This window comes from Hymenobacter baengnokdamensis (genome assembly GCF_008728635.1).
In the GTDB taxonomy this organism is placed as follows: domain Bacteria; phylum Bacteroidota; class Bacteroidia; order Cytophagales; family Hymenobacteraceae; genus Hymenobacter; species Hymenobacter baengnokdamensis.
In genome coordinates this window covers 2,978,848-3,094,190 of the sequence record NZ_CP044285.1, presented here as the reverse complement: position 1 = coordinate 3,094,190, position 115,343 = coordinate 2,978,848, and the positions used below count along the sequence as shown (strand labels likewise).

General features: G+C 60.1%; 96 protein-coding genes, 1 tRNA gene and 2 pseudogenes (1 of these 99 running past the window's edge). 45 read left to right on the top strand and 54 right to left on the bottom strand.

Features of this window, described 5'->3' with window-relative positions; translation table 11 throughout:
- Positions 1–197: 197 nt before the first annotated feature.
- The 4 genes from pnp to F6X24_RS13230 form a co-directional block, all read right to left on the bottom strand.
- Complete coding sequence (pnp, locus tag F6X24_RS13245) at positions 198–2,336, bottom strand: polyribonucleotide nucleotidyltransferase (protein ID WP_151088450.1); 2,139 nt, start codon at positions 2,334–2,336, stop codon at positions 198–200.
- Positions 2,337–2,528: 192 nt separating this feature from the next.
- Positions 2,529–2,804, bottom strand: coding sequence for a 30S ribosomal protein S15 (gene rpsO, locus F6X24_RS13240; RefSeq protein ID WP_151088449.1), 276 nt, complete (start codon positions 2,802–2,804; stop codon positions 2,529–2,531).
- Positions 2,805–2,910: 106 nt separating this feature from the next.
- The gene (locus tag F6X24_RS13235) at positions 2,911–4,356 is read right to left on the bottom strand and encodes an LptF/LptG family permease (RefSeq protein ID WP_151088448.1); all 1,446 of its coding nucleotides are present in this window, start codon (positions 4,354–4,356) and stop codon (positions 2,911–2,913) included.
- Between the two features lie 88 nt (positions 4,357–4,444).
- Entirely contained in the window at positions 4,445–4,858 is a 414-nt protein-coding gene (locus F6X24_RS13230) for an START-like domain-containing protein (protein WP_229725092.1), read from the bottom strand.
- A 131-nt stretch (positions 4,859–4,989) separates the two neighbouring features.
- Here F6X24_RS13230 and F6X24_RS13225 point away from each other — a divergent pair.
- Positions 4,990–5,063, top strand: a tRNA-Met gene (locus tag F6X24_RS13225).
- A gap of 241 nt (positions 5,064–5,304) precedes the next feature.
- On the opposite strand, the gene rplT is transcribed toward F6X24_RS13225, so the two are convergent.
- From rplT to F6X24_RS13180, 9 genes and pseudogenes are all read right to left on the bottom strand, one after another.
- Positions 5,305–5,649 carry a 50S ribosomal protein L20 gene (gene rplT, locus F6X24_RS13220; RefSeq protein ID WP_068333791.1) on the bottom strand — a complete coding sequence of 115 codons (345 nt, stop codon included), beginning with the start codon at positions 5,647–5,649 and terminating at the stop codon, positions 5,305–5,307.
- 77 nt (positions 5,650–5,726) lie between these two features.
- Positions 5,727–5,921, bottom strand: coding sequence for a 50S ribosomal protein L35 (rpmI, locus tag F6X24_RS13215; protein WP_144842930.1), 195 nt, complete (start codon positions 5,919–5,921; stop codon positions 5,727–5,729).
- 186 nt (positions 5,922–6,107) lie between these two features.
- Positions 6,108–6,665 (bottom strand): annotated as a pseudogene (infC, locus tag F6X24_RS13210) (translation initiation factor IF-3); the annotation flags it as partial.
- A 216-nt stretch (positions 6,666–6,881) separates the two neighbouring features.
- A complete protein-coding gene (thrS, locus tag F6X24_RS13205; RefSeq protein WP_151088446.1) occupies positions 6,882–8,819 on the bottom strand; it encodes a threonine--tRNA ligase in 1,938 nt (645 codons plus the stop codon).
- 137 nt (positions 8,820–8,956) lie between these two features.
- Positions 8,957–9,592 carry a response regulator gene (locus F6X24_RS13200; RefSeq protein ID WP_191906324.1) on the bottom strand — a complete coding sequence of 212 codons (636 nt, stop codon included), beginning with the start codon at positions 9,590–9,592 and terminating at the stop codon, positions 8,957–8,959.
- A gap of 49 nt (positions 9,593–9,641) precedes the next feature.
- Positions 9,642–11,585: an ATP-binding protein gene (locus F6X24_RS13195; RefSeq protein WP_151088444.1), complete on the bottom strand. Its 1,944-nt coding sequence runs from the start codon at positions 11,583–11,585 to the stop codon at positions 9,642–9,644.
- A 299-nt stretch (positions 11,586–11,884) separates the two neighbouring features.
- On the bottom strand, positions 11,885–12,478 hold the full coding sequence (locus F6X24_RS13190; RefSeq protein WP_191906323.1) for a tail fiber domain-containing protein: 594 nt from the start codon (positions 12,476–12,478) through the stop codon (positions 11,885–11,887).
- A 287-nt stretch (positions 12,479–12,765) separates the two neighbouring features.
- Positions 12,766–14,274, bottom strand: coding sequence for a T9SS type A sorting domain-containing protein (locus tag F6X24_RS13185; RefSeq protein ID WP_151088442.1), 1,509 nt, complete (start codon positions 14,272–14,274; stop codon positions 12,766–12,768).
- A 275-nt stretch (positions 14,275–14,549) separates the two neighbouring features.
- Positions 14,550–15,680 (bottom strand): tetratricopeptide repeat protein, encoded by a 1,131-nt coding sequence (locus F6X24_RS13180; RefSeq protein ID WP_151088441.1) that lies wholly within the window; start codon positions 15,678–15,680, stop codon positions 14,550–14,552.
- Between the two features lie 130 nt (positions 15,681–15,810).
- Here F6X24_RS13180 and F6X24_RS13175 point away from each other — a divergent pair, with 130 nt between their 5' ends.
- The 3 genes from F6X24_RS13175 (at position 15,811) to F6X24_RS13165 (ending at position 19,163) form a co-directional block, all read left to right on the top strand.
- Positions 15,811–16,494 (top strand): response regulator transcription factor, encoded by a 684-nt coding sequence (locus tag F6X24_RS13175; protein WP_151088440.1) that lies wholly within the window; start codon positions 15,811–15,813, stop codon positions 16,492–16,494.
- A 189-nt stretch (positions 16,495–16,683) separates the two neighbouring features.
- Positions 16,684–18,102 (top strand): sensor histidine kinase, encoded by a 1,419-nt coding sequence (locus F6X24_RS13170; RefSeq protein ID WP_151088439.1) that lies wholly within the window; start codon positions 16,684–16,686, stop codon positions 18,100–18,102.
- Positions 18,103–18,398: 296 nt separating this feature from the next.
- Entirely contained in the window at positions 18,399–19,163 is a 765-nt protein-coding gene (locus F6X24_RS13165) for a carbonic anhydrase (protein ID WP_229725090.1), read from the top strand.
- A gap of 124 nt (positions 19,164–19,287) precedes the next feature.
- Here F6X24_RS13165 and F6X24_RS13160 read toward each other — a convergent pair whose 3' ends face one another.
- Positions 19,288–20,265 (bottom strand): tetratricopeptide repeat protein, encoded by a 978-nt coding sequence (locus F6X24_RS13160; RefSeq protein WP_151088438.1) that lies wholly within the window; start codon positions 20,263–20,265, stop codon positions 19,288–19,290.
- 303 nt (positions 20,266–20,568) lie between these two features.
- Entirely contained in the window at positions 20,569–23,286 is a 2,718-nt protein-coding gene (locus tag F6X24_RS13155) for a DNA gyrase/topoisomerase IV subunit A (RefSeq protein ID WP_151089612.1), read from the bottom strand.
- Positions 23,287–24,141: 855 nt separating this feature from the next.
- Between F6X24_RS13155 and F6X24_RS13150 the strand changes: the two genes are divergently transcribed.
- Together F6X24_RS13150 and F6X24_RS13145 are read left to right on the top strand one after the other, a co-directional pair.
- Positions 24,142–24,606 carry a hypothetical protein gene (locus tag F6X24_RS13150; protein ID WP_151088437.1) on the top strand — a complete coding sequence of 155 codons (465 nt, stop codon included), beginning with the start codon at positions 24,142–24,144 and terminating at the stop codon, positions 24,604–24,606.
- A 139-nt stretch (positions 24,607–24,745) separates the two neighbouring features.
- Positions 24,746–25,273, top strand: coding sequence for a group I truncated hemoglobin (locus F6X24_RS13145; protein ID WP_191906322.1), 528 nt, complete (start codon positions 24,746–24,748; stop codon positions 25,271–25,273).
- Positions 25,274–25,353: 80 nt separating this feature from the next.
- On the opposite strand, the gene F6X24_RS13140 is transcribed toward F6X24_RS13145, so the two are convergent.
- Together F6X24_RS13140 and F6X24_RS13135 are read right to left on the bottom strand one after the other, a co-directional pair.
- Complete coding sequence (locus F6X24_RS13140) at positions 25,354–26,889, bottom strand: lamin tail domain-containing protein (RefSeq protein WP_191906321.1); 1,536 nt, start codon at positions 26,887–26,889, stop codon at positions 25,354–25,356.
- A 411-nt stretch (positions 26,890–27,300) separates the two neighbouring features.
- Complete coding sequence (locus tag F6X24_RS13135; RefSeq protein WP_151088435.1) at positions 27,301–29,208, bottom strand: DNA topoisomerase IV subunit B; 1,908 nt, start codon at positions 29,206–29,208, stop codon at positions 27,301–27,303.
- Between the two features lie 213 nt (positions 29,209–29,421).
- Between F6X24_RS13135 and F6X24_RS13130 the strand changes: the two genes are divergently transcribed.
- The 3 genes from F6X24_RS13130 to F6X24_RS13120 all read left to right on the top strand — a co-directional run bounded on the left by F6X24_RS13130 (position 29,422) and on the right by F6X24_RS13120 (position 32,889).
- Complete coding sequence (locus F6X24_RS13130; RefSeq protein ID WP_151088434.1) at positions 29,422–30,672, top strand: AI-2E family transporter; 1,251 nt, start codon at positions 29,422–29,424, stop codon at positions 30,670–30,672.
- A gap of 123 nt (positions 30,673–30,795) precedes the next feature.
- Positions 30,796–31,257: a ferritin-like domain-containing protein gene (locus tag F6X24_RS13125; RefSeq protein ID WP_151088433.1), complete on the top strand. Its 462-nt coding sequence runs from the start codon at positions 30,796–30,798 to the stop codon at positions 31,255–31,257.
- A 153-nt stretch (positions 31,258–31,410) separates the two neighbouring features.
- A complete protein-coding gene (locus tag F6X24_RS13120) occupies positions 31,411–32,889 on the top strand; it encodes an exonuclease domain-containing protein (protein ID WP_151088432.1) in 1,479 nt (492 codons plus the stop codon).
- A 5-nt stretch (positions 32,890–32,894) separates the two neighbouring features.
- On the opposite strand, the gene F6X24_RS13115 is transcribed toward F6X24_RS13120, so the two are convergent.
- From F6X24_RS13115 to sdaAB, 4 genes and pseudogenes are all read right to left on the bottom strand, one after another.
- Positions 32,895–33,737, bottom strand: coding sequence for a phosphatase PAP2 family protein (locus tag F6X24_RS13115; protein ID WP_151088431.1), 843 nt, complete (start codon positions 33,735–33,737; stop codon positions 32,895–32,897).
- 101 nt (positions 33,738–33,838) lie between these two features.
- Complete coding sequence (locus F6X24_RS13110; protein WP_151088430.1) at positions 33,839–35,245, bottom strand: efflux RND transporter periplasmic adaptor subunit; 1,407 nt, start codon at positions 35,243–35,245, stop codon at positions 33,839–33,841.
- A gap of 111 nt (positions 35,246–35,356) precedes the next feature.
- Positions 35,357–36,907: a TolC family protein gene (locus tag F6X24_RS13105; RefSeq protein ID WP_151088429.1), complete on the bottom strand. Its 1,551-nt coding sequence runs from the start codon at positions 36,905–36,907 to the stop codon at positions 35,357–35,359.
- Positions 36,908–37,088: 181 nt separating this feature from the next.
- Positions 37,089–37,765, bottom strand: a pseudogene (sdaAB, locus tag F6X24_RS13100) (L-serine ammonia-lyase, iron-sulfur-dependent subunit beta).
- Between the two features lie 175 nt (positions 37,766–37,940).
- On the opposite strand from sdaAB, the gene F6X24_RS13095 reads away from it, so the two are divergent.
- Positions 37,941–38,942, top strand: coding sequence for a tryptophan 2,3-dioxygenase family protein (locus F6X24_RS13095; protein ID WP_151088428.1), 1,002 nt, complete (start codon positions 37,941–37,943; stop codon positions 38,940–38,942).
- A gap of 170 nt (positions 38,943–39,112) precedes the next feature.
- Here F6X24_RS13095 and F6X24_RS13090 read toward each other — a convergent pair whose 3' ends face one another.
- The gene (locus F6X24_RS13090; RefSeq protein ID WP_151088427.1) at positions 39,113–39,511 is read right to left on the bottom strand and encodes a hypothetical protein; all 399 of its coding nucleotides are present in this window, start codon (positions 39,509–39,511) and stop codon (positions 39,113–39,115) included.
- Between the two features lie 244 nt (positions 39,512–39,755).
- Here F6X24_RS13090 and F6X24_RS13085 point away from each other — a divergent pair, with 244 nt between their 5' ends.
- Positions 39,756–40,244 (top strand): hypothetical protein, encoded by a 489-nt coding sequence (locus tag F6X24_RS13085; protein ID WP_151088426.1) that lies wholly within the window; start codon positions 39,756–39,758, stop codon positions 40,242–40,244.
- Positions 40,245–40,247: 3 nt separating this feature from the next.
- Here the strand turns inward: F6X24_RS13085 and F6X24_RS13080 are convergent, their stop codons facing one another.
- Positions 40,248–42,374, bottom strand: a complete 2,127-nt coding sequence (locus F6X24_RS13080) for an alpha-ketoacid dehydrogenase subunit alpha/beta (RefSeq protein WP_151088425.1) — start codon at positions 42,372–42,374, stop codon at positions 40,248–40,250.
- Between the two features lie 159 nt (positions 42,375–42,533).
- On the opposite strand from F6X24_RS13080, the gene hemF reads away from it, so the two are divergent.
- Positions 42,534–43,445: an oxygen-dependent coproporphyrinogen oxidase gene (gene hemF / locus F6X24_RS13075; RefSeq protein WP_151088424.1), complete on the top strand. Its 912-nt coding sequence runs from the start codon at positions 42,534–42,536 to the stop codon at positions 43,443–43,445.
- A complete protein-coding gene (locus F6X24_RS13070; protein ID WP_151088423.1) occupies positions 43,438–44,013 on the top strand; it encodes a phosphatase PAP2 family protein in 576 nt (191 codons plus the stop codon). Before hemF ends, F6X24_RS13070 begins: the two co-directional genes overlap by 8 nt.
- Positions 44,014–44,060: 47 nt before the next feature.
- On the opposite strand, the gene F6X24_RS13065 is transcribed toward F6X24_RS13070, so the two are convergent.
- From F6X24_RS13065 to F6X24_RS13055, 3 genes are all read right to left on the bottom strand, one after another.
- Positions 44,061–44,264 carry a hypothetical protein gene (locus tag F6X24_RS13065; protein ID WP_151088422.1) on the bottom strand — a complete coding sequence of 68 codons (204 nt, stop codon included), beginning with the start codon at positions 44,262–44,264 and terminating at the stop codon, positions 44,061–44,063.
- 63 nt (positions 44,265–44,327) lie between these two features.
- Positions 44,328–44,951, bottom strand: a complete 624-nt coding sequence (locus F6X24_RS13060) for a riboflavin synthase (protein ID WP_151088421.1) — start codon at positions 44,949–44,951, stop codon at positions 44,328–44,330.
- A gap of 96 nt (positions 44,952–45,047) precedes the next feature.
- Positions 45,048–46,508: a sugar transferase gene (locus F6X24_RS13055; protein WP_229725088.1), complete on the bottom strand. Its 1,461-nt coding sequence runs from the start codon at positions 46,506–46,508 to the stop codon at positions 45,048–45,050.
- Positions 46,509–46,660: 152 nt separating this feature from the next.
- Between F6X24_RS13055 and F6X24_RS13050 the strand changes: the two genes are divergently transcribed.
- The 3 genes from F6X24_RS13050 (at position 46,661) to F6X24_RS13040 (ending at position 48,681) form a co-directional block, all read left to right on the top strand.
- Complete coding sequence (locus F6X24_RS13050; protein ID WP_151088420.1) at positions 46,661–47,329, top strand: protein-L-isoaspartate(D-aspartate) O-methyltransferase; 669 nt, start codon at positions 46,661–46,663, stop codon at positions 47,327–47,329.
- Between the two features lie 116 nt (positions 47,330–47,445).
- Positions 47,446–47,925, top strand: a complete 480-nt coding sequence (locus F6X24_RS13045; RefSeq protein WP_151089610.1) for an acyl-CoA thioesterase — start codon at positions 47,446–47,448, stop codon at positions 47,923–47,925.
- 12 nt (positions 47,926–47,937) lie between these two features.
- Positions 47,938–48,681 (top strand): hypothetical protein, encoded by a 744-nt coding sequence (locus tag F6X24_RS13040; protein ID WP_151088419.1) that lies wholly within the window; start codon positions 47,938–47,940, stop codon positions 48,679–48,681.
- Between the two features lie 133 nt (positions 48,682–48,814).
- On the opposite strand, the gene F6X24_RS13035 is transcribed toward F6X24_RS13040, so the two are convergent.
- The 5 genes from F6X24_RS13035 to F6X24_RS13015 form a co-directional block, all read right to left on the bottom strand.
- The gene (locus F6X24_RS13035) at positions 48,815–49,939 is read right to left on the bottom strand and encodes a TlpA disulfide reductase family protein (protein ID WP_191906320.1); all 1,125 of its coding nucleotides are present in this window, start codon (positions 49,937–49,939) and stop codon (positions 48,815–48,817) included.
- A 109-nt stretch (positions 49,940–50,048) separates the two neighbouring features.
- Positions 50,049–51,512, bottom strand: a complete 1,464-nt coding sequence (gatB, locus tag F6X24_RS13030) for an Asp-tRNA(Asn)/Glu-tRNA(Gln) amidotransferase subunit GatB (protein ID WP_151088417.1) — start codon at positions 51,510–51,512, stop codon at positions 50,049–50,051.
- Between the two features lie 191 nt (positions 51,513–51,703).
- On the bottom strand, positions 51,704–53,359 hold the full coding sequence (locus F6X24_RS19170) for an OmpA family protein (RefSeq protein ID WP_151088416.1): 1,656 nt from the start codon (positions 53,357–53,359) through the stop codon (positions 51,704–51,706).
- 286 nt (positions 53,360–53,645) lie between these two features.
- Positions 53,646–54,473, bottom strand: a complete 828-nt coding sequence (locus F6X24_RS13020) for a toxin-antitoxin system YwqK family antitoxin (protein ID WP_151088415.1) — start codon at positions 54,471–54,473, stop codon at positions 53,646–53,648.
- A gap of 36 nt (positions 54,474–54,509) precedes the next feature.
- Entirely contained in the window at positions 54,510–55,436 is a 927-nt protein-coding gene (locus F6X24_RS13015; RefSeq protein WP_151088414.1) for an SPFH domain-containing protein, read from the bottom strand.
- Between the two features lie 307 nt (positions 55,437–55,743).
- Between F6X24_RS13015 and F6X24_RS13010 the strand changes: the two genes are divergently transcribed.
- From F6X24_RS13010 to F6X24_RS12995, 4 genes are all read left to right on the top strand, one after another.
- Positions 55,744–56,955 carry a chloride channel protein gene (locus F6X24_RS13010; protein WP_229725086.1) on the top strand — a complete coding sequence of 404 codons (1,212 nt, stop codon included), beginning with the start codon at positions 55,744–55,746 and terminating at the stop codon, positions 56,953–56,955.
- A gap of 92 nt (positions 56,956–57,047) precedes the next feature.
- On the top strand, positions 57,048–58,274 hold the full coding sequence (locus F6X24_RS13005) for a BamA/TamA family outer membrane protein (protein WP_151088413.1): 1,227 nt from the start codon (positions 57,048–57,050) through the stop codon (positions 58,272–58,274).
- A gap of 159 nt (positions 58,275–58,433) precedes the next feature.
- Positions 58,434–58,886, top strand: a complete 453-nt coding sequence (locus tag F6X24_RS13000; protein ID WP_151088412.1) for a MarR family winged helix-turn-helix transcriptional regulator — start codon at positions 58,434–58,436, stop codon at positions 58,884–58,886.
- Between the two features lie 38 nt (positions 58,887–58,924).
- Positions 58,925–59,359, top strand: a complete 435-nt coding sequence (locus tag F6X24_RS12995; RefSeq protein WP_229725084.1) for an organic hydroperoxide resistance protein — start codon at positions 58,925–58,927, stop codon at positions 59,357–59,359.
- A 92-nt stretch (positions 59,360–59,451) separates the two neighbouring features.
- Here F6X24_RS12995 and F6X24_RS12990 read toward each other — a convergent pair whose 3' ends face one another.
- Together F6X24_RS12990 and F6X24_RS19335 are read right to left on the bottom strand one after the other, a co-directional pair.
- Positions 59,452–59,868: a YtxH domain-containing protein gene (locus F6X24_RS12990; protein ID WP_151088411.1), complete on the bottom strand. Its 417-nt coding sequence runs from the start codon at positions 59,866–59,868 to the stop codon at positions 59,452–59,454.
- Positions 59,869–60,006: 138 nt separating this feature from the next.
- A complete protein-coding gene (locus tag F6X24_RS19335) occupies positions 60,007–60,561 on the bottom strand; it encodes a CsbD family protein (RefSeq protein WP_151088410.1) in 555 nt (184 codons plus the stop codon).
- A 291-nt stretch (positions 60,562–60,852) separates the two neighbouring features.
- Here F6X24_RS19335 and F6X24_RS12980 point away from each other — a divergent pair, with 291 nt between their 5' ends.
- Both F6X24_RS12980 and F6X24_RS12975 read left to right on the top strand, forming a co-directional pair.
- Complete coding sequence (locus tag F6X24_RS12980; protein ID WP_151088409.1) at positions 60,853–61,224, top strand: cupin domain-containing protein; 372 nt, start codon at positions 60,853–60,855, stop codon at positions 61,222–61,224.
- Positions 61,225–61,425: 201 nt separating this feature from the next.
- A complete protein-coding gene (locus F6X24_RS12975; RefSeq protein ID WP_151088408.1) occupies positions 61,426–61,968 on the top strand; it encodes an RNA polymerase sigma factor in 543 nt (180 codons plus the stop codon).
- Between the two features lie 108 nt (positions 61,969–62,076).
- Here the strand turns inward: F6X24_RS12975 and F6X24_RS12970 are convergent, their stop codons facing one another.
- Positions 62,077–62,502: a response regulator gene (locus F6X24_RS12970; RefSeq protein ID WP_151088407.1), complete on the bottom strand. Its 426-nt coding sequence runs from the start codon at positions 62,500–62,502 to the stop codon at positions 62,077–62,079.
- 30 nt (positions 62,503–62,532) lie between these two features.
- Positions 62,533–62,904: a sensor histidine kinase gene (locus F6X24_RS12965; protein WP_191906319.1), complete on the bottom strand. Its 372-nt coding sequence runs from the start codon at positions 62,902–62,904 to the stop codon at positions 62,533–62,535.
- Positions 62,905–63,522: 618 nt separating this feature from the next.
- Between F6X24_RS12965 and F6X24_RS12960 the strand changes: the two genes are divergently transcribed.
- Complete coding sequence (locus F6X24_RS12960; protein WP_151088405.1) at positions 63,523–63,804, top strand: hypothetical protein; 282 nt, start codon at positions 63,523–63,525, stop codon at positions 63,802–63,804.
- Positions 63,805–64,166: 362 nt separating this feature from the next.
- Here F6X24_RS12960 and F6X24_RS12955 read toward each other — a convergent pair whose 3' ends face one another.
- On the bottom strand, positions 64,167–66,353 hold the full coding sequence (locus tag F6X24_RS12955) for a glutamine synthetase III family protein (protein ID WP_151088404.1): 2,187 nt from the start codon (positions 66,351–66,353) through the stop codon (positions 64,167–64,169).
- A gap of 254 nt (positions 66,354–66,607) precedes the next feature.
- On the opposite strand from F6X24_RS12955, the gene F6X24_RS12950 reads away from it, so the two are divergent.
- Positions 66,608–68,479 carry an LTA synthase family protein gene (locus F6X24_RS12950; RefSeq protein WP_151088403.1) on the top strand — a complete coding sequence of 624 codons (1,872 nt, stop codon included), beginning with the start codon at positions 66,608–66,610 and terminating at the stop codon, positions 68,477–68,479.
- A gap of 60 nt (positions 68,480–68,539) precedes the next feature.
- Entirely contained in the window at positions 68,540–69,880 is a 1,341-nt protein-coding gene (gene mtaB, locus F6X24_RS12945; protein WP_151088402.1) for a tRNA (N(6)-L-threonylcarbamoyladenosine(37)-C(2))-methylthiotransferase MtaB, read from the top strand.
- Between the two features lie 139 nt (positions 69,881–70,019).
- Here the strand turns inward: mtaB and F6X24_RS12940 are convergent, their stop codons facing one another.
- From F6X24_RS12940 to F6X24_RS12930, 3 genes are all read right to left on the bottom strand, one after another.
- Entirely contained in the window at positions 70,020–70,613 is a 594-nt protein-coding gene (locus F6X24_RS12940) for a helix-turn-helix domain-containing protein (RefSeq protein WP_151088401.1), read from the bottom strand.
- 34 nt (positions 70,614–70,647) lie between these two features.
- Entirely contained in the window at positions 70,648–71,373 is a 726-nt protein-coding gene (locus F6X24_RS12935; protein ID WP_151088400.1) for a hypothetical protein, read from the bottom strand.
- A 172-nt stretch (positions 71,374–71,545) separates the two neighbouring features.
- Entirely contained in the window at positions 71,546–72,793 is a 1,248-nt protein-coding gene (locus tag F6X24_RS12930; RefSeq protein WP_151088399.1) for an ABC transporter permease, read from the bottom strand.
- Between the two features lie 190 nt (positions 72,794–72,983).
- Here F6X24_RS12930 and F6X24_RS12925 point away from each other — a divergent pair, with 190 nt between their 5' ends.
- Positions 72,984–74,249: an asparagine synthetase B gene (locus F6X24_RS12925; protein WP_151088398.1), complete on the top strand. Its 1,266-nt coding sequence runs from the start codon at positions 72,984–72,986 to the stop codon at positions 74,247–74,249.
- 87 nt (positions 74,250–74,336) lie between these two features.
- On the opposite strand, the gene porX is transcribed toward F6X24_RS12925, so the two are convergent.
- Complete coding sequence (gene porX, locus F6X24_RS12920) at positions 74,337–75,905, bottom strand: T9SS response regulator signal transducer PorX (RefSeq protein ID WP_151088397.1); 1,569 nt, start codon at positions 75,903–75,905, stop codon at positions 74,337–74,339.
- A gap of 221 nt (positions 75,906–76,126) precedes the next feature.
- Between porX and F6X24_RS12915 the strand changes: the two genes are divergently transcribed.
- Entirely contained in the window at positions 76,127–77,356 is a 1,230-nt protein-coding gene (locus F6X24_RS12915; RefSeq protein WP_151088396.1) for an HD domain-containing protein, read from the top strand.
- A gap of 29 nt (positions 77,357–77,385) precedes the next feature.
- Here F6X24_RS12915 and F6X24_RS12910 read toward each other — a convergent pair whose 3' ends face one another.
- The 5 genes from F6X24_RS12910 to F6X24_RS12890 all read right to left on the bottom strand — a co-directional run bounded on the left by F6X24_RS12910 (position 77,386) and on the right by F6X24_RS12890 (position 82,695).
- Positions 77,386–77,868, bottom strand: coding sequence for a Uma2 family endonuclease (locus tag F6X24_RS12910; protein ID WP_151088395.1), 483 nt, complete (start codon positions 77,866–77,868; stop codon positions 77,386–77,388).
- Between the two features lie 59 nt (positions 77,869–77,927).
- Positions 77,928–79,460 carry a chromosomal replication initiator protein DnaA gene (dnaA, locus tag F6X24_RS12905; RefSeq protein WP_151088394.1) on the bottom strand — a complete coding sequence of 511 codons (1,533 nt, stop codon included), beginning with the start codon at positions 79,458–79,460 and terminating at the stop codon, positions 77,928–77,930.
- Positions 79,461–79,612: 152 nt separating this feature from the next.
- Entirely contained in the window at positions 79,613–80,539 is a 927-nt protein-coding gene (locus F6X24_RS12900) for a bifunctional metallophosphatase/5'-nucleotidase (RefSeq protein WP_151088393.1), read from the bottom strand.
- Between the two features lie 92 nt (positions 80,540–80,631).
- Positions 80,632–81,402, bottom strand: a complete 771-nt coding sequence (locus tag F6X24_RS12895; protein ID WP_229725082.1) for a 5'-nucleotidase C-terminal domain-containing protein — start codon at positions 81,400–81,402, stop codon at positions 80,632–80,634.
- Positions 81,403–81,432: 30 nt separating this feature from the next.
- Positions 81,433–82,695 (bottom strand): porin family protein, encoded by a 1,263-nt coding sequence (locus F6X24_RS12890; protein WP_151088392.1) that lies wholly within the window; start codon positions 82,693–82,695, stop codon positions 81,433–81,435.
- Between the two features lie 184 nt (positions 82,696–82,879).
- Here F6X24_RS12890 and F6X24_RS12885 point away from each other — a divergent pair, with 184 nt between their 5' ends.
- The 5 genes from F6X24_RS12885 to F6X24_RS12865 all read left to right on the top strand — a co-directional run bounded on the left by F6X24_RS12885 (position 82,880) and on the right by F6X24_RS12865 (position 88,597).
- The gene (locus F6X24_RS12885) at positions 82,880–84,688 is read left to right on the top strand and encodes a methylmalonyl-CoA mutase family protein (protein WP_191906318.1); all 1,809 of its coding nucleotides are present in this window, start codon (positions 82,880–82,882) and stop codon (positions 84,686–84,688) included.
- A gap of 47 nt (positions 84,689–84,735) precedes the next feature.
- Complete coding sequence (locus F6X24_RS12880) at positions 84,736–85,074, top strand: hypothetical protein (RefSeq protein WP_151088390.1); 339 nt, start codon at positions 84,736–84,738, stop codon at positions 85,072–85,074.
- Between the two features lie 35 nt (positions 85,075–85,109).
- Positions 85,110–87,248, top strand: coding sequence for a methylmalonyl-CoA mutase (scpA, locus tag F6X24_RS12875; RefSeq protein ID WP_151088389.1), 2,139 nt, complete (start codon positions 85,110–85,112; stop codon positions 87,246–87,248).
- Positions 87,249–87,269: 21 nt separating this feature from the next.
- On the top strand, positions 87,270–87,761 hold the full coding sequence (locus tag F6X24_RS12870; protein ID WP_151088388.1) for a hypothetical protein: 492 nt from the start codon (positions 87,270–87,272) through the stop codon (positions 87,759–87,761).
- 446 nt (positions 87,762–88,207) lie between these two features.
- Positions 88,208–88,597 carry an SDR family oxidoreductase gene (locus F6X24_RS12865; protein ID WP_229725080.1) on the top strand — a complete coding sequence of 130 codons (390 nt, stop codon included), beginning with the start codon at positions 88,208–88,210 and terminating at the stop codon, positions 88,595–88,597.
- A 172-nt stretch (positions 88,598–88,769) separates the two neighbouring features.
- Here F6X24_RS12865 and F6X24_RS12860 read toward each other — a convergent pair whose 3' ends face one another.
- From F6X24_RS12860 to F6X24_RS12850, 3 genes are all read right to left on the bottom strand, one after another.
- On the bottom strand, positions 88,770–89,273 hold the full coding sequence (locus F6X24_RS12860) for an ankyrin repeat domain-containing protein (RefSeq protein ID WP_151088387.1): 504 nt from the start codon (positions 89,271–89,273) through the stop codon (positions 88,770–88,772).
- Positions 89,274–89,410: 137 nt separating this feature from the next.
- Entirely contained in the window at positions 89,411–90,874 is a 1,464-nt protein-coding gene (locus tag F6X24_RS12855) for a M20/M25/M40 family metallo-hydrolase (protein WP_151088386.1), read from the bottom strand.
- Positions 90,875–90,947: 73 nt separating this feature from the next.
- Positions 90,948–92,126, bottom strand: coding sequence for an NAD(P)/FAD-dependent oxidoreductase (locus F6X24_RS12850; RefSeq protein WP_191906317.1), 1,179 nt, complete (start codon positions 92,124–92,126; stop codon positions 90,948–90,950).
- A 145-nt stretch (positions 92,127–92,271) separates the two neighbouring features.
- Here F6X24_RS12850 and F6X24_RS12845 point away from each other — a divergent pair, with 145 nt between their 5' ends.
- The 5 genes from F6X24_RS12845 (at position 92,272) to fahA (ending at position 97,461) form a co-directional block, all read left to right on the top strand.
- Positions 92,272–94,134, top strand: coding sequence for a sugar-binding domain-containing protein (locus F6X24_RS12845; protein WP_151088384.1), 1,863 nt, complete (start codon positions 92,272–92,274; stop codon positions 94,132–94,134).
- A gap of 33 nt (positions 94,135–94,167) precedes the next feature.
- A complete protein-coding gene (locus tag F6X24_RS12840) occupies positions 94,168–94,494 on the top strand; it encodes a DUF962 domain-containing protein (protein ID WP_151088383.1) in 327 nt (108 codons plus the stop codon).
- Between the two features lie 70 nt (positions 94,495–94,564).
- A complete protein-coding gene (locus F6X24_RS12835) occupies positions 94,565–95,671 on the top strand; it encodes an Mrp/NBP35 family ATP-binding protein (RefSeq protein WP_151088382.1) in 1,107 nt (368 codons plus the stop codon).
- A 92-nt stretch (positions 95,672–95,763) separates the two neighbouring features.
- Complete coding sequence (locus F6X24_RS12830; protein ID WP_151088381.1) at positions 95,764–95,991, top strand: NifU family protein; 228 nt, start codon at positions 95,764–95,766, stop codon at positions 95,989–95,991.
- A 159-nt stretch (positions 95,992–96,150) separates the two neighbouring features.
- Entirely contained in the window at positions 96,151–97,461 is a 1,311-nt protein-coding gene (gene fahA, locus F6X24_RS12825; protein ID WP_151088380.1) for a fumarylacetoacetase, read from the top strand.
- Between the two features lie 132 nt (positions 97,462–97,593).
- Here fahA and acs read toward each other — a convergent pair whose 3' ends face one another.
- Positions 97,594–99,507 carry an acetate--CoA ligase gene (gene acs, locus F6X24_RS12820; protein WP_151088379.1) on the bottom strand — a complete coding sequence of 638 codons (1,914 nt, stop codon included), beginning with the start codon at positions 99,505–99,507 and terminating at the stop codon, positions 97,594–97,596.
- Between the two features lie 264 nt (positions 99,508–99,771).
- On the opposite strand from acs, the gene F6X24_RS12815 reads away from it, so the two are divergent.
- Positions 99,772–100,686: a flavin reductase family protein gene (locus F6X24_RS12815; RefSeq protein WP_151088378.1), complete on the top strand. Its 915-nt coding sequence runs from the start codon at positions 99,772–99,774 to the stop codon at positions 100,684–100,686.
- A gap of 388 nt (positions 100,687–101,074) precedes the next feature.
- Here F6X24_RS12815 and F6X24_RS12810 read toward each other — a convergent pair whose 3' ends face one another.
- From F6X24_RS12810 to lpxK, 5 genes are all read right to left on the bottom strand, one after another.
- Positions 101,075–102,301, bottom strand: coding sequence for an alanine dehydrogenase (locus tag F6X24_RS12810; protein ID WP_151088377.1), 1,227 nt, complete (start codon positions 102,299–102,301; stop codon positions 101,075–101,077).
- Between the two features lie 73 nt (positions 102,302–102,374).
- Positions 102,375–102,812, bottom strand: a complete 438-nt coding sequence (gene tsaE / locus F6X24_RS12805) for a tRNA (adenosine(37)-N6)-threonylcarbamoyltransferase complex ATPase subunit type 1 TsaE (RefSeq protein ID WP_151088376.1) — start codon at positions 102,810–102,812, stop codon at positions 102,375–102,377.
- 62 nt (positions 102,813–102,874) lie between these two features.
- Positions 102,875–103,477, bottom strand: coding sequence for a tRNA-(ms[2]io[6]A)-hydroxylase (gene miaE, locus F6X24_RS12800; RefSeq protein WP_151088375.1), 603 nt, complete (start codon positions 103,475–103,477; stop codon positions 102,875–102,877).
- A 64-nt stretch (positions 103,478–103,541) separates the two neighbouring features.
- A complete protein-coding gene (locus F6X24_RS12795) occupies positions 103,542–105,566 on the bottom strand; it encodes a putative porin (RefSeq protein ID WP_151088374.1) in 2,025 nt (674 codons plus the stop codon).
- Between the two features lie 57 nt (positions 105,567–105,623).
- Positions 105,624–106,727, bottom strand: coding sequence for a tetraacyldisaccharide 4'-kinase (gene lpxK / locus F6X24_RS12790; RefSeq protein WP_151088373.1), 1,104 nt, complete (start codon positions 106,725–106,727; stop codon positions 105,624–105,626).
- A 36-nt stretch (positions 106,728–106,763) separates the two neighbouring features.
- On the opposite strand from lpxK, the gene F6X24_RS12785 reads away from it, so the two are divergent.
- From F6X24_RS12785 to F6X24_RS12755, 7 genes are all read left to right on the top strand, one after another.
- Complete coding sequence (locus tag F6X24_RS12785) at positions 106,764–107,453, top strand: uracil-DNA glycosylase family protein (protein WP_151088372.1); 690 nt, start codon at positions 106,764–106,766, stop codon at positions 107,451–107,453.
- A gap of 87 nt (positions 107,454–107,540) precedes the next feature.
- The gene (locus F6X24_RS12780) at positions 107,541–108,662 is read left to right on the top strand and encodes a Nif3-like dinuclear metal center hexameric protein (RefSeq protein WP_151088371.1); all 1,122 of its coding nucleotides are present in this window, start codon (positions 107,541–107,543) and stop codon (positions 108,660–108,662) included.
- On the top strand, positions 108,652–109,425 hold the full coding sequence (locus F6X24_RS12775) for a zinc ribbon domain-containing protein (protein ID WP_151088370.1): 774 nt from the start codon (positions 108,652–108,654) through the stop codon (positions 109,423–109,425). Before F6X24_RS12780 ends, F6X24_RS12775 begins: the two co-directional genes overlap by 11 nt.
- Positions 109,426–109,491: 66 nt before the next feature.
- A complete protein-coding gene (locus tag F6X24_RS12770) occupies positions 109,492–111,051 on the top strand; it encodes a tetratricopeptide repeat protein (RefSeq protein WP_151088369.1) in 1,560 nt (519 codons plus the stop codon).
- A gap of 10 nt (positions 111,052–111,061) precedes the next feature.
- Positions 111,062–112,342, top strand: a complete 1,281-nt coding sequence (locus tag F6X24_RS12765) for an anthranilate synthase component I family protein (RefSeq protein ID WP_151088368.1) — start codon at positions 111,062–111,064, stop codon at positions 112,340–112,342.
- A gap of 93 nt (positions 112,343–112,435) precedes the next feature.
- The gene (miaB, locus tag F6X24_RS12760; RefSeq protein ID WP_151088367.1) at positions 112,436–113,872 is read left to right on the top strand and encodes a tRNA (N6-isopentenyl adenosine(37)-C2)-methylthiotransferase MiaB; all 1,437 of its coding nucleotides are present in this window, start codon (positions 112,436–112,438) and stop codon (positions 113,870–113,872) included.
- A gap of 176 nt (positions 113,873–114,048) precedes the next feature.
- A protein-coding gene (locus F6X24_RS12755; protein WP_151088366.1) for a sigma-54 interaction domain-containing protein crosses the window boundary here: on the top strand, positions 114,049–115,343 show its 5' portion. It continues 34 nt past the right edge of the window; 1,295 of the gene's 1,329 nt are visible here — the first part of the coding sequence; it begins with the start codon at positions 114,049–114,051; its stop codon lies off the right edge, out of view.

Genomic DNA, 115,343 nt, shown 5'->3' with positions numbered 1-115,343 from the left:
GAGTTAATCGGAAGATAATGGGCTGACCAGCCTCTCACCAGCTCAGCCGGAAACAACAATGCTATACGAGCGAAAGTTCTTTTAGGCCGTTTGCTGGCGAGCTTATGAAGCGGGGAAGCAGGCTAAGAAGAGCAAAGCGCTAGTAGCTAACGCCTTCGTTTATCCTTTCTGCCTCCCCACTTCTGCTTACTCAAATATTACGCCTGCTTTTCGAGCAGCACTTTGCGCGAGAGGCGATACTTGCCGGTTTTCTTGTCGATGTCCACCAGCTTCACGTCAATCTCCTGCCCAACTTCGAGCACGCCTTCGAGCGAGGCGATGCGCTCGTGGGTTACTTCCGAAATGTGCAGCAGACCATCCTTACCTGGCATAATCTCCACGAATGCGCCGTAGGGCTGAATGCTGCGCACCTTGCCTTTGTAGGTTTCGCCCACTTCGGGCTGCGCGGCAATCGCCCGGATACGGTCGATGGCGCCCTGCATATCCGTCTGGTTGGAGGCGTAGATGCTTACGTGGCCTTTCTCGTCCTTCTCCTCGATGATTACCGTGGCATTGGTGTCTTTCTGAATCTGCTGAATGACTTTACCGCCCGGCCCGATTACCGCGCCGATAAACTCTTTGTCAATCAGCATCTTGTGCGAGCGTGGCGTATGCGCCTTCAGCTCAGCCGCCGGCGCAGCGATGGTCTTGGCCATCTCGCCCAATATATGCAGGCGGCCTTCCCGGGCCTGGTGCAGGGCGGCGGTCAGAATCTCATTGCTCAGACCCTGAATTTTGATATCCATCTGGCAGGCACAAATACCTTTTTCCGTGCCGGTTACCTTAAAGTCCATGTCGCCGAGGTGGTCCTCATCGCCCAGGATGTCCGAAAGCACGGCGTACTCGCCGGTTTCCTTGTCCTGCACGAGGCCCATGGCGATGCCGGCTACGGCAGCGCGCACCTTCACGCCGGCATCCATCAGGGCCAGCGAGCCGGCACATACGGTGGCCATCGAGCTAGAGCCATTCGACTCCAGAATGTCCGACACAATGCGGATGGTATAGGGGTTTTCCTCATCGGGGGGCAATACCCGCTTCAGCGAGCGGGCAGCCAGGTTGCCGTGGCCGATTTCGCGGCGGCCGGCCCCCCGGTTGGGCTTCACCTCGCCGGTCGAGAAACCGGGGAAGTTGTAGTGCAGCATGAATTTCGAGTAGCCCTTGGTCAGGGGCTGGTCCACAATCTGCTCATCGAGCTTGGTGCCCAGCGTGGCCGTGGTCAGGCTCTGGGTTTCACCGCGCGTGAAGATGGCCGAACCGTGCGCACCCGGCAGGTAGTTGATTTCTGACCAGATGGGGCGGATTTCGGTGAGCTGGCGGCCGTCGAGGCGCACGCGCTCCTTCACCATCATGTCGCGGATAGCCTTCTTCTCAGCCGACGAGTAGTAGCGGCTGAACTGCTTCATATCCAGCTCGGGCTGCTCGGCTACGAGCTGCTCCAGGAAAGCTTTTTTCACTTGCGAGAAGCCTTCCTTGCGGCCGCCTTTGCTCGTGTTGCCCGAGCGGGCTACGTCGTAGGCACCCTGGTAGATGCCTTGCTGAATACGCTTTTTCAGCTCCTCGTTCTCCTCGTATTTTGGGTACTCGCGGGTGGGCGAGTCGGCCGTGCGGCCCACGGCCGCAGCCAGGTCCTTTTGCAGCTGCACCTGGGCCTTAATGGCTTCGTGCGCAAAGGCAATAGCGGCCACCATCTCTTCCTCGCTCACCTCGTTCATCTCGCCTTCCACCATGGCTACCGAGTCGCCGGTGGCCCCTACGATGAGGTCCATATCGGCGCGAGCCAGGTCGCTGGTTTTGGGGTTAATCTGGAACTGACCGTCGATACGGGCCACGCGAACCTCCGAAATCGGGCCGGCGAACGGAATATCCGAAATCGAGAGCGCAGCCGAAGCAGCCAGCGCGGCTAGGGCATCGGGCTGCACTTCTTTATCAGCCGAGATAAGGGTAATCATTACCTGCACCTCGTAGTGATAGTCCTTGGGAAACATGGGCCGCAGAATGCGGTCCACGAGGCGGCAAATCAGGATTTCGTAGTCGCTCAGACGGCCTTCGCGGCGCTGAAACGAGCCGGGAATCTTACCGGCCGAGCCAAATTTTTCCTGATAGTCAACCGAGAGCGGCAGGAAGTCTACGCCATCGCGCTGGCTTGGGGCCGACACGACAGTGGCCAGCAGCATGGTATCGCCCAGGCGAACCACTACGGCACCATCGGCGAATTTGGCCAGCTTGCCGGTTTCAATTGAAATCTGGCGGCCGTCGGGCAGTGCCAGGGTTTTAGTAATCGCGTGGGGAGCGGGCATTTCTGTAAATTAGACTTTGGACTGAAGACGCGAGACATGAGAAGCATTACGGGCACCCCGCTTCAACATCGCCCAAGAAAACAACGTCTTCTTATAGCGGCTGTCTAACGTCTCATGTCTAAAACAGACAATGGGCAAAAAAAAGAGTAGGGAACCCTCACGTGGAAGGCTCCCTACTCTCCGTAGCTGGGCTTACTTGCGGATGCCCAACTCTTTGATAATCGCACGGTAGCGGTTGATTTCACGGTGCTGGAGGTAATCCAGCATGCGGCGGCGCTTGCCTACCAGCTTCAGCAGGCCCAGACGGGTGCTGTGGTCTTTCTTGTTAACTTTCAGGTGCTCCGTCAGGTGCGTGATGCGGTGCGTGAACAAAGCAATTTGCGACTCGGCCGAACCAGTATCGGTAGTTACTTTCTGAAGGCTGTTTTTTTCAAAGATGGCCTGTTTGGCCTCGGTCGAGAGTTTCATCGGCAGATAGGGAGAACCCGTCTTAGATTAAATGAGAAGAGAAAATATGTGCCCCGCACCTCGGGGCGGGTGCAAAGGTACGCCCTTTCTTTCCGGATTCCAAGCCCTACTTGCGCACGGGTGCAGCCAGCTGCCGCAGGCGTGGAAAGCGCGGCAGCCGCTGTGCCAGCCGCCGCCAGAAATCCATTTCCAACAGGCCGGAGTCATTATAGGCCTGGTAGAGGAAGAACAAGCCAAAAGGAAATAAGATACTGTTGGAGAGCCACATACCTACCCCAACCGGCAGCACGAAGTCGCGGCCGTACTTCGACCCCATCGTATCGAAAACGTAGAAGACGATGAAAAAAAGAATCGAAACCAGAATCGGTACGCCCAGGCCGCCCTTTTTAATAATCGCCCCGAGCGGGGCCCCAATCAGAAACATGAGCAGCACGGCCGTCGACTGGGTGTACTTGCGGTAAATCTCAATGCGGAACTCCGCCGAGTCGCGGGCTACCTCGTAGAGTCGCTGCGAGGTAGACGTAATAAAGGAGTTTACGTTGCGGGCGCGGTTCAGGGCCTGTTCTACCTGCTGCGCTGTAAGCGGCCCCAGCCGGGTAGCTGGCACCTGAAGCTTGGCCAGCTTGCGGTTTTGAGCCCGGCCGGCAGTGTCGAAGCGCAGGAAGGTGTAGTAACCACCCATCCGGCTGGGCAGCAATTTACGCTCCCGCTTTAGCGACCGCTGAATAGAATCCGAGCCATGAATGAGCTGCGGAATATTGAGCATCATGCGGTTGGTCTGGAAAAGCTCCTGCTTGGTGCGGTCGAGGTTGAAAGAGGCCAGCGAAAACGTTATCATGTTTCGCTTAAAGCCTTCGCGGATAAAGGAGGCCGCCGAGCGGTCGCGGGCATCGGGCTGCTCAATGTAGCTATGGCCGCGGAACAGCTCAAACCCCAGGTACTGCCCGCCGAAACGCGTAAACATGCGGCCCGAGTCGGCCAGCATCACGGTGGCATTGCCTGACTTTTGAGTATGGTCATATATCATTATGCCCATTAGTATATCTTTATCCGGCCCTACTTTCTTATCTACCTTAATGGTATAGCCAGGAATCCCGTTGTAGAACACGCCGGGCCGGATATCGAGGGCCAGCTTTTTCTGACGCACATCCCACAGCAGGCTGTAGGCCTTCAGGTTGGCCTTGGGCACAATGCGCTCGTTAAACCAGAAGGCCAGTACTGCCAGCACCATGCTCACCAGCCACACCGGCCGCAGAATGCGGGTAAGCGCCACACCCGAGGCCTTAATGGCCGTCAGTTCGTGGTGCTCGCCGAGGCTGCCGTAGGTCATCAGCGACGACAGCAGCACGGCCAGCGGCAGCGAGATGGGTACGATGAGCACGCTGAAGAAAAACAGCAGCTGCAGCAACACGCCCGTGCCGAGGTCCTTCCCCACGATATCGTCGAGGTATTTCAGCAGCGTATGCGTGAGCAGAATAAATTCTACTACCGCAAACGTGAGCAAAAATGGGCCGGCAAAGGCCTTTAGAATAAGCTTATCTAGTTTTTTCACAACAGCAATTTTCGGCGCAGGTGCGGGGCTATGCGGGTCTAACGCAGCTTCCGGAGCTTCTGGTGCCCGTGCGGGGCACGAAACCCGCTTAGCCGCCTACCTGCTCGCGGAGCTTACCCACCAGGCTCTCCCAGAGCTCCTGCTGCTCCTCAGCATCGAGGTGGTCGGAGTAGTCAGTCACGCGCAAAAATACCTCATCGGTGATAAGCGACGACTCCAGCGTAAAGTCGAGGTAATTGGCGTCGGGCTGCGAGCACTTCTTTTCGTCGAGGAATACGTACCGGATGCTCCGCCCGGGCCGCTGCGCCGCAATCTCAGCAAAGTGGCTTTGCTTGTCCCACACCATATTCAGGCGGTGGTCGGGGTCGAGGCGCACGTCGTCGCAAAACCACTGCGACAGGCCCGAGGCCGAAGCAATGTAGGGAAAAAGGATTTTGGGAGAGGCGTTTATCGAGTATTCCATCTCGAAGCGACGCTTGACGCTGGTGGCGGGCATAGCCATATTTAAATAAGGAATGACGCCCGTCACTAACCACGTAAAGTGGCTCTGCGGGCAGGAAAACAAGTATTTTTTAAGCCGGGGCTTGTGGGGTTGTTTTTTTTTCTTACCTTTGCACTCCCAAATCACCAACTGGCGGGGTAGCTCAGTTGGTTAGAGCACAGGATTCATAACCCTGAGGTCACGAGTTCAACTCTCGTCCCCGCTACTTTAGCAAGTGCCGTTCCAACCTCGTTGGAGCGGCATTTTGCTTATGCACTTCCTGTGGCTTGCAGCAAGCCAGGGGTAGCCTGGCCGGCATTTTCCTGTATATAAGCCCTTGAGAAGCGGCACCTTCCCCGCATTGGTGTTCCCGCCGAAAATGACAAAGCGCTTGCCTCCTCTACCGGGGGCAAGCGCTTTTCAGATTCAGTCGAAAGACAAGGACTCCGGAAGAAGCCCCGCCCGCATTACTTCACTTTCTCAACGATGCCCGCGAAAGCAGCGGGATGGTTCAGCGCGAGGTCGGCGAGCACTTTACGGTTTAGCTCGATGCCAGCCTTCTTCAGGCCACCCATCAGCTGTGAATACGAAAGGCCATGCTCACGGGCCCCAGCGTTGATACGCTGAATCCAGAGGGCGCGGAACTCCCGCTTCTTCACCTTGCGGTCGCGGTAGGCATAGAGCAAGCCCTTCTCTACGGCGTTCTTGGCAACGGTCCAGACGTTCTTGCGGCGGCCATAATAGCCTTTGGCAAGCCGCATTACTTTCTTACGACGGTGGCGCGAGGCCACGTGGTTTACACTCCTTGGCATAACCTAAGTTGTTTTTGGCAGCCGGCGCTTTAGTGCTTCAGAAACCTGCGGTTTCAGCCGGAAGCCTGGTGATTGTATTAGATATTGAGCATCTGATTCACCCGGTTCATATCGGCCGAGCTAACCAGGCCGCTGTGGGTGAGGGCGCGCTTACGCTTGGTGCTCTTCTTGGTGAGAATGTGCGACTTGAAAGCGTGCTTACGCTTCACTTTGCCGGTACCGGTCAGCTTAAAGCGCTTTTTGGCACCCGACTTAGTTTTTACTTTGGGCATGAGTGGTGGTTGATTATTGATTGTTAGGTACTGACGCTGAACGGGTTAATCGCCCGGCAACGGCAGCCATCAACAAACGGGGTTAAGCTATTCGGTGGCGGCGGCTGGCTCCTGGGCGGGTTTAGCGTCCTTGGGTGCTTTGGCGGCTTTGTCTTTATCGGGCGCAGCGGCGGGCTTGGGAGCCGCCTTCACGACGACGGCAGCCTTGGGAGCCAGGTAGAGAAACATGCGCTTGCCTTCGAGCTTGGGCAGCTGCTCTACTTTGGCCAGCTCTTCAAGAGCCTGAGCAAACTTGAGCAGCAGGATTTCGCCGCGCTCTTTGAAGACAATACTCCGGCCCACGAAGTGCACGTAGGCTTTAATCTTGGCGCCCTCTTTCAGAAACTCCTGCGCGTGCTTGAGCTTGAAATCGAAGTCGTGGTCGTCGGTATTAGGTCCGAAGCGAATTTCCTTCAGCACTACCTTGGTTTGCTTGGCCTTCAGCTCGCGGGTTTTCTTCTTCTGCTCGTACTTGAATTTGGAGTAGTCGATGACGCGGCATACGGGCGGCACGGCAGTAGGCGAAATCTCCACCAGGTCCAGATTCTGGTCCTGGGCCATTTTACGGGCCTGGTCGGTAGGGTAAACACCCTGCTCGACGTTATCCCCCACCAGGCGAACCTCGCGGGCGGTGATTTTCTGGTTGATTTTGAACGGTTCCTCCACCTGCTGGCGGGGCACGTACCGACGATTCGGGGTAGCTATGGCGAAAGTCCTCCTGCTAAAATGTGGCGGGGAATATTTTAAAGGCGCAACGAGCAGGCGCTAGCCCAATCGTTCGGGGGGCAAATATCCGACTTTTTACTGGCAAATCAAAATGAAAGCTAAAATTAACGGGTAATAGTCAATTAGTAATGTGTAATAGCTGGCCGACACTGGTCTGGCGCTACGCCTTACTACCTGACTACTACCCGTTAAAAATCAGCCCATCGCTTCGGCCACCTGGGTATTCACGCTTTTGATGAAGCCATCCATGGGCATGGAGCCGATATCACCTTCGCCGTGGCGGCGCACACTGATGATATTGTCCTGAGCTTCTTTTTCGCCCACAATCAGCAAATAGGGCGTTTTGGCCATTTCAGCATCCCGGATTTTGCGGCCAATGCGCTCGTCGCGCGCATCTACGGTGCCGCGCAGGTCGGCGGCTTCGAGACGGGCTTTGACTTCGTAGGCATAGTCGGCAAACTTATCGGAGATGGGCAATACGGTAAACTGCTCGGGCGAGAGCCAGAGCGGAAAATTACCGGCCGTGTGCTCAATAAGCACGGCTACAAAGCGCTCCAGCGAGCCAAACGGTGCCCGGTGAATCATCACGGGGCGCTGCTTGGTATTGTCGGGGGCCACGTACTCGAGGTCGAAGCGCTCGGGCAGGTTGTAGTCGACCTGCACCGTACCCAGCTGCCAGCGGCGGCCCAGCGCGTCGCGCACCATAAAGTCGAGCTTGGGGCCATAGAAGGCCGCCTCGCCCAGCTCCGTTACGGTAGTCAGGCCTTTCTCAGCGGCGGCCTGAATGATGGCCTGCTCGGAAATAGCCCAGTTTTCGTCAGAGCCGATATACTTGGTCTTGTTTGCCGGGTCGCGCAACGAAATCTGCGCAGTGAACTCACTAAAACCTAGCGCTTTGAATACATAAAGCACCAGGTCAATTACTTTCTTGAACTCGTCGATTACCTGGTCGGGACGGCAGAAGATGTGCGCATCGTCCTGCGTGAAGCCACGTACGCGGGTAAGGCCGTGCAGCTCGCCCGACTGCTCATAGCGGTACACCGTGCCAAACTCGGCAAGGCGCACCGGCAGGTCGCGGTACGAGCGCGGCTTGGTGCGGTAGATTTCGCAGTGGTGGGGGCAGTTCATGGGCTTGAGGAAGAACTCCTCGCCGGGGTTGGGCGTCTTGATGGGCTGAAACGAGTCGGCTCCGTACTTCTCGTAGTGGCCGCTGGTAACGTACAACTCTTTAGAGCCGATATGCGGCGTCACAACCGGCTGATAGCCAGCTTTTACCTGCGCCTTACGCAGAAATTGCTCCAAGCGCTCGCGCAGGGCCGTACCCTTGGGCAGCCAGAGCGGCAGGCCCGCGCCTACTTTCTCCGAGAAGGCAAACAGCTCCAGCTCTTTGCCCAGCTTGCGGTGGTCGCGGCGCTTGGCTTCCTCAAGCTTTTCGAGGTACTCGGTGAGGTCTTTGGCCTTGGGGAAAGTGATGCCGTAAAGGCGCGTAAGCTGCTTGTTTTTCTCGTCGCCGCGCCAGTAGGCACCGGCCACGTTCATAATTTTGGCAGCCTTGATTGGGCCGGTATCCGGAATGTGCGGTCCCCGGCAGAGGTCGGTAAAGCCGCCCTGTGAGTAGAAGGTAATCTGGCCGTCTTCCAGGCCATCAATCAGCTCCAGCTTGTAAGGGTCCTGCTTTTGGGTAAAATAAGCAATAGCTTCAGCCTTAGGCACCTCGCGCCGCTCAAACCGACTTTTGTTCTTTGCCAGCTCCAGCATCTTTTTCTCGATGGCGGGAAAGTCATCGCTCGAAATAGTGCGGCCTTCTCCCAGGTCTACGTCGTAGTAGAAGCCATTTTCGATGGCCGGGCCGATAGCCAGCTTCACGCCGGGGTAAAGGGCTTCGAGGGCCTCGGCCATGAGGTGAGCTGAGGAGTGCCAGTACGCCTGCTTGCCGCCGGCGTCGTTCCAGGTCAGGATTTCGAGGGCCGCGTCTTCAGTGAGCGGACGATGCAGGTCGCGGATTTCGCCGTTTACTTTTACGGCCAGGGCGTTGCGGGCGAGGCCTTCGCTAATACTGGCGGCGAGGTCATAGCCCGTCGAGCCTGCTTCGACCGGGCGGACGGAGCCATCGGGGAGGGTGATATTAAGCATACACAATAGCCTGCGGAGGGCGCAAGGCCGGCGCAAGTTACGGCGAGAGGAGAATAAGTAAGCGGAGTTTGGGCCTGCTACCGCCGCTAAAGCGGGCTGCCGGGACAACCTGCTGCCCCTGGCCTACCCTATAGTACTTATTCCCAGTGCCTGCCCCGGCTCATAAGCTCGGCCCGGGAGTTAATCTCCAGCTTTTCGTATACGGCCCGGATGTGGGAGCGGACGGTATTGAGTGACACCCCCAGGCGGTCGGCAATCAGCTTGTAGCTTAATCCCTGCTCAATGGCCTCGACTACCTGCTGCTCGCGGGCAGTGAGCGAAACCGGGGAAGGCCGCCGCTCAACGGGGCGAAAGTAGCGCACTACGTGCCGGGCCACCGCCGGCGACATGGGCGAGCCGCCGGCCAGCACATCGAGCAGAGCGGTTTTGAGGTCGGCCAGGCCCGTGGTTTTGACGAGGTAGCCTACCGCTCCGGCACACAGCGCCTGAAATATCCGCTCCGGCTCCTGGTAAACCGTTAGCAGCACTACCTCAACCTGCGGCACCCGCGCCCGAATGCTCGCAATCCCCTCAATGCCCGACAGCCCGCCGGGCAGGCCCACATCGGAGAGCACCAGGCGGGGCGGCCGCCCCCCGGCGTCAAGGCCGGCCAGTAGCTCTTCGACTGAGGCCGATACGCTGACCAGCACAAACTCGGGCTGCGCGCCAAAATAAGTACTGAGTGCCTGCCGGATAGCGGGCTGGTCTTCGACAAGGGCTAAAGGAGTAATCACGCATGCAAAGGTAGGCACCTCTCCTGCGCGGCAGTATCGCATAAAGATGCTACACGGGCACTACTACCCGCACCACAAAGCCTCCGTCGGGCCGGGGGCCACTGGTGGCAGTACCACCCACGGCCGCGGCGCGGGCCGCGATGTTGCGCAGGCCATGGCCGCTGCGACGCGGCACAAGGGGTAGGCAACCGATGGGCGCGTCATTTTCGAGCGTGAGAGCCAGGTTGCCGGAAGTGAGCAGGGCCACCCCCACCACCAGCCGCGGAGTGGCGGGAGCGTGCTTAAGCACGTTGTGCAGGGCCTCCTTATAAATGAGGTACAGGTTACGGCGGAGCGCCAGGGACAGATAGCGGGCGGGGACCTGGGCGGGCAGCGTGAACTCAACCGGTACGCCTACCGGGCCCAGCACCTCGTAGGCATAGTCGCGCAGGCGGTCGAGCAGCTGGGGCAAGGTATCGTTATGCGCATCAAGGCTCCAGACCACATCGTTGAGCTGGCGCACGGCCGTGCGGCTGGCCTCGCTTATCTGACCCAGCTGCCGGTGCTGGCCGGCGGGGTCAGTCAGCAGGCCGGCTTGCAGCACCTGGCTCTGCATCGAGATTTGCGAGAGCAGGGTCCCCACCTCGTCGTGCAGGTCGGCGGCGAGCTGAGAGCGCAGCCGGGCTTCGCGGGTAGCCTGTCGGCGGCGCACCTGCCAGAGGCCGCCCCCAGCCAGCAGCATGGCCAGCAGGCTGAGGGCACTCAGGGCGCCTACCGTGCGCTGGGCGCGCAGGTGGTCCAGCTCCTGCTGCTGGCCCTGCAGGCGGTTTTGCTGGGTAAGTAGCCGAATCTGGGCCTGCTGACTGCGGCGCTGGTGGTCGAATTGCAGGAGGGCAACCCGGCGGCGGGTCACATCGCCTATCAGGCTGTCGTTGGCGCTGTCGTACTGCTGCAAAGCAGCCAGGGCCGCGCCATAAGCACGCTGCCGGGTATATACCTGCACCAGCACAGCGCTGGCCTCGCGCACGCCCGACAAGGCGTGTACCCGCTGGCTGGCCTCCAGGCTGCGCCTGGCCAGCGCCAGGGCCTCAGGCAGCTGGCCCTGGGCCAGGGCCAGCCGCGCCAGCATGGCCTGAGCGGGCGGCACCAGCAAGGGCTCATTGGCGGCCTGGGCCTGGGCGAGCACCTGCCGGGCCAAGGCCCGAGCGGCGGCGGTCTGGCCCTGGTCCTCGTGCAGGCGCGCCAGGTGCAGGCGGGTGCCGATTGTAAGCGAGACAAACCCCAGGCGCTGGCTGATGTGCAGGCTGAGGGCAAAGTTTTTTTGAGCGGCGGCCCACTGGTGCTGCTGCCGATATACTTCGCCCAGCGCATCATGCGCCAGGTTTTCGCGGTCGGGATAGTCCCAATGATAGGCTTCGTGCAGAGCGGTACGCAGGTAGCGGGTAGCCTCAGCATAATTACCCACCTCGGCATACGTATGCGCCAGCTGAATCTGGAGGCTGGTATAAAAGCGGCGGTTGTCGCCGGTACGGGGGAGGCCCAGCCCCTGGAATGTATAGGCCAGGCTGGCCACGTACTGCCCCTGCTGGCCGGCAATGCGGCCCCGCCGGCCCAGGCAGCGCATCTGGCCGCCGAGGTCGTGCAGACGGGTAAAGTCGCGGTTGGCTTGGCGCAGGCACGAGGCCGCCGAGTCGTACTGCGCCAGCAGCGTGTGATAATCAGCCAGGTCGAGCAAGGTTTCGGCCAAAAGGTCGCCCTGGCGCAGCTGGCGGGCCAAAGCCACGGCGGCCAGCAGGGCTGGCCGGGCCGCGCGCACGTTGCGGGCCTGCACGGCCCCGGCTAGTTTGGTGAGCAGCACCAGGTGCAGGCTGTCGGGCCGGGGATGGGCAGCCAGCGCCCCCAGCCACCTTGCCACGGCAGGTCGGGCAGCCAGGACGGGGGGCACGTACGGCTGAGCCAGTGCCCCGGCCGCTACCAGGCACCAAAAACTTAGCAAAGCTCCAAAACGAACCATAGTAACTACCTAATTCCGAAGTCCGACCGCAAAGAAAGCGCGGGGCTAACGTACCAGCCCGGCGCGGGTCCGGCCAGAGACGGGCCAGCCCCCGCGCACGAGCCGGCTGACCACAACGGCTTCCCACAGGAAATGCGGCGGCAGGAAGCTTCGCCGCTCGGTAGCTCCGGAACGTACGCCGGGCTAAATTTTATCAACAATAGTAAATATATAATAAATAAATATTATAATGTATTATACAGTTAAAAAGCCTCCGTCCGACTAGTCGGAAGCTTTTCAACCGCTAAGGGCATGGGAGGCTACTTGTGGGCCTGGGCTCCGGCCGGGGCAGCTTCGCCGAGCAGGCGGGCTACTTGCTCCTGCAGCGTTTGCAGGCTGGCGTGGTCGGCATCGGCCTGAGCTGTGCGGGCTTGCAGGGCGGCATTCTGGGTCTTGAGGGTCTCAATCTGGGCCTGCTGCTCCTGGATAGCCTGGGTCAGTATTGGTACCAGAGTGGCATAAGACACGGTGTACAGCGCGGTGCGCTCATCGGCGGGCTTCTCCACGGCCTCCGGCACAACCTGGTAGAGGTCCTGGGCTACGAAACCCAGCGCCCGCACGGGCTTATCGTCGGGCCTAAAGGTTACGACTCCATCCTTTAACTGACGGCTGGGGTGAAAGTCATACGAAACGGGCCGCAGAGCCATCACTGTGCGCAGGCCGTGGTGCAGGGTTGTAATATTCGTTTTCACCCGGCGGTCGGATAGCGTCTGGCAGGTACCGGCCGTATTGATATAAGCTACTTGGTTGCTGGCACTCGGCGTACCGGTGTTAGGAATGGCGTAGAAGCGAAACCCGCCGGCACCCGTTCCCTGATAGTCATAGAACTCGGTTTCCCCATTTCCGGGACGCACTGCGTTGCAGCCGCTACCTGCAGCATTAGGAGTATTGGGCACCGTGCCGCCGCCAAAAAACTGATGCCGTTTACTTCTACTAGTGTACAGGGCGCGCTGGTGCCGATGCCAACGTTGCCGGTGCCGGAAAAGGCAAGGTCGTTCCCACTCCCACGCCCTAGACGTGGGAGTGGGAACGACCCGCCGTCATCAATACGGTGATTGCCAGGATTTACTTAAATGGAGTAAAAAGGTTTTTCATCAAACAGGAAGGCAAAAAAAGAAGTAATAAGCAGACACGTAAGTGTCTATTCGACCACGCAGCGGGAGGTGAAGCTGGCCGTGGCCGTGGTGTAGCGTAGCACGTAGGCCCCGGCCGCCAGCCCGGCTAGCGGTACTTCGCCCTGGGCGCGGCCCTCGGCCGGCAGGCTCAGCACGGAGCGGCCCAGCACATCAAACACGTGCAGCGTGGCCGGGCCGGTCGGGCCCGTGTAGAGGTAAGTGGCGACCTGTCCTACCGCCACGTGGGTCGGGTACACCACGAAGCCTGCGGCCTGCGCCGTCAGGGCCACCGTGCGTACGGGCGAATAGTGCACCTCCCCGCTCCCGTCGGTCTGCCCCAGGCGGTAATAGAGCAGCGTGGCCCCGGCCGGCAGCCGATTATCCACCAGGTTATAGGTATGAGCTGTCGAGCTGGTACCGGCCCCGGCTACCGTGCCGATGGCGGCAAAGACGTGCCCATCGAGGCTGCGCTCTACCGTAAAGCCCACGTTATTAAGCTCCGAAGCCGTCGTCCAGTTCAACCGCACGGCCGCCGGCCCCTGGGCCTGGGCGGTAAAGTCCACCAGGGTAACGGGCAGCGGGTTGGCCGCGTTGCTGACCGTGAAGCGGTTGAGCACCGTGGGCGTGGCGCTCACGCTCAGGCTGCTGCTGGCGTCGGTGACCGGCCCGGCCGGGCGCCACATCTGGCCCACGGCCGGCTGCTGCCAGGCCCGCGCCGTCGTGAGGTCCGTCAGCCCGTTGTTGTCGTCAGCCAGCCAGCTCAGGCTCAGCTGCACCGGGCTGCTGGGCTGGCTGGTGGGCACCACCGCCCAGATTCGGTCGATGCCCTTGCTCGTGCCGCCCACGTTCTGCCCGTAGCTCACGTCGGGGGTGAGCAGGCCCGCCGTGCGGGTGATGCTGACCGCCCCGAGGCTATTGCCCTGCGGGTTGAGCACCACTCCGTGGCTGAAGTCCACGGGAGAGCTGCCGCTCACGGCGTTGCGCGTGACTTGCAGCGCCCCGAGCACATAGCGCCCGCTGGCCTCGCCGCTCACGCTGGCCCCGTCGGGCAAACTCAACGTATTGACGGTGGACCCGTTCTGGGTGTTCACCAGCCCGGTGGTCAGGGTGAGCTGGTTGAGCACCGTCAGGCTGCCGCCCAACTGCAGGGTGTTGGCCCCGGCCGTGGGCTTGTTGACCACTACCTGGTAGAGACTGGCCCCACCGGGGGTCAGCAGCTGGTTGGCCGGCCCGCTGAAGGTGACGACGCTGGTGCCCGGCAGCAGCGTGCCGGTGTTAGCCAGGTCGCCGCGCGCTTCGAGCGTGCCCGTGTTCAGGTCGAGCGTGCCGGCGTTGGTGAGCCCGCCGTCGGTGCGCAGCGTGCCGGCATTGGTGAGCGTACTGCCAGCCTGATTGCTCAGCCCGCCCGTGCCCACGTAGAGCACGGCCCCCGGCTGCACCGTGAGCGTGGCCCCGGCATTGGTTAAATCCTGGGCGAAGGCCGGGCCAGCCACCACCAGCCCGCCCGCCGTCAGGACAAAGTAAAGTTTTCTCATAAAAAAGAAGGGAATTGAATCTTACTTACAACCCTACAAAGCCCAGGACTGATTAAGCACAAAAGTATCACCTAAATAATGATAGGCGCTACGGCTGGACGCGGCTTTGTCAGGGTGGATTTTAATGCGACAAACAATCTCTACATTAATATTATCAGCCACTTACTCACAACCTGAAACTAGCTGGCGGTTTACTACGCCGCTTAGGCTCTGACCCAATGCCGTACCTGGCTAGCCCACTGGCCATCTACGCTAGCTGAATAGCGCGCCCTCCCCTATCGCATGGGCAGCGGAGCCAGCGGCTCCACGGGACGGAGCCGGGCGGGCGGGCGGTGGTAATAGCTACGCGGCGCGGGGCGCAGGCTATCGGGCAGCGACGCCTGCACCAGGTCGCGCAGCTTCCACACCTTAAAGGTCCAGTGCTGGTTGCTGGGGTTTTCGAGCACCAGCAGCTGGTATTGGCGCAGCGCTTCAGGCAAGCGGCGCTGCTCTTCCAGGGCCTCGGCCAGAATGGCGCGGGCTCCGGGCAGGCGGGGGTTGCGACGCAGTGCCCGCTGCAAGTGAGCAATAACGGCGGGCGGCCGCTGGCCGTGGGCACTGGCCGCCAGGGCCAGCCGGTAATCGGCCCGGTACTGCGTGGTGTCGAGCGCCAGGGCACGGCGGTAGTAGCGCAGGGCGCTATCGGGGCGGCCCTGCAACTCAAGCTGGCGGCCGTAGTCGTAGTGCAGCGCACCGTAGGTTGAGTCGAGGCGCAGGCCCTGCGCGGCGTAGACCGCCGCCTCGGCGGGCACGCGGTAGGCATTGAGCAAAAAAGCCAGCTGGTGCAAAATCTCGGGCTGGCGCGGGTCGCGGGCACGGGCAGCCTGCAGATAGTCGAGCGCCTGCGTGGTATCGGCCGTGGCGGCGTAGGCTAGCCCTTTGTAAAAAAGCGCGGCGGGCTGGTCGGGGTCGAGGCGCAGGGTACGGTCGAGGCTGGCCAGCGCAGCTTCGTACTGGTGCGCCGCCAGGTGGGTTTCGCCTTCGAGCAGCGGCAACTCGGGCGAGTTGAAGCCGTTGTCGGCAGCGCGGCGGGCGGCGGCCAGGGCCTCGGGCAGGCGGCCCAGGGCCCGCAGCGTACGGGCCTGTAAAAAATAAAGGTCGCCGTCCTGGTCATCAATGCGCAAGGCAGCCTCCACATCGTGGAGCGCCGCCTCTGGCTGGCCAGCCGCCAGCCGCAGCGTGGCCCGGCGAGCCAGCAGGCCAGTGTTGTCGGGCTGCTGCCGAATGGCGCCGTCCAGCTCATCGGCCTGCACGCGGGGGCCGCTGCGCACGGTAGCCAAATCCACGAGGGTATCGGGCCGCTCGGCAGGGGCGCCGTGGCAGCCAGCCAGCAGCAAAGCCAGAATAGAAAGGAGCCAACGAAACATATGCAGCCAAAGCGAGCTGCAAAAGTAGCTGGCCAGCTCTGCTGCCTCTCCTCCTGCGGCCAGAAACCAGCGGCCAGCCGCATTTTTGCCCCGGCAAATCGGCGGTACTGTCCGGATTTGCCTTTTACCTATGAAAATTCTTCTTGTCGAAGATGAGCCCTCCGTGGCGGCCTTCCTGCACCAGGGCCTCACCGAGCAGGGGTACACCGTAGACCTGGCCGCCGATGGACTATTGGGCCTGCACCGCGCTCAAAGCACGCCGTATGACTGCCTTATTCTCGACCAGATGCTGCCCGGCATCAGCGGGCTGGAGGTGTGCCGGCAGGTACGGGCCCACGACCCGGGCGTGCCCATCCTGATGCTCACGGCGCTGGGCGAAACCGACGATAAAATTCGCGGCCTCGATGCCGGGGCCGATGACTACCTGGTAAAGCCCTTTGCCTTTAGCGAGCTGCTGGCCCGCATCCGGGCGCTGGTGCGCCGCCGCACGGACGCCCCCGCCCCAGCAACCGTGCTGCGCCTGGCCGACCTCAGCCTCGACCCCGCCACCAAGCGCGTGGAGCGGGCGGGGCAGCCGGTGCAGCTCACTGCCCGCGAGTTTGCCCTGCTCGAATACCTGCTGCGCCACCAGGGCCGCGTGCTGAGCCGCGCCGACCTGCTGGAGCACGTCTGGGATTTAAACTTCGATACCGGCTCTAATGTAATTGATGTCTATATTAATTTTTTAAGAAAGAAGCTGGATAAAGGCTTTGAGCCAAAGCTGATTCATACACTCGTAGGCATGGGCTACGCGCTACGGATTGCGGGGCAGTGAGTAATGAATATATACTTTACACAACACTGGTAGTCCTTGCGAGCGAAACGCGCCAATCGCCCTAGAACGAGTCAGGCGGGTATCGTTTGGGTGTGATTGCTTCGCTGTGCTCGCAAAGGCAACAAGTATTGTATAGACTATATATTAATTACATATTACTTACTCCTTATTACTCATTACCCATCCCCCATGTCTATTCGCCTGCGGCTGGCGGCCCAGTTTGGGGCCATTTTGGTGATAACCCTGGTGCTGTTTGCGCTGGCTATCTACTTCGTAACCCAACGGGCGCGGCGGAAGGAGTTTACTCAAAGCTTATTTCGGCGGGCAATGGTAGTGGGACACGCCTATGCCGACGGGCAGGCCCATACCGATTCCTCCGGCCACGCGGCCTCCTACCGGCTTTATCTGCGCCAGCTTTACCGCACGCTGCCCGCCGAAGAAGGCCGCGTGTACGACGCTGCCGGCCAGCTGGTGTTTCGGGAGGGCCAGCAGCCCCCGACCACGGCGGTTCCAGTGCAGTGGCTGGCCAAAATCCGCCGCGAAGGGCGCGCCATGCTCGAGCCGGAGGCCGACTACCACGAAACCGTCGGCCTGCTTTACCAGGGCAGCCGCCTGGGGCCGCTGGTGGTCGTAGCGGCCTCGGTCGATGAAGAAGGGCGGCACCAGCTTCAGCGGCTGCGGCAGGTGCTGGCGCTGGGCCTGCTGGCAGCGGCAGCGGTGATGAGCGCGGGCGGCTGGCTGCTGGCCGGGCAGGCCCTGCGCCCCCTGCGCCGCATGGTAGGCGAAGTAGACGGCATCACGGCTACCGACCTTACCCGCCGCCTCACCCAGGGCAATGGCCGCCCCGATGAGCTGGGGCGCCTGGCCCAGCGCTTCAACCGCCTGCTCGACCGCCTCGAATCGGCGTTTGTGGGGCAGCGCACCTTTGTGCGCGATGCCTCGCACGAGCTGCGCACCCCGCTCACGGCGCTCATCGGCGAGCTGGAAGTGGCCCTGCTGCCGGCCACCCGGCCCGCGGCCGACTATCGACGCACCCTGCAAAGTACCCTCGACGCAGCCCGCCAGCTCAGCAGCCTCACCAATGGCCTGCTGCAAATAGCGCGCGCTTCCGGCGACCCCTCGCAGGTGCCCATGCGCCCCGTGCGCCTCGATGAGCTGCTGCTGCAAGCGCATGAGCAGATACTGCGGCGCTACCCCACGCGCCGCGTAGATATAGAGCTAGAGCTCGGAGACGAGGCCAGCGGCCAGCTGCCCGAGGTGCGCGGCAACGAGGCGCTGCTGCTGGCAGCTATGCTCAACGTGCTCGACAATGCCTGTAAGTACTCGGCCGAAGCGACGGCACCGGTTACGGCTACTCTGGTATCGGGGGCCCATCACCTGCGGCTATTGGTGCAGGACTACGGCTGCGGGTTGCAGGCAGCCGACCTCAGCCAGGTATTCGTGCCTTTTTTTCGGGCGTCGGCCGTCCGCGGGCTGCCGGGTCATGGCATCGGCCTGCCCCTCACGGCCCAGATTATGGCCTTGCATGGCGGTACGGTGCGCGTAACGAGCCAGCCCACCGAAGGCACCCAGGTGTGGCTGGAATGGCCCACGCTGCCCACGCGCTGATACAGGAAATTGATTATCAGACCATATCACATTAATTCCTTTGTACTGCCCGACTGCCTTACATGCTGCGCCCTAGCCATTTAGCAACCAACTGCCTCCCATCGGCAGCCAAGCTGAAGTCGCGCGCTTTTTAACTTGCTTTTAATTTCCTTTTAAGCGTAGCTTAATAGCGGGGCCGTAAGCTTGCACTACAATTGCCACCGGCCCATTTTCCAGAGCGCACTACTCTTTCCAGCGCCGGCTTTGAAACCACCTTTTTTTGATTTTTCAATCCGTCCATTCTTCATTTTAGAACCGTGCCAACCTCCTCTCATTCCACTCATTCTTCCAAAAACGCGCTGCCTACCGGTATACAGGAAATTCTGGCCAATAACCGCCAGTGGGTGGCCAGCAAAAACGCGGAAGACCCGGCGTTTTTTCAGCGCCTGGCCAACGGCCAGCAGCCGCGCTACCTGTTCATTGGCTGCTCCGACTCGCGGGTGCCGGCCTCGGGCATCACGGGCACGGGTCCGGGCGAGATGTTTGTGCACCGCAACATCGCCAACCTGGTAGTTCATGCCGACCTGAACCTGCTGAGCGTGCTGCAATATGCCGTGGAAGTATTAGGCGTGCGCGATATTATGATTGTGGGCCACTACGGCTGCGGGGGCGTGGCCGCCGCGGCCAGCAATAAGCAGTACGGCCTCATCGACAACTGGCTGGTGAGCATCCGCGACGTGGTGCGCCTGCACGAAACCCAGCTGCTGCGCATTCCCGACGAAGCCCAGCGCCTGCGCCGCCTCGTCGAGCTCAATGTGATGGAGCAGGTGCGCAACCTGGCCAAAACCAACATTATCCAGAATGCCATGAAGAGCGACAACCCGCCCCGCCTCCACGGCCTCGTCTACGACATTGCCGACGGACGCCTCAAAGACCTGCAGGTAAACGGGGAAACCGTCATCCACGATATGGCCCATATCTATGGCACCGAAGCCGCCGGCCAGCCCCACCACAGCCCCGCGCCCGGGGCTGCAGCTGAGCAGGCCAGTGCAGCAACCGCAGACCAGCTCACCACGAGCTAATAAGCATTGCCACTTCTTTAGCAAGTGGTTGTAACTAAAAAGACCATCAGGCTTGCTTCGGCGACCTGATGGTCTTTTCGTTTTCTAGTGGCTGGTAAGACTTTTTCGATTACCAGCCCTTCTCCTAATGGGCAGTGGCCCCAGGGGTGGCAGTCGCGTTGGGAGTAGGCGCCCTTAAGGACTTGTACCAGTTGGCGTGCAGGCGGTCGCGCCGGGCAGCGGCCCGCAGCAGCGGCGGCAGCAGCTGTTGGCACAGGCGGTTCACGGTCAGGTCTTCGCTGGTATAAGTTGGCAGCTTAATGGCTTCCTGAAGCATGGCGATAGCCCGCTGACGGCGGCCCTGGTACTTATACATGCGCGCCAAATCGTAGCAGTACTGAATCCGCAGGGGGTCCAGCTGATGGGCTTTCTCCAGCGCATCCATCGCTTTTTTCGACGTTGCACCCTGCGGGTAGCCGCCTAAAAAAATGCGCGAAAATGCCTTTTCGAGCAGGTTGTAGTGGGCTACCCGGTAGTACCAGCGGCCCAGCAGCTGCCAGGCTTCGGGCAGGTCGGGGCGGCGCTCGGCCGCCAGAAATACGTGCGAGCGCAGTTGCTTGAATAGCCGCAGCCGGTCGCGGGCACTGGTCAGCCCGGCTTCGCTGAAAAGCGCCAGGGCCATTGCGTAGTTGCTTTCGCCGCCTTCGGGCTGCAAAGCCAGCGCCCGCTCGGCATACTGGTGCGCAGCGTCGAAATAGGCTTTTTTGCGGGTCTCATCTGAATAGCGATTGCCGATACTCACGCTGAGCACAGCCGCCCGCCACAGGCTTTCGTAGTGCTGGGCATTCAGCTTAAGCACAGCCTGGTACTCGGCCAGCGCTTCCGAATCCTTGTATTTAGCTTGCAGCGTACTGGCCTGGCGCAAATGCTGGCGCAGGGCAACCGAATCGGGAGCCGGCGAGCTGGCCGCCTTGGGCTTAGGCCGCATGCCCAGCTCATTGGCGGCGGGCACTACGGGCGGCGAAGGCTGAGCCGACGTTGTTTTCTGCGCCAGGGCTGTTTCCGGCACCGCCGCTGCTGCCAGCAGCCCAAGCAACACGAAAACAAAGCGGTGGCGCGGCATACAGAACGGGGCAACCCGGTAAAACGGGCGCGGACTACTGGATATAATCCGACAAAGTTGGGGTAAATTAGCAGCAAACGCCTGCTGCGCTTACGGCTGCTTGCAATTCCGGGCCCGCTTGGCCCGCCCGGCGCCGGCGCGCGGGCTTGCTACTGCCAGGGTCGCCTACCCGGCCCGCCTGCCTGGCATACGGCAGCTGGCCCGGCGGCAACAGGGCCAACGCCAACTGCCTGCGCTGCTTAGTCCTGCAGCAGCCCACTCCAGCGTGCCGGCGCACCGCGGCCGACTTACGCCGGCCGGGCGCTAAAAGAGCCCCAGCTGCGCTTTGGGCCGCCGCAGCAGCGCCTGCGACTGGGCTACCTCCTCATCGGTTACCTCTACATCGGAAGGCGGCGAAACTTCTAACGCTTCGGTTGCAGCTTCGCCGCCTTCCGGCTTGGCGACGCCGCGCTTTTTGGCCTCGCGGCGCTGGGGCTCGGGGCCCTCGTCGGTAAGCAGGGCGAGGCTGTGGATTTTGAAATAATTGAGCTTGTTGCCCATCGCCTTCCAGCCTTTCACCTCAATAAACTGGTCGAGGCGGATTTTTTCAGTTTCCTTCTCGGCTTTCTTGTCGCGCTGCAATTTCACTTCTACCTCCGGCTCGGCAAAGGCCGTGGCCGCCAGCAGCTTCGAGCCTTTGCTTTCGGAGATGAAGGTAAAGCGTTTGTCGAGGGTCGTGGTTTCGATGTGAAACCGCTTGATGTAGTGCACCTTGGTTTCTCCTTCCACGTACACGGCGCTTACCACAGTATCGGGCTCCAGCTTGCGCAGCAGCAGCATATTGGGCAGGTCGAAGTGCTTGGCCGGGTCGGGAGCTACCAGCTCATAGCTCCCATCCTTGTACACCACCAGCACCAGATGTTCGGTGTCGAAGGTGCCCAGGTAGCGGCCGTGCCCATTGTGATTGAGGCGCCCTACCACTGGCTCAAAGAATACTTCCCGCCCGCCCAGCGTGCTATCACCCAGCGATTTACGGATTATTTTTTTGATTGGCTGCTTGGTTACGATGTTGCCCATCGAGCCTTTGCCTTTAATGGCCAGCTCGGCAAAGTCGAAGTCGAACTGCTTGACCCGCGCCGGGGCTTTATCCGAGAGCTGAATGGCGACAATCTCACTTTCCGAGTTCGGGTTGGCCGTCAGGTACAGGGTTTTGGTGCCTTTCGTGCCCTTGGTCAGGTCGTAGGTCTTATCGCGGGTAATGCCCGTTACCAGAAAGCGCTTGGCAAAGCTGATGCCGCTGGCCCCGTCGACGTACACCATGTTGTACACCAGGCGGTCGTCGTTTTTATTGTACACGCCCGCGTGCAGAATGTCCTTGCCCACAAAGGTCTTCTCCGCGATTTTGGTCACCATAAACGTGCCGTCGCGCTTAATGGCAATGATATCGTCGAGGTCCGAGCAGTCGCACACAAACTCATCCTTCTTCAGGCCGTAGCCCACAAAGCCATCCTGGCGGTTCACGTAAAGCTTCTGATTGGCTACCGCAACCTTTTGAGCCGTAACCACATCGAACGTGCGCAGCTGTGTTTTGCGCTCGCGGCCCGCGCCGTACTTCTTCAGCAGGTTTTCGAAGTAGGCAATCGCGTAGCGCGTGAGGTTGGCCAAGTGGTCGGCCACCTCGGCCAGCTCGGCGTCGAGTCGCTGAATGTATTCCTCAGCCTTGAAGCCATCGTACTTGGAGATGCGCTTGATGCGGATTTCGGTGAGGCGGGTCAGGTCATCTTCACTTACCGGGCGGCGAAGGACGATGCGGGTATCGTTCGCTTTCAGCTTCTCGCCTTCCACCCGCACAAACTTTTTCAGGCCGGCGTCAATGGTTTCCAGAATCTGCTCCCAGGTTTCACATTCTTCAATTTTTCTATATATTCTATTTTCAATAAAAATCTTTTCCAGCGAAGCCGAGTGCCACTTTTCCTGCAATTCCTGCTGCCTGATTTCGAGCTCCCGCTCCAGCAGGCGCACGGTTTTGCCGGTGCTCAGGCGCAGCATCTCCTCCACGCCCACGAAGCGCGGCTTGTCGTCGATAATGACGCACGTATTAGGTGAAAGCGATATTTCGCAGTCGGTAAACGCGTAGAGCGCGTCGATGGTAAGGTCGGGGCTGATGCCGGGCGGCAGCTGCACCTGAATCTCGACCTCAGCGGCAGTGTTATCAACTACCTTCTTAATCTTGATTTTATTCGCTTCGCTCGCCTTTACAATGCTCTCCATGAGCGCCGTAGTGGTGGTGCCGTACGGAATGTCGCGAATAACGAGCAGCGTCTTGTCTACCTTCTCAATCGTGGCCCGCAGCCGGATGCGCCCGCCACGCTGCCCGTTCTGATAGTTGCTGATATCGGCCAGGCCACCGGTCGGGAAATCGGGAAAGAGCTGGAATTCCCGATTTCGGAGCACCGCCACGCTGGCCTGGCACAGCTCGCGAAAGTTGTGCGGCATAATCTTGGTACTCAAGCCTACGGCAATGCCTTCCACGCCCTGCGCCAGCAGCAGCGGAAACTTGACCGGCAGCGTAGTGGGCTCGCGCTTGCGGCCGTCGTAGCTCATCTGCCACTCCGTGATGTCGGGGTTGAAGACGACTTCGAGCGCAAACTTCGAGAGCCGGGCCTCGATGTAGCGCGGCGCGGCGGCCGAGTCGCCGGTGCGCACGTCGCCCCAGTTGCCCTGGGTTTCGATGAGCAGGTCTTTCTGGCCCAGGTTCACCATCGCATCGCCGATGCTGGCATCGCCGTGCGGATGATACTGCATGGTTTGGCCGATAACGTTGGCTACTTTGTTAAAGCGGCCATCGTCCATCTCCTTCATGGCGTGCAAGATGCGGCGCTGCACGGGCTTGAGGCCATCTTCCACGGCCGGTACGGCGCGCTCCAGAATCACGTAGCTGGCGTAGTCCAGAAACCAGTTCTGGTACATGCCGCGCACGGTAGCAATATCGTGGATAACCTCGCCGGGGGCGAATTTGCCTTCCTCCTCTTCCGCAACCAGCTCAGCCTCCTCAGGCGAGTCGGGCTCGGCAGCATCTTCCGGTTCAGCTTCATCGGCCGGCAGCTCATCACCAAAAAGGGTATGGGAAACCACGCGGACGGCCTCTTCGTCGGGTTCGCTTGTCAGGGTTTCGGCGGCCGCATCCAGCGTGGGCAAGGCAGGGGCGCTCAGGTCAAAATCCAGCGAGTCGCCCGGCTGCAAGAAGTCGGGGTGAGAAGCATCAGGAGCGGGAGTATTGGTAATAGCCACTGGATAGAACGTAAAATCGGCAAGCTGCCGTCAAAAGTACCGTAAAAATTGGGGTCAAGCACCTTTTTTCAAGGTTAGCCCCCGCCGGAAAGTTCCCAAAATTATTAGCTGCCCCGCCCACCAAAGCTACTAAACTGAGTGGCAAAACGCTAATTAGCCAAACACATCGCCGAAAAGTGTACTAAATGGCCCTAACTATTATGCCTTCCCACTGTTAAGGCTGCTCATTTCTACTGCTTCTTTTTCTACTGTTCTGGTTAATGACATTTCAGCCGCTTGTAGCAACAAAAGGTCAGAACAGCCAGACTATGAAGTTTTTATGATGACAACAGTAACAGTAAAAACAGCCATTGTGCTCACAGGCATTTTGTACTGAACAGTAATTTTTTTGTTTTATTGAGTAATTCAGGAAGTTGGCTTATGACACTGCTATACTTAAAAAAGTAAGTAAGCCTGACTATAGTGTGTGTAACACTCACTCCTCTTACCTTGCACAAAATACTAAAACAATATCTTGGTTTAGCGCAATCGGGCCAGCTTCAGGGTTGCTGCCCAACCAGCCTCTCACCTAGACTCCAGCCTACCTTTCTGCTTACATAGTCCCGCATGGCTTTACGCTTACCCGCTCGCCTTTCTACTATCTTTCGGTTTCTTATTCGTCGCAGCTGGGCCATTCCCCTTGTGGCATTATTGCTTTGGGCAAACTGGGAAGCCCCCGAAATGCACCACTACGTGCGGCCCATTGAGATGACGGTATGGCAGCTGGCTCCGGTGGGGAGCCCGGCCGCCGCGCAGGCGTTGCGTAGTCAGCTCGCTGCCGAGCCCGGAGTAGCCGCCTGCGCCGTAAGCCCACGCACCAATTGCGTGGCTTTCGTGTACCATCCGGGCGAAGTATCCCTGCCGGGCCTTTATGCAGCGATAGGCCGGCACGGGGCTCGGGTAATTGATAATCCGCCCGCTCGCACAGGCCCACCACTTATTCGCCAGTGCCCCGTGCCCGGCAGCTACCTCGTCCTACTCGACCGGGTGAAGTTTGCGCTCAACCTGCGGCGCTTTTTCGTGTCGGCCTAGCTGGCCGTCTACCCCAAGTTATTACCGCTATCGGCCGGGTATGCACCCTACTGTCCTGGCTGGGCAGCCTGGCGGACTACGACCCATTTGTTGCGTTCCCAGCTACTTCTTTTCTTCTTTTACCCTTTCACTCTTTTTTATGTTCAAACCTCAACTCTCACTGGCCAGCGCTGCTTTGCTGGCGCTTACCCTCTTCACGTCGGCCTGCGGCTCGAAAGACACAGCGCAGCCCGACTCGCTTTACGTGCGCATGGGCGGCAAAAACGGCACCGACGGTAAAACCGGTATCGAAGGCATTGCCGACCAGATGGTAGCCAATGTCGGGGCCGAAACCCAACTACCCAACTCGGTAATGCTGCGCTCGCACAAGCCCATGCTCGACGCCAATAATGGCGTAAACGGCCAGCCTGCCACCGACCCGACGCGGGTACAGCGCCTGCGCAACAACGTGGTCGACCAGTTTACCGACATCACGGGCGGGCCTATCAAGTACACAGGCAAGTCGATGCTGGTGGCGCACACCGGCATGGCCGTTACCCCTACCGAATACACGGTTTGGCGGGGGTTGCTCGTTAACTCGCTTACCACCAATAAGATAGCTACCCAGGAGCAAACAGAATTCCTGGCACTTATCGACGCCATGAAGAACGACGTGGTAAATCACTAATCTGCCCCGCGTCAAAAGCCAAAAAGCGCCCCCGGCCAGTGGCCGGGGGCGCTTTTTGGCTTTTGACATCCGGCAAGGGCTTACTTGCCGGCGGCCGGGGCCGCGTGGCTCGGCCGGGCGGGCTTCATTGCCCGGGCATGCTCGGCGGCGAAAGCCGTAATGGCCGCCGGGTAGCAGGTTTGGGCACCCAGCACCCAGCCCAGCGAGCTTTCATTGGAACCCGCCACCGAGGCCGTGGGCGGAGCCAGCGTAATGGTGACGGTCGAGTTGCTGGCATTGGTCTGCACCGAGTGCGAGTAGGAAGATTCGGTAGTAGACCCCAAAGGAATACCCAGGAAGGAGGCTTTTACCGTTACCGACTGCTGAATAGTAGTGGCAATGCTCTGGTAGTTGGCACTTTTAACGGTAATCGTTACGGTTGGGTAGTTGGAGATAGCTACGCCCGAAAGGTAGCCAAATGGCCCGTTGGGCGAAAAATCGACGGAGCAGGGCGGCGAAAAGTGGAAGCCCGTTACGTCGGCATTGCCATTGCGGATGGCATCGGTAATGGGTTGCAGCCAAAGCCAGTTCAGGCCGGTGGCGGGGTTGAACGACACTGGCCCGAAGTTAACCAGCGTAACGCCCGTGAAGAGCATGCTGATAGTGATGGAGTTGGAGCTGGTAGCGATGCTATCGGAAAAATAGCTGGCGCTGGCGTCGGTCGAAAGCGAGAAAAAATCGAGAACCGGAATGCTGAAGCCTGTCGAGCCGCTCACCGATACCTGGAGCTCGCTGGCGCTGGTACGCGCCACGCCCATGCTCACGGGAATAGCATTACTGGTCATATTCAGCCCGTTGATGATATCGCTGAGCGGCGTAGCCACGTTATAGGCCGGCACCAGGTTGGAAATGGTATCAATAGTCAGGCCGCCGTTGGTAGTCGAGGGCGACTGCACGGCCGTGAGGGCAGCTTGCAGGTAGCCATTATTCATGGTCGTGGCATTTTGCAGCGAGATGCTGCTGCCCAGGGCTTGCAGGTAATTGGCCAGCACCGGGCGGATGGGTTGTCCGCTGGCCGGCGTGTTGTTGAGCAGCGCGTTGAGGTTAGGCGCGGTTTGAATGGCCGAAAGTGTCGTAGCCGGCTTCGCCCAGGTTGTAGCTATCGTATTCATAATGATATCGATAGGCTGCATTCCCGGCGTAGGAGTCGGCAACGAGCCGTAGGCCGCCTTCCAGGCCGTCAGCAGGGCCATTTGCTGGTTGGTGGCATTTTTCTGGGCCTGAGTGAGCGTAGCCTGGTCAGCCTGCGAAAGCTGGTAGTTGATAGAGCTGAATACCTCGATAAACTGCGTCGTGAAGAAATCGCTGCTTTGCTGGGTGGGCGTCGCATTGGCCTTCAGGTTGTAGTTAATCCAGTTGTAAGTATTGCCGTTAAACAGCAGGTTGCTGGGGTTTTGCCAGTAATAAGGAAAGTTACCGGCGCTCCCAACGCCAAAGCTGACGAGGGGATTCTGGCCCAGGGCAGCGCTCAGCAGCGTGCTGGCCTGCGAGCGAAGCTGCTCGATAAGCACCGCGGCTTCGGCCGAGGGAGTTGCGGCGTCGGTGGCCACGGCAGTTGATTTGGGGGGGTGGTTCATAGCAGTACTGACAAATAGAGGAAATGAATTGCCTACTCTGTTGCGGCTTTTCAGCGGTCGCCGTTGTCATGGGTGAAGCTTCGGATGACGGGTCAAAGGTCTGGCCTGGTGCCGGCCTGCTTTTAGCGTAGAAGCACCTGTTTTTTAAAACAGGTATTTATACTAACCCTGATAACAAGGTGTTTACGTAGCGCACAGGTACTGCTTATAGCCGCTACCTCCCAGCTTAGCAAAGGCTGTTCAACGAGCGGCAAAACAGCTGTCCTAAGCTTGTGTCTTTCAGGCAGGGTAAGGCAGTTTAGAAGCAGCGAAGCTTTAGTTGGCCCAAAAACAAAAGTCCTCCGTGCGCCAGCGGCACGGAGGACTTTCAAAGCAATAATATATTACTTTTACTATATTAAAAACACTCTGTCAGACCATTTCTATTTCGGCCACCGGCAGCACGTCGCTCGTCACGAGGTCTTTTTCCAGGCGCAGGTTGTCGATGATAAACTCCTGGCGGGCGGGGGTATTCTTGCCCATATAGTAGGCCAGCACCTGCTGAATGGAGCGGTCTGATTGCAGGATAACGGGCTCGAGCTTAATATTTTCGCCGATAAACTTTCCAAACTCGTCGGGCGATATCTCACCTAGCCCCTTGAAGCGCGTTACCTCGGGGTTACGGCCCAGCTTGCGCATAGCCTCCTGCTTTTCCTGCTCGTTGTAGCAATAGATGGTTTCCTTCTTGTTGCGCACCCGAAACAAGGGCGTTTCCAGGATGTAGACGTGGCCGTTGCGCACGAGGTCGGGGAAAAACTGCAGGAAGAACGTGAGCAGCAGCAGCCGGATGTGCATGCCATCCACGTCGGCGTCGGTGGCGACTACTACGCGGTTGTAGCGCAGGCCCTCCAGGCCTTCCTCAATATTGAGGGCGTGCTGAAGCAGGTTAAACTCCTCGTTCTCATACACAATCTTCTTCTTGAGGCCGAAGCAGTTAAGCGGCTTGCCGCGCAGGCTGAACACGGCTTCCAGCTCCACGTTGCGGCTCTTGGTGATGCTGCCGCTGGCCGAGTCGCCTTCCGTGATAAAAAGCGTCGTGAGCTGCTCCTTCTCAGCGCCGTCCTTTACGTTTTCGCCCAGGTGAAAGCGGCAGTCGCGCAGCTTGCGGTTGTGCAGATTAGCTTTTTTAGCGCGCTGATTAGCCAGCTTTTTTACCCCGGCCATGTCCTTGCGCTCGCGCTCGCTCTGCATAATGCGCTTGAGCAGGCCTTCGGCTACTAGCGGATTCTTATGCAAGAAGTTATCGAGGTGCTCTTTAACAAAATCGAGGATAAAGCCGCGTACAGTCGGGCCCTCCGGCCCCATGTTGATGCTGCCGAGCTTGGTTTTGGTCTGGCTCTCGAACACCGGCTCCTGCACCCGCACCGAGATGGCGCCGATGATGCTGGCCCGGATGTCGGCGGCATCAAACTCTTTCTTGTAAAATTCGCGCACCGTCTTCACCACTGCCTCCCGAAACGCCGCTAAGTGGGTGCCGCCCTGGGTGGTATACTGCCCGTTGACAAACGAGTAGTACTCCTCGCCGTAGTCGTTGCCGTGGGTCAGGGCCAGTTCAATATCTTCGCCTTTCAGGTGAATAATGGGGTAGCGCAGGCTGTCGGCATCGGTCTTGTGCTCCAGCAGGTCGCGCAAGCCATTCTCCGACACGTACTTCTGGCCGTTGAAGTAGATAGCCAGGCCGGCGTTGAGGTAACAGTAGAAGCGTATCTGGTTTTCGAGATATTCCGGGATAAAGCGGTAGTTCCTGAAAATAGTATCGTCGGGCTGAAAGGTAATGAGCGTGCCGTTGCGCTGGCTGGTTTTCACCGGGGCCGGGTCGTTGAGCAGCTGGCCCTGCGAAAACTCGGCACTCTTGAGCAAGCCGTCGCGCACGCTCTGCACCACGAAGCTGCTGCTGAGCGCATTCACGGCCTTGGTACCTACCCCGTTGAGGCCCACCGACTTCTGGAAAACCTTGCTGTCGTATTTGCCGCCGGTGTTTATTTTGCTCACTACATCCACCACCTTGCCCAGCGGAATACCCCGGCCGTAATCGCGTACCTGCACCCGGCTTTCCGAAATTTTAATCTCGATGGTGCGCCCGTAGCCCATTACGTGCTCATCGATGCAGTTGTCTACTACCTCCTTCACCAGTACATAGATACCGTCGTCGTAGGCCGAGCCGTCGCCGAGCTTGCCAATGTACATGCCCGGCCGCAGGCGAATGTGCTCGCGCCAGTCGAGCGAGCGGATACTGTCTTCGTTATAATCGTGAGCGGGAGCAGTTGAGGTAGTACTCATATCTTATTAAATCCGTAGAAGGCGCGTTGGCTGGGTAAAATAACGTCAAAAATACCGGCAAACCACTATCCGACGACCCAGCCAGGTTAGCTTTTTTAGCCAATATGGTTAGCTAACACCAGCTGCTCCCGCCTGGTTCAGGCACCGGCGCACGAAAAGTCTCCGCTTGCTCACCAACCTTCAACTCCTGCCTTATACCCCATACGTACCCGAATGCTTCCCCCTGCCAATCAATTTAATACCCCGCGCAATATCCCCTCGCCCACGGCCGCTCATGCCCCGGCGCAGGTAAAGCAGTCGCCGCTGGTGCACTATACGTTTCTGCTTATCGGGCTCTCGCTGCTGGTATACGTGCTGCATACCCTCGATGAGCTGCTGCTGCCGCTGCTCTACGCCAGCCTGCTTTCGCTGCTCCTTATGCCCATGGTGGCCCGCTTCGAGCAGTGGCGCTGGCCCCGGATGCTGGCTATTGGCACCTCCATCCTTCTGGTGATGCTGGCCCTGGCGGTAATGGTGTACTTTTTTGGCTCCCAGATTATTGGCCTGCGCAACGAGATTCCCCTTATTCAGACCAAGCTGGTAGCCTACTTTGACCAGACGCAACAGCAGCTGGCCCATCGCTTTGGCTTTCAGCCTCTAAGCCACGACGAAGTTATCAGCTCCTCGCTCGATACTGCCCGCAAGGACGTGAGTAAGTACCTGGGCTCCACGCTGAGCACTACGCTGGGTATTTTAAGCACGCTGGCTTTGGTACCTATTTATATATTTTGCTTTTTGTACTATCGCGACCACCTGCGCCAGTTTATGTTTCGGTTTGTGGAGCCTGATAAGCGCACGACCGTGCTGCAAACGGTAGATAATATCCAGAGTGTGGTGCAGGGCTACATGACCGGCCTGTTTATGGTTATCGTGCTGGTTTCGGTACTCAACGCTATCGGACTGCTGGCGCTGGGCGTCAAATATGCCCTATTTTTCGCGGTTTTTGCTTCCGTGCTGGCCGTTATTCCCTACATCGGCATCACGGTGGGCTCGCTCATTCCGGCCCTGATTACGTTTGTCGAAACCGGCTCGCCGGGCCGGGGCCTGGCCGTGGTGGGCGTGTTTATGGCCGTGCAGTTTATCTCTGATAACATTCTGGCCCCGATGATTACTGCCTCCAAGGTGAGTCTGAATCCGCTCACGGCCATTATTGCCCTTATACTGGGCGGGCAGCTGTGGGGCACGCCGGGCATGATTCTGAGCGTGCCCATCTCGGCCGTTATCAAGGTGGTGCTCGATGCGAACAAGGGCACAGAGGCCTGGGGCTTCCTGCTCGGCGACGTGGGCGACGGCGAGGCCACCGCCAAAGACCCCAGCGACGACCGCGGCTTCATTACCAAGCTATTGGATAAGGTGCGGGGTAAGCGCCCGCCCGAGGCACCCGAGCCGCAGCTGCCGCCTATTCCGGGCACTCGTCCCCGCTAAGCGACGCCCGATTGGCGGGCACTATGAAACCCAGGGCTGGGCAGCACACGTACAGCGAAAGGAAGCTGCCGCTTTTGGGCAGCTACTCTCCTTTTCCACTCAGTCAATCAAGTACAACGTATTATGGCTAACGAGACCATTGCCCGCGCCCTTACCGACATTCTGAATCTCAACCGTACCTCCGTAAAAGGCTACCAGGAAGCAGCTGAGGAAGTAAAAAGCCCCGAGCTGAAAGCCAAGCTCGGCGAGTTTTCGCAGCAGCGTGCGCATTTTGTTGCCGACCTCGAAGGCTACGCCAAGCAGTATGGTATGGAAACCAAGCACGACACGACCGTTGAGAGCGTAGCTACCGATGCGGCCGCCGCGGTGCACCGTGGCTGGATTAACATCAAGTCGGCCATTACGGGCCAGAGCGACTCGGCCGTGCTCGAAGCTGCCGAAACCGGCGAAGCCACGGCTCTGAAAGCTTACGAAACGGTACTGGCCTCCACCGATGTGCCAGCCGGTGCCAAAACGGTATTCCAGCAGCAGCACGACGCTATTTTGCAAGCCAAAAACTGGCTGGCTATGAATAAGGCAAAGTAATGCCTGGTAGCTAATCACCAGCGACTAATCAGTAGCCGTTAGTTAGTGAAGAAAAGCCCGCCGAATTACTTCGGGGGGCTTTTTCGTGCCCGGCCGGCAACTAACCGGGGCCTTAACTTTGTTCTACTTGCTCTCCCTCCTATCCTCGCGCCTTTGTACGCCATTATCGACCTCGAAACCACCGGTGGCCAGCCGGCCAATGACCGCATCACGGAGCTGGCTATTTTCGTGCACGACGGCCAGCGGGTGGTAGACTCCTATACGACGCTCGTTAATCCTGGCCGCGCTATTCCGCCCTTCATCACGCAGCTTACCGGTATTACCAACGACATGGTAGCCGGAGCGCCACGCTTCCATGAAGTAGCCCGTAAAGTAGTGGAAATGACTGAGGGCTGCGTGTTTGTAGCTCATAACGTGCGATTTGACTATTCTTTTCTTAAGAAGGAGTTTGCCGACCTGGGCTACAACTACTCGCGCAAAACGCTCTGCACCGTGCGCCTGAGCCGCTCGCTGATACCCGGCCAGCCCAGCTATAGCCTGGGTAAGCTGTGCCAGAATATCGGCATTCCGCTCGAAGGACGGCACCGCGCGGCCGGTGATGCCGAGGCCACGGCCATCCTGTTTGACCGCCTGCTGAAGATAACCCAGGCCAGCGACGCGGCCGAGGCCACAGCGGCCGACGCGCTGGCCCGCGTCGATGCCCTGGCCCCGGCCGGCCGGAGCGTGCCGGCCGAGAAGAAGCCTAGTTCGCGCCGCGTGGCCGCCATGGCGCAGGCCATCAAAACGGCGCTGCTGCCGCCGCTCATCACGCCCGAGAAGGTGGCCTCGCTGCCCCAGGAAACGGGCGTGTACTACTTCCACAACGAAGCCGGCGAGGTTATCTACGTGGGCAAGAGCATTAATATCTACAAGCGTATTCAGCAGCACTTTGCGGTCGATGTAAAATCGCGCAAGAGCTTGGACTTCAAGAACTCCATTGCCGATATCACCTGGGAACTGACCGGCTCGGAGCTGGTGGCGCTGCTCTACGAGTCGCACCTCATCAAGCAGCTCAAGCCGGCCTACAACCGGGCGCAGCGGCGCTCGGTGTTTCCGGCCGGCATCTACCTCAAAACCGACGAGCAGGGCTATAAGCGCCTGTTTTATGGCCGCGCCGACGCGCGCAACTCGGAGATTCCGATTATTGCGCTGGGCAACCAGTATAAGGCCCAGGGCTTTCTCTATCACAAGGTTAGCAAATACAACCTTTGCCAAAAGCTTTGCGGCTTATACAAAACCGATGGCTCGTGCTTTGCTTACCAGGTACATCAGTGCCAGGGCGCGTGCGTGGGCCAGGAGCCACCCGAAAGCTACAACGAGCGCGTAGACGCCGCCATCGACAGCATTACCTACGAGCACGAGTCGTTCGTGGTAGTTGGCCCCGGCCGACGCGCCGATGAGAAATCGCTGGTAGTGGTCGAGAATGGCCGCTACCTCGGTTTCGGCTACGTCGATGAGACGTTTACGGCCCGTAAAATCACCGATTTTCGCGGGGCAGTGCAGCCTTACGCCGATAATAAAGATGTGCAGCAGATTATCCGCAACCACGTGCGGACCAAGCGCAAGGGCGAGCAGGTGAAGATATTCGGGTAAGCGCGCTACTTCGCCCGCCAGCTCACATTCAGCCCCATCGCGCCGCCCGGCAGCACGGTAGGGCTAACCCGCCAGATGGGCTTTTCCACCTTCGGCAAGGCCAGGCCTACGCCCGGCCGGTCAGCCGGGTGCTGGCCCCAGCGGTGGCGGTGCGATAGGTACGACAGGTGCGCCGACAAGATGCCCACGCCGGCGCCGGCAAATACGTCGGCTTCCCAGTGCTTGTTATTCAGCATTCGAAACGCGCCGACCGTCGTGGCCAGCGTGTACGCGCCGATGCCGTACCACTGGCTTTTTTCGCGCAGCTCGGTGTGCACGATGCTGGCGGCCAGAAACGCCTGCGCCGTGTGGCCCGACGGAAACGAGAGCTTATCGGAGCCATCGGGCCGCTCGTGCTGGGTGGCAGTTTTGATAATGTAAACCGAGCCCAGCATCAGAGCCTCCGACTTGACCAGGATGAGCGCCAGGTTTACGCGGTCGTTGCGGCTCTCGACGCCCGCCAGCAGCACGCCGCCCAGCTCCAGGTAGGGCGACCATTGCAGGTAGTCGTCGAGGTGGTTATTAAAATTCGGAAAGTGGCGCTGCAGGTCGGCCTTGGCCTGGTACGAGGAGTACCAGCCGTGGTCGCCTACCACGCTGATGCCGTAGCCGATGAGCACGGCCGGCACGATACTGGCCCGCACGAGCTTGCCCCGGTACCAGGGCACGGGTGGCGTGCCCTGCGGCGTCTGATACTTATGGAGCGTCGTATCGGCCGTCACCACCGGCGCAGTTTGCGCCCGCACCTGACCGCCGAGCAGGCTCAGCGATAAGACCAGCACCTTGCAATTAATAATAATTTTTTTCATATATAATAAAAAGAGCGAGCCAGCTTGCGCCGACTCGCTCTTACGAAAATCGTCCTTTTCAAAGCTAGCCAAACCGGCTACAAAGACAGGAAATTGTGCCGCTATTTGGCCGGAGTATCGGCCAGGGCCTCTTTGCTGAGGCTGGCGGCATCTTTCACCACTACCGGCGCGCCATCCTTAAGGGTTTTGGACACGGCGCGAAACGGGCCGCTCGCCACCTGCGTGCCCGCCGCAATGCCGCTCACAATTTCAATATTCTGAAAGTCGCTGATGCCGGTTTTTACGGGCGTCAGCACGGCTTTGCCATCTTTTATGACAAATACCACTTCCTTAATATCAGCCTTGGGGGCCGCTTTGGTATTGTCGACTGCCTGGGCCGACCCGCCGCCCCGGCCGCCCACGCGCACCCCGCCGCCCTGGCTGGCTTTGGTAGCCGCCGAATCGGAGCGGGTAGTTACGGCGGCCAGCGGCACACTTAGCACCCCGCTCTTGCGGTCGGCAATGATGTCGACGGAAGCCGTCATACCCGGCCGGAAGGGCACAGTAGCGTGCCCATTAGGGCCGGCCTTGACGAGATGCTGGTACGAAGCCGGCAGCAGGCGCACCCGCACCTCAAACTCGGTGACTGCCTCGGCAGTCAGCGCGTCCTTGGCCGTGTTGGCAATGGCCGTTACAATTCCCTTAAACTTCTCATTTTTAGTAGTGTAAGAATCAACTTCCACGTCGGCCGAGTCGCCGAGCTGCACCCGGATAATGTCGTTCTCATTCACGCTCACGCGCACCTCCATGTTGTTGAGGTTGGCAATGCGCATAATTTCGGTGCCGGCCATCTGGGTAGTGCCGACCACGCGCTCGCCCTTTTTCACGTTGAGCTTGCTCACGGTGCCGCTCACCGGGGCATAGATAGTGGTTTTATTAAGATTCTTTTGTGCTTCCTGCAAGCCGGCCTGAGCGCTGCGCACGGTGCTCTGGGCCGCCTTTATCTGCGCCCGAATGGCTTTGAGCTGCTCCTGCGAGGCATTGTAGGCCGCCTGGGCCGCCTCGTAGTCCGACTGCGATATTACCTTTTGCTTATATAGCGAAGCCTGCCGGCGATAGGTCAGCTCGGTTTGTCTGGCATTGGCGGCCTGCTGCTCCAGCTGGGCCTGGGCCTGGCCTACGTTGGCCCGCTGGGTACCCACGGCGGCCGACTGCTGGCTCACCATAGCCAGGTAGTTATCGGGCCGGATGCGCAGCAGCAGCTGGCCCTTCTTCACCGAGTCGCCCTCCTGCACGTAGAGCTCAATAATCTCGCCCGAAACGTCGGGCGAGATTTTAACTTCCGTTTCGGGCTGCACCTTGCCCGAGGCACTGACCTTCTCCACGATAGTAGCCGGGCCAGCAGTAGCGGCGGTGATTTCGGTGCCGGTAGGCTTGCCTACCCAGCCTTTTTTCTTAGCCAGCGCGTAGCCGCCAATGAGCACGACCACGGCCACAGCCAGAATAATAAGGAGTCGATTATTTTTCATAGAGAAAGTCGGTCGGGCTGCGCCGGCCGGAGCTTGTTGCGGGCAGCCATAGGCGTAAGCGGGAGAATAAGGCGGGCAATTCCCGGCATGAGGGGTGTTTTTTGACCAGAACTACAAAGCCAGTGGGCGGCCCTGGTAAAAGTCCAGCACCTTGCGCCGGAAGATGAAGGTGTACTTAGCCTGTATCTGATTCGAAACGGCGTAGTTGAGGTTATTCTTGGCAATGTTAAACTCGGTACCGCTAAGCAGGCCGTTGTTAAAGCGGATTTCCGAGTTGCGCTGCGTCAGGGTAAGGGCCGCTACCTGGCGCTTGGCCGCTGCATACTGTAGCTGCGCAGCGCGGGCGTCGGCATAGGCCTGCTCAATGCTCTGGCGCAGCGTGAGGCGGGCCTGCTCGGCGCGCACCGAGTTGGCCTGCTCGTTGATGATGGCGCGCTGTACGCTGGTGCGCACCTGCAAGCCGTTAAGAATGGGCACCGAAAGACCAAAGCTAATGGACTTACCAAGGTTGTTGTTTAGCTGGTCGAGGTACCGCACAGGTAACGCTTCGTAAATAGGCTGACCGGGCAGCACCACAGTATAGCCCGAGGTGCCTGGCACGGGGTTACCGCTGGCATCCAGAATGTTGAGGGGAACGCTGGAGCCGGCCGAGACTCCGGTACGCACCTGCGATACTGACGACGACGAGTAGCCCGTAAAAATCTGCCCCGTGAAGGCCAAGCGTGGGTAGTAGCCCCCCTTAGCCAGGTCGATGCTGCGACGGGCGCTTTGCACGCGCAGCTCGGCGGCCTTAATTTCGGGCATGGTGCTGGAGGCCGTCTGGTACACCTGGTTGAGGTCGAGTGAATACGGCGCTTCCTCGTCGGGGTCGGGCAGGTCGGGCACCTCTACGGTAAAGCCCTTGGCGGTAGCCGGGTCGATGTTGAGCAATTGCAGCAGGGCTAGCCGGGCCAGGTCGGCCTGGTTCTGGGCCGTTACCACGTTCAGCTCGTCGGTAGCTAGCTGGCTCTGGCTGTCGAGCAGCGTGCTTTCCGGGATACTGCCGGCTTTCAGCAACAGCTTGGTGCGGGCAATCTGGTCCTGGTCGCGCGTCACGTAAAACTGGTTGGCGCGCACCAGCTCCTGGGCCAGCACGAGTTGCAAGAACTGCCCGGCTACGTTAAGGCTCAGGTCGTTGCGGGCCTTCTCAACATCCTGTACGCTGGCTTCATAATCGAGCACGTTGCGCTTGATGGTATTGCGCAGCTGAAAACCCTGAAACAGCACGAACTGCGTAACGCCCGAAAAATTGTTGGCCCGCACCGTCTGGCTTTGAAACTGAAATGTGAGCGGATTGACGCTGGTGCCGTACTGCCAGTTTTGGGTGCCGTTAAGGTTGGCGGTGGGCAGCAGGGCGGCCTTGCTCTGGCGCAGCACCTGGGCATTGCCCTGGGCCGTGAGCTGGTTGAGGCGCACGCCCAAGTTATGTTCGAGAGCATAATCGACGGCGCGCTGCAGGCCCCAGGGGCCGGTGGCAGCCACGGCGGGTGAGCCAAGGGCCGCCGCAGGCGGCGAAGCCGGACGCGCATCCTGGGTAGTTTGGGCGAACACTGGCCCGGCGGCCAGCACGCCCGCCAGCCCAAAGGCCGCCCGCAGCGAATAACAAGTACTTTTTGCAGTCATATCAGGAAAGAGCTAAATAGTTGGGAAACGAGGGCCACCAGGCGAAAAAGTGCGTTGGGTGGCCGGTTTTTTATGCCCAGCGCAGGCAGTTGCTTTAGCTGCGGCCTTTATCGCCGGAGCGCCCGAGGCATTACGAGCGTTCACCTTTTTTCACCTTGCCTATCAGCAGTGGCGCTACGCCTCATTCCAACGTCGGGATGTAGGTAATGCGCTGCACCCAGCTTAGATTCCGCAAGTAAGCCAGCGTGAGGTCTTTGATTGGACTATCCATTTCAATAAACTGCCGGGCAGCCTCATTTTTACCTTTGCGCGAGACGAACATGGTGGCAATATTGCAGTCATCATGGGCAATTACCGACGCGATAAAGGCAATGGAGCCGGGTACGTCGTGGGCATCGACGATAAGCGTGTGCAGCGAGCCCGAAAAGTCGCAGCCGAAGCCATCGACCTCCACAATGCGGATAACGCCGCCCCCCGGCTCTGGCCCACCACTTCTACGCGGTGGCCATCGGGGCTGGTAAGGTTGAGCTTAATGGTATTAGGGTGCAGCGTGGAGGCATTGCCCACGCTCTGAAAGGTGTACTTCAGCCCGGCCTCGGCGGCGTAGTCGAAGGCCGTGCGAATACGCGTATCGTCGGTGGCGTAGCCCAGCAGCCCGGCCACGATGGCGCGGTCGGAGCCGTGCCCTTCGTAGGTGCGGGCAAATGAGTTGTAAAACGTGATAACCGCCTCGCTGGGCAGCGCGCCCAGGATGCGGATGGCGGCCCGCGCAATGCGCACAACGCCGGCCGTGTGCGACGAGCTGGGCCCTATCATCACGGGACCAATCATATCGAAAATACTGGATTTTTCGGCCATTTTCTGGTAGCTAACAGCAGGCGACAAAGCGCAAAAAAGGGAGGCAGCTGGTCGGGCTGCTCTTTCCGCCTCCTTGCTTCATCACCTCATCACCCCAAAAGTAGCGGCTGAGGGGCGATGTGCCACGTGCCCGGCCACGACTGCCGATATTTGCGCGCTTACTATTGTTCTGCCAATGGCTCTTTCGCTTGCTTCCGACGTTCCCACCGAGGCCGAGTTTTCACCTGCTGTGCTGGCGCAGCTGCGCCGCCTGCAGGCCCGCTACGCCGCCGATGGGCAAGACCTGAGCGCTTACCTCGAGGGGCTCTATCACGCTGACTATATAAACTATTGGGACTATATCGAGCTCGATACACTACTGAGTCTGCAACGGCCGCTTACAAAGTTTCCCGACGAAACCATCTTCATTCTCTATCACCAGATTACGGAGCTGTACTTCAAGCTTTGCCTGCACGAGTATGAGCAGCTGGGCGAGCTGCAAACGCCCACGCTGGGCGAAGTAGTGCTGCGTCTGGGCCGGGTAAACCGCTACTTCGAGAGCCTTATCGACTCGTTCGACGTGATGGTGGACGGCATGGACAAGCAGCAGTTTCTGCAGTTTCGGATGAGTCTGATGCCGGCCTCGGGCTTCCAGAGCGTGCAGTACCGCTTTATCGAAATTGCCAGCACAGCCCTCGAAAACCTGGTTCCTGCCGAAAAGCGCCGCCTGCTGGGCGATGCGCCGACGCACGAAGAGTTTATGGGCTGCATCTACTGGCAGGCTGGCGCCACGGTAGAAGAAACCGGGGCCAAAGCCCTGACGCTGCTAGAGTTTGAGCGCAAGTACAGCGGTCAGCTCGTGGCCCATGCCCGCCACTATGAGCACCGCAATGCCTGGGCCGTGGTGCAGCGCCTGCCCGAAGCCGACCGCCGCCACCCGCGCCTGCTGCGCGCCCTCAAGCAGCTCGATGTGAACGTAAATGTGAACTGGCCGCTGATGCACTACAAGTCGGCCGTGCGCTACCTCCAGCGGGCTCCTACCGACGTGCCCGCCACGGGCGGCACCAACTGGCGTAACTACCTGCCTCCCAAGTTTCAGCGCCGTATCTTCTACCCGCAGCTCTGGACGGCCCAGGAGCTGGAAGAATGGGGTAAGGGCTGGGTAGAAAAAGTACTGGAGGAGAGCCAACACGCCTAAGTGCTGCTCAGCGAGGCAAGCGCAGATTTTCAGTTCTCGAGGCTGTCATAAAATCAAACGCCAGACTTGACGAATGCACTAATCGACAGTAAATGCTTACTATGGATAGCAGCGCTCGCGCTTGCCATTTGCAATATATTATAATTAATATATTGCAAATGGCACATTGCTCACATCTGCCTCAGCCACTCGGTCGCAGTGGCCAGGTTGCGAAATGTCATAAATGTAATTCCAGCAGTGGTTTGCTGCACTGCCAGCTCGGCAGAAAGCTGGCTGTAGCGCTCGGGCGACTGTACCCACGAAAAGTATCGGCAGCCCGCCTCATATAGCAGCGGAAAGAATACATCACTGCCCCAGCGGGCAGCGTCGGCCCAGAGGCCGGTTATATGGCTATTATCATTAAGAACCTTGGCACACTGCTCGCGCTGAATGAGTTCCAGCAATTTAAGGGCACCTTCCTTTACGCATTCATCGTCGAGGTTGCCCTGCCAGTCGAGGTACAGCCAGTTGTCGCTGTAGTCGTAGAGGATGGTAAGGTAGGGAGCCTGAAAAAGGACGCGATTGGCCATGAAGAAATTTAAAAGGGTATACGTTGTGCCTGCCTGAGTAGTTTGCGGCTCTTTCTTATCTACTGGCTGCGACTCTCTGATTTGCTATGCGTATAGCTGCTGGCGCTACACCCAGCCTGATATTTGAGGTTTACTGCCGGATAGGCTGCCTGTACTTGTTTTGTATTTATCGCTTTTTTCCTTCGTGTTGACTTTTCCTAGTGCTCCCTTGCTGCTGCTAGCTTTGGCAAGCTCTCTTACAACAATGGCTCAGCTATCGCCCGATTCTCCCCTACCCGCCCTGCTGGCCGAGCGCAAAGTACTCACGCAACGCTACGCCGCAGCCAGCGCCCAGCGTCACGGCTTGCTCGGGCTCAGCAATAAACCCAGCAAGCAGGACCTGCAGGATGTAGTAGATGCCCTGCAAGGCATTGTGGACAAAGATGAGCAAATCGTGGCCGTGCTCAACCAGACTGCCCAGCAGGCGCAAACTGCCGCCGCGCAGCTCCAAACTACCACGACTACGCTCCAGAACACCGGCCGCGACGACCGCAACCTTACTTCCCAGCGCCTGAGCGAGCTGGAAAGTGAGCAGCAGAACCTGCAGGAGCGCCTGCGCCAGGCCACCCAGCAGCAGCGCAGCCTGGCAGACGACCTGCACGAGGCGCAGCAGGGCCGCGCCGTGCGCGATGCGCTGGTGGCCGGGCTGGCGCTGGCCTGCGTGGGCTTGTTTTTCTGGAAGCGGCGGCGCTGAGGCTTAGTAGCTTAACAGCTCCCCGAGCGCGACGGCCACCTTGGCGGCGCTGGGCAGCATCTGCTTTTCCAGCTCTACGTTGAGGGCAATAGCGGGCAGGTTGGCGGCCCCGAGCGTAAATACCGGCGCGTCGAGCTGCTGAAAGCACTGGCGCTGAATGCGGCCCGCCAGGCTTTCAGCGAAGCTGTTGAGCAGTGGCTCTTCGGTGAGAACCAACGCCTTCCCATGCCGGTGCACGGCGGCCAGCACGGCCTCCCAGTCGAGCGGATTGAGGGTGCGCAGGTCGAGCACCTCTACCCGGCCGGGATAGTCGCGGCTGGCGGCTTTGGCCCAGTGCACGCCCATGCCGTAGGTAATAACTACGCAGCTTTCGCCCCCGGCCGTTTTCTCGTGGTCGGCGGCCTGCGCCACGGCCGCGCGCCCCAGCGGAATAACGTAGCCAGCGGCGGGCTCTACGGTTTTGGCATCTTCCGTGCCTGGCACCTTGCTCCAGTATAAGCCTTTGTGCTCCAGCAAAATAACCGGGTTGGGGTCCAGAAATGCCGCTCGCAGCAGGCCCTTCATATCGGCCGCGTTGCTCGGATACACCACCTTAATGCCCCGAATAGTCAGCAGCGTGCTTTCGATAGAGCCCGAGTGGTACGGCCCGCCGCCGCCATACGCCCCCACCGGCACCCGGATAAGGGCCGGCACCGGAAACTTGCCCATGCTCAGGTAGCAGCTTTTGCTCAGCTCCTCAACCAATTGATTCAGCGCGGGCCATATATAGTCAGCGAATTGTATTTCCACAATCGGCCGCGCGCCTACGGCGGCCATGCCGGCCGTGCTACCCACAATGTACGCCTCCTGGATGGGCGTGTTGAACACGCGCTTGTCGCCGTATTTTTTAGCCAGCAGCGCCGCCTCGCGGAATACGCCGCCCAGCTCGCCCCCCACGTCCTGGCCGTAGAACAGGGCCTCCGGAAACTCGCGCAGAATATCATCTACGGCATGCAGGGCGGCATCTACCATCAATGCCTTTTCGGCCCCGGCGGGAGCGCGCTCGCCGGCTTCCTCGAGCACAGCGGGCGGGGCAAACTCGTGGTCGGCGAAGGTGGCGGGGTCGGGGTCGGGCGCGGCCAGCGCCTCGGCCCAGTCGGCGGCTACGGTAGTGCGCGCCTGCTCGGCCAGGGCTGCCAGCTCTTCTTCGGTGGCGCCAGCATGCAGCAGGCGGCGGTGCAGCCGCGGCAGCGGGTCGTGCTGCTGGTGCTCGGTAAGGTTGTCGCCCCGGTACCACTCGCGGCGCACCCCGCTGGTGTGGTGGCCCAACAACGGGCACCTGGCGTGTACCAGAGCCGGCCCGCGCCGCTCGCGCACATGCTCAAAGGCTTCGCTCAGGCCATTATAAGAAGAAATCATATCGGCCCCGTCGACCCGCACGCGGTGCAGGCCGGGAAAGCCGGCGGCAAACTCGTAGGCATCCATCGCCCGCATCTCGCGGCCCGTGGCCGAGATACCCCAATCGTTGTCCTGCACCAGGTATACGATGGGCAGCTTGTGCAAAATCGCCATTTGCAGCGCCTCGCTTACCTCGCCCTCCGTCATCGCCCCGTCGCCGATAGAGCACAAAACCAGGGGGCTGGAGCTGGTTTTTTCTTCTTCCTTTACCTCTTCACTTCTGACTGTCAGCTTTTGACTCTCCAAATAGCTGATTGCCTGTGCCATGCCCGTAGCCGGAATGGCCTGCATACCCGTAGCCGAGCTTTGGTGCGGAATAACCGGCACGCCCGCCCGGCGCAGCGAGGGGTGGCTATAATACGTGCGGCCACCGCTGAACGGGTCATCGCGCTTGGCCAGCAGCTGCAGCATCAGCTCATACGGGCGCAGGCCCAGGCCCAGCAGCAAAGCATCGTCGCGGTAATAGGGGGCCGCATAGTCGGCCCCGGTAAGCAGAAAAGCCGCTGCCAGCTGCACGGCCTCGTGGCCACGAGCCGTGGCATGCACGTAGCGGGCGGCAATAGCCTTCTGCGCTTCGTAAAGAACCGCCATTTCGGCGGCCGTGTGCATCAGCAGGTAAGCGCGGCGCAATAAGGCGGCCTCAGCGGCAGCCGGAGTATCCGCGACGGGCGCGGCAGGGGCATCAACAAGCATAACGGGGGTGAGTAGAGCCAGTGGGATGGTAAAATTACGCCCCGGCCCGACCTTTATAGCCTGGAAGCAGGGAGCAGGAAGCAGTGCCTACTGCTCCTTGCCGCCTGGCGGACCCTTTTGGGCCGCTGTTCACTGCTCATTATTCATTGCTTGCTACGTATGTCCCGCGCCGAAATTGCCGCCTGGCTTCAGGCTTTTCAAACCCGCCTTTGTGCGCAGCTCGAAGCCGCTGACGGTGGCCCGGCCCGCTTTGGGCACGACGACTGGCAGCGGCCCGGCGGCGGCGGCGGCCACTCGCGGGTGCTGGAGGGCGGGGCCATTCTGGAAAAAGGCGGCGTCGGCTTTTCGGCCGTGGAAGGGGAGCTGAGCGCGGCCGCTGCCCGGCAGCTGCACCTGCCCGACCCGCACTTCTTCGCCACCGGCGTGAGCGTGGTGCTGCACCCGCGCAGCCCGCGCATTCCCATTATTCACATGAACGTGCGTTACTTCGAAGCGGGCAACGGCGAAGCGTGGTTTGGAGGCGGCATCGACCTGACGCCGATTTACGTGGACGAGGCGCAGGCCCGACGCTTTCACTTTCGGCTAAAAGCTGCCTGCGCTAAACACGACCCTGCCTATTACCCCCGCTTTCATCAGTGGGCCGACGACTACTTTTACCTGCCCCACCGCCAGGAAACGCGCGGCGTGGGAGGTATTTTCTTCGACCGCCTCACCGTGGGTACCGATGGCAGCGTGGAAGAGCTGTTCGCGTTCGTGCAGGAGGTAGCCGAGTTGTTTGGTCCGTTCTACACTGAGCTGATGCGCGAAAACCACGCCCTGCCCTTCGGCGAGCGCGAGGAAGCCTGGCAAACGCTGCGCCGCAACCGTTACGCCGAGTTCAACCTGGCCTTCGACCGTGGCACCCGCTTTGGGCTCGAAACCGGCGGCCGCACCGAAAGTATTCTGATGAGCCTGCCGCCGCGCTGCGGCTGGAGCTACAACCCCGCCCCGCCCGTAGCGGGCTCCCCGGAAGCCGATACGCTGGCCTGGCTCCGCAAAGGCATAGACTGGACAACCGCCGACCATGCTTGAAGCGCTGCGTAGCCTCGACCACCAGCTACTGCTGGCTATCAACCACGCGCATACGCCGGCCCTGGATGCGGTAATGACTTTCGCGTCGGACCGGCGCGTGTGGTTTCCATTTTACGGGTTGCTGATTATCTGGCTGCTATATCATTTTAAGCGGCGGGCCGCCGTATTGCTGCCGGTGCTTATTGGGGCCGTGGCCCTGGCCGACAGCCTCACCAGCCGGCTTTTCAAGCCGGTTTTTGGCCGGCTTCGCCCCTGCCACGCGCCCGACCTGGCCACGCAGCTGCACCTGCCCGATGGCTGCGGCGGGCAGTTTGGCTTCCTCTCATCGCACGCCGCTAACTCGGTGGCCCTGGCTGTCTTTCTGCAGCTGGTGCTGCCAGACGGGCGGTTTCGGGGCCTCAAGGCCGGAATTTTTCTGTGGGCCGGCCTGCTTTCGTACAGCCGCATCTACCTGGCGGCGCATTACCCAAGCGACGTACTGGGGGGAGCGCTGGTGGGCGCGGCGCTGGCCTGGGGCGCGGCACGGCTGTTTGAGCGCCTTAGCCGCAGACCAGCGCCTAGCAGTTAAAAATACCCCCGCTGCGTAGGCAGCAGGAGTATTTTTCTTACCAAATCTTACTTACCAGGCTGGCGGTTGCCGGTGTGGCCGTCGCCGTGGTCACCCTGGCCAGGCTTGCTGGTTTTCCTGGAGTTGTGCTTATCGTCTTGCGAGAGCGAGCGGTTCAGGTCTACTTCCGACTCAAACTGCCCGTCTTTGCCGCGACGTACGTAGCGCTTATCGCCGGGACTGGGCTCGATTTGTTCGCGTTTGCTGGACATATCAACTGGCAGCCGGGACATAACGGGCTACACGCTTCCTCTTACGCACAAGCAGCCAGCAGGTTAGCCCGAGACCTCCGTGCTCGCAATCAGTCCCTGGCTGGCCAGCAGCCGGGCCACGTACTTGCCTACGATATCGAATTCCAGATTCACCAGGTCGCCGGCCTGCAATTGGTGAAAGCCCGTATGCTCGTAGGTATACGGAATAATAGCCACCGAAAACCCGGTGGGCGTACTGTCGAAGCACGTCAGGCTCACGCCATTAACGGTAATGGAGCCTTTTTCGACCGTCAGGCGCTGCGGGCCGGCCGCGTGGCGGAAGCGAAACAGCCAGGAGCCATTCTGGTCCTGCACCTGAAAGCACTCGGCCGTGGCATCGACGTGGCCCTGCACGATGTGGCCATCGAAGCGGCCGCCCGCCGCCAAGCAGCGCTCCAGGTTGAGGCGACGGCCGGGCTGCCACTGTCCTAAGTTGGTCTTTTTCAGGGTTTCATCAATAGCCGTGACCACGTGCGTGCCGGCGGCCGCATTCAGGGCGACCACCGTGAGGCACACGCCGTCGTGGGCCACGCTCTGGTCAATTTTCAGCTCGGCCGCAAACGGCGACTGAATAGTAAAGTGGCGATTAGTGCCTTCGCTGGCCACCGATACGACGGTGCCCAGGGCTTCAATTATTCCGGTAAACACGGGTAGGAGGAACAGTTAACAATGAGCAATGAATGGTTTTTATAAGTCAGACCGGGCCGCAATGTTCGGGGCTTACCGCTGCCCGCTTACCCCAGCTCATTTTCCCCGGCCCTCCAGAATGATTTTCAGCGTATAAAGCAACACCCGGAAATCCATAGCCAGGCTCATATTTTCTATATATAGAATATCAAATTTAAGTCGTTCGACCATTTGCGGAACGGTTTCGGCGTAGCCGTATTTTACCTGGCCCAGCGAGGTGAGGCCGGGCCGCACGCGGTGCAGGTGGCGGTAGTGCGGGGCCAGCTGCACAATCTGGTCGATAAAAAACCGGCGCTCGGGGCGCGGGCCCACCAGGCTCATGTCGCCCTTGATGACATTCCAGAACTGCGGAAACTCATCGAGCCGCACCTTGCGCATGAAGCGCCCCCACTTGGTAATGCGCGGGTCGTGGTCGGAGCTGAGGGCCGGACCCAGGCGCTCGGCATCGACGTACATCGAGCGAAACTTGATAATATCAAACGGAATGCCTTCACGACCAATGCGTTGCTGCCGGTAGAAGATGGGGCCAGGCGACGACGAACGCACCATCAGGGCGGTAAACAGATACACCGGGCTCGCCAGCACGATAAAGAGCGTGGAGCCCACCACGTCGATTACACGCTTGAGTATCTGCTGCCACACCGGCAGCAGGTCCTGCTTGATTTCGATGAGCGGCGTGCCAAAAATATGGTTCACCTTCACCGAGCCCAGCAGCATCTGGTAGAGGTCGGGCAGAACGCTGATTCGCGCCGGGGAGCCTTCCAGCAGGCTTAGAATTTCCTGAATGCGCCGGTGCTCGCTGGGCTCGATGGCAATCACTACCTGCTCGATTGCCAGGCTGCGGATAAGGCCCGGCAGCTGCTGGTAGGAACCCGCAACCGGCAGCGCGTGCGCCAGCTCGGTATCAATGGCAGTGCCCATGGGTGTAAAGCCTACCAGCCGCAGCCCCAGGTGCCGGCCCGTGCTTTGCAGCTCCTGGCAGGTGTGAAGCGCGAGCTTATTGGAGCCTATCAATAAAGTCGGGAAGGAGATAATTCCCGTTCGTACAAGCTGTTGCACGCTCGACACGGCCCACACGCGCAAAATTGCCGTAATGGTGAAGTGTAGCAGATAGTAGGCAGTAAACGTCTTGTAGTAGGCGCGGTAGTTGCTCACCCCCTGGTCGTCGAGCAGCAGGGCGAAGAAAATAACGACGGTGCCCAGCAGCGAGGTCCGGGCCAGCCGGATAATCTCCGACAAGCGCGATTTGCGAAAGATATCGCGGTATTCGCCCAGCAGCGCGTAGAGCGTGGTCCAGAAAAGGGCAATCATGACCGAAGCCCCGGACAGGTAAAATAGCGCGCCTTCGGTAAAGCGGTAGCCTGTCAGCTCGCTCAGCAGGTATTTACGCAGCAGAAAAAACGCCACCCAGGCCAGAAGCGCGGCCCCAAAGTCGGCCGCAATAAGCTTGAGATACTGAAACCGGCGAAGAAACAAAGCGAAGGCGAAGTAGGTGTATTTTTGCAGCGTGCCCAGCAAAAATAGGACCGCCGCCTAGTTATACCCGGATTTAATAAGACTTCGGGCAATGAGGCTGTTGCTTTTGGGCATTCGCCGGGCAGCCTGACGGCGCAGGTGGCTCTTGGACCTTAGCGCACTACCCGGCCGAACCGCTTTAATTACTTCCTGTTATTCAACCATTACCAGATTCGTATCGCCAACGGGGCCAGCGCCGGGCGCTGGTTACGCTCCTGCGCGAGCAGCGCGGCATCCGCGATGAGCGCGTGCTGGCCGCCATTGGCGCGGTACCGCGCCATTTGTTTTTCGAGCCTGCTTTTGAGGCTCACGCCTATCAGGACAAGGCTTTTCCCATCGGCGAGGGCCAAACGATTTCGCAGCCCAGCACAGTAGCCTACCAGACCCAGCTGCTGGATGTGCAGGCCGGCCAGCAGATTCTGGAGATTGGGACCGGCTCGGGCTATCAGTATGCCGTGCTCTGCCAACTCACTGCTAATGTGCAGAGCATCGAGTTCAACGCCGTGCTGTATGAGCGTGGGCGGCAGCGCCTGGCTACCCTGGGCCTGCCCACGGCGGGCCTGCACCTGGGCGATGGCTCGCTGGGCCTGCCGGCGCTGGCGCCGTTTGATGGCATTCTGGTTACGGCCGGCGCTCCGGCGCTGCCGCCCGCGCTGCTGCGTCAGCTACGCATTGGGGGCCGGCTGGTAGTACCCGTCGGCAGCCACGACCCCGGTCAGCAGCAGCTGCTGCGCATTACCCGTGAGGGGCCGGAAGCATTTGTGCGGGAAGAGCTGGGCGACTGCCGCTTTGTACCGCTGCGCGGGGCTGCCGGGTGGCAATGAGCCGGCCCCGGCAACGCAGGTAGGCCGGCCTTACCTTTGCGGCCCTGCCTCTTTTCTTCATCTCAGCATTTACCACCGTGCGCAAGCAACGCCCCGTCTCCGATTCGTTTGTCATTATGACCGAATTGGTGCTGCCCAACGATACCAATACGCTCAACAACCTGATGGGCGGCCGCATGATGCACCTGATGGACATCGCCGCCGCTATCGCCGCCCAAAAGCACTCCAACCGGATTGTCGTAACGGCCTCGGTCGACAACGTATCGTTTCGCGACCCCATCCGGCTGGGCAACGTCGTAACCCTCCAAGCCCAGGTGACGCGCGCATTTGCTTCCAGCATGGAGGTGCACATCGACGTATGGGCCGAGGATATTCCCAGCGGCACCCGGGTGAAAACCAACGAGGCATTCTTCACCTTCGTGGCCGTCGACCAGTCGGGCCGCCCCATCGACGTGCCGGAGGCGGTGCCCACTACTGCCGACGAAATCGCGCTTTATGAGGGAGCGCTGCGCCGCCGCCAGCTCCGCCTGGTGCTGGCCGGCCGCCTCAAGCCCAGCGAGGCAGCAGAATTAAAAGCCCTGTTCGAACTCGTTTAGCCAGCGTTTTATATGACTGAGGATGAACAAAGCGGCACCCTGGCCTTCCTGCAAAACTTTTATACCGGCGTAACGCTCTACGTGCCGCGGGAGACCCACGAGCGGGCGGCATCTCAAGCGCCCGCACCTGCTCAGCCGGCCGCTACGTCGCTGCCAGCGGCAGCAACTCCAGCAGTTGCCAAGCAGGTTACACCAGCCATTGCGGCCACTCCGCCGGCCAGCAAGCTGCCCTCGTTGGCTACTGCGCCGGCGCCAGCGCCGCCCAGGCAGCCTACTCCGCCGGCGGCTGCCAGCGCCCCGGCTGCCGATAGGCCTGGGCCATTGCCAATAGCTGCGGCGCCCGTGGCGCCTTACCTGCTTACCACTTTCTCAACCCTGGGCAGCAATGCGCAGGGCGTAGTAGTGCTGGTACGACTACCGGCCGAGCAGTTCGTCAAGCTTCCGCGCAACGTGTTTCTTAACAAACTGCTGCAAGCCATTCAACTGGTGATGGCCGACGTGGTGCTCGTAAATGTGGAGGGAGTTTATCCGGTAGCCCTGGAAAACCTGCGCAAGGAAATTGCCGCTACCCATGTGCTGGCCTTCGGCAAAAACCTGCTCGACATAGCCGTGCGCACAACCCAGATTTACGAGCCGGTACAGTTTCCGGCCGTGGGCCTCTCCTACCTGGCTGGCGCTGAAATAGAGATGATAGAGTACGATATCAGCCTTAAAAAGCGCCTCTGGGGCGGCTTGCAGCGCATGTTTTTAAATTGAGCATGCTCTTTGACAGACCTTAAAACTACTTTATAAAGTAATATTTTATAATATATACTATTTATAATATATAAAATTAAAAAGGCTCATCTCCACAGATGAGCCTTTTTGCTTTATTAGGTGTCCTCGATACTTACTTCAGCACTTCCGCCAGCTTGGCTTCCAGGGCCTGCCCCCGCAGGTTTTTAGCGATGATTTTACCCTGCGGGTCGAGCAGAAACGACTGCGGAATAGCCTGCACGCCATAGGCTGCCGCCGCCGCATTGTTCCACTTCTTGAGGTCCGATACGTGGTTGGGCCACACGAGGCCGTCGGCCGCAATGGCTTTGGTCCAACGGTCTTTGTCATCGTCGAGCGACACGCTGAATACCGTGAAGCCCTGGCCTTTATCCTTGTACTCGTTGTAGGCTTTCACTACGTTCGGGTTTTCCTGGCGGCAGGGGCCGCACCAACTGGCCCAGAAATCCACGAGCACGTACTTGCCGCGCAGGCTTTTAAGGGAAAGCGCCTTGCCATCGGGCTGCGCCAGATTGATTTCGGGGGCTGTCGCGCCAACGGCGGTAGCCCGCATGGGCTCGAGGCGCTCGGTCAGGGCCTGGGTAAAAGGCGAGCCCGGATTGGCCTTGCGCTGAATGCCCGCGATAGAGTCGGCAAAGGCAAAGTCCTCATCGGGGTTTACGAAGCTAAGGGTGGCAAAGCCCGCCGCCACGGAGGCCGCATTTTGCCGGATTACGCGCCTGGCCCGGGCGGCCGTGGCGCGCTGCAACACAGTATACTGCTGTTCGATAATGGGCAGCGAGTCGGTGCGACCCGCCTGGCCGGCAGCATTGTAGCGCTGCACAATGCGTTGCAGCTTATCCTTGTTGGCGCTCATAGTGCGCGTCAGCTGCTGAATAATCTCCGAATCTTTTGAGCCTTTCACCGAGTAGCTAGCGGGCAGGCTTTTGGCATCGCCCGCCAGCGAGAGGTGCGTTTTATTGTCGAGCACCAGCAATACCTGGTTGGGCTCGTCGAGCTTGAGCTGGTAAACAGCCGCCGTAACGGGCAGCGTGCCTTTGAAGGTAAATCTTCCCTGGGCATCGGTTTTAGCGGTGCCACGCTCCACAAACTGGCTGCTGGTCAGCTCCGAGAGATGGAGCGTGGTGCCAGCCGGCACGTTACGCAGCTGGCCATTAATCTGGTAGCCCTCGGCGGCGCTGGCGTTTTGGCAGGCATTTACGAGGCCGAGCAATGCCACAGCAACGAGGGTAGGTTTCATAAAGCGAGTCATTGAACTTGAAAAGGGGAAATGCCACCGGACTTTGCCTGCGACTGCCGCACAAAGCTAAAATACGGGTACTTGGTTCCGATACAGCGGAGTTTGCCGCTTAGCCGTCGAGGCCCTGGCGCAGCAGCTGGTTGGCCAGCTTAGGGTCGGCCTTGCCACCGGTGAGCTTCATAAGCTCACCCATAAACATGCCGGTGAGCGACTTTTTACCGGCCCGGTACTCGGCTACCTTGACTGGGTTGGCAGCCAGCACCTGCTGCACCAGCGCCTCCAGCTCGCCGGCCTCGGCTTTGGTGAGCAGGCCCAACTCTTCGGCCGCACCGGTGGCGTTAGCCTGCGGGTGGTCAAGCAGGTAGGGAAACAGCTGCTTGCTGGCTACCGAGTAGTTAAGCTTGCCGGCTTCAATCAGCTCGATGATGCCGGCCAGCTGGCCGGGGTCCATGGGAAAATCGGCTATTTCGAGGGCCCGCTCATTGAGGTACGACTTTACGGGGCCCATTATCCAGTTGGCGGCGGCTTTGGCACTGGCGGGGGGCAGCAGGCGGGCCAGGTCGTCGAAGTACTGCGCTACTTCTTTCTGGTCGATGAGCACGTTGGCATCGTAGTCGCTCAGGCCCAGCTCGCCGGTAAAGCGGGCGTAGAGCTGCTGGGGCAGGGCCGGCAGCTCGGCCTGCACCCGGTGCAGCCAGGCATCGTCCACGATAAGCGGGGGCAAATCGGGCTCCGGGAAGTAGCGGTAGTCGTTCAGGGTTTCCTTCGAGCGCTGGCCGCTGGTGGTGCCGCTGGCCGCATCAAAGCCCCGCGTTTCGGAATCTACCTCACTGCCATTCTCCAGAATCTCAATCTGCCGGCGCACTTCGTGCTCAATGGCGCGCTGCACGTTGCGGAAGGAGTTCATATTCTTGACTTCCACCTTGGTACCGTATTCGGCGGCCCCTTTTTTCATCACGCTCACGTTGGCATCGCAGCGCAGCGAACCTTCTTCCATATTGCCGTCGCAGATGCCCAGGTACTGCACCAGCTTCTTGATTTCGGTCAGGTAGGCGTAAGCTTCTTCCTCGGTTCGAATATCGGGTTCCGACACAATTTCAATCAACGGCACTCCGGCGCGGTTCAGGTCTACCAGGGTTTCAGTTTCGCCGGCCAGGTGCAGGCTTTTGCCCGCGTCTTCCTCCATGTGAATGCGCGTGATGCCGATGCGCCGCGTGCTCCCATCAGCCAGGCGGATATCGACGTGGCCACCGTGGCAAATCGGGGTTTTGTCCTGGGTAATCTGGTAGCCTTTAGGCAGGTCGGGATAAAAGTAGTTTTTGCGCGCAAACAGGTTCTCGCGGGTTATCTGGCAGTTGGTAGCCAGGCCCATCTTAAGCGCAAAATCCACAGCCGTGCGGTTTACGCGGGGCAGCGTGCCAGGATGGCCGAGAGTAATGACCGAGAGGTTGGTATTGGGCAGCGAGCCGTACTCATTCTCGTCGGAAGAATACATTTTACTGTGTGTCAGCAGCTGAGCGTGTACTTCGAGCCCGATAACGGGCTGGTAGCTGGCAAGGAGGGCGTCGTCCATAGAAGCAGGTTTGGCGGGGCGCGACAGCTTCCGTCGCAACCGGCCTGCAAGTTAAAGCCGATTCGGTGCGCCATCGTTTTGCGGTTCTGCTTATCGTATGCTTTCAGCTTCACAAAGCCCCACAAAAAAGCAGCCCGCTCAGGGTGAGCAGGCTGCTTTTCAGGGTAGCCGCACGGGCGGCGGGTGGGCGCTTACTTCTTGCGCTTCACCGGGGCCTTATGGGCGGGGGCTTTGCGGGCCGGAGCCTTTTTGGTGGCCGCCTTTTTCACCTCGGCCTCCGTGGGCTCGGCCGGGGCCGGGCCGTACTTCACTTCGGCCGCATTTGCCTCGCCGGTCAGGAAGGGGTCGAAGTCCACCCGGCGGTTCAGGGCCTGGCCGGCGGCCGTCTTGTTGTCGGCAATGGGCTTGGTTTCACCATAGCCCCGGCTCTCGATGCGGGCGGCCGGAATGCCTTTGCTCAGCATGTAAGCGCGGGCTGAGGCGGCGCGCTCGTAGCTCAGGCGCAGGTTGTAGGCATCATCGCCCTTGCTGTCGGTGTGGCCGGCAATGCTGAGGCTATAATCCGGATAGTCGTTCATGATTTGCACCATCTGCTCGAGCTTCGGATACGAGGACGGCTTCAGGGTAGCCTTGTCGAAGTCGAACTGGATGTACTTGGTGGCCTCGTTGAGGATTTTCTTGGCCTCGGCCTTAATCTCGGGGCAGCCTTTGTTGGAGGCGGGGCCGGCGCGGTCGGGGCAGCGGTCCTGGTAGTCGGGTACGCCGTCGCCGTCGCGGTCGAGCGGGCAGCCAGTGGCATCCACTTTCACGCCCGAGGGAGTGCCGGGGCACTTGTCGAGGTAGTCGGGTACGCCATCGCCATCAGCATCGAGCGGGCAGCCCGTGGCGTCGACGCGCACGCCGGCCGGGGTGTTGGGGCACTTGTCGTCGTTGTCGGCCACGCCGTCGCCGTCAGCATCGGGGCAGCCCTGCAGGGCCGGCAGCCCTTTCACGGTGGGGCACTTATCCTGGTAGTCGGCTACGCCGTCGCCGTCGGTATCAACCGGGCAGCCGTTGACGTCCACCTTCACGCCGGCGGGGGTGTCGGGGCACTTGTCCTTGCGGTCGGGCACGCCATCGCCGTCCGTATCCTTGGCTTTGCCAAAGTTGGCGGTCAGGCCCGCCGAAAACTGCATGTAGCGGTCGTACTTGTTGAGCCAGGTAACGCTATTGCTCGAAACACCGTCCAGGCGGGCATCGGCATCATCACCGCCGCTGAACAACATATGCTGGCCGGCCTGGGCAAACAGGCTGAAGCCTGGGGTGAGGCGGAAGGTTAAGCCTGCCGCAGCCTGCGCATCAAACGAGCCATAGCTCAAGTGGCTGGCTACGGTCGAATACCCCGCATAGCGGTCAGTATAAATAATCGATAAGCCCGGCTGCAGCAAGAGATAAGGCTGAATGAAAGCGTCTTCTTTCAACGCCCAGCCATTATTGAGCTTGAATTTGAAGCCGATGCCCAGCGAGGTCACATTGGCGTAGAAGCGGCGGGCGTTGGCGTTCACCCCGTAGGGAGATGTAAACGTGCCGCCCCCGCTCGGGTCGGCCGGATAGCGCAGCGTAGCCTGATTGCCCGACAGGTTGATGTCGATGCCCTTGCTCAGGTAGTGGCTCAGGGTGAGACCGCCGCCATAGGTCAGGCTGCGAGTGTCCCAGTAATTTTCGCCCAGGTCGCCGTGGTATTGCAGGGCCGACACATAGCCGCTCACGCCCCATTTCTGGTCGGCGGTTTGTGCCTGGCTGCGCGGCGCGGCGGCCAGCAGGCCGGCCGCACTTAGCATCGCGGTTTTGAATAAGAGGTGCTTCATGATAAAATGAAAGAAAAGCGCTGGTTAAGGGCAAAACCAGCAGGGAAAGAGTGTAAAAGCATTGAGAAACAATAGTGCAACGAACTGAGGTCGTGCTTAGACTTGGGCTTTACGCGAGAGAAGATATTTTGGCTGAATTGAAGCCTTATCTTCTCCTGAACTACCTCAATTCTACTACTACCCCGACCTAACGTATCGGCACAAAGATACTACGCTTACTGTTTCGCTTATCCATCAATACTTCATAAATGAAGCTCGCTGGCTCTTCCCATTGTTAAAGAGCATTTTACCGCATGTGTCTGCCGGTTGCCAACAAATCTACCGACATCCGGCAGGCGAAAGCGGCCACTTCGCCGTCGCGCTGGCCCGGCAAAAAGCGCCGGGGCAGCTGCTGGAACGCCTGCACCAGCGCTGCCGAAATTACCGGCAGCTGGGTCGATAGCAGCTCGGAAGCCCGCACGCTGCCCCCCAGCGCCGTTACCAGTGCCGGATACAGGGCCGATACTACGGGAGACCGCACGCTGCCATCTTTGGCCACCTCGAAATACACCTCAACATACTGAGCCGTAGGTGATGCGGCTATCAGCTCCCGCTGCATATACGAGAGCCGCAGCTGATGCGCCAGGTCGCTTTTCAGCATTACCTCGCCCCCTGGGTACAGGGGCGGCTGCTCATAAGGAGTGTAGGGTAGCGGCTGGCCGGCTGGCCCGTAGCAGTAGCCCAGCATCTCCTGGTTATTGGCATAAGTTGTCTGGCGCTTAAGCGTGCCATTGGGGTAGTACACAAGCAGGCTATGCGGTTGCCCGTTTATAAAATCCTCCCTCGACTGAAGCTGTCCGCTTTCGTACCAGCTGGTAGCTACCCCCCATCTTCGAGTAGGCTGCTGGCTAATAAACGGCGTATAAGACTTCAGCCGGCCCGAAGCATAGTAAACCCGCACCACTCCTTTCAGGCTGTCGCACTGCAGCACCTCCTGGCATTCTCCCTCCTGGCTCGTGCTTGAGCTTACCCGCCGCAAGGCCGGAGGGTCGGGCGCGATACTATCCGCAGCCAGCTGCTGAGCCCGGCTGCCCAGCGGCAGCAGCAGGCACAGTGAATATAGTATTTTTACCATATTAAAGAACCTGTTAGTAGTTCCTTTACCTGCTCCTTAGCGGGTGGCCGGCCGGTCGAGGTGCTGGAGGGCGGTCATATTGCGCAGGCTTTTTTCCAGGCCCTCGTTGGAGCCGTCGAGGAAGATGACGTTGCCTTTGCCCTGCTCGGCAAAGTGCTTGATGGCCTCGGTCCACATCGAAAAATACACCAGCGAGGGGTCGAGGTTATTTTCGGCCAGCTCCTGCACGGCGTGGGCCATACCCTTGGTTACTTCTTCGCGGAACAGCGCCACGCCCTGGCCACGTAGCTGGGCCGCTATTTTCTCAGCTTCGGCCGATATCTTGATGGCATTGCCTTCGGCCTCGGCCGATTTTGTTTTGGTAATAAGCAAGGCCTGGCCTTCGTTTTCGGCGGCAGCCTTGAGGTTATTGGACGCCACTACTTTAGCCATCGACCGCATGATTTCCTCGTCGAAGGCGATATCATTCAATTGCAGGTCAATCAGATGATAGCCCCAGCTTTCGAGCGTCTCATCGAGCTGGTCTTTCACGTGCAGCACAATTTCGCCGCGCAGGCTCAGCACCGCCGCCTGGCGCTGCGTGGCCACAAAGGCCCGGATGCTGCCCTCTACCGTGCGGATGAGCGCCTGCATAAGACTACGCTCATCGACAAACTTAAAGGCCACGTTCTTAATGGTTTCATCGGCCTGGTTCAGCACCGAGTACACGAGCATGGCCTTAAAATTGACGTTAGCCTGGTCGATGGTAATGGCCTGAAACTCCAGCTCCAGCGAGCGGTTCTGGATAGAGATGCGCTTGAAAACTGTTTCAATAAATGGCAGCTTGAAGTTCAGGCCCGGCATCATGACGCGTCGGTATTTTCCGAAAACCGTGACGACGGCCACCGTGCCCTGCGGCACAATGACGTAGCTCAGAAACAAAGTCAGTAGCAGCAAGCCGAGGAGCACCAGCGAAAAGCTCATGGGTGAGAGGCAAAAAGTGAGATAAAGAAGCTGAACAGCCGGCAAGATAGGCGCTTTTTCCGAAGTCCGCTGGCCGGTGTATCGCCGGAGCAGAGCAGTTATTACAGGCAGCTTGCCGACTTATTTTTACCGCGCTTTGCCGCACTTTTCTGGTAAGGCTGCCCTCCGGCAGCGCCGCGCCGCCGGAAGGCAGTCTGCCAGCAGCAGCTTGATCAATCCGTTACTTAGCGGCGTGGTTACACCTTCTTTCTTTCGCGCACTCCGTTCCTTTGGGTCTGCTTCTGCCATCGATACGGCCTGGTTTACTTTGCGCTGGCTGCTGCTGGCAGCCTTGGTTGGGGCGCTGGCTGGCACTGCCTCGGCCGGCTTTTTGGCGAGCCTCGAGTGGGTAACCGCCTGGCGCGCCGCCCACGCCTGGGCGCTGGCGCTATTGCCTGTGGGCGGCCTCGTGGTGGGGCTGTGCTACCATTATTTTGGCAATCGCGTGGTGCGGGGCAATAACCTCATTCTCGACGAGATTCATGCGCCCGGCGAAACCCTGCCCCTGCGCCTGGTGCCGCTGGTGCTGGGCGGTACGCTGCTCACGCACCTGCTGGGCGGCTCGGCCGGGCGCGAGGGCACCGCCGTGCAGATGGGGGCCGCGCTGGCCGACCAGCTGGCCCGCTGGCTGCCCCGGCACGAGCGCCGGCTCCTGCTTATCGCGGGGATGAGCGCCGGCTTTGCCTCGGTGTTTGGGACGCCGCTGGCGGGCGCAGTATTTGGGCTGGAGGTGTATTTGCTGGGCCAGGCCCGCTACGAGGCCATTTTGCCGAGCTTCCTGGCCGCCGTGATAGCCGATGTGGTTACGCGTGCCTGGGGCGTGGGGCATACCGCCTACCCTACCCTGGCCACGCTGCCGCTTACCCTGGGTGGCCTCGCCGCAGCGCTGGCGGCGGGCGCAGTCTTTGGAATCGCGGCGCGGGTATTTGCGACGCTTACGCACGCTATTGCGCGGGTTTTTGCCCAGGCCATTGCTTATCCGCCGCTGCGCCCCGTGGTGGGGGGCGCCCTGGTAGCCGCCGCCATGTGGGGACTGGGTACCATGCGCTACGCCGGGCTGGGAATACCGGTGATAGTAGAGGCATTTCAACACCAGCTGAGGGCAACCGATTTTGCCTTTAAGCTGCTGCTAACGGCCCTCACGCTGGGAGCCGGCTTCAAGGGGGGAGAAGTAACGCCGCTTTTTTTTATTGGGGCGGCACTGGGCTCGGCGCTGGCGGGCATTCTGCCGCTGCCGGTGGCGCTGCTGGCAGGCATGGGCTTCGTGGGGGTGTTTGCGGGAGCGGCCAATACGCCGCTGGCCTGCTTGCTGATGGGGCTCGAATTATTCGGGGTACACGCGGGTATTTACCTGGGTATAAGCTGCGTGACAGCGTATTTATTCTCGGGGCACAGCGGTATCTACAGCTCGCAGGTGGTAAGCCAGGCCAAGCGGCCGCTGCTGAGCCGGCAGGCCGGGCAGCCGCTTGGTAAGCTCTAGGCCGCGGGCCTGGCTGGCCGCTTTGACGGGTGAGGACCAAAAATATCAAATCATTAGGTGCGTCTGCTGGTTGAATGGCGGATTAAGAACTAATGCTGGTTAAAAGATTACGCATCCTGGCGCTGCTGGCGCTACCTACCCTGGCTGCTCAAGCGCAGGCGCCGCTGCCAACCCCGCCCGACTCCGTGCCCCACCCTACCAAGGATGTGGGGGACCTGGCGCGCCAGCTGTTTCCGCGCCGCCACCCCAGGCCCGCAGCCGCCGACTCTACCCAGCGCCGTAAAGTCAAAACCCATTCGCTGGTGCCGCTGCCCGCCGTAGCCTATACCCTGGAAGCCCGATTTCTGGCCACACTCACCACCAGCTACACCTTTCAGCGGCCCCAGGCCAACCTCTCGGCGCTTTCGGCTACGCTCACCTACACGCAAAACCAGCAGCTGATTCTGGCTTTTAATGGTCCGCTCTGGACCAGCCACAACCGCAGCCTCTGGCTGGCCGACTACCGTCTGCTGCACTACCCGCAGCAGACCTACGGCCTGGGCAGCAATGCCAGCATTCATGATGCCATTGCTATGGATTACAACCTGTTGCGCATTCACCAGAGCTATTACCATCAGGTTGGCAAATCAGGAAGCCTCTATATAGGAGGCGGCTATTTCTTCGACTCGCGCTGGAATATCGTAAGTGTAGACGGCGACGGGCGGCCCGTATCCCAGATTTCGGGCTACCAGCCGGGCGTAAATGGGCGCTCTGCCTCCGCGGGGCTGGTGGTGTCGGTGCTGCGCGATGCGCGCGCCAATCAGCTGCACCCGGCCGCCGGCGAAAGCTACCTGTTTCTGGCGCTGCGGGCCAATATGCAAGCCTTGGGCTCTGATGCCAGCTACCGGCTTCTTCAACTTGATACCCGGCGCTACCTGGCGGCCGGCCCACGCGGCAACGTACTGGCTTTCTGGCTGTATGGTGATTTTACCACGGGCCAGGCCGCGCCTTACCTCGACCTGCCCGCCACCGGGTGGGATACCTATAGCGTTACCGGTCGGGGCTACATCCAGGGCCGCTTTCGCGGTACCAGCCTCGTGTATGGGGAAGCTGAGTATCGCTTTAACCTGACGCGCTCACGGGTGCTCGGCGGCGTGGTCTTCGTCAATGGCGAGTCGGCCCGCAACCCCAGCACCGGCTACGGACGGGTAGCCCCGGCCGCCGGCACCGGCCTGCGGATATGTTTGAGCAAGAAGGCAGCTACCTACCTGGCAGTAGATTACGCCTGGGGAATCCAGGGGTCACAGGGAGTATTTTTTAACCTGGGCGATGTGTTTTAAGATGGCTTTTTTCCGAATCAATCCAGGTAGCCAATCGATTAGGTACCCCGGTTTTCAAAGTCAGCCACGGGCTGCCAGCGTTTCAGCGAAGAAACAGCCATTTTAATTGTGCACAATCAAACATTGCGCAACTAATGCTGGTTTTGCTCCCTGAACGCCATGAGTACCACTTCTACTTCCAATGCCCCCCATCCTGCGCTGAAGCTGGAAAATCAGCTGTGCTTTCCGCTCTATGCCGTTTCGCGGCAGCTGACCAAAGCTTATCAGCCGTTGTTGCAGGAGCTGGGGCTTACGTACCCGCAGTACCTGGTATTTCTGCTGCTGTGGGAATATGAGCGACTTACGGTAAAGGAGCTGGGCGAAAAGCTGCTGCTCGACTCCGGGACGCTTACCCCGCTGCTCAAGCGCATGGAGCAAAAGCAGTGGCTCAGCCGCCGCCGCGCTCCTCACGACGAGCGCCTGGTGATAGTCGAGCTACTGCCGGCCGGGCGTGCCCTGGAAGCCCAGGCCCGCGGCATCCCCACTCAAATGCTGGAAAAGCTGCATATGAGCCCAGCCCAGGCCGGTGCCCTGCGCGCTCAGCTTATTCACTTGCTTGCCCAGTTGGCTTAGTCCGACTATTTTTTCACCCAAACCCTTTTCAGTACCTTATGAAAATCCAGAAAGTTTTCACCGCCCAGGCTAAAGCCGAAGGTGGCCGCGATGGCCACGTCACCAGCGCAAATAACGTGCTCGACCTTACCCTGAGCACGCCCAAGGAAATGGGCGGCCCCGGCAAGGCCGGCGCTACCAACCCCGAGCAGCTGTTTGCCGCCGGCTATGCCGCTTGCTTTGAAGGCGCGCTGGGCGTAGCCGCCCGCCAGGCCAAGCTCAAGCTGGAAAAAGTTACTGTGGAGGCACTTATCGGCTTTGGCCAGGCCGAGGACGGCGGCTACGGCATATCGGCCGACCTGCACGTCAACCTGCCCGGCCTGGAGCAAAAGCAGGCCGAAGCGCTGGTAGAAGCCGCGCATGGCATCTGCCCCTACTCGCGCGCCACCAGAGGCAACATTGAGGTAAATCTCACTACCACCACCAACGCGTAAAGCGCTCATTACCAAAGCAAGGACGTCCGTCCGGCTGCCCAGGGCAGCCGGACGGACGTCCTTGCTTTTTGACTGTTTTCTAAACAAAGCACCTACAAGGCGCGGTGGCGGCCCTCGCCGGCATCGCCGTCGTAGTCGAGGTCGTCGCGGTTATGGGTGCCATAATCCTCATCACCGGCTATCGACAGGTGATTGCCCGCCCCTTTTGGGGTAGCCAGGTCGCCGGGCTCGGCAGCGCCCTGGCCGCCCATCGAGTTGAAAAGGGCATCAGCGCTGCGGCGGTCTTCACTCACCGCCGCGTCGGGGTTGGTGCTGGGCGGGGCTTCGTGCAGCTTGGTAAGGGCCTCCTTTGCCAGCTTGCCAAGCTCGTCGCCCCACTTGCGAGCCGATGCCAGCAGCCCGGCGCGGGCTTCTTCGCCGGTTTCGGGAGCCAGCAGCAGGCCGGCCACTATACCGGCCGTGGCCCCGGCCAGAAGCGAAACAATGACTTTTCCGTTGTCGTTGGGCATGAGTGAAAAGAAGTTAAAAGTGAAGGAATACCTGCTAAGCGAGTCAAAGTTAACGACTAACGCTACCCGATGGTTGACTTTTAACGCAAAAACCCCGCGCCGGGCGGCGCGGGGTTTTTAAAGCTTTAAAAAGCCTGCTTAGGCTTTGTGCGCGTTGTCGGCACCCTTTTGGGCAGCATCAGCACCTTTTTGAGCGGTATCTGCGCCTTTTTGAGCGGCATCAGCACCCTTCTGGGCTACGTCCTGACCTTTGCCAGCCAGGTCGTTGATGATTTTAGTAACTTCCGACTTGCCTTTGCCAAGCTTGTCTTGCAGCTTGCCCACGAGCTCATCGCCTTTGCCTTCGGCATAGGTCAGGTCCTCATCGGTCAGCTGAGCGTATTGCTGCTTCAGCTTGCCTTTGATGTCGTCCCAGTTGCCTTTGATATTGAGGCTGCCACCGGCGCCCAGCACTCCAAGGTCTTCGAGCTTGTCAGACAAGCCTTTGAATTTAGTTTCGAGGTCAGCGCTATACTTATTGAACTGCTCGCCCAGCTGCCCGCCGTAGTTTTTAGCGGTGCCTTTCCAGTTTTCGAGCGTGGCCGAGCCTTTATCGGGGGCCAGCAGAATGCCAGCGATGATACCGGCGCTAGCGCCAGCGAGGGCGGCGAGGAGAATTTTGCCTGCGTTGTTATCTTCTTCGCGGTACGACATGAGAAGGAAAAGAAAAAGGGTAAGGTGAAGTGGTCGGGGCCGGCTCGGTACTGGCCGTCAGCCCGGTTTTGGCAGCTATACGGGTGCCACGGCGGGGGGTTGGGGTAGCGCCCTATTTTATTGCCGGCAGCCGGGAGCCTTTCCTCTTCCCCTCACCCGGCTGCTCCATCGCCCGCGGATGTGCTGCTTTACCTGCCGGCGGCCGCCCGGCACAACAGGCAAGGCTCCGGCCGGGCCACTGCGCGGGGCCCTTACTTTTGCCGCTTCCGCACACCTTCTACTTTCCCCTTTATGGCTTCCGAAAAAAAGTACTTTCGCAATACCCAGCCTTTTGTAGTGCCTACCACCGATGGCAAGCTCATTGAGGAGCACATTGGCCTGGCCAGCACAAACACTGACCTATATAGCGTGGCGCATATGGTGGCGCCGCCGCAGTGGAGCGAGCCGCACCAGCGCCCCGAGTTTGATGAGGTAACCATTGTGGTGCGCGGCCGCAAGCGCTTCGAAATTGACGGCGACGTGGTAGAGCTGCAGGCCGGCGAGTCGCTGCTGATTAAGGCCGGGGCGCGCGTGCGCTATTCTAATCCTTTTGAGGCAGAGTGCGAATACTGGTCGATATGCGTGCCAGCCTTCAGCCCGGCTACCGTGCACCGCGAGGGATAGCGCCTCGGCACCCGGCGCCGCGGCCCCCAGCCCATAAAGCGGCCCTTCTGCTTAGCGCGGAAGGGCCGCTTTATGGCTATGCGCAGTAGCGGCCAGGGCGGTAAAAAGTTCCTGAAAAGCGCCTTATTTATTTTTCAGCTTATTAAATCCGCTGTCTTGAAACGGGCCGTAAGTGGGCAACTTCCACCCTTCCTTCCCTTAATGGAACTTCTTGAGCAAGAAGCAGAAAGCCAACTTATTCAACGCCTGTATGCCCGTGATGAGACGGCCATGGCCTTTTTTTATAAGAACTACCAGGCGGCCCTCTACCATACTATCCGGAGCATTGTGCGGCACGATGAGCTAGCCGAAGACATCCTGCAGGAGTGCATGCTGAAGTTTTGGCTGGCTTTTCCGACCTACGATGCCAGCAAGGGACGGCTTTTTACCTGGGCCATCCAGATTTGCCATAACCTGGCTATTGACCGGCTGCGTGCGCAGCGCCGTATCGCGCAGCGCACGCACTCGCTTACGGCTGATTTGCACGGCGGCCTGGCGGCGGCCACTACCTTCCGGCCCGAGCATATCGGCGTGCGCGACTGGCTGCAGCTGCTCACCCCCACCGACCGTCAGCTGCTGGAGCTGCTTTACCTGGAAGGCTACACCCAGCTCGAAACCGCTGAGGAGCTGAAGCTGCCGCTGGGCACCGTCAAAACCCGCGCCCGGCGCATTATCCGCACCCTGGCCCGCGTCATCGCCAGGTAAGGTACTGGCTAAGAAAGAGCCACTTGCCGGCTTTTGCCTTAACAATGAGCAACCCGGCAGATTGCCGCGGTTAAGCCGCTTGTACCCGCCACCTGACGGAGCGGGCCGTTAGCTATCCTCCGCAGGCTGGCCGAAGTGGTCTTGCAGTATCTGCTTGAGTTTGTCGCGGGTAAGGGGCTTGGTAAGGTAGCCGGCAATGGGCAGGCCCTTCATCTGTGCCACGTCGTGCAGGTGCAGCGAGGTAGTAAGCATGATAATGACCACCAGGGGGTTTTGACATTTGGGCCGCTGGGCGTAGGCTTTCAAAAACTCGAAGCCGTTCATCAGCGGCATCTTCATGTCGAGCAGAATCAGGGCCGGGCAGGTGGGCGAATCGGGCAGCTCGCAATGAGTATGCATCAGGTCGAGAGCCTCCTGGCCGTTGCCGGCTACCAGCACGGTGTCGCTGATGGCCATGCGCCGCAGCAGGGCTTGATTGAGAAAATTGGTGGTTTCGTCGTCGTCAACGAGCAGGGTGCAGGATATCGCGGCCATAGCGGGTCAAGTAAGCAGAAAGTAGCCGTATTACGCAGCCGAAGCAGCGGATTGAGACAGGAATACGAAAAAAGTGGTGCCGGCCCCGAGCTGGTTATACACCTCCATGCGGCCCCCGGCATTCTCGACTATGCGCTTGACCATGTAGAGGCCGATGCCGGTGCCCTCCACGTGGTCGTGGAAGCGCTGGAACATCGTGAACAGGCGAGGCAGGTGGGCCGGGGCGATGCCCAGGCCATTATCATGCACTTCGAGCACGAGGTGGCCCGTGCGCACGTGAGCGTGCACGTCGATATAGGGCGTGCGGTCGGGGTGGCGGTATTTCAGGGCGTTGCTGAGCAGATTATACACAATGCTACGCAGGTTTTTCTCGGAGAACTGCAGCAGTGGCAGCGCCGACACGTCGACAGAGAGCCGGGCGCCGGCGGCCTGCAATATGAGCTGTGGCCGCGTTGTGAGCGTGGCTGTCAGGTAGGCGTCGCCACGGCTTCTATCCGCAGGGCAGGCGATAGCAGCAGATAAACCCCAGGTAAAGCGTCGAATACGGCGAGCAGGTCAGGAGAGCCGGATATGGGGCACAGAATAACGCAGAAAGTATACAGTCAGCAGCTTGCGTTGAATGAACCCGCACGCTTCCCGGCCTGTGGGCAGGTAGCGCAGGCCGTTTGCTAATAAATATCGGCCCTGGCGCCTGTTACGCACTTATCATCTTTTTGAGAATTCCCGGAAAATGGCCAATGCAGCAAAATCCTACTATAGCCTTTTTTCAACCTAAACGGGCGTGGTAAATAACTGGTGGTAAGGTCCGTAATCTGAAAACCTACTCGCTTTAGAGCGCATAATACCTTTTAGCTACTGCTGGCCCTGAATCAGGCGTTCGCGCGGTAGCAGCTCGTCGGTGAAGAGGCACTCTACTTTCCTTGATAAAGGGTTTTCAGCCGAGTTACTCAAGCGCGTGGAGCTGGCAGTGCGTAACCGCTTTATTAAAAAAACACGCAGCTATTTCCAACTATCTGCCCAATGTTTTTCACCTTTACACCGAATATAACCAAGCTACGCCAGCTCCTATCCCCGACTAAACGAATGAAAGCTACAGCCTCCCTCCTGGCATTTGGCGCATTACTCAGCACTGCCCATGCCCAAACGCCGGTTACGACGCCTAAAACGGCCATCCCACGCGCAAGCACCTACCAAGGCCCCAAAGTGGTGAAGGACACCAAAAAACTGGGTCAGAAGATGGTGCAAAAAAGCAAGCCCGCCGATATGCGGATGCGAGCTAGTGCAGTAAAGAAGAAAGAGTAACTGCTTGCCCGCTGCGCCAAGGCTAGCCCGAAGCCCCGGACACCTCTATTACCTTGCTGCGCGGTAGCTCTACCCGTCCTACTTCATGAAATTGCCCTGCCTGCTGGTTGCGGGCGCTATCCAGGCCCAGGCTACGTTCACATCGGCCCTACCCTGGGCCGCCTAAGAACAGTGGCAGATTGACTTATTTTCTGACTGTAGCTGGTTGTCGCCACCTGCGTTTGCAGCTACGAGAGGTCGATTTTAGCTAATCAGAAAAGGTTAGGCACAAAAAAAGGCCGCGCCACCCGGCACGACCCTTTCCAAACCCGGACGCAGCGAGAATTCCCACCCAGCGCTGGTCCGTGGCTCCAACCCCAGGGCTAGTGCCGGAACAACAGTTCGCGGTACTTCACCAGGGGCCAGTCCTCATCGGCCACAAGCAGCTCAAGCTTGTCGGTCGCGCGGCGGATAGCCGCGAATTTTTCTTTTACTTCATCGCAGTACGCTACGGCGCGCTCGCGGGCATCTTCTATGCGGTTGGCCACCTTGCGGGCTGCTACCATGGCATCGACTGTCGTCTTGATGGTCGAAACATAGCGCGAGATGGATTTAATCATCTCTACGGTTACTTCGCTGTTCTCATCAAGGCCCAGCTCCCGTAGGCCGCGCACGTTCTGCACCAGCTTGTTCTGGTACGCCAGCGCAGTCGGGATTACGTGGTTTACGGCCAAATCGCCGAGTACGCGGCTCTCAATCTGGATTTTCTTGGTGTAGTCTTCCAGCAGGATTTCGTGGCGGGCGTGCAGCTCTACTTCCGAGAAGATGCCGTGGCGGGCAAACAGCTCGGCGGCGTCGGCGCGCACCAGCGCGTCGAGGGCCTGGGGCGTGGTGGCCACGTTGGCAAGGCCGCGGCGGGCAGCTTCTTCCTTCCACTCGTCGGAGTAGCCATTGCCCTCAAAGCGAATGTTTTTCGATTCGATGACGTAGGCGCGCAGCACCTCCACAATAGCCACTTCCTTCTTCTTGCCCTGGGCAATCAGCTCATCTACTTTCTCTTTGAAGTCGATAAGCTGGTCGGCTACGATGGCGTTGAGCGTGGTCATGGCCGACGAGCAGTTGGCCGACGAGCCCACGGCGCGCAGCTCAAACTTATTGCCGGTGAAGGCAAACGGCGAGGTCCGGTTACGGTCGGTATTGTCGAGCAGAATGGCCGGAATCTTATCAATACCCAGCTTTAGATATATATTATCCCCCTTATCAAGCGGCAGCTTGGCGGTGCGCTCCAGCTCGTCGAGCACGCCGTCGAGCATCGAGCCCAGAAACACCGACATGATGGCCGGCGGGGCCTCGTTGGCCCCGAGGCGGTGGTCGTTGCTGGCCGAGGCAATGCTGGCGCGCAGCAAATCGCCGTAGCGGTGCACAGCCTTTACCGTCGTGATGAAGAACGCCAGGAACTGGAGGTTTTCCTTCGGCCGACGACCGGGCGCCAGCAGGTTAACGCCGGTGTCGGTGCTCATGGCCCAGTTATTATGCTTGCCCGAGCCATTTACGCCGGCGTAGGGCTTCTCGTGCAGCAGCACTTTGAAGTTGTGCTTCAGGGCTACCCGGTCCATCACGTCCATCAACAGCTGGTTGTGGTCGATGGCCAGGTTGGCGTCCTCGAAAGTAGGCGCGCACTCAAACTGATTGGGAGCCACCTCGTTGTGGCGCGTGCGCAGCGGAATGCCGAGTGAGTTCGCTTCTTCCTCGAAGTCGAACATGAAGGCATGCACGCGGGGCGGAATCGAGCCAAAGTAGTGGTCTTCGAGCTGCTGGCCCTTGGCCGGCGCGTGGCCAAACAGCGTGCGGCCGGTCATCACCAGGTCGGGACGGGCGTCGTAGAGCGCCTTGTCGACCAGGAAATACTCCTGCTCGATGCCAAGCGTGGTATTCACGCGCTGCACGTCTTTATCGAAATATTGACATACATCAACGGCAGCCTTTTCGAGCACGGCCAGCGACTTCAGCAACGGGGCCTTGTAGTCGAGCGCCTCGCCGGTGTACGCCACGAAAATAGTGGGGATGCACAGCGTTTTGGCACCTACCGTTTCGATAATGAACGCGGGCGAGGTAGGGTCCCAGGCAGTGTAGCCGCGGGCCTCGAAGGTATTGCGGATGCCGCCGTTGGGGAAGGACGAGGCATCGGGCTCCTGCTGCACCAGCGCCGAGCCTTTGAAGTTCTCAATCGGCCGGCCGTCCGAGTTCAGGTCGAAGAACGAGTCGTGCTTTTCGGCGGTGGCACCGGTAAGGGGCTGAAACCAGTGCGTGTAGTGGGTAGCACCTTTGGCCATGGCCCAGGTTTTCATGGCCGCCGCTACGGCGTCGGCTACCGAGCGCTCGACGGGCGAGCCGTGCTTCACGGCTGCCTGCAGCTTTTTAAAGTACTCGCCGGGCATATTTGCCCGCATTGCTTCCAGGTTGAACACGTTCTGCCCAAACGAGTCGGAGCGGCGGGCGGCCAGGGGCTTTACCGTTAGCGGCTGGCGCTGGTCAACGAGTTCGAGGGCTTTAAAGCGGAGAATGGCCATGAATAAAAGGTGGGTGTCTGATTTCAAGGCAAAAATACGACTTACCTGCCAATTTCGCGTAGCGACCCCTGAACTTTCAAATGCTTTGTCGTTAAAATGCCCTATAAAGCCGGTCAAGGGGTATAAAATTTATCCCTAAAGCTATCAGCATCCTTCCGCCGGATTAGTATAAAATTACTAGCTGCCAGCCATAAGCGCTACTTCCCGGGCCAACAGATTTTCCTCAGGCCTTCACACCAGCTTAATTTTGGGCTGTGAAAAAATTTTGGCAGGCAAAAAGTCGTTTTGAGTTTCACCCACGCTATTTCTTATTCTGGGTATTGTTTTTTGAGCTGGGGCGGGCGGTATTTCTGGTTTACTACGCAGCCCAGGCCAGGCTATTACCCCTGGCTACATTGCTGGGTGCGTTTGGCTATGGCCTGCGGCTCGATGCGGCAATGGCCGCCTATCTGTGCCTGCTGCCCTTTTTGCTCTTCGTGGGGGGCAGCCTGGCAGGGCCGCGCTGGCCATTGCACCGACTGGTAACTGGCTATTCGGCAGTGATGGGCACGGTGCTGGCGCTGCTCCTGCTGGCCGACCTGGGTTTGTATCACGCCTGGGGCTTCCGGCTCGACGCCACCATTCTGCCTTACCTGTCTTCGCCCAGGGAAGTACTGGCTTCGGCCGGCAGCACACCACTGGGCGGCCTGCTGCTGGCCCTGGCCGCCGTTATGCTGGCTGGCACGGCACTTTATCGGGTGCTGGTTAGCCGGCTGCCGGCCCTGCCCGCTGGCTTTGGCCGGGGGCGCGCGGCGCTGGCCGGGCTGCTTTATACCATCCTGCTGATACCCGTGCTGCGCGGGGGCGTGCAGCAGATTCCGGTTAACCAGAGCGACGTTTATTTCTCCACGTTTCCTTTTGCCAACCACGCGGCCATCAACCCGGCCTGGAATCTGGCCGATACGGCGCTCCGCCTTAGCAGCGATGCCGCGCCGCAGCCGCACTTTATGGCCGACAGCACTGCCCAGCGGCTGGTGGCGGAGCTGTATCAGCCGCAGGACAGCTCCCAGGCCTTGGCGCTGCTCACGGAGCCCCGACCCAATGTGCTGTTTATTATTCTGGAAAGCTTCACGGCCAAGCTGGTAGGCTGCGTGGGTGGTGAGGCGGGCATTACCCCCAACCTCGACAGCCTGGCCAGGGCAAGCGTGCTGTTTACCGACATTTACGCGGCCGGCGACCGCAGCCAGAAGGGACTGGTGGCCCTGCTTTCGGGCTATCCCAACCAACCGACTACCAGCGTTATCAATTATCTGCCCAAAACCGAGCACCTGCCCCACCTGCGCCGCTCGCTGGGCGCGGCGGGCTATTCGTCGGCTTACTACTACGGCGGTGAGCTGGCTTTTGCCAATATGCGCAGCTACCTGCGCACGGCGGGCTACGAGCGGCTGGTAGACCGTGATGACTTTGCAGCCAGCGACCAGAACTCGAAGTGGGGCGCGCACGACCATGTGCTGTTCGACCGGCTCCTGACCGACCTGCCGCAGCAGCGAATCCCATTTTTTGTGACGGCCTTCACGCTGAGCAGCCACGAGCCGTTTGAGATTCCGATTCCTTCCATGCTGAAGGGAAACGACGAGACGGCGCTGTTTCGCAAATCGGTCTGGTACACCGACTGGGCGCTGGGGCGCTTTCTCAGGCAGGCCCGGCTGCAGCCCTGGTGGGCCCATACGCTGGTGGTGCTCTGCGCCGACCACGGCCACCCGCTGCCCGGCAACACACCCTACAATGCGCCGGCTAAGTTTCATATTCCGCTGGTGCTGGCCGGCGGAGCGCTGCGCCCCGCAGTAAAAGGACAGGTAATTCGCACTATCGGCTCGCAAACGGATGTGGCCACTACCCTGCTGCGCCAGCTGCACCTGCCCACGGCCAGCTACCACTGGGGACGCAACCTGCTGGCCCCGGTAGCCCTGCCCTTCGCTTATTACTGCTACGCCGATGGCCTGGGCGCCGTGGGGCCGGCCGGGGTAGTCACCTACGATAACGTGGCCAAAGCCGTAACGCGGCGCACCAGAGGGGTACCCGATAGCCAGCTGCAACGCGGCCAGGCCTACGAGCAGGAGTCGATGCGCGACTTCGGCCAGCGTTAGGCCAGGGCTGCGGCCGGCCACGCCAGGGCCGGAGCGGCTGGGTTGTAACTTTGCGGGCTGATGACACCACAAACCGTTGCCTTTTATACGCTGGGCTGCAAGCTCAATTTCTCCGAGTCGTCGGCCCTGGGCCGGCAGTTTGAAGAGCGTGGCGTGCGCCGCGTCGAGTTTGAGCAGGGGGCCGATGTTTACGTCGTAAACACCTGCTCCGTCACCGACCACGCCGACCGCAAGTGCCGACGGGTAGTGCAGCAGGCGCTTAAGCACAACCCCCGGGCTTTCGTGGCCATCGTGGGCTGCTACGCCCAGCTCAAGCCCCAGGAGATAGCCGAAATTCCCGGCGTGGGCGCGGTACTTGGCGCGGCCGAGAAGTTTCGGCTGGCTGAGATTATCGCCGGGCTGCAGCTGCCCGAGCCGGGCGCAGAGGCCGGGCCGGGCCGCGTATTCGCCTCTCCCATCAGCGAAGCGCACGAGTTTCACCCGGCGCAATCGCTGGGCGAGCGTACCCGCACTTTTCTCAAAGTGCAGGATGGCTGCGACTATTCCTGCTCGTTTTGCACCATTCCGCTGGCGCGGGGGGCGAGCCGCTCGGGCAGTATTGCCTCGGTGGTCGAGCGCGTGGAGAAGCTGGCGTCGCAGGGCGTACAGGAAATAGTGCTCACGGGCGTTAACCTGGGCGATTTTGGCATTCAGGGCGCAGAACGCGCGCGGGTCGAGAATTTCACCCAATTGGTACAAGCCCTTGACCAGGTGGCGGGCATTCGCCGCTTCCGCATCAGCTCGTGCGAGCCCAACCTGCTCACCGATGAGATTATCCAGACGGTGGCGGCCTCGCGGCGCTTTATGCCCCACTTCCACCTGCCGCTGCAAAGCGGGTCGGATAAGATTCTGGGTCTCATGCGCCGCCGCTACCGCCGGGCCCTTTACGCCGAGCGCGTGGCCCGCATCCGGGAGCTAATGCCCCACGCCGGCATCGGGGTCGATGTAATCGTGGGCTTTCCGGGCGAGACGGCAAGCGATTTCCAAGAAACATATAGTTTTTTGAATGAATTACCCGTCAGCTACCTGCACGTTTTTCCGTACTCGGAGCGGCCCAATACCCTGGCGCCTACTCTGCCCGGCCGGGTGCCCGAGCGCGTGCGCACCGAGCGCACCACCCAGCTGCGCGGCCTCTCGGAAAAGAAAAAGCGTTTTTTCTACGAGCAGCACGCTGGCTTCGAAACCGAAGTACTGTTTGAAGACGATAGTACCGATGGCCGCGTGGAAGGCTACACGCCCAACTACATCCGCGTGGCGGCCAAGTACGACCCGCTGCTGGTGGGCGAAATCCGCCCGCTGCGCCTCACCCAAGTCAACGCGCTGGGGCTGATGGAGGCCGAGGAAGTAGGACTGCTTGTCTGAAGCGCGGATTTATCGGATTCGTCGGATTACCCGGATTTTGGTGACGATTACCGAGTGTCCTTCGCCGCATAGAAAGGCCGCCCAATTGGGCGGCCTTTTTCACGTCACCAAAATCTGAGCAATCCGATAAATCCGCGGTTCAGACGGCCCGTTGCAGCACGGCCACGAGCTGCTGCATAAGGGCTTGCTGCTCCAGCAAATGCTGATTGCGCTGCTCAGCCAGCGCCAGTTGGTGCTGGAGGTGCTGGGTTTGCAGCACCACCGCGAGGTAGTTGGCATCGGGCGAAGCCGGAGCGGCCGCGGCACTAGTCGGCGCGGGCACAGTAGCAGGTACTACCGGACCAGGTAGCGGCTCGGGCCGCTCAACGGGCGCCGGCGCTGGCCGCTTTTCGGGTGAGGCTACTGCCCGGGCTAAGGGTACTGCCGGTGCCTCTGCCACCGGCGCAGGCGCGGCAAATAAGCCGTCCGGCGCAGCTGCGATGCCTGAGGCCGGCGACAATCCCGACCCGGCCAGCATAGGCCCCTGACCAAGCAGCAGCCAGTCTTTCGACACATTTGGATAAGTTTCAAATACCTTGCACAGCAGGTCGTAGCCGGGCTTGTTACGCTCATCAACGAGATGTTGAATAACGGTGGCCGTCTTGTCCAGCGACTGCGCAAAGGCATTTTTGCTCAGCCCCAAATGCTGAATAAGTTGGGTAAAGCGTTGGCCGATGGAAGCAGGAGGGGGCATTTGCACAAATGAAAAGTTGCGCAAATGTAAAAGCTTATCTGGTATCCCGCCTTTGCGGAGGCGACCCGGTAACAGCCTGCCGCAACAGTTGCCGGGGCTCCAGGTCTGCGTAGGCAAACAAATAGTCGTCGGCCGGCGCCAGAGCCAGTACGGCGTGTGGAAACTCGAAGCTGGAATAAAGCACCAGTCCTTTGGGCGTGAGCGCGAACTCACGCAGGGCTGGCAGAGCCGCTGGGCTTACCTGCTGTCTGCCTTCATCCCAGCCGGTTTGCTCCCACACGGTGGCCCAGGTATCAGAGTCGCCGGGATAGTCCCGGGTAATGCGTTGAACGTGGGCGGCTACGCGCTGGGTAAGGCGCTGGTGCCACTGCTGGCGTAGTAGTATAGTATCGGCCAGCAGCTCGGGCAGTGTAATACAGCGACCAGTGCGTATATCGAACGTAGCATGTCGGCTGGTCGTCGAAGGATAAGCGCCCATGTACTCGGTAGTAAGGGCCAGTGACAATAGCCCCGCACGATTGAATAAAATGTCGTAGCTGGTGCCGGTCAGCCCTTCTTTGTTAGCAGCCTTGTATTCGGCAACGGCCCGCCGGATGGCCGCCGCAGCTGTTGGAGCCCGCGTCGTATCGCTAAGGCCAGCCGTAAGCATAAGTCGGGTCAGCGTCTGATTGAGACGCTGCGCAGCTGCCGCATTTGCAAGCTGCACCTGCGGCACTTCAAAATCTGGCGCGTTGGGCAGCTTGATAGTAGCAATCTGCACAGGGCCTGCCGATGCTATTTCGCGCTTAACTGGCTCAACAGCCCGGGCAGCCGGGGCCTGCGCGGCTGACGTGATTGAGCTCGCCGCGCGTGGGTTTTCATGGGCTGTCTGCGATTCGCAGCCACCGAACACCAGCGTGCCAGCTAGCACAAAGTATCGTGTTTTATTAATATTACTCATACCGCAGGCTGTCAATCGGGTCCAGGGCAGCGGCCTTGCCGGCCGGGTACGAGCCGGCCAGCAGGCCCACCGTTACGCAAATGGTCAGCCCCACTCCTACCCATAGCCAGGGCACCAGAAACGACTTGCTGCCCGCCAGCACGGCCACGCCGTTGCCGGCCCCGATGCCCAGCATTATCCCCAGCGTGCCGCCCATTACGCAGATAACGATGGCCTCAATCAGGAATTGCAGGCGTATCTGGCGCGCCGTGGCCCCCAGGGCTTTGCGAATGCCAATTTCGCGGGTGCGCTCCGTTACCGATACCAGCATGATATTCATGAGCGCGATGCTGGCTCCGAGCAGCGCCAGAAAAGCTATCAGGCCGCCGGCCAGGCGCATGTTGCCGCTCAGCGAATCGAGGGTGCCGCTCAGCGAATCGGGGCTTTCAATCTCGAAGGAGTCTTCCTGCCCCAGGCGGTCGTTGCGCACGGCCCGCATTACGCCCGTGGCCTGGCTTTGCAAAAAGCCCAGGGAGCCCGCGCTGGGCGTGGCCGTTTTGATATCGTAAGTGAGCGCCCCGGTGCGGGGCAGCTGGTTGCCGGTTTCGAGCGGCACCAGCAGCAGGCGGTCGGCCCCGGAGCCGCCCATCGTGCTGCCACTTTTTTCGAGCTGGCCCACCACCTGAAACCGCTTGCCCAGCGCGTACACGTATTTGCCCACCGGGTTTACCTGCGGAAACAGCTTGTCTTTCATTTCCTGGCCGATAATGGCCACGTTGGCCCCGGTATTCAGCTCCGACGGTGAAAAGGTGCGGCCCTGGGTGAGCGCGTAGCTCTGGATGCGCAGGTAGTTTTCATCGCCGGCAATCACCTGCATATTGGGGTTGGTTTTCTGGCCGTTGGCTTTGATTTCGGTGGCCCCGCTGATGAAGGCCGACAAGCCCACAATGGTACCGGGCTCGCGGCGGGTCAGCTCCTTTTTATAGAGCGTGGCCTGCAGGTAGCTGAGCGCCGGGTACTGCTTGCCCTGCACGCCCCCGCGCCGGAACCGATTACCATAGCCTTTAGCCTTTATTTCGAAGGCGTTGGCCCCGAGGCTGGCAAAGGTGTCGCCCAAGGAGTTGCGCATAGCGTCGATAGCCGTGAGAATGCCCACCAGCGCCATCAGCCCGATACTCACGATGAGCGCCGTGAGGATGGTGCGCAGCAGATTGCCGGAGATAGAGCGCAGCGCCTCGCGGATATTTTCCAGAAAAGTCATCGCAGATTTAACGGATTTAACGGATTTCGCGGATACGCTTGCTACGCAAGCTGGCTAGGCCGTTTTTTGAGCGTGGGTGATTAGTTAGAGAGCTTGCCGGTGGTTGTCACTTTGTGTAGCGCAGCAGCCGTACCTTGAACTACGATTGCCACCGCCCCGTTTGGCTGGTGGCTCTTAAGTCCTCAAAAGTATGTTGCTGAAGCGTCTTGCCCTCTTGCTCGTGCTGCTGGCCCCGGCCCTGGCAGCCCGTGCCAACCATATTTTCATCCCGATGGATAATACCCAGAAGGAACACCTGAAAGCTTACGGCCTGTGCTACTGGGCCTTAAGCAAGCAGATAGAAATAGACTGGCTGCTGAATTACCGGGGCGGCTCCTTTGCCTGCGAATCGCAGCCCAGCCTGGAAAATGAGCTGAACGTGCGCGGCATCACCTTCCAGGTTATCTCGGAGGCGCAGTACACGGGAATTCTGACCCAGATAGCTGACCCCAACGCCAACATGGACGTGATGAAGCTGGAGAAAGTACCCAAAATCGCGGTGTACACGCCCAAAGGCAAGCAGCCCTGGGACGATGCCGTGACGATGGTGCTCACCTACGCCGAGATTCCGTACGATAAGATTTACGACGACGAGGTGCTTTCGGGCGTGCTGCCCAAGTACGACTGGCTACACCTGCACCACGAAGATTTTACGGGCCAATACGGCAAGTTTTACGCTGCCTACCGCTACGCGCCCTGGTACCAGCAGCAGGTGCGCGAGGCCGAGGCCGCTGCCAAGCGCAACAACTTCAAGAAAGTGAGCGAGATGAAGGCCGCCGAGGCCGTGAAGATGCAGGAGTTTATCGCCGGCGGCGGCTTTATGTTTGCCATGTGCTCGGCTACCGACAGCTACGATATTGCGCTGGCGGGCCTGGGAATTGACATGGTGGCCGAGATGTACGACGGCGACCCGGCCGACCCCAATGCCCAGAGCAAGCTCAACTTCAACCGCACGCTGGCGTTCCAGAATTTTCAGCTCAAAACCAACCCGTTTGAGTACGAATATTCCAACATCGACATGCAGCCCAACGAGCGCGGCCTGTATGAGCAAAACGATTACTTTCAGCTCTTTACCTTCTCAGCCAAGTACGACCCGGTGCCGACCATGCTCACCCAGGACCATGAGAAGACCATCCACGGCTTCATGGGTCAGACTACGGCCTTCCGCAAAAGCCTCATCAAGCCCGATGTCATCATCATGGGCGAAACCAAGCAGGATGGCGAGGTGCGCTACATGCACGGCACCCTGGGCAAAGGCACCTGGACGTTTTACGGCGGCCACGACCCCGAAGACTACCAGCACCTGGTGGGCGAAGAGCCCACCGACTTGTCGCTGCACCCCAACTCGCCCGGCTACCGGCTGATACTCAATAATGTATTATTTCCGGCGGCTAAGAAAAAGAAGCAAAAAACCTAAGCGCAGCATTACGCAGAGGGGGCAGCGTTTCGCAGAGTTTAGATGAACTACTCTGCGAAACGCTGCCCCCTCTGCGTAACGCTGCGCTTAGCCTTTAGCCGTCAGCGTGATATAGGGAATAATACATTCTTCCAGCGATACGCCGCCGTGCTGGAACGTGTCTTTGTAGTAGTTCACGTAGTAGTTGTAGTTGTTGGGGTAGGCGAAGAAATAGTCGCCGAGCGTGAACACATACGCAGTGCTCACATTTTCGCGGGGCAGGAAAATGCTCTCCGGCTTGCGCACCACATAAATGTCGCGGCTTTCGTCGAAGCCCAGGTTGCGGCCGTGCTTGTAGCGCAGGTTGGTGTTGGTATTGCGGTCGCCCACAATCTTATACGGGCGCTTTACCCGAATAGTACCGTGGTCGGTGGTGATGATGAGCTTGCCCTTTTTCTCGGCAATGGTTTGCAGCATCTCATACAGCGGCGAGTGCAGAAACCACGAGCGGGTGAGGCTGCGGTAGGCGCTTTCATCGGCAGCGAGCTCGCGAATCATGGCCATATCGGTGCGGGCGTGCGAAAGCATGTCCACAAAGTTATAGACGATAACGTTGAGCTTGTAGTTGTTGTGCAGGTTAGCCATTTTACCCAGCAAGTCCTTGCCGGCCTGCAGGTTGGTTACCTTATTGTAGCTGTGCTTGGCTTTCTGGTTGTTGCGCTGGAAATTGATTTCCATGAACTCGGCCTCGTGCAGGTTTTTGCCTTCCTCGTCTTCGTCCCACACCCACAGGTTGGGGTATTTTTTCTGCACCTCGCCCGGCATCATACCGGCAAATATTGCGTTTCTCGCATATGCCGTGGTAGTCGGCAAAATGCTGTAATACAGCTCTTCCGAATCGACGGTAAAGAGCTCGGCGATAATCGGCTCCAGAATTTTCCACTGGTCGTAGCGCAGGTTGTCGATGAGCACGAAATACACGGGCGTGTCGCCGGTCTGCTTCATCAGCGGAAAAACTTTCTCCTTAAACAGCTGGTGCGACATAAGCGGCGCATCCTTGTCGCGGCCGTTTACCCAGTCTTCGTAATTCTCAATAATGAAGCGGCCGAAGTAGTTATTAGCCTCGTCCTTCTGCATGTTGAAGACTTCGGCCATGCTCTTGCCCTCGGTTTCGTTGATTTCCAACTCCCAGTATACGAGCTTTTTATATACATCGACCCACTCCGAAGGCGAGAGGCGGTCGGAAAGCTGCATCCCGAGCTGGCGAAAATCGCGCTGGTAGCCGGTATTGGTTGCCTCCGTGATTAAGCGCTTGTTGTCCAGTACTTTCTTTACTGAAAGCAGAATCTGATTCGGGTTAACGGGCTTGATGAGGTAATCGGCGATTTTAGCCCCGATGGCCCCTTCCATAATGTGCTCTTCCTCGCTCTTGGTAATCATCACGACGGGCACCGTGGGCCGCACCACCTTGATTTCGTTGAGGGTTTCGAGGCCGGTTAGGCCGGGCATATTCTCGTCGAGAAATACCAGGTCATAGGTATTTTCCTGTACTTCTTCCAGGGCATCGGCCCCGGAGTTGACGGGGGTAACGTCGTAGCCCTTCTCCTTTAAAAAGAGGATGTGCGGCTTGAGCAGGTCAATTTCGTCGTCGGCCCAAAGAATGGAGTAGCGTTGCATAGGCAAGGGCGCCGGGCGCTGGCGCGGCGGGAGGAAAGTAAATGGTAGCAGTGGTAACGAACACGCCTGCTCCAGTAGTATGCCGGAGGGCGGGGTCGCCGTAGCTTTACCGGAAAACCGGCGTTTAGGTTCGTACAAAGGCAAGTTAGTCGGCCGGTGGGCTGCAATCGTCGGCCAATCTGGCCGCGCACGTAGCTAAGCCCGAGCTTAGCGCTCCTATTATGAACAAGAAGAAGATTTTCAACGACCCGGTATATGGGTTCGTCACGGTGCCCACCGAACTGCTGTTCGACCTCATTGAGCATCCGTATTTTCAGCGGCTGCGGCGTATTCAGCAGCTGGGGCTCACCAATTTTGTGTATCCGGGGGCGCTGCACACGCGCTTTCACCACGCGCTGGGGGCCATGCACCTGATGCAGCTGGCACTGCGCACGCTCAAGGATAAGGGCGTGAAAATATCGGCGGCCGAGGGCGAAGCCGCCCAGATTGCTATTCTGCTGCACGACATTGGCCACGGGCCGCTGTCGCACGCCTTGGAAACGGCAATTTTTCAGGATATCCCGCACGAGCAGCTGTCACTCTACCTGATGGAGCGGCTCAACGAGCAGTTCCTGGGTAAGCTGAGCCTGGCCATGCAGATGTTTCAGGGCAGCTACGGGCGCGAGTTTTTTCATCAACTGGTTAGCTCACAGCTCGATATGGACCGGCTCGACTACCTCAACCGCGACTCGTTCTACACCGGCGTGGCCGAGGGCCGGCCGGGTGCCGACCGTCTCATCAAGATGCTGCAGGTAGTAAACGAGCGCCTGGTGCTGGAAGAAAAAGCCGTGTACTCGGTCGAGAACTTCCTGGTGAGCCGCCGGCTCATGTACTGGCAAGTGTATCTGCACAAAGCCGTTACGAGCGCCGAACAAATGGTAATCCGCACCATGCAGCGGGCCCGCGACCTGGCCCGCGCCGGCGTGGCCGTGCCGGGCAGCAGCTGCCTTACTTTCTTTCTGGGCCGCGCCGTTACGCTGGCCGAGTTTGAGCAGGATGCCAGTATCCTGGGCCGCTTTGTGCAGCTCGACGACGTGGACATCTGGGCGGCCATTAAGGCCTGGGCCAGCCACGAGGACAAGGTGCTGAGCTTTCTGGCCCAAAGCCTGCTCAACCGCCAGCTCTTCAAAATCGTTATCAGCCCCGAGCCGTATGACGATGATTTTCAGCTGGGTATCCTGGAGCTGATAACCGAGCACTTTGGCCTGCCACCCGCTGAGGCGCGCCAGCTAATGATAACCGGCCGCCTCAGCAACACCGCTTACGACCCGGCCAGCAACGAAACTATCAACATTCTGACCAAACTCGGCAAGGTGGTCGATGTGATTGAAGCATCGGATTTACCTAATATTCGGGCCCTGAGCCAGAAAGTACAGAAGTACTACATCTGCTACCCGAAGGAGATTTTATAGGCCTGGTGGCACGAGGACTGGGCTTCGCGCTACTGAAATAACGCATTCAAATCCAACTCTATACCAGCGACTGAGTCAATGAGCTTTTGGTGGCGGTCGAAAGTTTGGTACTCGCCGGGCTTAGTGGAAACCGATACCGTGCGGATGCCAGGCAATACCAGCCAGCATGACTTTACGCCGGCTGCCAGGTAGCGCTCTATTCTGTCTGTCAACTCTTCCAAACCCTGCGTCGGAGAAAGGATTTCAATGGCGATGCCAGGGAGCTCGCTGACCGTAATTTCGTCGGAGGTAGTGTAAGGCACTACGCCTTCGTACAAAGCTATATCAGGTACTTGCTTTAAATAGAGAGGCGCAAGCGTCAGGCTAAGCTCCGAATAAATGGTATGCGTTTGCCCACAGCTTACATAAAGTAGCCCAATCAATTTTGCCTGCAGCCGGCCGTGTAGTTTGCTAGGTATAGGTTTTCCGCGTTCAAGCTCGTAGTCCGGCTGTACGGTTTCTAGTGTTTCCATAAGGCAGAGATTTTCCTAAAGGTAACGCGTATGCTCCCAAAACGGGTAGCACTTACCTGCTACTTCTGCACGAATTTCTTGCGCAATTCGACAATCTGCTCCTTGAACTTTTTGTCCGAGTCAATCAGGTCCGACACCGTTTGCACCGAGTGGATAACGGTGGCGTGGTCGCGCCCGCCAAAGTGGTAGCCGATGGTTTTGAGCGAGTGGCTGGTGTGCTCCTTGGTGAAGTACATGGCCACCTGCCGGGCCGTAACTATCTCTTTCTTACGGGTTTTCTCCTTCAGCAAGCCCACTGCCACCCCGAAGTAGTCGGCCACGGTTTTCTGGATAAAATCAACATTGACTTCCGCTTCAACCTCCTCAATAATGTGGCGTAGCGCCTGCTTGGCCATTTCGAGGTCGATGTCACGGCGCGTTAGCACGCTCTGGGCCAGCAGGGTAGTCAGCACGCCTTCCAGCTCGCGCACGTTGGTAGGCACCGAATGAGCCAGGTACTCGACCACCTGCGGGGCGATTTCCATACCGTCCTGCTGGGCTTTGTTCTGGATAATAGCGATGCGCGTCTCGAAGTCGGGGCTTTGCACGTCGGCGGTGAGGCCCCACTTAAAGCGCGACAACAGGCGGTCTTCCAGCCCGCTCAGCTCGCGCGGGGGGCGGTCAGAAGTCATCACGATTTGCCGGCCACCCTGATGCAAGTGATTGAAGATGTGGAAGAACATCTCCTGCGTTTTGCCTTTATTGGCCAAAAACTGCACGTCGTCGAGGATGAGCACATCGACGAGCAGGTAGAAGTTGGCGAAGTCCTGCACGGCATTGCGCTGCAGGCTTTCAATAAACTGGTTGGTAAATTTCTCGGCCGACACGTAGAGCACGAATTTCTCCGCATTCGTGGCCTTGATATGGTTGCCGATGGCCTGCACGAGGTGCGTTTTACCCAGGCCCACGCCGCCGTACACCATCAGGGGGTTGAAAGCAGTGGTACCGGGCTTGTTGGCCACGGCGAGCCCCGCTGACCGAGCCAGCCGGTTGCAGTCGCCCTCCACATAATTCTCAAACGTGTAGGTAGTGTTGAGCTGCGACGGCACGATGTTGCGGTCCATCGTTTTGGTCGCGTCAAAGGGGTTGCGCAGCGTGGTGGCCGCCAGCTGCGCTGCCGTGGCCGTGCCGCCACCAGGCACGAAGTGCCGGGCGGGCGGGGCCGAGCGGCTGGGCTGAATACCGCCGGGCGCGGTGCCGTAGTTGGGGCTGGGCCGGCCTTCGGGCGCGGGCGGGCCGTGGGCGGCCTTGCGGGCGGGCGGCAGGTGCATGGCTTTGGGCGGGGCCTGCGCGTTGCCCTGGTCTACTACCACGCTGTATTCGAGGCGGCCCTCGGGGCCCAGCTCCTGGTAGATGGCGCGCTTTAGCTCCTCGACGTAGTGCTCTTCGAGAAACTCGTAGAAATAAACGCTGGGGACCTGAATGGTAAGCACCCGGCCTTGCAGCTCGACCGGCACCACGGGCTCAAACCACGTCCGAAAACTTTGCTCGCCCACCTCGGCGCGGATAACGCGCAGGCAACTGGCCCAGACGGTGCGAAAATCCTGCGACATGAAGTGAGAAAAAGCGAAACCAGACGAACGCCCGATGGCGAAAAAAAACCCTCCAAGTCGGGCCGGCTTAGTACCGGCCCGACTTGGGGGGACAAATTTGCGCATAAACCAGCAGACAAAAAAGCCGGCAAATGCTTGCTTATATCGGACGGCTAGCAGGTAGCGCTTACGGGTAGTACCAGCGCCCCGGTGGCCCGCACCGGTTGAGCACCCCGCCGCAGCTCGTAATCAATACGGCCGAGGTTAATGCCGGACCAACCCACCTGGTTTATAAGCGTTACGTGGCCATTGGGGCCGGTAATGGGCTCGGGAGCGGGCATAAAGGTGTGGGTGTGGCCGCCCAGAATGAGGTCGATGCCGCCCACCTGAGCCGCCAGCTTGCGGTCGTCAAGTTTTTCGCTTTCGTACTTATAACCGAGGTGCGAGAGGCAGATAACCATGTCGCAGCGCTCGTGCTGGCGCAGCTGCTGCACCTGGGCCTTGGCCACGGCAACGGGGTCGAGGTACTGGGTGGAGCCGAAGTTTTTATCGGCCACCAGCCCTTTCAGCTCAATGCCCAGGCCAAACACGCCGATGCGCGCACCGCCTTTCTCGAATACCTTGTAGGGCGCGAAGCGGCCGGCCAGCGGCGTGCCGCTGAAATCGTAGTTGGCAATGAGGAAGGGAAAGCCCGCGTTGGGCAGCTGCTTCTGCAAGCCCTCCAGCCCGTTGTCGAAATCGTGGTTGCCGAAGGTGGAAGCGTCGTACTTCATCCGGCTCATCAGCTTGTATTCCAGCTCGCCCAGAAAGAAGTTGAAGTAGGGCGTACCCTGCCAGATATCGCCCGAGTCGAGCAGCAGCACGTTGGGCTCCTGCCTGCGCACGCTGTCGATGAGCGCTTCGCGCCGGGCCATGCCGCCCAGCCCGGCCCACTGCGGGGCATTGTCGGGGAAGGGCTCGATGCGCGAGTGCATATCGTTGGTATGCAATATAACCAGCCGGGCGGGGCCACTAGCGGCTTCGGCTACCAGGCTGGGGCCCAGCAGGCTCAGGCCCGCCGTGCCGAGCAAAGATTTCTGAAGAAAGTCGCGACGAATCATAACTCAGTTAGCAGTTGGCAATAAATGAATGCGCAGGCAGCAAGCCGTAAGTATGCCAGGTACAACAACAACCCCTGGCTAATCGCTCACTGTTAAATGCTTTTTACTCTTCCTTCGATAGTGGCCGTGACGGGCTGCCCGGCTTTGGTCAGCGCCCGAATATGGTCGGCAATGCAGGTGCGCAGCAACAGGCCGGTGTGGCGCAGGGCAGCCCCCTTCAGAAAGCTCATGTTGTCGCCGCCGCCGGCCAGGTAGTCCGAAACGGCAATAGTATACGTTTTGTTCGGGTCAAATGGCTGGCCACCAATGCGAATATCCTGCGGCTTTTTGTCGGGGCCTACGGTGTAGGTAGCGCCCGAAACGGCCATTTTAATGGGCGCGGAGTAATCGAACAGCTGCTGCACCACCGGGCCGGGCGCATCGAGGACCAGCAGCTCGTTCTCGAAAGGCATCAGCTCAAACACGTTGCCGAGGGTGATAGGCCCGGCGGGCAGCGGCGTGCGCATACCGCCGTTGGTCATTACGCCCAGGTCAATCTTTTCGCCCTTGAAATACTGGCTGGCGGCGGTGCGCTGCAAGTCAGCCACGAAATTGACCAGGGTATTCTCGCCGGGGTTCTTGGTTAGCGCCACCGGAGCCGAGCCCACTACTTCCTGCATCTGGCTGAGCACCTTGTCGTGGTAGGGCTTGATGTAGTCGGCCGCGCCGGCATCGGGCGCGATGGTATTGCCAATGGGCTGGCTGGTGCTGGGAGCCAGGTGGGCCGTGGCCTGGAGCGGGGCCCGCTGGCAAGCCGGGGCGAGCAGCATCCCACTGACGACCAGCAGTGCGTGGCCGAAGACGAAGCGAAGAGAGAAAGACATGTGTTGTGTAGACGCCGCCCCAGCGTGGGGCTACCGGCTCGTTTGTTTGGTTAGGCTAAAGGAGAATTGCGCGTAGAGGTGATTAACGCGACTGCTGATGTTGCCAGCATTTATCCAGCCCGTATCTGCTTCGTAGCGGACCAGCACCGCCGCCGGGTGGTTTTTGACCAGGTCGAATTCCAGACCCAGGCCGCCGGCCAACCCCTCCTGAAAGTGTCGGTAGTCGTCGCCAAGGTAGCTGGTAGTCCCGACACCCGATGTGGTAGCGGTGGTTTGCAGTCGCAGCGCGTAGCCCAGCGTGCCGCCTACCTCCAGGAACGGACGAACCAGGGCGGCGCGGTTCAACGTGTAGCGCAGCAGCACCGGCAGTTTCAGGTAACTAAAATCGGCCTGGTAGTTGGCGTTATACACGTAGCCATTCCCCGAGGCGGAGGCGTAGCTATTCGCCCCCGTATAGTGCTGCGTTTGATAGAGCAGCTCTAGCTCCAGCGTTAGATGGCGGCTCAGGCTCGTCAGGGGCAGATTCAGTGCCAGCCCCCCGGTTAGCCCGCTGCTACTGCCAAAATCAACGTTGTAATTACTCACGTCGCTGGAAGTACGCATCGCCGCACTTTGGTACCCTAGCACCAGCCCAAGTTGCGCTCGCGGCTGAGCGGCAGTCGCTCGAATGGAGTAAGCATCGCCTGGCTGACCTTGGCACTTATTGTAAGCCGCCACGGCCTGTGCCAAGGCAACGACAGTGTAGGGCAGCCGTGGCAGCAGCACCTGGGCTTGTAAGCAACCAGCCAGCGCCTGCGCCAGCGTTTGGCGGTAAATGCTCTTTGTTTCTTCGTATTTACGCTTAAAGCCATTTTCTTCCACCTCCACCTGCTCCTGCTTTTGCACCAATTCGGTCGGCGGGAAGCTTGCCGTGGCGATGTAGTAGTGTACAGCATCATCGCGCCAGCTATAAAAGCTAGCCGGGCCACTGACTTCCACCTGCAGAAAAGCCGTGGGCGCGCTGCCGGCCGCCGCGCCGGGCAGGGCCAGGGCACGGTAGTGCAGCCCGGCGGCCGGGATTCCGTAGGCCCGCAACTGCGCCGGGCCATAAGTGGCTACCTCGGCCGTGGGGGCGGGCCGGAACCGGCACTGCCGCCCAGCCAGGCGCAGGTCGCGCAAATCCACCTCGCCGCGCACGGTGTCGCCCGCGGGCTGCACCAGGTAGCCGGGCCGGAAGATGCCCTGCGCCCGGCCGGTCAGCGGCCGCCCGGCGGTGAGTAGCAAGCAGAAGAGAAGCAGGTAGCGAAGAGGCATAAGCGCGGCGATTGCTGGAGAAAACAGCTCCACAAAAATACGGGCAGAAATAATGTAGTAGCACGGGAGCTACCGCCGCAGCCCAGGTGGCCGGGCGCGGGCGGGCCGAGCCATGACCGTTGGCTACGGTATCTTGCGGGCCGCTCAGCACCCGCCCGGCCGGTTCCGGGGCTCCCTATTCGTTATGCCCGACGCCTCTTCTCCTACCCCGCTCGTTTCTTTTCCCGAATTTTTGCCCGTAACCACCGCGCAGTGGCAGGCGCAGCTAACCCGCGAGCTGAAAGGCGCCGACCCCGCCAGCCTGCGCTGGACGCTGCCCGATGGCCTGGTAGCCGAGCCATTTTACCACCGCGAGGCCCTGACGGCGCTGGGTGGGCCGCCGCCTCCGCTGCCGCCCCGCCCCGCCCCCTGCCGCAACGTGGTAGCGCTGGCCGTACCGACCGGCGCCGACGGCCGCCTGCAAATTGAGCAGGGAGCCGATGCGCTGGCCCGCGGGGCCGATGGCCTGCATTTCGTAGTGAAGGGCGACCCCATGACCTTCGCCGTGGCCGAGCTGGCCGAGCGCCTGCCGCTGGCCAGCACCTGGCTGGGCTTTACGGTGGTTCAGGGCCCCGAACAGCTGCTCGAAAGGCTGAGCCTGGCCAGCAACGGGCAGCCGCTTCAGGGGTTTTTGCGCTTTACGCCGCCAGCCGGGCCCGAGGGAGCCGAGCTGCCGATGTACCGGAGCGTACTGCGCGCCTGCCTGCTGCGGGCCCAGAGCTGGCCGGCGTTTGCGGTGCTCTCCGTCAACGGAGCGTACTTCGGCAATAGAGGGGGCACGCTTACCCAGCAGCTTGCTTACAGCCTCAATACGGCCGTAACACTACTGACCGAGCTACCCGATGAGGCCAGCGGCATTTCGGTGGCACTGGTGGCGCGGGCCATTCACCTCGATTTTGCCGTGGGGCCAAGCTACTTTCCCGAAATTGCGCGGCTGCGGGCAGCCCGGCGGCTATGGAGTACGCTGCTTCACGCCTTTGGCCTGCCCGCCACGGGAGCGGCCACGCTGCCCATTCATGCCACTACCTCGACCTGGACGCAAACTACCCTCGACCCGCACACCAATCTGCTGCGGCACACCACGGAAGCCATGAGCGCCTTGCTCGGCGGGGCCGACACAATTCAGGTGGCGGCCTTCGATTGCCTCTACCAGGCGCCCAACGAGTTTAGCGCCCGCCTGGCCCGCAACCTGCCGGTTATCCTGCGCGAGGAAGCTCACCTCGACTGGGTAGCCGACCCGGCGGCCGGCTCCTACTTTATCGAAACGCTGACCGACGAGCTGGCCCAGGCTGCCTGGCTGGAGTTTCAGTCACTTGAAGCACAAGGTGGGATGCTTGAGGCCCGCAGGCGTGCCCTCGAAGCCGTGAGCCAGGCCGGACTGGAAAAGTTTAAGCGGATTGCCGCCGGCCAGGATGTGGTGGTAGGGACCAACCGGTTTCAGAATCCTCAGGAAAAGTTTGAGTATCAGCCCAAGCAGCTGCTACGCTCGCGCGAGTTTGATACCACCCGGGCAACGTATCCGAGCGAGGTGCTGCGCCTCGCTACGGCCCTGCACTTCGAGCGCCGTGCCAACCAGGATAAGCTGGCGGCCCTTGTGCTGCTGGGTGGTATTCAGGTAAATGAAGATATTGCAGCCGCCTTTCGGCAGCTGCTGCACCCTCAGGAGCAGCTGGCCACCAGCCCAGCCGCCGCGCTGACTATTGACCCCGATTCTTACTCTGTGTTATTTTCAACACCCGAGGAAGCAACGCTTATGTACGCCAGCCCCACCCAGTTTGAGCACCTGGCACGGGTGGTGCAGCAGGTGGCAGCCGGCCATGTCTTTGAGATTCCCTCGCTGGTCACCTCCGACCTGGCTACCCTGCTCGAAGCCGTGCGGGTCTTCAACTTCAAGGAATTTGTGGTCGAAGGCCACCGTACCGAGGAGGTGCTGGCCCGGCTGCAAGGCCGGTAGATTTTCGAATAATTACGAATATTTTTGGCCAGTAAGCACTTCTCTCTGTGTTCAAACAAAAAATTCTGAAAACCCCAATTAAGGATTTTCAGCTTGAAAATAATCTGGACGGCTACAGAAGGGATAAGCGGCTAACCAAAGAGGATATAAAAGCCATTATTCAAGACAAACCCGTTCAATTTGTTATTGCTGATGTTGGGCATGAATTAGAAATAATTTCTATCGACCAATGCTTTAAACTTTGGAAAGCTGAGGTTGAAAAGCACTTAGCAGACGCGTCAAAGCATAATCGGCTGGAAGATTATCCTGATGAGTATCTGTATTTCGCCAGCAAATGGATAGCAGAGGATTTAAGCCCTATTATTTTGCTTGAAAAACAGCATTAACTGAGCTGAATATTTTCGAATAACCTATATTTAACATGCGTCCCGAATTTTCCACTATTCCTTACGACGCCGCCAGCCTGCCCGCGCCGGCCAAGCCCGCTGACTATCCTAATGCTGGCCCGGCCGTGTACACCGCCGCCGATGCCGCGCACCTGCCGCACCTGGGCTTCGGGGCGGGCCTTGCGCCCTTCCTGCGCGGGCCCTACGCCAGCATGTACGTGCGCTCGCCTTGGACCATCCGGCAGTACGCGGGCTTCTCCACGGCCGAGGAGTCGAACGCCTTTTACCGGCGCAACCTGGCCGGCGGGCAGAAGGGTCTGAGCGTGGCCTTCGACCTGGCCACGCACCGGGGCTACGACTCGGACCACCCGCGCGTGGTGGGCGACGTGGGCAAGGCCGGCGTGGCCATCGACTCGGTGGAGGATATGAAAATTCTGTTCGACCAGATTCCGCTGGCCGAAATGTCGGTGAGCATGACCATGAACGGGGCCGTGCTGCCGGTACTGGCCTTCTTCATCGTGGCGGCCGAGGAGCAGGGCGTACCACCCGAGAAACTCACGGGCACCATTCAGAACGACATTCTGAAGGAGTTTATGGTGCGCAATACCTACATCTATCCGCCCGCGCCGAGTATGCGGCTCATTGCCGACATCTTCGCCTACACGGCGGCGCACATGCCGAAGTTCAATAGCATTAGCATATCCGGCTATCACATGCACGAAGCCGGCGCGACGGCCGAGCTGGAGCTGGCCTATACCCTGGCCGACGGCTTGCAGTACGTGCGCGCCGGCCTGGCGGCGGGGCTGAAAATTGACGATTTCGCGCCGCGCCTCTCCTTTTTCTGGGGCATCGGCATGAACCACTTTCTGGAAATTGCCAAGCTGCGCGCCGGCCGCCTGCTGTGGGCCAAGCTGATTAAGCAGTTTGACCCCCAGAGCGAGAAAAGCCTGGCCCTGCGCACCCACTGCCAAACCTCGGGCTACTCACTCACGGCCCAGGACCCGTTTAATAACGTGGCCCGCACCACCGTGGAGGCGCTGGCCGCGGCCCTAGGCGGCACCCAGAGCCTGCACACCAACGCCCTGGATGAGGCCCTGGCTTTGCCCACTGACTTCTCGGCCCGCATTGCCCGCAACACCCAGCTCTACCTGCAGCACGAAACCGACATCACCAAAGTGGTGGACCCCTGGGGCGGCTCGTACTACGTCGAAAGCCTCACCGCTGACCTGGCCAACCAGGCTTGGGCCTTGATGGAGGAAGTCGAAGCCCTCGGCGGCATGGCCGCCGCCATCGAAACCGGCCTGCCCAAGCTCCGCATCGAGGAAGCCGCCGCCCGCAAGCAGTCGCGCATCGACACCGGCCAGGAAGTGATTGTGGGCGTCAATAAATACCCGGCCCCCGAGGGCGAGGCGCCCATCGACGTGCTGCAAATCGACAACGACGCGGTGCGCGAAAGCCAGGTAGCGCGGCTGCAAAAAATTCGCGCCGAGCGCGATAACGCCGCCGTGCAGGCGGCGCTGGCCGCCCTCACGCAAGCCGCAAAAAGTGCCCCTGCGGTAGCGAGCGAAACTCCCGAAACAACTCAAAACTTACTCGCTCTGGCCGTGACTGCCGCCCGCGCCCGCGCCACCCTCGGCGAAATCTCCGACGCGCTCGAAGCTGCCTGGGGCCGCCACCAGGCTACCACGCGCACTGTGCAGGGCATCTACCAGCAGGGCATGACCGACAACGCCGACTTTGCCCAGGCCCGCCAGGCGGCCGAAGACTTCGCCGCCCGCGAGGGCCGCCGCCCCCGTATGCTGGTGGCCAAAATGGGCCAGGACGGCCACGACCGCGGCGCCAAAATAATCGCCACCTCCTTCGCCGACGTGGGCTTCGACGTGGACCTGGCGCCGCTCTTCCAAACCCCCGCCGAAGTAGCCCGCCAGGCCGTGGATAATGACGTGCACGTAGTAGGCGTGAGCAGCCTGGCCGCCGGCCACAACACGCTGCTGCCCCAGCTCATCCGGGAGCTGGCCGCCGAGGGCCGCCCCGATATCCTCGTCATCGCCGGCGGCGTCATTCCGCCCCAGGATTACCAGCAGCTCTACGACGCGGGCGTGGCCGGCATCTATGGGCCGGGCACGGTGATAGCCAAGGCCGCGCTGGATATTTTGGGGAAGCTGGCGGAGTAATTTAAATTATGTAATCAAAGTATGTATAATTCAGTAGTTATTGCGAGTAGTTTCCTGCTGGGTTTAAGTGCCTGTAATTCTCATAGAAATGAGAAACCAAAGCCTCACTTTCAAATTAGAATTTCCGGAACTGGACTAGCTAATTTAAAGTCAGAAATATTTTCAAAGGGCAAGCAAAAGTTTCTAATGTTTGGTGACCCAGCTCAGTTTATGTTTTTCAAGAATACGGATAGTATTTACTATCTGTTCCCACTTGGGGAAAAAAGTATATCTCAGCGCTTAGACACTACTAATATCGGATTAAATGAACAAATGACTTTCACGGTTCGGTTGTCTACTAATCATTTAGCAAACCACCCCAAATCAACTACAAAAACGATATTGCGTGTTGCATTGCTAGCCAATGGTAAAGTAGTACGCTCCGTGCATATTCCTACTGCGACTAATATCAGCAAAAACTCGACTACTCAAGATTCAACGGCAACTTTTACATTTAACTCAGGGAACATTTAATTTAATTTGCAACTTGTGAATTAAGTATATAGTCAACAAGACCTTTCCTACTTGGCAGGCTTTTTTACCCCCTATACTGGCGCGAGTTTAGGCGCAGCCGTAACTCGTGCCTTTTCTATTGTGGAGGTTGCACCTTCACTGCCGCGCCAGCGGCAATAAGAGTTTGCACGACTACTGCACTTAGTTCGACCCCAGCTTGCCGCGCTGCGGCAGTGGAGGTACAACCTCCACACGATAACCAGTCACGTGTTACAGTTGCGCCTAAACTCGCACCAGTATTGGCGCACCCTATTGGTACAAACGATGCCGCTGGCACAGAGATGCAAAAACCCCTACTCCCGTGCATGAGGGAGTAGGACCTTACCACCCGCCCAGCGGGCAAATTACAATGGGGTTAGTCGCGGATTTTGGTGTATCCTTCCATGGTATGCTCCAGGTTGAGGTCGTTGGGCATCCTGTTCATTTCGAGCGAGTCGGCCATCCAGACGCCGAGCGAGATGATTCACTACGGCATGACCAAAACCGCCCAGCTGGCCGTGGCGCGCGGCCTGGCCGAGCTGACGAAAGGCACCCAGGTAACGGTGAACTCACTGCTGCCCGGCCCCACGGCCTCGGAGGGAGTGGAGGAGTTTCTGAAGAAGATGGCTGGCTCGGGAAAAACCCGCGAAGAGGCTGAGCACGAGTTTTTCCGCGATGCCCGGCCCTCGTCGCTGCTTCAGCGCTTTATCACGGTAGATGAGATTGCCAGCACGGCGGCTTACCTGGTAAGTCTGCTGGCGGCAGCTACTTCGGGTGCTTCGGTGCGGGCCGATGGCGGGCTGCTGCGGCAGATTTAGCGCGGCTGGTAAAGCAGTGTCGCGTGGGCTTTGCGAGGCCGCGCGTGGGAAGGGTTGGCTCTTTCCACGCGCGGCTTCGCAAAGCCCACGCGACGAGAACTTTAGCTGGCAGCTGACTGAGCTACTATTCCCTATTGCAAAACATAGTAGTTTTTTAATATTAAAATTGGTCTTAGCCTTCCTGCTCTTCGCCGCCGAGCAGCTTCCAGGCTTCTTCGTTGCCTTGCTGGCCGGCGAGGTGCAGGGCGGTGAGGCCGCGCACGTCTTTGCGGGTGGTGTCGGCCCCGGCTTCGAGCAAAATCTTTACCAGCTCATTTCGCCCAAACAGCGTGGCAAACATGAGGGCCGTGCCGCCGTTGCCGTTGGTGAGGTTGAGGTCGGCCCCGCGCTCGATGAGCAGGCGGGCGATGTCGGCGTAGCCCTTGAAGGCGACGCCCATCAGGGCCGAATTACCGCTGGCATCCTGCAGGTTGGGGGCAGCGCCAGCATCCAGCAGCACTTTGGCCGCGTCGATATGGTCGTCGTACGTAGCCAGAATAAGAGCCGAGTGGCCCTTGCCATTCTGGGCATTGATATCGACCTGGGGGTCTTGCAACAGTTGCTTGAGCTGGGCTACGTCGCCCCGGCGAGCGGCATCATGTAGTAGGTCGGTGGGTTGCGTGGAAGTAAAAGACATGGCGTTTGGGGTAGTAGAGCCGGTAGGACAAGCCGGGGCCGACGGATGTTTGACTGTATAGCGGAGCGAAGCCGTTGGTGGCTGGCGGGAAACGACTCGCTCCGCACGCAATTAAATATATATTTATTATACTAAATTTATTGAATATTACGAATGAGTGCCGCGTAAAACCGCACTACCTGCTGGTAAGCAGCCGGGCGCAGGCGCTCGTTGGTGCCGTGCAGGCTTTCGATGGCAGCCTGGTCCATTAATACGGGCATGAAGCGGTAGGTAGCCTGCGGACAAAGGGCGGCGTAGGCGCGAGCGTCAGTGGCTCCTACTACCACGTACGGAGCTACCAGCGCCTGCGGAAACACGCTTTTGATGGTGCGGTGCAGCGTTAAAAAAGCCGCGTTGTCGGTGCCCGATACGGGCGAGGCGGCGCGGCCCTCGCCCAGCGTTTTCACACTGATTTCGGCGTCGTTGATAAGCTCCTTTACTTTTTGAATAACCGCCTGGGGTGAATCGCCGGGCAACAAGCGAAAATTGACGGTGGCTGTGGCCACAATGGGCAATACATTGTCTTTATCGCCGCCTTTAAATATAGTAGGCGCCGTAGTGGTGCGCAGTGCGGCGTTGCCGGAGGGCGTCGCGGCCAGGGAGTTTTTTATCAGCGACCCAAACAGCCACTGATTGGCAAATACCAGCCGCTTGCCGAAGGGTACGGCTGGGGCCAGGTAGGCCAGCAAGCCGCTAACGCCGCCATCGAGGCGGGCCGGAAAGGGCTGGGCTTCGAGCCGGGCCACGGCCGCCGCCACCCGCCCCACGCTGGTGAGCGCCGGGGGCATCGACGAGTGCCCGCCCGCGCCGGTGGCCGACAGCTCCAGGCTGAGGTAGCCCTTCTCGCTTACACCCACCAGCGCTACTGGCTGGGTGAGGCCGGCCACGCCATCGGCTTTTACGAGGCCGCCTTCGTCGAGCACCAGCTCGAGCTGCGGGTGCAGCGGGTGCAGCACGGCCGCAAGGGCGGCGGCCCCGCGCCGGCCCTGGGTTTCCTCGTCGTGGCCGAAAGCCAGCAGCACCGTGCGCCGGGGCCGGAAATTGGCACGCAGCAGCGCCTCCACCGCTTCGAGCTGGCCCACGACGTTGAGCTTGTCGTCGAGGGCACCGCGGCCGTAGAGGTAGCCGCCGGCCTGCTGCCCGGCAAAGGGCGGGCGCGTCCATTGGCTGTCGGTACCGGGCAGCACGGGCACTACGTCCTGGTGCGCCAGCAGCAGCAGCGGCTTCAGGGCCGGGTCGGTGCCGGTCCATTCGTAAAGCAGGCCGTAGCGGTTGACTTTTTGCAGCTTCAGCTGCTGATGCACCAACGGGAACGTGCGCCGCAAATAGGCCTGCAGCTGGCCGAAGGGCAAGGTATCAGTTTCACTATATACCGTGCGCGACACGGTAGCAAACCGCAGCGCGCCGGCCAGGTGAGCCAGCGCCGAATCGGGCGATACGGCCACGGCCGGCGCGGCCGGCACGGGCGCGAGCTGGTGGTTGGGCAGGCGCAGAGTATTGACGAGCACAACTGCCAGCAGCCCCAGCAAGGCACAAAGCAGAAACAGAAGAAAGCGACGCATAAGTCTGCAAGTTGCATCCAAAGCGCGTGTGGTAGCGCTCGCTGAAGCCAGGCACGCCAGTACGCATTAGCACCTAAGCCAGCAGCCGCTTTACCCAAGCGCTGATGCCGGGCAGCCGGGCCAGGCGCGTGCCCAGGTTCATGAGCCAGGGCCGGGTGCCCAGTAAGCGCATCAGCCGGTAGCTGTGGGCCAGCTGGGGCCCGAGCTGGCGTTGCAGCTGCTCGTCGTACTGGTGCATGAAGGCCGCGCTAAAGTCATTTTGGGCTACGCAGGCCGCCGCCTGGGCCGCCGCCAGGATGCCGCTGCGAATGGCCAGGTCGATGCCGTGGCCCTGCAGGGGGTCGATGAGCGAGGCCGCGTCGCCGCACAGCATAAAGCGCGCCCCGCTGGCCGGGCGCTGCCGCCCGCCCCCCATGGGTAGCCCAAACCCGCGTATCGGCCCCAGCTGCCGCGCCGCCCGGAAGCGGCCGGCCAGGGCCGGGTGGGTGGCCAGGTTTTCCAGCAGCAGCTTTTTAAGGTCAATTTTATGCCTGGAAACCAGCTCGGACAGCATGCCCAGGCCCACGTTGTAGCGCCCCTCGCCCACCGGAAACAGCCAGAGGTAGCCCGCCAGATGGCTGCGACTGAAAAAAAACTCGGTAGTGCCGGCCTCGGTATCGGCTACATTTTCAAAGTAGGCGCGCACGCCGGCGCTGTGGTGAGCACGGGCCAGGCGGGGCTCGGGCAGCAGCTGGCGGCCTACGGCCGAGTTAGCGCCGTCGCAGCCTATCACCACCCGGCACGTGATGTCGGCCCCGCCGGCCAGCTGCAGGCGGGCGTGGTCGGACAGTATACTCAGCTCTTTCAGCGTCGCGTTTTCGAGCACCACCGCATCGGTATGCTGCCGCACCAGCTGTAGCAGCGCCGCATCGAAGTGCAGCCGGGGGCTGTTGAAGGTTCGCAGCTTCCAGTGCAGGTAAAAGCTATGGCCACCGGGCGCCACCAGCCGGCTGCGGCGCACCTCGTCGCGGGGCGCAAGCTGCCACAGGGCGTCCACGTAGGCCGGGTCGAGCTGGCCCAAGGCCTTGAGCGCGTGGCCCGGAATAGCATCGCCGCAGACTTTATCGCGCGGAAAGGTGGCTTTATCCAGCAGCGCTACCCGCAGGCCGGAGCCGCGCAACGCCAGCGCGCAGGCGGCTCCGGCGGGCCCGGCCCCCACAATGGCAACGTCGTACTCGGGAAAAGCTAAGGCGGAATTACTGGGCGTGGGCACAAAGTAAAGGTAGGCGATGCCCCGTTAATCAACTTTTTTACCTTGGCAGGTACACCCTTTTACCTGGTGTACTGCGTATAGTTTTAACCTCACCTTTGCCCCGGCCGACACCCCGATTAGCTGCCCCCGGCCGTTATGCCTGCGTATGGACGAATTCACCCCCGCCAACTATGGGCTCTCGGCGCCTCCCGAAGCCAACCCTACCGCCGAAACCGATAACTCGCTGCCGCGGGCGGTGCTGCGGCCTGGCACGCACTTTCTGCTCGATGGCACCTGGCGCTTTGCCCTCGACCCGGCCGATATTGGCCTCACCGAAGAGTGGGCCCAGGGCTACGACTACACCTTTACCGCGCAGTGGCCGGGCTCCATTGAGGCCCACATTGCCCAGGCCCACGCCTCCGACAACCCGGCTGGCTGGCAGGATAAGGTAGTAGCTTGGTACGAGCGCGAGTTTCCGCTGCCCGAAGTGGCCGAGGACCGCCCGCGCTCCTTGATTCAGCTCACCTTCGGGGCCTGTGGCTACGAAACGCGGGTGTGGCTGAACGGGCACCTGCTGCGCACTATTGAGGGCGAAGATGTGCACTACGGCGAGTACACTTCCTTTACCTACGAGCTGCCCGAAGACTTACTGCACCTCGTAAACCGCCTCACGGTGCGCATTGCCGACACGATGGATGCCGAAACAACCCGCGGCAAGCAGGAGTCGCACGTCTATAAGCGCGGGGGCATCTGGTACCAGACCTACACCGGGGCCGTGCGCTCGGTGTGGCTCGAGTCGGTTGAGCGCAACCGCCTGCGCTCGCGGGTAGGCGTGGTAAGCGTGGTGGAAGACAAGCTGGTGCGCTTTAACCTGAGCCTGCGGATTCACGATGCCGGGCCGTATACCGTGCGCCTGCAGGTGTTCGAGCCCGACGCTACGCCCGGCGAAGCGCCGCTGGCCAGCTCTGACTTTGCCATGAACCTGGCCGAGGGCCAGCACGAGCAGCGCCTCGTAGTGGAAGTGCCGACTGCCGAGGTTTGGTGCCCCGAAAACCCCCATCGCTACCGCCTGGTGGCCCAGCTTATCGACCAGACCGGCTACTCGGCCCAGATTGAGGCCCGCTTTGGGCTGCGCAAGATTGAGGCCCGCGGCCGCAAAGTGTACCTCAACAACGAGCCGGTGTACCTCGATGGCATTCTGTACCAGCCCGGCACGGCCACCTTTGCCGAGATGCAGCGCCACATGCACGCCATGAAAGCCCTGGGCTGCAACCTGGTACGGGTCCACATTGCCGGCATCGACCCCCGCATATATAACCTGGCCGATGAGCTGGGCTTGCTGCTGTGGGTAGAAGTGCCCTCGCCCCATAGCTCTACCCCGCGCAGCCGCCAGAACCACCACGCCGAGCTGCTGCGCATGCTCACCCTGATAGAAACCCATCCCAGTATCATCATCTGGAGCCTGTACAACGAAGACTGGGGCTGCCAGGACATTGCGACCAATCCCGAAACCCGGCAGTATATTACGGATACCTACCACTACATGCAAATTGCGCACCCGCAGTTTCTGGTGGTCGACAATGATGGCTGGCACCACATTTCCTATACCGGGCGCCTGAAGTCGGACCTGCTCACTGCTCATCTTTACACCCCCGACCTGGGCCGCTGGCGCGAGCTGCTCGACCGCCTCATCAACGGCGAGCTGGTGGGCACGGCCGCTTTTCCGCTGGTGGTCGGCGACCCGTTTTTCTACCGCCGCCAGGTGCCGCTGCTGGTGAGCGAGTGGGGCGGGTTCGGTTTTTCGGACTACGGCGGACCGGCCGACGCGGAGGCCCGCACCAACAGCATTCGGGCTTTCAAAGAAGAGCTGCGCAAGCGGCCGATTGCGGGCGACGTGTACACCCAGGCTACTAACATCGAAGACGAGCGCAACGGGCTGATTGGCTTTCACTCGGGCGAGCTGGAGGTGCCGGCGGGGCTGCTCGACTCGCGCGGACCAGACCGGGGTTGCGAAAGTAATCCGGCATAAATACATTATTTACTATATTAAAAAGTCCTTCCCATGCCTTCTGCCCTGCCCAGCACTTTCGCCGAGTTTTACCCTTATTACCTGAAAGAGCACCGCCAGCAGGGTACCCGCGTGCTGCACTTTGTGGGCACGAGCCTGTTTTTGACGGCGGCCGGCGCGGCCCTGGCCCAGCGAAAGCCCGGGCTGCTGCTGGCCGGCGTGGCAGGCGCTTACGGCTGCGCCTGGGTGGGTCACTTTTTTGTTGAGCACAACCGGCCGGCAACTTTTCAGCGGCCTTTGCTTTCGCTGGCCGGCGACTTTCGGCTCTTCTGGGATTTGCTGCGCGGCCAGGAGCGATTCGCAGAGCCGCCGGCTAAGTAAGCAGCGCTGAAACCCCTACCCGCTTCGCCGGGTTATCTTTGCAGCTACGTCCCCTGCGACGCACTTGCCTATGCCCGAGATAACGATAGAAGCCGTCCGCCACGCCCTGAGCTTCGTGGAAGAGCCCGACCTGGGCCAGGATTTGATTACGCTCAATATGGTAGAAGACATCCGCGTCGAGGGGCGCGTGGTGTCGTTCACCGTGGTGCTCACCACGCCCGCCTGTCCGCTCAAGCAGCTCATCCACGATGCCTGCGAGCGGGCCGTGCACACGATGGTAGCCAAAGATGCTGAGGTAGTTATCATGATGACCTCGCGCGTGACGACCATGCGCAACAGCAACACCATTCTGCCCGGCGTGAAGAATATCATCGCCGTGGCTTCGGGCAAGGGCGGCGTGGGCAAGAGCACCGTGGCCGCCAACCTGGCCGTGGCGCTCGCGGCAATGGGCGCCAAAGTAGGCCTGGTCGACGCCGACATCTCGGGGCCGAGTATGCCCACCATGTTTGGCGTGGAAGACGCCCGGCCGCACGTATTTCAGGGCGAAAACGGGAAGAATCTGATTCAGCCCATCGTCAAGTATGGCGTCAAGCTGATGAGCATCGGCTTCCTGGCCCCGAGCGAAAACGCCATTGTGTGGCGCGGCCCCATGGCCTCGTCGGCCCTCAAGCAGTTTATTACGGAGGTCGACTGGGGCGAGCTGGATTACCTGCTGCTCGATTTGCCGCCCGGCACCTCCGATATTCACCTTACCCTGGTGCAAACCGTGCCCGTGACCGGCGCCATCATCGTGACCACGCCGCAGCCCGTGGCGCTCATGGATGCCCAAAAGGGCTTGCAGATGTTCCGGCAGCCGCAAATCAACGTACCGGTGCTGGGTATTATCGAAAACATGGCGTGGTTCACTCCGGCCGAGCTGCCCGACAATAAATACTACATTTTTGGACAGGGCGGCGGGCAGCGCCTGGCCGATAAGCACGAGGTGCCGCTGCTGGGCCAGCTGCCGCTAATTCAGGCGGTGCGCGAAGCCGGCGATGCCGGCCGGCCGGCCGTGCTGGCCGATGTAAATTCGCCGGAAGCCGGCACCTTCCGCGACCTGGCCGAGAGCCTGGCCCGGCAGGTGAGCATCCGCAACAACGTAGCGCCTAAAACCACTGTTGTCACAATGAACAGGTAGTAGAAAGCAGTGAACAATCGGCGGTCTCTTGACGGTTGAGTGTTTACTACCGGCTGCCTGCAAAGCTGCTTACCTGTTAACTGCTAACTGAAATGGAATCTGTTTTGTCCCGCGTTGAGCAAGCTCTGGATACGCTGCGGCCTTACCTGGCCACCGACGGTGGCAACGTGCGCGTGGCCGGCATCACGGAGGCCGGCGTACTGCAGCTGGAGTGGGAAGGCTCCTGCGGGGCCTGCCCCATGTCGCCGATGACCCGTGCCGGCCTCGAAGACACCGTGCGGCGCGCCGTGCCCGAAATTACGGCCGTGGAAGCCCGCTAGCTGCTGCCCGAACGTTTGTAATCGTTTGGCGCGCTGACCTTACCAAGCACCCCGACCGGCCCGAACGAGTAGTCTGGCCGCGGCACTGGTCTTTGTAAGCTCGGCGCGCCAAACGATTTTTTTGTTACTTGCCGGCTACTTCCATCTGCCTTCCCCGCTATGCCCGCTTTGCCTGCCAACGACCCCAGCCTGCGCTCCTGGATTGACATTCGGCCGGGTGATGACTTTCCGATTCAGAATCTGCCTTTTGGGGTGATGGAAACCCCTGAGTGGGGGCCGCGCATAGCGGTAGCCATCGGGGGCTATGCCCTGGATTTGTACGCCTGCGCCCAGCGCGGGTATTTCGAAACCATTGCTAATGACATGCCGGCGCTGGGCAAAGCCCTGCCCAAGGTGTTTCGGCGGCGCTCGCTCAATGCTTTTTTGCGGCTGGGGCGGCCGGTGTGGCAGGCCGTGCGCGAGCGCGTGAGCGAGCTGCTGCGCCACGACAACCCCGCCCTGCGCGACGACGAAGAGGCCATTCGCGACTGCCTGCGCCGCCAGCGCGACGTAGCCATGCTACGCCCGGTAAAACCCACCAGCTACGTCGATTTTTATTCGAGCCTGGAGCACGCCACCAACGTGGGCAAGATGTTTCGGCCCGATAACCCGCTGCTGCCCAACTGGCGGCACCTGCCCATTGCCTACCACGGCCGCGCCAACTCCATCGTGGCAAGCGGTACCGGCATTCGGCGGCCGCAGGGCCAGTACCGCGTGCCGGGCCAGGAGGCCCCGGTTTTCGGCCCCACCCAGCAGCTCGATTTTGAGTTGGAAACGGCTTTTATCGTGGGGCAGGATACCAGTATCGGCGAAACGATACCGATTGAATATTCAGAAATTAATATATTCGGACTGGTTTTGTTTAACGACTGGAGCGCCCGCGATATTCAGAGCTGGGAATACCAGCCGCTGGGGCCATTTTTGGGCAAGAACTTCGCCAGCAGCGTGTCGCCCTGGGTGGTCACGCTCGATGCGCTGGCGCCCTTCCGGGTAGCGGGCCCGGCGCAGGAGCCCCAGCCCCTGCCCTACCTGCAAGGCGAGGGCGAGCAGCATTTTGATATTCAGCTCGAAGTGCTGCTCCAGCCGGCGGGCGCTACGGAGGCGCCGTTCGTCATCAGCCATACCAATATGAGGTACTTGTATTGGAGCATGGCGCAGCAGCTCACCCACCAGGCCAGCAACGGCTGCCCGGTGGAGGCCGGCGATATCTACGCGTCCGGCACTATCAGCGGCCCCACGCCCGGCTCGCTGGGCTCGCTGCTGGAGCTGACGCAGCGCGGCACCCAGCCGCTGGCCCTGCCCGATGGCTCACCACTTGGCTTTTTGCGTGATGGCGATACGGTTATCCTGCGCGGCTATGCCGAGCGTGAGGGCCTGCGCATCGGGCTCGGCGAAGTGCGCGGCACGGTGCTGCCAGCAATGGTATATTAAGCAACAGCTTCTTCTTACCGGACAAATTATATTCCGTCAAAAGTAATCGGGTTATAAACCCCCAGTTGGCATTTACACTTAAAAGGCTAATAACCAGAATTTATAGCTTAAGCTAATAGCCTCTTCAGGCAATTATTTCCGGCCCGCTACAATCTCGTCCACAATCAGCGGGTCGAGCAGCGTAGTTGTGTCGCCCAGGTTTGAGGTTTCGCCTTCGGCTACCTTGCGCAGGATGCGGCGCATGATTTTACCCGAACGGGTTTTAGGTAAGCCACTCACCAGCTGGATTTTATCGGGCCTGGCGATACGGCCTATCTGCGCCACTACGGCTTCGATAATGCTGGCCTCGGCGCGCTGAATGTCGAGGTCGGTGGCGGGCACGCCATGCTGGCAAATGACGTAGGCGTAGATGCCCTGGCCTTTTACGTCGTGCGGGTAGCCCACTACGGCGCTCTCCACCACAAACTCGCTTTCGTTGATAGCGTTTTCGATTTCAGCGGTGCCGAAGCGGTGGCCGCTCACGTTTATCACGTCATCGACGCGGCCGATGATGCGGTAGAGGCCGTTTTCGTCGCGACGAGCGCCGTCGCCGGTGAAGTAATAGCCCGGATAAGGCTGAAAATACGTCTGACGGGCGCGCTCGTGGTCGCCCCAGGTGGTGCGGATGACGCCCGGCCAGCTCGCCTTGATGGCCAGGTAGCCTTCCTGGTCGTTGCCCTCGATTTCGGTGCCGTCCTGATTCAACAAAACGGGCTGCACGCCGGGTAGCGGCAGGCCGGCGCGGGCGGGCACGCTGGGCGTGATGCCGGCCAGCGCCGAAATCATGATACCGCCGGTTTCGGTTTGCCACCAGGTATCCACGATGGGGCAGCGCCCCTTGCCTACGTGCTGGTGATACCAGTGCCAGGCCTCCTCGTTTATCGGCTCGCCCACCGAGCCCAGAATGCGCAGGCTGCTGAGCGAATAGGCCAGCACGTGGTCGAGGGGCGCGGCCATGAGCGAGCGGATGGCCGTGGGCGCAGTATAGAAAATGGTGACGTGGTGCTTATCAATCACTTCCCAGAAGCGGCCCGGCGACGGGAACGTGGGCACGCCCTCAAACAGCAGGGTGGTGCTGCCGGCCAGCAGCGGGCCGTACAAGCCGTAGGTATGGCCCGTTACCCAGCCAATATCAGCCGTGCACCAGTACACGTCGTTCTCTTCGACCTGAAATACGTTGCGGAAGGTATAATCAGCCCACACCATGTAGCCGGCCTGCGTGTGGACTACGCCTTTGGGCTTGCCGGTGCTGCCGCTGGTGTAGAGAATAAACAGCGGGTCTTCGGCCGCCATCTCTTCAGCGGGGCACTCCTTTTCAACCTCTTTTACCTCCTGGTGATACCACACATCGCGACCTTGCTGAAGCTGCACCGGCCAGCCGGTATGCTCCACCACGATTACCCGCCGCACCGAGGGGCAGCTTTGCAGCGCCTCATCGACCACACTCTTGACGGGAATCTGCTTGGCGCCCCGGTTCAGGCCATCGGCAGTAAGCACGAAGGCCGCCTCGGCGTCGTTGATGCGGTCGGCAATGGCCGTGGCCGAGAAGCCGGCAAATATTACCCCGTGCACGGCCCCAATGCGGGCACAGGCCAGCACGGCAATGGCCAGCGCGGGTATCATGGGCAGGTAGAGCACCACGCGGTCGCCCTTCTGCACCCCATTCTTTTTCAGCACGTTGGCAAACTGGCACACCTGCTCGTGCAGCTCGCGGTAGGTGAGGCGCAGGTGGCGGGTTTTGGGGTCGTTGGGCTCGAAGATGATGGCCAGCTTGTTGGCCCGCTGCGCCAGGTGGCGGTCGAGGCAGTTCTCGGTGAGGTTGAGCGTGGCCCCGGCATACCAGGTGCTGGTGCCGGCCGGCGAAAACTCGCCGCCACGCACAGTAGCCCACTTCCTGCGCCAGGTAAACGGCTCGGCCGCCGCGGCCCAGAAGGCATCGGGGTCTTCCACAGATTGCCGGTAATCGGCGTGATATTCTTCGGGCGTGCGGGTGCGGATGGCAGACATGCAGTGGAATCAGGAGTTTGGAGTCGCAATTAAGCCGCAATATTTTTGCTAACAACCCTTTTACTGGCAGTAGCGGGCTTATAAAGCCTGAGATGCCTGCCCACTGCTTCTGAGGCAAGCCATCGAGTAGTGGGCAGGCGGCAAATGTAGAGCCGCCGCTTACAGAAGCAAGCTGCCGGGCAGGTGCCTGGCTTATAGCTGCTGGTATTATCAGCAACTCGCGTCTGCGCTGGGTAGCTTTACCTGCCAATTCTACTCTGCCCTATGCCCCCTGCTGCCCACCGCACCATTTCTCCGGCCGACCTATCGCCCATCGATTTTTACCAGTACCTGATAAGCGCCGTAGCGCCGCGCCCCATTGCCTTTGCCAGCACCATTTCGGCGGCCGGCGAAGTAAACCTGAGTCCGTTCAGCTTTTTCAACGTTTTCAGCCAGAGCCCGCCTATTCTGGTGTTTTCGCCTACCAGCCGGGGGCGCGACAACTCGCCGAAGGACACGCTGCTTAATGTGCGGGCCGTGCCCGAGGTGGTAATTAATATCTGCGACTATCCGCTGGTGGAGCAGCTTTCGCTGGCCAGCGCCGAATACCCGGCCGGGGTCAACGAGTTTGGCAAGGCCGGGCTTACCGAGGCCCAGTCGGATAAGGTGCGGCCGCCGCGCGTGGCAGAGTGCCCGGTGGCCTTCGAGTGCGTGGTCGAGCAGATTATTGCCCTGGGCAGTGGGCCCGGCCACGGCAGCCTGGTGGTGTGCCGGGTAGTGCAGGCGCACTTCCGGGAAACTATTCTGCTGGAAGGCCGGCCGGGCCTCGACCCGCACAAGTTCGAGGCCGTATCGCGCCTGGGCGGCGACTGGTACAGCCGCCTGCGGCCCGAAAACCTCTTTACCGTAGGCCGCCCCAACCGCCACCTGGGCATTGGGTTCGACGAGCTGCCCGCCCACATCCGCCACAGCGACCTGCTGACCGGCAACGACCTGGCCAAGCTCGCCAACGTGGAGCGCGCCGCCCTGCCCACGCCCGCCCAAATCGAGGAAATCAAAGCCGAGCCGATGGTAGCGTATTTGCTCAACAAGCACCGTAGCGATACTGCCGAGCAGCAAAAGCAGCTGACCCTGCTGGCCCGGCAGTGGCTGGAAGAAGGCCGCGTGGCGGAGGCGTGGCGGGTGCTACTGCTGGGCTAATATTCAAGGCAATGTGCACGACCTGCTCGCTGACTCCTGTTTACGGCTTTCCGTCGGCGGCCAGCGTTGTCGCCTTCGCTACTGACTTGACGCATAAGCTATTAACCCAGCAGCTTACGGCAGTAGATGCCCCAGCCTTAAAAAACGTGAGCGCTGCTTTCACCCGAGCCAACTGCCAGGTGGTATGGGTTTTATCGCACCCTGATAATGCCTGGCGGGGCTTTTTTTACCCGAGGCAGAAGCAATTCGCTATTTACAGAAAATGCAAAAAGCCACCACTACTCGTCAGCTAGGCTGTCTGGTAGTAGTGGCGCTTATCATATTGCTAATCATCTGGCGCAGTCTACCCTAAGCAGAAAGCCCGCACCTCAATACTCTGAGTATTTCCCTAATTCCGCACCGCAATCAGCAGACCCAGCTCTTTATAGCGCATATTGAATTTCTTGGCAATGGCCGCATTCGTGAGCGAGCCTTTATACACGTACACGCCCGAGCGGAAATGCTCATTGGTAAACAGCGCCTCGTTGATGCCGCCGTGCTGGCTGATGTCCTGCAGGATGGGCGTGAAGATGTTGCTGAGCGCGTTGGTGGCGGTGCGGGGCACCCGCGAGGCAATGTTGGGCACGCAGTAGTGCACTACATCGTATTTCCTGAATACTGGCTTGCTGTGGCTGGTCAGCTCGCTGGTTTCGAAGCAGCCGCCCTGGTCGATGCTGATATCGATGATGATGGAACCCGGCGCCATGCTCGACACCATACTTTCGGGCACCATAAACGGGATGCGTCCTTCTTCGACGGCCAGCGCCCCGATAACCACATCGGCCCGCCGAATCTGCTGGCTCAGGGCAAAGGTATCGAGGGTACTGGTGTAGAGCTGCGAGCCCAGGTTGTGCTTGAGGCGGCGCAGCTTATAGAGGTGGTTATCAAATACTTTCACCTCCGCCCCCAGGCCCAGCGCGGCGCGGGCGGCGTACTCGGCTACCGTGCCCGCACCCAGGATAACGACCTGCGACGGCGGCACCCCCGTGATACCGCCCAGAATAATGCCTTTGCCCTCGTTGGAGCGGGCCAGGTACTCGGCGGCCACGAGCATTACCGTTGAGCCGGCGATTTCACTCATGGCGCGCACCACCGGGCGGGCACCGCTGGGGTCTTTTATCAGCTCGAAGCCGATGGCATTGACCTTTTTACGAGCCAGGGCATTGATAAATTCGGGCGTCATGGTACCCATTTGCAGGGCCGAGATGAGGGTTTGGCCGGGGCGCATCAGCTCAATCTCATCCATCATGGGCGGGGCCACTTTCAAGATAATATCGGCCTTGTACACTTCCTCGGTCGAGTAGGCGATGGTAGCGCCCGCCTCCGAATAGTCGTGGTCGGAAAACTTGCTGGGCTCGCCGGCCCCGCTTTCGAGCATCACTTCGTGGCCTTCGCTGATGAGGTGTACCACGGCTTCGGGCGTGAGCCCCAGGCGGTTTTCCTGCAAGGATATCTCCTTAGGCAGACCAATAAAAAGCTTGCGCTTGCGCGTGTCCACGGCCAGCATCGACTCCTGGGTGAAGTAGGCGCGGCTCGTAGCCAAGGCGCCAAAGCCAGAGGGTAGCTGTTCGGCCATAACTTAATTTCAGTGAGCAGTGCGCAATGACCAGTGAGCAGCTTCTGGCTGCCAAACAATCATTGTGCACTGCTCACTGCTCACTGGTAATTGATAATTGTCTTGATTCCGGGCCGGTTACCGACAGCTCCACGAGCAGCCGTTGCGAAGGCAACAGCCCCGTGATGCGGCTGGGCCATTCTACCAGGCAAAGATACCCCGAATAGAAGTACTCTGCTGCGCCCAGCCGGGCGGCTTCTTCTTCGGAGTCAACCCGATAAAAATCGAAGTGATAGATGGGCTCATTCCGGCCGGTGCGGTACTCATTGACCAGGGCGAAGGTCGGACTGCTCACGTCGTCGTGCACGCCCAGCTCGGCGCACAGGGCGCGGATGAGCGTCGTTTTGCCCGCCCCCATCTCGCCCACGAAGGTCACGATGGTCTGGCCCGATTCGGCAAGGGCCGTGGCAAGCTGCCGGGCGGCCGTGGGCAGGGCAGCCAGCGTTGGTATTTCGAGGGTAAGAGAAGGCATTTTTTGCGTTGTTTCCCAGTTGGTCATCATCCTGACGGTCTTTCGTAGCGCGCAAGGTTTTTTTAATGCATGCGGTCGTCGCGCACCGGCAGGTTTACGACAATCTCCCCTTCGAGCCTGAGTAATTCCTGCAAGCGGGCATCTACTTCGGCCGGGTCGCAGTATTCTTTGGCCAGGTCGACGTAGCTCACGAAGTGGCCTGCTTCGCTGGCCATCAGCTCATAATAAAACTGGCTGAGCTCGGGGTCGCGGTCTTGCAGGTGCAGCCACAGCAGCTTAAAGCGCTCGCAGGAGCGCGCCTCGATAAGCGCCGACACCAGCAGCTGGTCGAGCAGCTGGCGCTCGCGCGGGCCACCCTTGCGAATGTGGGCCATAAGCTGCACCACGTACTCGTCGCGGCGCGGGCGGCCCAGCGGCAGGCTGCGCTTGCGCAGCTCCTGCACCACGCGCTCAAAATGGCTCCATTCCTCGGCTACCAGCAGGGTAAGCTCGTCAACCAGCCGCTCTTTTTCGGGGTAATGCACGATGAGCGAGATGCCAGTGCTGGCCGCCTTCTGCTCGCAATAGGCGTGGTCAACCAGGATTTCTTCGAGATTCTTGCTGGCCAAATCTACCCAGCGTGGGTCGGTGTTGAGCTTGAGCTTAAGAATGGTTTTCTCTTTCATATACTGAGTAGCTACCCGTTTATTTTAACCCTGAGCGATAAGCCCGGCGAAGCGCGAACGGCGGTTAGCTGAAGAAGCGCCACCGTACTCCAAACTGGAAGCGACGCGGGTAGCCCGTGTAGTAAGGCGTGGTAAAATAGCCATTGGCACCCAGCCCCTGGTTGAGGTAGGCCACTTTTATAAAGATGGAAGCCGAGCTGATATCGGCCGCCACAAAGGCGTTGGCCACCGCATAGCCACCCAGCTTAAACTGGTCCTGCACGTAAAACTGCTGGGTGCTGGGCGAATAGCCGTAGCCCCGAAACTCCGACTGGTAATAAAGCTCGCCGCCCACCTGCGCAAACAAAGCGTGCCCGAATACCCGGCGCTGGTAATAGACCCGCGACTCCGTGACGAAGGCCGGAATGCGCAGCCCCGGATTATCGTCACCAGCGCCTTTCGTGTAAGTGCCCTGGTTATCAAAGTATACATTACCTACCCGGAAGCGGTGGCGCGCAAACGCGATAAGCAGCTGCTTGCTGGTGCTCAGCTGAGCCGGCACCCCGGCCTGGTTATAATATACTAAATTGTTAATATTAACCACGGCCGCGCTTAGCTCGATACGGTGGTCGGCCAGCAGCGGCAGGCGCTGCTGCAGGCGCACGGTGAGCTGCTGGGTGGTCGTGTTGGCGAAGGCGGCCGCCGTGTTGTCCGAGAGGTTATTCCACTGGTAGTGATTGCCGAAAAACACCCGCTGGGTAAGGGTGGGCGAGTACGAATTGACCAGCGCCTCGGCCGATAACGGGCCGGTACGGATGCGCCCGCGCAACCAGTATTCGGCCCCGTTGCCCACTACTTTTACCGCGCCATTGTCGAGCGGCAAATACTCGCCCGCTACCTCAATGGCGTAAATGGTGTGGTAGTTGAATGAGGCCGTGCCCCCCAGAAAAAGCTGCCCGTAGTAGCGCGGCTTCACATTGAGGGTGTCGTTGGGCGAATTGCCCACGGCTACGAGGCGTGGGTTGGTACCCGACCGGCCCACCGGCGTGCTTTTCTCTTCCAGCCAGGCATTGCGGTAGCGCCCATACACGTTGTACTCGATGCGCTCAGTGCGGCCGAGCAGGCCGAAGGTGTTTTCAATTTGCCGGTAAGTGGCGCGGTCGTTGGTAGCCGTGGGGTTGCGCAGGGCATTATCATAAAATAGCAGATTACCACTCCCGTCGCGCGGCAAAGCAGTATCGGTATAGCCATTGTACTGCCGCCGGATATCGAATACATGATAGGCGGTGAAGCCCTTAGTGAGTAGTCGATAAGTCTGGAGCAGGTGCAGCGCGTCGCGGTCGTCGATGTTGTTGGCGGCCGTCAGGTACACCTGCTCGTTGCCGTAGTTGAAGAGTGAGTCAATAACCCCACCCAGCTTTTTTATACGGGCCTGCTCGGCCGCCGAGGGCTGGATACCGCCCTGCTCGCGGGTAGCCTGGCGGCTGGCCGAGTAGTTGGCCAATAGATGGTAGCGACCACTCTCGTTTTGGTAGCGACCGAATATAGTAAAATTATTATGTTCTACCTGGGCGCTGGCGGCGCTGGTGGCCAGTATCTGGTTGGAGGCAATGCGTTCATAATCAACCCCGATGCTGAAGTTCTTTTTCAGCGAGCGCGTGTAGCTTAGCTCGAATACCTGCTCGCCTGCCGAGCCCTGCACGTAGCGAAAAAAGGAATAGGGCGAGCGGCTGTCGTAATACGGCACCTCGCTGGCTTCGCGCACGTTGCGGTCAAACACGTTGCGGCCGAAGCGGGCCCCGAGCTGTAGATTGGGCTGGTACAGCAGCGGCCGCGAAGCCGAGCCAAACACGCCCAGGTCTTGCTGAAACGTAGTATCGTGCGTCCAGAATCGCGCCTGCGGCCATTGCGTGAGCGTAGTATCGAGGGGCGTGCCGCCCACCGAGTCGCGCCGCACTTCGGCCTCGTAGATGACGCGGGTAGTCTTGGGGCCATAAACCGCTTTGGTCGAGTCGTCGACAATCTGGGCACGGCCGGCCAGGGTGCTGGCCAGCACCAGCGTGAGCAGCAGCGTGAGCCAGCGGACTACGGCGAAGAAAGGAGAAACCATGTACAGAAAAAACACGCGGGGAGTAAGCTGGCGCACCAGGCTCAACGCGTAAAGATACTAGGGCTGGGCGGGCGCCGTAGCGGCGGCCACCACGGCGGCCAGCCGGGCCGCGCCCGCGCCCAGCAACGCCACGCGCACCGGAATCGTGTAGAACTGTAGCGCCCACTCCGGCCGGCCGGCCCACAAACCTGGGGCCGTGCGCTCGCTTAGGCGGGTAGCGTCTTTTTCGGTGGTGAAAACAGGCCAGCCGGGCTGCCAGTGCTTTTGCAGCGCCGCCAGGTCGGCTGGCTGAAACGCGTGGTGGTCGGGCAGGGCTTCGTGGTGCATAATGGTGTACCCCTGGCTTTCGAGGTAGCTGCGCAAAGGGCCGGGCTGGGCAATGCCCGTGAGCAGCAGCGCCGGGCCGGGGCCGGGCGGCGGGCCCGGCTCCGCGCCCACCCACTCAGCCCCGACTTCTACCAATTCGGTAGCCAGCGGCACTGGCTCGGCGTAAGCATAGCTCGAAAACATGATAACTGCCCCCGGCCGGGCATAGCGTCGCACCTGGGCCTCGGCGGTAGCCTGGTCGTGGGCCGATAAGCCGGGCGGGCATTTGGTCAGGATAACTACATCGGCGCGGGCGGCCCCGGCGCGTGCTTCGCGCAAGCGGCCGGCGGGCAGCACACAATCGGTGTAGAAGGGCCGGGCCAGCTCGGTGAGCAGAATATTGAGCGTGGGCCGCACGCGGCGGTGCTGATACGCGTCGTCGAGCACCACGCAGGTCAGCTCGGGGTGGTGTTGGCGCAGCAGGTCGAGCCCCAGCTGGCGGTTTTCGGCCACCGCCACCGGCACGCGCTGGTGGTTGAACTCCTGGAAATACTGGCAGGGCTCATCCCCTATCGTGGCGGCCGAGTCGGCAGGCGTAGCCAGGCGCGGGCCTTTGGTCTGGCGGCCGTAGCCCCGGCTCAATATGGCCGGCTGCTGGCCCTGGCGCAGCAGCTCCTGCACCAGCCAGGCAACGTGGGGCGTTTTGCCGGTGCCGCCCACCCGCAGGTTGCCCACGTTGAGCAGCGGCACCCAGCCGGCGGCCGAGCGCTTGTAGCCGTGGTCGTAGAGCCAGTTGCGCCCGGCCAGCACGGCAGCGTAAAGCCAGGAAAAGGGAAGCAGCAGCCAGGCAAGCATGGGGCAAAGGTCGGGCCGGCAGCCGACCTTTGCCCCATGCCCGACTTCGCCACCCGCCTGCTTCAGCTGCTCGCCACTTTTCCGCTGCCCGCCACGCCGCTGCCCCTGGGTGTAGAAGCCCGCAGCTCTTACCAGGAGCCGGAGGTGCAAGACCTTATGCGCCGGTTTGCGCAGCGCTTTTACCGCGCTAATCACCAGCGCGTTGGCATTTTCGGCATCAATCCCGGCCGCTTCGGGGGTGGCCGAACCGGCATCTCGTTTACCGACCCGGTGGCGCTCAGCGACAGCTGCGGCATCACGCACGACCTTCCGCAAAAGCGCCGCGAGCTGTCGAGCGAGTTCGTGTATAAATTTATTGCGGAGCTGGGCGGCCCGGCCGAGTTTTACGACCACTTTTTCCTCAGCGCAGTGTACCCGCTGGAGCTGACGCGCGAAGGCAAAAACTACAATTATTACGATGCGCCGGCTATCATTAAAGCTCTGTGGCCCGACATGCGGCGCTCGCTTACCAGCCAGGCCGAGCAGCTGAACCTCCGCCGCGACGTGGCCGTAAGCCTGGGCCGCCGCAACGGTGAATTCCTGCAAAAGCTTAATAACGAGCTGGGTTTGTTTGAGCGCATTGAAATTCTCGACCACCCGCGCTTTCTGATGCAGTACCGCCGCAAGCGGCTGGCCGAAAACGTGGCCAGGTATGTAGAAGTATTGGGAAGTCTTGTTCACCAATAAATATTATAAATTTACTATATTTATAAACTATCTACCAGCCCTTCCCTACCTTCCGCTTTCGTGAGCTTGTTAACTGTTATTTGCTAAATGATAACTGTAAGAGACCTGGCCCGCCTGCTCGAAACCACAGCGCCCCTGGCCTACCAGGAAAGCTACGATAATGCTGGCCTGCAATGCGGCCTGCTCACGGCCGGAATCACCGGCGTACTCATTGCCCTCGACTGCACGCCGGCCGTGGTGGCCGAAGCGGCGCGGCGCGGCTGCAACGTGGTGCTGTGCCACCACCCGGTTATTTTTCGGCCGCTCAGGCGGCTTACCGGCCAGGGCCTGGTAGAGCAAACCATTATGGCCGCGCTCAAGGCCGATGTGGCCATCTACGCGGCCCACACCAACCTCGACAACGTGCGCCAGGGCGTCAATGCCCGGCTAGCCCAAAAGCTGGGGCTGGTCAACACCCGCATTCTGGCGCCCCAAACCGGCACGCTGGCCCGGCTCATCACGTACGTGCCCGACCAGGCCGATGCCGATGGCCAGCAGCTGTCAGACAAAGTATTGCAGGCGTTATATACTGCCGGGGCGGGCCAGGTCGGCAACTACCGCGAGTGCAGCTTCCAAACGCCGGGCCTGGGCACCTTTACGCCGGGGGCCGGCTCTCGCCCCGCCATCGGCATCGAAAACCAGCCCGCCTCCGTAGCCGAAACCAAAGTTGAGGTGCTGCTGCCCCTGCACCGCCAGGCGGCCGTGCTGGCCGCACTGCGCCAAACCCATCCGTATGAAGAAGTAGCCTACGAGCTGATAAAGCTCGAGAATGAGCACCAGGATGTGGGCGCGGGCCTGGTGGGCGAATTGCCCAAGCCGCTGAGTCCGCTCGATTTTCGCCAGCACCTGAAGGCCGTGCTGGGCGTGCCCGTGGTCAAGCACACGGCATTTGACAAACCCATTAAAAAAGTGGCGCTGTGCGGGGGCGCGGGCAGCTTCCTGACCGGCGCGGCCGTGGCGGCCGGCGCCGATGCTTACGTGACGGGCGACGTGAAGTACCACGAGTTTTTTGCGCCCGAGGGCCGGCTGCTGCTCTGCGACGTGGGGCACTTTGAGAGCGAGCAATTTACGGGCGAGCTATTCCGCGATTTGCTGCTGGCAGCGTTCGGTCGTACTTTTGCGGTCTTATTCGCTGAAACTTCCACGAATCCCGTTCAGTATGACTGCTAATTCCGCCGCCGTGGTAAATCCGGCCGACGCGCCTATTTCCGCCAAGCTCGAAGCTTTACTCAACCTGCAACGCATTGATTCGCAGCTCGATGAGATTCGGCGTGTACGAGGCGACCTGCCCGAAGAAGTACGCGACCTCGAAGATGAGATTGCCGGTTACGAAGCCCGCGTAAAGCGCTTCGACGAAGAAATCAGCGGCCTGCAGGACCAGATTAAGCAGCGCAAAGCCGCTACGAAAGAGGCCGAAGGCCTCATCAAGCGCTACGAAGAGCAGCAAACCAACGTCCGCAACAACCGCGAGTACGAGGCTATTGCCAAAGAAGTAGAGCTGCAGCGCCTCGAAATTCAGATTTCAGACAAGAAAATCAAGGAGGCGCAGTACCTCATCGAGCAGCGCAACACCGAAGCCAACGTGACGCGCCTGCGCCTCGATGAGCGCCGCAAAGACCTCGACACCAAGAAAAGCGAGCTCGACACCATCGTGGCCGAGAACGAAGCCGAGGAAAAGCAGCTCGTTGCGGAGCGCGAAACGGCTATTCAGCCCGTAGAAGCCCGCCTGCTGACGGCCTACGACCGCATCCGGGGTAATATGCGCAACCGCCTGGCGGTGGTGCTGGTGCGCCGCGATGCCTGCGGCGGCTGCTTCAACACGGTGCCCCCACAGCGCCAGGCCGACATTATCTCGCACAAGAAAATCATCGTGTGCGAGCACTGCGGCCGCATTCTGGCCGATGTGGAAGGCCGGGCCGCGGTCAATGCCTAAGCTCTAGCTTGTATTTCAAAGAAGAGGAACGGCTACGGTCGTTCCTTTTTTTATCGCCCTTACATTTTGACGGAAATTACCACCGGGCTACGCCAGAGACTTCGCCGGGGCGCGTGGAGCGTGGTAGTGAGCCTGTTGGCTACTACGGCCGGCCTCAGTGCGCCGCCTGGTGCCCCCCGCCAGGCGCTGGCCCCGCAGCCGCTACCCGATGCCACGCCAGCCCCGGAAACGCTTTCGCCCGCCGCCCGCCACGCCTACGCCGAGCTGCTGAAGCTGAAAGTGAGCACCTGCCGCCAGCTGCTGGCGGCCGAGCCGGCGCGCGCGCCCGGTACGCTGCTGGTAGCCGACTGCGCCGATTTTGTAGAGCTGCTTATCAGCCAGGATGCCAGCCACTACGAGGCTAACCAGGCTGCGCACGACAAGCGGCTGGCAGTCCTGGAAAAAGCACCGGGCAGCGCCCTGCGCGACTATGTGCAGGCCGAGATTCGGCTGCACCAGGCACTGAGTCAGATTGTCTTTCACCACGAGGTGCGCGGCGCCTGGAACCTGCGCCAGGCGGCCCTGCTGGTGCAAGCCGCCGCGCAGCGCTACCCAGCTTATTTGCCTATTCGCAAAACCCTGGGGCTATGCCAGTTCGGTATCGGCTCGCTGCCGGAGGGCTACCACTGGTTTTTGCGGCTGCTGGGCCTGAGCGGCAGCGTGGAGCAAGGCTTGCAAAACCTGGGCCGGGCGGCGGCGCAACCCCACGATTTCCAGCCCGAAAGCCAGATTTTGCTCGCGCTTATTCGGGAAGCGTATTATAAAAAAGGCAATGAGAGCCTGTTATTGGTGCTAAGGCTGGCAAGCGAGCAGCCCGATAATTTGCTCTTTAGCTACCTGGTTATCAGCCTGCAAAAGCGCCAGCACCACGGCGAGCAGGCGCTGGCGGCCTACCGCGCCCGGCCTACCGGCGCGGCCTACCTGCCCCTGGCCTACCTGCACCACCTGGCTGCCGACCTACTGCTTTATCGCGGCGACTATGCCAGCTCCATCACCGAAAACCAGCAGTTTCTGCACGAGTACCGGGGTGAGTATTATCGCAAGGATGCGGCTTTCAAGCTTTACCTGGCCGCCTGGCTGGGGGGGGCTCCCGCGGCCGCGACCGAACGCTATCGCCAGCAAATCAACCAGGCCGGGCCGCTTACCATTGAGGAAGATATCTACGCCCAGCGCTTCTACCACGACGCTCAACTGCTCAACCCCGTGCTGACCCATGCCCGCCTGCAAACCGATGGCGGCTACTATACCCAGGCGCTGAGCACCTTGCAGCAATTTCATTCTACTCCCGCTACACCCGTGCGCGACCAGCTGGAAGCGCCCTACCGCCGCGCCCGCGTGTGGGAAGGCCTGGGCCGCCTCGATTCGGCCCAGGCCGACTACCAGCTCACCCTGCGCCGGTCGGCCGTGCTGGGCGACCCCGCTTACTACTTCGCGCCGCAGTCGGCTTTGCAGCTCGGCTACCTGGCGCAGGCAGCCGGCCAGCGGCCAGCGGCCAAAGCCTATTTTAAGCAGGCGATGGCCTACCCCAGGCACGAATACAAAAACAGCACCGACCAGAAAGCCAAACTGGCTCTGCGGGGGTTATAGTGGAAGCTTTATGTTGACCATCCCGCTCGCCAGCCTGCCCACCGACTTCCGCGCCCGCGCCTTGCAGTGGGCGGCGCATTTTCTACATTGCGCTTATTATGAGCCCAATAACTTGCAGGCTTCGGCGGCCGGCACGTTTACGCGGCTGCTGGCGGTAGCCAACGCGACGCTCCCTGCCCCGCATAAGCTGGCCGAGCTACCTGCGCACCTAAGTGGGCCGCCCTACCAGCTTCCCCGCTGCGGCTTTATCACGTATGATGTTAAGAATGAGATTGAAGCGCTGAGTAGCAACAATTTCTCCGGTCTTAATTGGCCGGCGCTGCACTTCTTTCTGCCCGAAACCTACCTGTACTGGCAGGACGATATGCTGGTGATTGAGGGCACGACAACCAACGTGCTGGCCACCATTCTGGCTACGCCCGTGCCGGCCGCCGGCCGCCCCGCAGTGCCGCCGCTGCGGGCGCGCATGCCCCGCACCGATTACCTGCAAGCCGTTGAAAACGTGCGCCAGGATATTCTTACTGGGGAGGTGTACGAGTTGAATTTGTGCCAGGAATTTTACGCCGAAAACGTGCAGCTCGACCCGGTTGCCACGTTCTGGCGGCTCAACGAGGCATCACCAGCCCCGTACGCGGGCTTTCTGCGCTACCACGACCATTATTTGCTATGCGCCTCACCGGAATGTTTTGTACATAGTAAAAATAATATTATTACCTCGCAGCCCATAAAGGGAACGCGGCGCCGCGGCTCCACCCCGGCCGATGATGAGCAGCAGCGCCTCACCCTGCTGCACGACGAAAAAGAGCGCGCCGAAAACCTGATGATAGTGGACCTCGTGCGCAATGACCTCGCCCGCGTGGCGCGCACCGGCACCGTCGAAGTGCCCGAGCTATTTGGCACCTACGGCTTTAAGCAGGTTTGGCAATTGATTTCGACCGTCACGGCAGAGCTACGGCCGGGCGTGGACCTGGCCGACATTCTGCGCGCTACCTTCCCGATGGGCTCGATGACGGGCGCGCCCAAAATCAGGGCTATGCAGCTTATTGAATATTACGAAGCCAGCCGGCGCGGCCTCTACAGCGGCAGCTTCGGCTTTGTGTGGCCCGATGGCGAATTTGAGTTCAACGTCGTGATTCGCAGCCTGCAATACCGCGCCGATACCGGCTACCTTAGCCTGCAAGTCGGCTCGGCCATCACGTATGACTCCGTGCCGGAGCACGAGTACCAGGAATGCCTGCTGAAAGCGCAGGGCGTGCTCGAAGCGCTGCAAACCAGCCTCAGCAAGACGTAAGTTCAAAACCAGGAACTAACCGCCACCTGCCATTCTGTCATTTTTTGTATCTTTGTTACCCGCCCCGCATCCGGCCGGAGCATCTTGCCTGCTATGTCTCAACCGCTCATTACGTTAGATTTTCTTGCTACTGCACCCGCACCCGACGCGGCGGCCCTGCCCACCGACGTGCGCGTGAGCGCCGCCACCCGCACCGGCGCGGGCCGCAAGCTCTACATCGAGAGCTACGGCTGCCAGATGAACTTCTCAGATTCCGAAATCGTGTCCAGCATCCTGGCGGCGGAAGGGTTCGATACGACCGAAGACCTCGCCACCGCCGACCTGGTGCTGCTCAATACCTGCTCCATCCGCGAGAAGGCCGAGCAGACGGTGCGCATGCGCCTCACCCAAATCAACTCGCATAAAAAGCGCCGGCCGGGCATGCTCGTGGGCGTGCTGGGCTGCATGGCCGAGCGCCTCAAAAGCCGGTTTTTGGAAGAAGAGAAAATCGTGGACCTCGTGGTGGGCCCCGACGCCTACCGCGACCTTCCCCAGCTCATTGCGCAGATTGATGGGGGTCAGAAGGCCGTCAACGTGCTGCTGAGCCGCGAAGAAACCTACGCCGATATCACGCCCGTGCGCCTCAACTCGAACGGCGTATCGGCCTTCATCAGCATCATGCGGGGCTGCGACAATATGTGCTCGTTTTGCGTGGTGCCCTTCACCCGCGGGCGCGAGCGCAGCCGCGATGCGCATAGCATTGTGCAGGAAGCCCGCGACCTGGTGGCCGCTGGCTACAAGGAAGTTACCCTGCTCGGCCAAAACGTCGACAGCTACAAGTGGGCCAGCGCCGATGGCCAGGAGCACGTCAACTTTGCCCAGCTGCTGGAGCGCGTAGCGCTCGTGAGCCCGCAGCTGCGGGTACGCTTTTCGACCTCGCACCCCAAGGATATTACCGACGAGGTGCTGCACACCATGGCGCGGCACGACAACATCTGCAAGTACCTGCATCTGCCCGCCCAGAGCGGCAACTCGCGCGTGCTGGCGCTAATGAACCGGACCTACGACCGGGCCTGGTACGAGGAGCGCGTGGCGGCCGTGCGCCGCATCCTGGGCGACGACTGTGCCATCTCGACGGATATGATTGCCGGCTTCTGCTCCGAGACGGAAGAAGAGCATCAGGATACGCTGAGCCTTATCGACCATGTTCAATATGACATGGCTTATATGTTTTTCTACTCGGAGCGCCCCGGCACCCTGGCCGCCCGCAAGCTCGCCGATGACGTGCCGCTGGAAGTAAAAAAGCGCCGACTTCAGGAAATAATCGACCGCCAGCAGGCCCACAGCCGGGCCCGCTACGAGCGCGGGGTGGGCCGCGTGCACCAGGTGCTGGTCGAGAATTTCTCCAAACGCTCGAAAGACGACCTCAGCGGCCGCAACAGCCAGAACCAGGTAGTGATTTTCCCGAAAGGCAATTTTCAGAAAGGCGACTATGTCAACGTGCTGGTGCACACGAATACGGGGGGCTCGCTGCTGGGTGAGGCAGTCTAGCTCAACTTTTTATTCATCACTAATGACAGGTCCCTTTAGCGGCTTACTTATTTGGCAAGCTCTCCAGTTGCTGACTGGCGGTTTCATCGCCTTTTTGGTCATTCGTCTGTTATGGCGCATGAACTTTTCTAAAAAATAACTTCATCGGACTGAGTCGGTTAGGCTTGGTCTAGCCAATGACAAATCAAGAGATTCAATCCATCAAGCAGCGCTTCGGCATCATCGGCAATGCGCCGGCGCTGAACTACGCCATTCAGGTAGCCGCGCAGGTTGCGCCGACCGACATGACCGTGCTCATCACCGGCGAAAGCGGGTCGGGCAAGGAGTCGTTTTCCAAGATTATCCACGCCCTGTCGCCGCGCAAGCACGGGCAGTTTATCGCCATCAACTGCGGCGCCATTCCGGAAGGCACTATCGACTCGGAGCTGTTTGGGCACGAAAAAGGCGCATTTACGGGGGCTAATGAAGCTCGCAAGGGCTATTTTGAAGTGACCGACGGTGGCACCATCTTTCTGGATGAGATTGCCGAAATGCCGCTGGGCACCCAGGCCCGCCTGCTGCGCGTGCTCGAAAACGGCGAGTTTATCCGGGTGGGTAGCAGCAAGGTTCAGAAAACCGACGTGCGCGTAGTGGCCGCCACCAACGTGAATCTGCTCGACCGCGTGCAGGCCGGCAAGTTCCGCGAAGACCTCTACTACCGGCTTAACACGGTGCCGATTACGGTGCCGTCCCTGCGCGAGCGCGGCGACGATATTTACCTGCTATTCCGCAAATTCACCGCTGATTTTTCGGAGAAACATCGGGTAAAACCTATATCTCTTACGCCCGACGCGGTCCGGCTGCTTACCCGGTTTCGGTTTCCGGGCAACATTCGCCAGCTTAAGAACCTGGCCGAGCAGATTTCGGTGCTTGAGTTGGAGCGGGAAGTCGATGCCGCCCGCCTGACTACCTATTTGCCGGCCGCCCAAACGTCGCTGTTGCCGGCCCTGCTGCCCGGCCACAGCACCGGCAATGATTTTAGCTCTTATTCGGAGCGCGATATTCTGTACCGGCTGCTGTTCGACATGCGCCGCGACATGACCGACCTTAAAAAAGTGGTGCTGGAGCTGGCCACCGGCAACCGCCCCGCCACTACTGATACCCAGGAGCTGCTGCGGCAGAACAGCCATTTATTTAACAACTTAAACGAGCCGCTGCCCCACCCGGCCCCGGATGGGGCAGCCGAAAGCAACGGCTATTACCTGCCGGCCAGCCCGGCCGCGCCGCTGCGGGTAGATGTAAGCTCGGTGGGTAACTATGCCGACGAGGACGATACCGACCACACCGAAGACATTTCGCACGAAACTGAGGAGGAAACCCTGTCGCTCGATGCAATTGAGAAAGAGATGATTCTCAAGGCCTTGAAGAAGCATCACAACAAACGCAAATATGCGGCCCAGGACCTGGGCATCTCGGAGCGCACCCTCTACCG

Coding starts and splice junctions, on each gene's coding strand:
- F6X24_RS13005 (WP_151088413.1), top strand. CDS start 57,048: ATGCTGGTTAAAAGATTACGCATCCTGGCGCTGCTGGCGCTACCTACC.
- F6X24_RS12870 (WP_151088388.1), top strand. CDS start 87,270: ATGTATAATTCAGTAGTTATTGCGAGTAGTTTCCTGCTGGGTTTAAGT.
- F6X24_RS12775 (WP_151088370.1), top strand. CDS start 108,652: ATGACTGCTAATTCCGCCGCCGTGGTAAATCCGGCCGACGCGCCTATT.
- F6X24_RS12980 (WP_151088409.1), top strand. CDS start 60,853: ATGGCTTCCGAAAAAAAGTACTTTCGCAATACCCAGCCTTTTGTAGTG.
- F6X24_RS13020 (WP_151088415.1), bottom strand. CDS start 54,473: ATGGTAAAAATACTATATTCACTGTGCCTGCTGCTGCCGCTGGGCAGC.
- F6X24_RS13040 (WP_151088419.1), top strand. CDS start 47,938: ATGACTGAGGATGAACAAAGCGGCACCCTGGCCTTCCTGCAAAACTTT.
- F6X24_RS13105 (WP_151088429.1), bottom strand. CDS start 36,907: ATGACTGCAAAAAGTACTTGTTATTCGCTGCGGGCGGCCTTTGGGCTG.
- F6X24_RS12990 (WP_151088411.1), bottom strand. CDS start 59,868: ATGCCCAACGACAACGGAAAAGTCATTGTTTCGCTTCTGGCCGGGGCC.
- F6X24_RS13045 (WP_151089610.1), top strand. CDS start 47,446: ATGACCGAATTGGTGCTGCCCAACGATACCAATACGCTCAACAACCTG.
- scpA (WP_151088389.1), top strand. CDS start 85,110: ATGCGTCCCGAATTTTCCACTATTCCTTACGACGCCGCCAGCCTGCCC.
- lpxK (WP_151088373.1), bottom strand. CDS start 106,727: ATGCTTGCCTGGCTGCTGCTTCCCTTTTCCTGGCTTTACGCTGCCGTG.
- tsaE (WP_151088376.1), bottom strand. CDS start 102,812: ATGCCTTCTCTTACCCTCGAAATACCAACGCTGGCTGCCCTGCCCACG.
- F6X24_RS13145 (WP_191906322.1), top strand. CDS start 24,746: ATGTTCAAACCTCAACTCTCACTGGCCAGCGCTGCTTTGCTGGCGCTT.
- pnp (WP_151088450.1), bottom strand. CDS start 2,336: ATGCCCGCTCCCCACGCGATTACTAAAACCCTGGCACTGCCCGACGGC.
- F6X24_RS13085 (WP_151088426.1), top strand. CDS start 39,756: ATGGCTCAGCTATCGCCCGATTCTCCCCTACCCGCCCTGCTGGCCGAG.
- F6X24_RS13135 (WP_151088435.1), bottom strand. CDS start 29,208: ATGAGTACTACCTCAACTGCTCCCGCTCACGATTATAACGAAGACAGT.
- F6X24_RS12940 (WP_151088401.1), bottom strand. CDS start 70,613: ATGCCCCCTCCTGCTTCCATCGGCCAACGCTTTACCCAACTTATTCAG.
- rpsO (WP_151088449.1), bottom strand. CDS start 2,804: ATGAAACTCTCGACCGAGGCCAAACAGGCCATCTTTGAAAAAAACAGC.
- F6X24_RS13150 (WP_151088437.1), top strand. CDS start 24,142: ATGGCTTTACGCTTACCCGCTCGCCTTTCTACTATCTTTCGGTTTCTT.
- F6X24_RS13090 (WP_151088427.1), bottom strand. CDS start 39,511: ATGGCCAATCGCGTCCTTTTTCAGGCTCCCTACCTTACCATCCTCTAC.
- mtaB (WP_151088402.1), top strand. CDS start 68,540: ATGACACCACAAACCGTTGCCTTTTATACGCTGGGCTGCAAGCTCAAT.
- F6X24_RS12895 (WP_229725082.1), bottom strand. CDS start 81,402: ATGTCTTTCTCTCTTCGCTTCGTCTTCGGCCACGCACTGCTGGTCGTC.
- F6X24_RS13035 (WP_191906320.1), bottom strand. CDS start 49,939: ATGAAACCTACCCTCGTTGCTGTGGCATTGCTCGGCCTCGTAAATGCC.
- F6X24_RS19170 (WP_151088416.1), bottom strand. CDS start 53,359: ATGAAGCACCTCTTATTCAAAACCGCGATGCTAAGTGCGGCCGGCCTG.
- F6X24_RS13015 (WP_151088414.1), bottom strand. CDS start 55,436: ATGAGCTTTTCGCTGGTGCTCCTCGGCTTGCTGCTACTGACTTTGTTT.
- F6X24_RS12855 (WP_151088386.1), bottom strand. CDS start 90,874: ATGCGTCGCTTTCTTCTGTTTCTGCTTTGTGCCTTGCTGGGGCTGCTG.
- dnaA (WP_151088394.1), bottom strand. CDS start 79,460: ATGTCGCAGGATTTTCGCACCGTCTGGGCCAGTTGCCTGCGCGTTATC.
- F6X24_RS13130 (WP_151088434.1), top strand. CDS start 29,422: ATGCTTCCCCCTGCCAATCAATTTAATACCCCGCGCAATATCCCCTCG.
- F6X24_RS12885 (WP_191906318.1), top strand. CDS start 82,880: ATGCCCGACGCCTCTTCTCCTACCCCGCTCGTTTCTTTTCCCGAATTT.
- F6X24_RS19335 (WP_151088410.1), bottom strand. CDS start 60,561: ATGTCGTACCGCGAAGAAGATAACAACGCAGGCAAAATTCTCCTCGCC.
- F6X24_RS12995 (WP_229725084.1), top strand. CDS start 58,925: ATGAAAATCCAGAAAGTTTTCACCGCCCAGGCTAAAGCCGAAGGTGGC.
- F6X24_RS13175 (WP_151088440.1), top strand. CDS start 15,811: ATGAAAATTCTTCTTGTCGAAGATGAGCCCTCCGTGGCGGCCTTCCTG.
- F6X24_RS13125 (WP_151088433.1), top strand. CDS start 30,796: ATGGCTAACGAGACCATTGCCCGCGCCCTTACCGACATTCTGAATCTC.
- F6X24_RS13070 (WP_151088423.1), top strand. CDS start 43,438: ATGCTTGAAGCGCTGCGTAGCCTCGACCACCAGCTACTGCTGGCTATC.
- F6X24_RS12860 (WP_151088387.1), bottom strand. CDS start 89,273: ATGTCTTTTACTTCCACGCAACCCACCGACCTACTACATGATGCCGCT.
- F6X24_RS12915 (WP_151088396.1), top strand. CDS start 76,127: ATGAACAAGAAGAAGATTTTCAACGACCCGGTATATGGGTTCGTCACG.
- F6X24_RS12970 (WP_151088407.1), bottom strand. CDS start 62,502: ATGGCCGCGATATCCTGCACCCTGCTCGTTGACGACGACGAAACCACC.
- rpmI (WP_144842930.1), bottom strand. CDS start 5,921: ATGCCCAAAGTAAAAACTAAGTCGGGTGCCAAAAAGCGCTTTAAGCTG.
- miaE (WP_151088375.1), bottom strand. CDS start 103,477: ATGAAAGAGAAAACCATTCTTAAGCTCAAGCTCAACACCGACCCACGC.
- F6X24_RS12890 (WP_151088392.1), bottom strand. CDS start 82,695: ATGCCTCTTCGCTACCTGCTTCTCTTCTGCTTGCTACTCACCGCCGGG.
- hemF (WP_151088424.1), top strand. CDS start 42,534: ATGTCCCGCGCCGAAATTGCCGCCTGGCTTCAGGCTTTTCAAACCCGC.
- F6X24_RS12840 (WP_151088383.1), top strand. CDS start 94,168: ATGCCTTCTGCCCTGCCCAGCACTTTCGCCGAGTTTTACCCTTATTAC.
- F6X24_RS12795 (WP_151088374.1), bottom strand. CDS start 105,566: ATGGTTTCTCCTTTCTTCGCCGTAGTCCGCTGGCTCACGCTGCTGCTC.
- F6X24_RS13080 (WP_151088425.1), bottom strand. CDS start 42,374: ATGCTTGTTGATGCCCCTGCCGCGCCCGTCGCGGATACTCCGGCTGCC.
- F6X24_RS12810 (WP_151088377.1), bottom strand. CDS start 102,301: ATGGCCGAACAGCTACCCTCTGGCTTTGGCGCCTTGGCTACGAGCCGC.
- F6X24_RS12835 (WP_151088382.1), top strand. CDS start 94,565: ATGCCCGAGATAACGATAGAAGCCGTCCGCCACGCCCTGAGCTTCGTG.
- F6X24_RS13000 (WP_151088412.1), top strand. CDS start 58,434: ATGAGTACCACTTCTACTTCCAATGCCCCCCATCCTGCGCTGAAGCTG.
- F6X24_RS12785 (WP_151088372.1), top strand. CDS start 106,764: ATGCCCGACTTCGCCACCCGCCTGCTTCAGCTGCTCGCCACTTTTCCG.
- miaB (WP_151088367.1), top strand. CDS start 112,436: ATGTCTCAACCGCTCATTACGTTAGATTTTCTTGCTACTGCACCCGCA.
- F6X24_RS12930 (WP_151088399.1), bottom strand. CDS start 72,793: ATGACTTTTCTGGAAAATATCCGCGAGGCGCTGCGCTCTATCTCCGGC.
- F6X24_RS13185 (WP_151088442.1), bottom strand. CDS start 14,274: ATGAGAAAACTTTACTTTGTCCTGACGGCGGGCGGGCTGGTGGTGGCT.
- F6X24_RS12910 (WP_151088395.1), bottom strand. CDS start 77,868: ATGGAAACACTAGAAACCGTACAGCCGGACTACGAGCTTGAACGCGGA.
- F6X24_RS12830 (WP_151088381.1), top strand. CDS start 95,764: ATGGAATCTGTTTTGTCCCGCGTTGAGCAAGCTCTGGATACGCTGCGG.
- F6X24_RS13115 (WP_151088431.1), bottom strand. CDS start 33,737: ATGAAAAAAATTATTATTAATTGCAAGGTGCTGGTCTTATCGCTGAGC.
- F6X24_RS12780 (WP_151088371.1), top strand. CDS start 107,541: ATGATAACTGTAAGAGACCTGGCCCGCCTGCTCGAAACCACAGCGCCC.
- F6X24_RS12765 (WP_151088368.1), top strand. CDS start 111,062: ATGTTGACCATCCCGCTCGCCAGCCTGCCCACCGACTTCCGCGCCCGC.
- thrS (WP_151088446.1), bottom strand. CDS start 8,819: ATGCTTAATATCACCCTCCCCGATGGCTCCGTCCGCCCGGTCGAAGCA.
- F6X24_RS13170 (WP_151088439.1), top strand. CDS start 16,684: ATGTCTATTCGCCTGCGGCTGGCGGCCCAGTTTGGGGCCATTTTGGTG.
- F6X24_RS12900 (WP_151088393.1), bottom strand. CDS start 80,539: ATGATTCGTCGCGACTTTCTTCAGAAATCTTTGCTCGGCACGGCGGGC.
- F6X24_RS12960 (WP_151088405.1), top strand. CDS start 63,523: ATGTTTTTCACCTTTACACCGAATATAACCAAGCTACGCCAGCTCCTA.
- F6X24_RS12975 (WP_151088408.1), top strand. CDS start 61,426: ATGGAACTTCTTGAGCAAGAAGCAGAAAGCCAACTTATTCAACGCCTG.
- gatB (WP_151088417.1), bottom strand. CDS start 51,512: ATGGACGACGCCCTCCTTGCCAGCTACCAGCCCGTTATCGGGCTCGAA.
- F6X24_RS13195 (WP_151088444.1), bottom strand. CDS start 11,585: ATGGTTCGTTTTGGAGCTTTGCTAAGTTTTTGGTGCCTGGTAGCGGCC.
- F6X24_RS13230 (WP_229725092.1), bottom strand. CDS start 4,858: ATGGCTATGCCCGCCACCAGCGTCAAGCGTCGCTTCGAGATGGAATAC.
- F6X24_RS12925 (WP_151088398.1), top strand. CDS start 72,984: ATGTTGCTGAAGCGTCTTGCCCTCTTGCTCGTGCTGCTGGCCCCGGCC.
- acs (WP_151088379.1), bottom strand. CDS start 99,507: ATGTCTGCCATCCGCACCCGCACGCCCGAAGAATATCACGCCGATTAC.
- F6X24_RS12815 (WP_151088378.1), top strand. CDS start 99,772: ATGCCCCCTGCTGCCCACCGCACCATTTCTCCGGCCGACCTATCGCCC.
- F6X24_RS12845 (WP_151088384.1), top strand. CDS start 92,272: ATGGACGAATTCACCCCCGCCAACTATGGGCTCTCGGCGCCTCCCGAA.
- porX (WP_151088397.1), bottom strand. CDS start 75,905: ATGCAACGCTACTCCATTCTTTGGGCCGACGACGAAATTGACCTGCTC.
- rplT (WP_068333791.1), bottom strand. CDS start 5,649: ATGCCAAGGAGTGTAAACCACGTGGCCTCGCGCCACCGTCGTAAGAAA.
- F6X24_RS13065 (WP_151088422.1), bottom strand. CDS start 44,264: ATGTCCAGCAAACGCGAACAAATCGAGCCCAGTCCCGGCGATAAGCGC.
- F6X24_RS12955 (WP_151088404.1), bottom strand. CDS start 66,353: ATGGCCATTCTCCGCTTTAAAGCCCTCGAACTCGTTGACCAGCGCCAG.
- fahA (WP_151088380.1), top strand. CDS start 96,151: ATGCCCGCTTTGCCTGCCAACGACCCCAGCCTGCGCTCCTGGATTGAC.
- F6X24_RS13140 (WP_191906321.1), bottom strand. CDS start 26,889: ATGAACCACCCCCCCAAATCAACTGCCGTGGCCACCGACGCCGCAACT.
- F6X24_RS13180 (WP_151088441.1), bottom strand. CDS start 15,680: ATGTTTCGTTGGCTCCTTTCTATTCTGGCTTTGCTGCTGGCTGGCTGC.
- F6X24_RS13160 (WP_151088438.1), bottom strand. CDS start 20,265: ATGCCGCGCCACCGCTTTGTTTTCGTGTTGCTTGGGCTGCTGGCAGCA.
- F6X24_RS13110 (WP_151088430.1), bottom strand. CDS start 35,245: ATGAAAAATAATCGACTCCTTATTATTCTGGCTGTGGCCGTGGTCGTG.
- F6X24_RS13095 (WP_151088428.1), top strand. CDS start 37,941: ATGGCTCTTTCGCTTGCTTCCGACGTTCCCACCGAGGCCGAGTTTTCA.